General features: G+C 66.0%; 78 protein-coding genes (1 of these 78 only partly in view). 38 read left to right on the top strand and 40 right to left on the bottom strand.

Annotated elements, in window-relative coordinates; translation table 11 throughout:
• Positions 1-124: 124 nt before the first annotated feature.
• From EWH10_RS14640 to EWH10_RS14625, 4 genes are all read right to left on the bottom strand, one after another.
• On the bottom strand, positions 125-1,192 hold the full coding sequence (locus EWH10_RS14640; RefSeq protein WP_044661855.1) for a class I SAM-dependent methyltransferase: 1,068 nt from the start codon (positions 1,190-1,192) through the stop codon (positions 125-127).
• Positions 1,182-2,084 carry a prolipoprotein diacylglyceryl transferase gene (lgt, locus tag EWH10_RS14635; RefSeq protein WP_170825636.1) on the bottom strand — a complete coding sequence of 301 codons (903 nt, stop codon included), beginning with the start codon at positions 2,082-2,084 and terminating at the stop codon, positions 1,182-1,184. The genes EWH10_RS14640 and lgt overlap by 11 nt, the downstream gene beginning before the upstream one ends.
• 264 nt (positions 2,085-2,348) lie before the next feature.
• Positions 2,349-2,639, bottom strand: a complete 291-nt coding sequence (locus tag EWH10_RS14630) for an acyl carrier protein (RefSeq protein ID WP_025549642.1) — start codon at positions 2,637-2,639, stop codon at positions 2,349-2,351.
• A gap of 28 nt (positions 2,640-2,667) precedes the next feature.
• A complete protein-coding gene (locus EWH10_RS14625) occupies positions 2,668-3,675 on the bottom strand; it encodes a GNAT family N-acetyltransferase (protein ID WP_044661856.1) in 1,008 nt (335 codons plus the stop codon).
• A 49-nt stretch (positions 3,676-3,724) separates the two neighbouring features.
• On the opposite strand from EWH10_RS14625, the gene EWH10_RS14620 reads away from it, so the two are divergent.
• The 19 genes from EWH10_RS14620 to EWH10_RS14530 all read left to right on the top strand — a co-directional run bounded on the left by EWH10_RS14620 (position 3,725) and on the right by EWH10_RS14530 (position 27,699).
• Positions 3,725-5,275: an acyl-CoA ligase (AMP-forming), exosortase A system-associated gene (locus EWH10_RS14620; RefSeq protein WP_229742605.1), complete on the top strand. Its 1,551-nt coding sequence runs from the start codon at positions 3,725-3,727 to the stop codon at positions 5,273-5,275.
• Positions 5,272-6,504 (top strand): pyridoxal-dependent decarboxylase, exosortase A system-associated, encoded by a 1,233-nt coding sequence (locus EWH10_RS14615; protein ID WP_065847053.1) that lies wholly within the window; start codon positions 5,272-5,274, stop codon positions 6,502-6,504. Before EWH10_RS14620 ends, EWH10_RS14615 begins: the two co-directional genes overlap by 4 nt.
• Before the next feature lie 146 nt (positions 6,505-6,650).
• Positions 6,651-7,295 carry an XrtA/PEP-CTERM system exopolysaccharide export protein gene (locus tag EWH10_RS14610; RefSeq protein ID WP_044661858.1) on the top strand — a complete coding sequence of 215 codons (645 nt, stop codon included), beginning with the start codon at positions 6,651-6,653 and terminating at the stop codon, positions 7,293-7,295.
• A 1-nt stretch (position 7,296) separates the two neighbouring features.
• Positions 7,297-8,808: an XrtA system polysaccharide chain length determinant gene (locus EWH10_RS14605; protein WP_025549647.1), complete on the top strand. Its 1,512-nt coding sequence runs from the start codon at positions 7,297-7,299 to the stop codon at positions 8,806-8,808.
• A 13-nt stretch (positions 8,809-8,821) separates the two neighbouring features.
• On the top strand, positions 8,822-9,769 hold the full coding sequence (locus EWH10_RS14600; RefSeq protein ID WP_044661860.1) for a P-loop NTPase: 948 nt from the start codon (positions 8,822-8,824) through the stop codon (positions 9,767-9,769).
• Positions 9,769-11,355: a hypothetical protein gene (locus tag EWH10_RS14595; protein WP_044661861.1), complete on the top strand. Its 1,587-nt coding sequence runs from the start codon at positions 9,769-9,771 to the stop codon at positions 11,353-11,355. Before EWH10_RS14600 ends, EWH10_RS14595 begins: the two co-directional genes overlap by 1 nt.
• Positions 11,356-11,385: 30 nt before the next feature.
• The gene (locus EWH10_RS14590; RefSeq protein WP_044661862.1) at positions 11,386-12,621 is read left to right on the top strand and encodes an XrtA/PEP-CTERM system-associated ATPase; all 1,236 of its coding nucleotides are present in this window, start codon (positions 11,386-11,388) and stop codon (positions 12,619-12,621) included.
• Between the two features lie 7 nt (positions 12,622-12,628).
• The gene (locus EWH10_RS14585; protein WP_044661863.1) at positions 12,629-13,474 is read left to right on the top strand and encodes an XrtA system polysaccharide deacetylase; all 846 of its coding nucleotides are present in this window, start codon (positions 12,629-12,631) and stop codon (positions 13,472-13,474) included.
• Positions 13,471-14,532, top strand: coding sequence for a FemAB family XrtA/PEP-CTERM system-associated protein (locus tag EWH10_RS14580; RefSeq protein WP_044661864.1), 1,062 nt, complete (start codon positions 13,471-13,473; stop codon positions 14,530-14,532). Before EWH10_RS14585 ends, EWH10_RS14580 begins: the two co-directional genes overlap by 4 nt.
• Entirely contained in the window at positions 14,529-15,758 is a 1,230-nt protein-coding gene (locus EWH10_RS14575) for a TIGR03087 family PEP-CTERM/XrtA system glycosyltransferase (protein ID WP_044661865.1), read from the top strand. Before EWH10_RS14580 ends, EWH10_RS14575 begins: the two co-directional genes overlap by 4 nt.
• Positions 15,758-17,278 carry an exosortase A gene (gene xrtA / locus EWH10_RS14570; protein ID WP_044661866.1) on the top strand — a complete coding sequence of 507 codons (1,521 nt, stop codon included), beginning with the start codon at positions 15,758-15,760 and terminating at the stop codon, positions 17,276-17,278. Before EWH10_RS14575 ends, xrtA begins: the two co-directional genes overlap by 1 nt.
• A 10-nt stretch (positions 17,279-17,288) precedes the next feature.
• Positions 17,289-19,184 carry an XrtA/PEP-CTERM system amidotransferase gene (locus EWH10_RS14565; protein WP_044661867.1) on the top strand — a complete coding sequence of 632 codons (1,896 nt, stop codon included), beginning with the start codon at positions 17,289-17,291 and terminating at the stop codon, positions 19,182-19,184.
• Between the two features lie 219 nt (positions 19,185-19,403).
• Positions 19,404-20,693 carry a sugar transferase gene (locus EWH10_RS14560; protein ID WP_371873090.1) on the top strand — a complete coding sequence of 430 codons (1,290 nt, stop codon included), beginning with the start codon at positions 19,404-19,406 and terminating at the stop codon, positions 20,691-20,693.
• A gap of 12 nt (positions 20,694-20,705) precedes the next feature.
• The gene (locus tag EWH10_RS14555) at positions 20,706-21,842 is read left to right on the top strand and encodes a glycosyltransferase family 2 protein (protein WP_229742607.1); all 1,137 of its coding nucleotides are present in this window, start codon (positions 20,706-20,708) and stop codon (positions 21,840-21,842) included.
• Positions 21,843-21,952: 110 nt separating this feature from the next.
• Complete coding sequence (locus EWH10_RS14550) at positions 21,953-22,705, top strand: class I SAM-dependent methyltransferase (RefSeq protein ID WP_044661870.1); 753 nt, start codon at positions 21,953-21,955, stop codon at positions 22,703-22,705.
• 2 nt (positions 22,706-22,707) lie between these two features.
• The gene (locus EWH10_RS14545; protein ID WP_229742631.1) at positions 22,708-24,075 is read left to right on the top strand and encodes a pentapeptide repeat-containing protein; all 1,368 of its coding nucleotides are present in this window, start codon (positions 22,708-22,710) and stop codon (positions 24,073-24,075) included.
• Entirely contained in the window at positions 24,072-25,211 is a 1,140-nt protein-coding gene (locus EWH10_RS14540) for a glycosyltransferase family 4 protein (RefSeq protein ID WP_044661871.1), read from the top strand. Before EWH10_RS14545 ends, EWH10_RS14540 begins: the two co-directional genes overlap by 4 nt.
• Positions 25,208-25,960, top strand: coding sequence for an FkbM family methyltransferase (locus tag EWH10_RS14535; RefSeq protein WP_044661872.1), 753 nt, complete (start codon positions 25,208-25,210; stop codon positions 25,958-25,960). Before EWH10_RS14540 ends, EWH10_RS14535 begins: the two co-directional genes overlap by 4 nt.
• A complete protein-coding gene (locus tag EWH10_RS14530; RefSeq protein ID WP_044661873.1) occupies positions 25,960-27,699 on the top strand; it encodes a hypothetical protein in 1,740 nt (579 codons plus the stop codon). The genes EWH10_RS14535 and EWH10_RS14530 overlap by 1 nt, the downstream gene beginning before the upstream one ends.
• 63 nt (positions 27,700-27,762) lie before the next feature.
• Here the strand turns inward: EWH10_RS14530 and EWH10_RS14525 are convergent, their stop codons facing one another.
• Both EWH10_RS14525 and EWH10_RS14520 read right to left on the bottom strand, forming a co-directional pair.
• Entirely contained in the window at positions 27,763-29,490 is a 1,728-nt protein-coding gene (locus tag EWH10_RS14525; protein WP_044663089.1) for an amidohydrolase, read from the bottom strand.
• Between the two features lie 53 nt (positions 29,491-29,543).
• On the bottom strand, positions 29,544-30,413 hold the full coding sequence (locus EWH10_RS14520; RefSeq protein WP_044661874.1) for an NAD(P)-dependent oxidoreductase: 870 nt from the start codon (positions 30,411-30,413) through the stop codon (positions 29,544-29,546).
• A gap of 97 nt (positions 30,414-30,510) precedes the next feature.
• Between EWH10_RS14520 and EWH10_RS14515 the strand changes: the two genes are divergently transcribed.
• On the top strand, positions 30,511-31,758 hold the full coding sequence (locus tag EWH10_RS14515) for a threonine ammonia-lyase (protein ID WP_044661875.1): 1,248 nt from the start codon (positions 30,511-30,513) through the stop codon (positions 31,756-31,758).
• Positions 31,759-32,127: 369 nt separating this feature from the next.
• On the opposite strand, the gene wrbA is transcribed toward EWH10_RS14515, so the two are convergent.
• On the bottom strand, positions 32,128-32,727 hold the full coding sequence (gene wrbA, locus EWH10_RS14510; RefSeq protein ID WP_025549661.1) for an NAD(P)H:quinone oxidoreductase: 600 nt from the start codon (positions 32,725-32,727) through the stop codon (positions 32,128-32,130).
• A gap of 125 nt (positions 32,728-32,852) precedes the next feature.
• Positions 32,853-33,572, bottom strand: a complete 720-nt coding sequence (locus tag EWH10_RS14505) for a pirin family protein (protein WP_044661876.1) — start codon at positions 33,570-33,572, stop codon at positions 32,853-32,855.
• Positions 33,573-33,679: 107 nt separating this feature from the next.
• Here EWH10_RS14505 and EWH10_RS14500 point away from each other — a divergent pair, with 107 nt between their 5' ends.
• Positions 33,680-34,573 (top strand): LysR family transcriptional regulator, encoded by an 894-nt coding sequence (locus EWH10_RS14500; RefSeq protein WP_130030055.1) that lies wholly within the window; start codon positions 33,680-33,682, stop codon positions 34,571-34,573.
• A 209-nt stretch (positions 34,574-34,782) separates the two neighbouring features.
• A complete protein-coding gene (gene ctrA / locus EWH10_RS14495) occupies positions 34,783-35,490 on the top strand; it encodes a response regulator transcription factor CtrA (RefSeq protein WP_025549663.1) in 708 nt (235 codons plus the stop codon).
• 282 nt (positions 35,491-35,772) lie between these two features.
• Here ctrA and EWH10_RS14490 read toward each other — a convergent pair whose 3' ends face one another.
• From EWH10_RS14490 to EWH10_RS14480, 3 genes are all read right to left on the bottom strand, one after another.
• Complete coding sequence (locus tag EWH10_RS14490) at positions 35,773-36,189, bottom strand: hypothetical protein (protein WP_044661878.1); 417 nt, start codon at positions 36,187-36,189, stop codon at positions 35,773-35,775.
• A 281-nt stretch (positions 36,190-36,470) separates the two neighbouring features.
• Positions 36,471-37,154 (bottom strand): hypothetical protein, encoded by a 684-nt coding sequence (locus EWH10_RS14485; protein ID WP_044661879.1) that lies wholly within the window; start codon positions 37,152-37,154, stop codon positions 36,471-36,473.
• Between the two features lie 100 nt (positions 37,155-37,254).
• On the bottom strand, positions 37,255-38,577 hold the full coding sequence (locus EWH10_RS14480; RefSeq protein ID WP_044661880.1) for a S8 family serine peptidase: 1,323 nt from the start codon (positions 38,575-38,577) through the stop codon (positions 37,255-37,257).
• Positions 38,578-38,668: 91 nt separating this feature from the next.
• Here EWH10_RS14480 and EWH10_RS14475 point away from each other — a divergent pair, with 91 nt between their 5' ends.
• Positions 38,669-39,157 carry an RNA polymerase sigma factor gene (locus EWH10_RS14475; protein ID WP_044663090.1) on the top strand — a complete coding sequence of 163 codons (489 nt, stop codon included), beginning with the start codon at positions 38,669-38,671 and terminating at the stop codon, positions 39,155-39,157.
• Positions 39,154-39,849, top strand: a complete 696-nt coding sequence (locus EWH10_RS14470) for an anti-sigma factor family protein (protein WP_044661881.1) — start codon at positions 39,154-39,156, stop codon at positions 39,847-39,849. Before EWH10_RS14475 ends, EWH10_RS14470 begins: the two co-directional genes overlap by 4 nt.
• Before the next feature lie 291 nt (positions 39,850-40,140).
• On the opposite strand, the gene EWH10_RS14465 is transcribed toward EWH10_RS14470, so the two are convergent.
• The 6 genes from EWH10_RS14465 to EWH10_RS14440 form a co-directional block, all read right to left on the bottom strand.
• Positions 40,141-42,927: a TonB-dependent receptor plug domain-containing protein gene (locus tag EWH10_RS14465; RefSeq protein WP_065847116.1), complete on the bottom strand. Its 2,787-nt coding sequence runs from the start codon at positions 42,925-42,927 to the stop codon at positions 40,141-40,143.
• Positions 42,928-43,113: 186 nt separating this feature from the next.
• Positions 43,114-43,878: a metallophosphoesterase gene (locus tag EWH10_RS14460; RefSeq protein ID WP_044661883.1), complete on the bottom strand. Its 765-nt coding sequence runs from the start codon at positions 43,876-43,878 to the stop codon at positions 43,114-43,116.
• A gap of 43 nt (positions 43,879-43,921) precedes the next feature.
• Entirely contained in the window at positions 43,922-44,476 is a 555-nt protein-coding gene (gene dcd, locus EWH10_RS14455; protein ID WP_044661884.1) for a dCTP deaminase, read from the bottom strand.
• 6 nt (positions 44,477-44,482) lie between these two features.
• Positions 44,483-44,941, bottom strand: a complete 459-nt coding sequence (locus EWH10_RS14450) for a cytidine deaminase (protein ID WP_044661885.1) — start codon at positions 44,939-44,941, stop codon at positions 44,483-44,485.
• Positions 44,938-45,603, bottom strand: a complete 666-nt coding sequence (locus EWH10_RS14445) for a glycoside hydrolase family 25 protein (RefSeq protein ID WP_044661886.1) — start codon at positions 45,601-45,603, stop codon at positions 44,938-44,940. The genes EWH10_RS14450 and EWH10_RS14445 overlap by 4 nt, the downstream gene beginning before the upstream one ends.
• A gap of 32 nt (positions 45,604-45,635) precedes the next feature.
• On the bottom strand, positions 45,636-46,118 hold the full coding sequence (locus tag EWH10_RS14440) for a UPF0262 family protein (RefSeq protein WP_025549400.1): 483 nt from the start codon (positions 46,116-46,118) through the stop codon (positions 45,636-45,638).
• Positions 46,119-46,240: 122 nt separating this feature from the next.
• On the opposite strand from EWH10_RS14440, the gene EWH10_RS14435 reads away from it, so the two are divergent.
• Positions 46,241-47,722: a replicative DNA helicase gene (locus tag EWH10_RS14435; protein WP_025549399.1), complete on the top strand. Its 1,482-nt coding sequence runs from the start codon at positions 46,241-46,243 to the stop codon at positions 47,720-47,722.
• Between the two features lie 104 nt (positions 47,723-47,826).
• Here EWH10_RS14435 and EWH10_RS14430 read toward each other — a convergent pair whose 3' ends face one another.
• The 8 genes from EWH10_RS14430 to EWH10_RS14395 all read right to left on the bottom strand — a co-directional run bounded on the left by EWH10_RS14430 (position 47,827) and on the right by EWH10_RS14395 (position 55,460).
• Positions 47,827-48,222: an MAPEG family protein gene (locus EWH10_RS14430; RefSeq protein WP_025549398.1), complete on the bottom strand. Its 396-nt coding sequence runs from the start codon at positions 48,220-48,222 to the stop codon at positions 47,827-47,829.
• A gap of 203 nt (positions 48,223-48,425) precedes the next feature.
• The gene (locus EWH10_RS14425) at positions 48,426-49,217 is read right to left on the bottom strand and encodes a phosphoadenylyl-sulfate reductase (RefSeq protein WP_044661887.1); all 792 of its coding nucleotides are present in this window, start codon (positions 49,215-49,217) and stop codon (positions 48,426-48,428) included.
• Positions 49,210-49,650, bottom strand: a complete 441-nt coding sequence (locus EWH10_RS14420; protein WP_044661888.1) for a DUF934 domain-containing protein — start codon at positions 49,648-49,650, stop codon at positions 49,210-49,212. Before EWH10_RS14420 ends, EWH10_RS14425 begins: the two co-directional genes overlap by 8 nt.
• Positions 49,643-51,274, bottom strand: a complete 1,632-nt coding sequence (locus EWH10_RS14415; RefSeq protein WP_044661889.1) for a nitrite/sulfite reductase — start codon at positions 51,272-51,274, stop codon at positions 49,643-49,645. Before EWH10_RS14415 ends, EWH10_RS14420 begins: the two co-directional genes overlap by 8 nt.
• Before the next feature lie 3 nt (positions 51,275-51,277).
• On the bottom strand, positions 51,278-51,574 hold the full coding sequence (locus EWH10_RS14410) for a DUF2849 domain-containing protein (RefSeq protein ID WP_044661890.1): 297 nt from the start codon (positions 51,572-51,574) through the stop codon (positions 51,278-51,280).
• Positions 51,571-52,359, bottom strand: coding sequence for a uroporphyrinogen-III C-methyltransferase (gene cobA / locus EWH10_RS14405; RefSeq protein WP_065847114.1), 789 nt, complete (start codon positions 52,357-52,359; stop codon positions 51,571-51,573). Before cobA ends, EWH10_RS14410 begins: the two co-directional genes overlap by 4 nt.
• 127 nt (positions 52,360-52,486) lie before the next feature.
• Positions 52,487-53,920: a succinylglutamate-semialdehyde dehydrogenase gene (gene astD / locus EWH10_RS14400; RefSeq protein WP_044661892.1), complete on the bottom strand. Its 1,434-nt coding sequence runs from the start codon at positions 53,918-53,920 to the stop codon at positions 52,487-52,489.
• 145 nt (positions 53,921-54,065) lie between these two features.
• Entirely contained in the window at positions 54,066-55,460 is a 1,395-nt protein-coding gene (locus EWH10_RS14395) for a protein adenylyltransferase SelO (RefSeq protein WP_044661893.1), read from the bottom strand.
• 40 nt (positions 55,461-55,500) lie between these two features.
• On the opposite strand from EWH10_RS14395, the gene EWH10_RS14390 reads away from it, so the two are divergent.
• From EWH10_RS14390 to EWH10_RS21780, 5 genes are all read left to right on the top strand, one after another.
• Positions 55,501-56,370 carry an alpha/beta fold hydrolase gene (locus EWH10_RS14390; protein ID WP_025549390.1) on the top strand — a complete coding sequence of 290 codons (870 nt, stop codon included), beginning with the start codon at positions 55,501-55,503 and terminating at the stop codon, positions 56,368-56,370.
• 15 nt (positions 56,371-56,385) lie between these two features.
• Positions 56,386-57,537, top strand: a complete 1,152-nt coding sequence (locus EWH10_RS14385) for a glycosyltransferase family 4 protein (protein ID WP_044661894.1) — start codon at positions 56,386-56,388, stop codon at positions 57,535-57,537.
• A 94-nt stretch (positions 57,538-57,631) separates the two neighbouring features.
• Positions 57,632-59,035, top strand: coding sequence for an NAD(P)H-dependent flavin oxidoreductase (locus tag EWH10_RS14380; protein WP_025549388.1), 1,404 nt, complete (start codon positions 57,632-57,634; stop codon positions 59,033-59,035).
• Positions 59,035-59,247: a DUF2093 domain-containing protein gene (locus EWH10_RS14375; protein ID WP_044661895.1), complete on the top strand. Its 213-nt coding sequence runs from the start codon at positions 59,035-59,037 to the stop codon at positions 59,245-59,247. The genes EWH10_RS14380 and EWH10_RS14375 overlap by 1 nt, the downstream gene beginning before the upstream one ends.
• Before the next feature lie 559 nt (positions 59,248-59,806).
• Positions 59,807-59,962: a hypothetical protein gene (locus tag EWH10_RS21780; RefSeq protein WP_165363371.1), complete on the top strand. Its 156-nt coding sequence runs from the start codon at positions 59,807-59,809 to the stop codon at positions 59,960-59,962.
• An 85-nt stretch (positions 59,963-60,047) separates the two neighbouring features.
• Here the strand turns inward: EWH10_RS21780 and EWH10_RS14370 are convergent, their stop codons facing one another.
• The 5 genes from EWH10_RS14370 to EWH10_RS14350 form a co-directional block, all read right to left on the bottom strand.
• Positions 60,048-61,730 (bottom strand): acyl-CoA dehydrogenase family protein, encoded by a 1,683-nt coding sequence (locus tag EWH10_RS14370; RefSeq protein ID WP_044661896.1) that lies wholly within the window; start codon positions 61,728-61,730, stop codon positions 60,048-60,050.
• Entirely contained in the window at positions 61,727-62,593 is an 867-nt protein-coding gene (locus tag EWH10_RS14365; protein WP_044661897.1) for an enoyl-CoA hydratase, read from the bottom strand. The genes EWH10_RS14370 and EWH10_RS14365 overlap by 4 nt, the downstream gene beginning before the upstream one ends.
• A gap of 11 nt (positions 62,594-62,604) precedes the next feature.
• Positions 62,605-63,387 (bottom strand): SDR family NAD(P)-dependent oxidoreductase, encoded by a 783-nt coding sequence (locus EWH10_RS14360; RefSeq protein ID WP_044661898.1) that lies wholly within the window; start codon positions 63,385-63,387, stop codon positions 62,605-62,607.
• The gene (locus EWH10_RS14355) at positions 63,384-64,637 is read right to left on the bottom strand and encodes a CaiB/BaiF CoA transferase family protein (protein WP_065847112.1); all 1,254 of its coding nucleotides are present in this window, start codon (positions 64,635-64,637) and stop codon (positions 63,384-63,386) included. Before EWH10_RS14355 ends, EWH10_RS14360 begins: the two co-directional genes overlap by 4 nt.
• 141 nt (positions 64,638-64,778) lie before the next feature.
• Positions 64,779-65,153 (bottom strand): c-type cytochrome, encoded by a 375-nt coding sequence (locus EWH10_RS14350; RefSeq protein WP_025549382.1) that lies wholly within the window; start codon positions 65,151-65,153, stop codon positions 64,779-64,781.
• Between the two features lie 114 nt (positions 65,154-65,267).
• Here EWH10_RS14350 and EWH10_RS14345 point away from each other — a divergent pair, with 114 nt between their 5' ends.
• A complete protein-coding gene (locus EWH10_RS14345) occupies positions 65,268-66,161 on the top strand; it encodes a DMT family transporter (protein WP_044663091.1) in 894 nt (297 codons plus the stop codon).
• Positions 66,162-66,314: 153 nt separating this feature from the next.
• On the opposite strand, the gene rplI is transcribed toward EWH10_RS14345, so the two are convergent.
• The 3 genes from rplI to rpsF are packed head-to-tail and all read right to left on the bottom strand — an operon-like array spanning position 66,315 to position 67,585.
• Complete coding sequence (rplI, locus tag EWH10_RS14340; RefSeq protein WP_025549380.1) at positions 66,315-66,911, bottom strand: 50S ribosomal protein L9; 597 nt, start codon at positions 66,909-66,911, stop codon at positions 66,315-66,317.
• Between the two features lie 13 nt (positions 66,912-66,924).
• Positions 66,925-67,149, bottom strand: coding sequence for a 30S ribosomal protein S18 (gene rpsR, locus EWH10_RS14335; protein ID WP_004212076.1), 225 nt, complete (start codon positions 67,147-67,149; stop codon positions 66,925-66,927).
• Between the two features lie 13 nt (positions 67,150-67,162).
• On the bottom strand, positions 67,163-67,585 hold the full coding sequence (gene rpsF / locus EWH10_RS14330; protein WP_025549379.1) for a 30S ribosomal protein S6: 423 nt from the start codon (positions 67,583-67,585) through the stop codon (positions 67,163-67,165).
• A 289-nt stretch (positions 67,586-67,874) separates the two neighbouring features.
• Between rpsF and EWH10_RS14325 the strand changes: the two genes are divergently transcribed.
• Positions 67,875-69,278, top strand: coding sequence for a GntP family permease (locus EWH10_RS14325; RefSeq protein ID WP_065847110.1), 1,404 nt, complete (start codon positions 67,875-67,877; stop codon positions 69,276-69,278).
• 35 nt (positions 69,279-69,313) lie between these two features.
• Here EWH10_RS14325 and EWH10_RS14320 read toward each other — a convergent pair whose 3' ends face one another.
• The 6 genes from EWH10_RS14320 to EWH10_RS14300 all read right to left on the bottom strand — a co-directional run bounded on the left by EWH10_RS14320 (position 69,314) and on the right by EWH10_RS14300 (position 75,452).
• Positions 69,314-69,673, bottom strand: a complete 360-nt coding sequence (locus EWH10_RS14320; RefSeq protein WP_025549377.1) for an RcnB family protein — start codon at positions 69,671-69,673, stop codon at positions 69,314-69,316.
• Between the two features lie 396 nt (positions 69,674-70,069).
• Positions 70,070-70,240: a hypothetical protein gene (locus EWH10_RS21775; protein ID WP_165363370.1), complete on the bottom strand. Its 171-nt coding sequence runs from the start codon at positions 70,238-70,240 to the stop codon at positions 70,070-70,072.
• Positions 70,241-70,434: 194 nt separating this feature from the next.
• Positions 70,435-71,640, bottom strand: coding sequence for an ABC transporter permease (locus tag EWH10_RS14315; RefSeq protein WP_025549376.1), 1,206 nt, complete (start codon positions 71,638-71,640; stop codon positions 70,435-70,437).
• Positions 71,641-71,710: 70 nt separating this feature from the next.
• Positions 71,711-72,412, bottom strand: coding sequence for an ABC transporter ATP-binding protein (locus EWH10_RS14310; RefSeq protein WP_025549375.1), 702 nt, complete (start codon positions 72,410-72,412; stop codon positions 71,711-71,713).
• 5 nt (positions 72,413-72,417) lie between these two features.
• Positions 72,418-73,974, bottom strand: coding sequence for an efflux RND transporter periplasmic adaptor subunit (locus EWH10_RS14305; RefSeq protein WP_044663092.1), 1,557 nt, complete (start codon positions 73,972-73,974; stop codon positions 72,418-72,420).
• 8 nt (positions 73,975-73,982) lie between these two features.
• A complete protein-coding gene (locus EWH10_RS14300; protein WP_052628218.1) occupies positions 73,983-75,452 on the bottom strand; it encodes an efflux transporter outer membrane subunit in 1,470 nt (489 codons plus the stop codon).
• A 128-nt stretch (positions 75,453-75,580) separates the two neighbouring features.
• Between EWH10_RS14300 and fabD the strand changes: the two genes are divergently transcribed.
• The 6 genes from fabD (at position 75,581) to mltG (ending at position 80,964) form a co-directional block, all read left to right on the top strand.
• Entirely contained in the window at positions 75,581-76,516 is a 936-nt protein-coding gene (fabD, locus tag EWH10_RS14295) for an ACP S-malonyltransferase (RefSeq protein ID WP_044663094.1), read from the top strand.
• A gap of 8 nt (positions 76,517-76,524) precedes the next feature.
• A complete protein-coding gene (locus tag EWH10_RS14290; RefSeq protein ID WP_037482652.1) occupies positions 76,525-77,331 on the top strand; it encodes a crotonase/enoyl-CoA hydratase family protein in 807 nt (268 codons plus the stop codon).
• A 1-nt stretch (position 77,332) separates the two neighbouring features.
• Positions 77,333-78,073, top strand: coding sequence for a 3-oxoacyl-[acyl-carrier-protein] reductase (gene fabG / locus EWH10_RS14285; RefSeq protein WP_025549370.1), 741 nt, complete (start codon positions 77,333-77,335; stop codon positions 78,071-78,073).
• A 236-nt stretch (positions 78,074-78,309) separates the two neighbouring features.
• A complete protein-coding gene (locus EWH10_RS14280; RefSeq protein WP_007689016.1) occupies positions 78,310-78,543 on the top strand; it encodes an acyl carrier protein in 234 nt (77 codons plus the stop codon).
• 179 nt (positions 78,544-78,722) lie between these two features.
• Complete coding sequence (gene fabF / locus EWH10_RS14275) at positions 78,723-79,982, top strand: beta-ketoacyl-ACP synthase II (RefSeq protein ID WP_025549369.1); 1,260 nt, start codon at positions 78,723-78,725, stop codon at positions 79,980-79,982.
• A gap of 10 nt (positions 79,983-79,992) precedes the next feature.
• A complete protein-coding gene (gene mltG, locus EWH10_RS14270) occupies positions 79,993-80,964 on the top strand; it encodes an endolytic transglycosylase MltG (RefSeq protein ID WP_044661901.1) in 972 nt (323 codons plus the stop codon).
• 215 nt (positions 80,965-81,179) lie between these two features.
• Here the strand turns inward: mltG and trpE are convergent, their stop codons facing one another.
• On the bottom strand, positions 81,180-81,194 hold the final stretch of the coding sequence (gene trpE / locus EWH10_RS14265; RefSeq protein ID WP_044661902.1) for an anthranilate synthase component I. 1,488 nt of this gene lie beyond the right edge of the window; 15 of the gene's 1,503 nt are visible here — the last part of the coding sequence; the start codon falls outside the window, past its right edge — the gene reads right to left on this strand; its stop codon occupies positions 81,180-81,182.

Here is an 81,194-nt window from a genome sequence, read left to right as displayed (position 1 = left end):
CTGCCGGAAAGCCCGCCAAGATCGCCATCACCGCCGTCATGCGAAAGCTCGTCGTCACCGCGAACGCCATGCTCAAAGCCGATCGATGCTGGACGCAATCTCCAGCTTGATCATCACGGATACTCTAGCCCTCAAACCCCGCCGGTTCCGCCCAATCCGGATGCACCCAGGCCATCGCCTTGAACAGCGTCCCCATGGCATCCCCGGCGGTCAGGCGCAGGCGGGCTGCCTCCACCTCCTCGGCGCGGGCCGGCGTCGTGCGGGCGAGCTGATCGGCGCGGGCGTCGATGCCCAGCCGGCGCAGGAAAGCGCCCTGACCGACCGGCCCCATCACCCGAAGCCCCGCCTGCCGCGCCATATTGCCGATCATGGTGAAGTCGACATGGGTGGTGAGGTCGCTTTCGCCCGGCTCCAGAAAGGGGTCGGCGAAGCGGTGCGCTCGCACCGCCTGCAACGTGTCCCCCAAGGCCGGCCCCTCATAGCCATAGTCGACGATGATCGCGGCGCCGCCCTGCCGGGCGATCCTGTGCGCGAGTTCCAGCGCGACCGCGGCCCCGGCCAGCGGCGTTTCCAATATCGCGCCTTCCGGCGCTTCGGCGGCGAGGGCGGGGATGCCCGACTCGACGCGGCGATAGCCAGCCATGGGCGCGAAACGATCGGGCTGGCCCGGATCGGGGCAGATCACCACCCGTTCGCGCCATTCCTTTCCGCTGCGCACGATCTGGCGCACGGGCAGCGCGTCGAAAAATTCGTTGGCGACGACCAGCAGCGGCCCCTGTTCGGGCAGGGTGGAGACAGTGTCGTGATGGAAGATGTTGGGGATGATCGTCCTTTGCCGCTCCCGCAGGCTCGGGCTGGTCTCCACGAAATGCACCCGTGGGACGAGCGACAGGCCGGCCATGGCCCGGAGGGCATCGGAAGCGAGCGTGCCGCGGCCGGGGCCGAGTTCGACATAGCCGATCTCCGGCCGGCTGCCCGACCGCATCCAGACGTCCGCCAGGCATAGTCCGACCAGTTCCCCGAACATCTGGCTGATCTCCGGCGCGGTGGTGAAGTCGCCGGCGGCGCCCAGCGGGTCGCGAGTGCCGTAATAATGCTGGTTCGCCTCCGCCATATAATGGGCGATGGAGATCGGCCCGCCCGACGCGATCTGGCGCGCCAGGCGTTCCGACAGGCTGGGTTCAGCTGACACTCGCGCTGCCCGCGACCGGTTCCACGCGCACGCGGCGGCTCCTGGCGGTGAAGATCAGGTACAGGCCGCCCAGGATCATCGGCACGCACAGCCACTGGCCCATGTGCAGGCCGGTGCGCGCGGCGAATTCCATGAGCTGCGCGTCGGCCTCGCGGAAATATTCGACGCCGAAGCGGAAGATGCCGTAGCCAAGCAGGAAGATGCCCACCAGCATGCCGGGCTTGTAGCGGGCGCGGGTCTTCCAGAAGGCGAAGGCGAGGATCAGGAACAGCACTATGCCTTCCAGGAAAGCCTCGTAAAGCTGGCTCGGATGGCGGGGGAAGGCGCCGCCGGTCGGGAAGACGATCGCCCAGGGCACATCGGTTTCCTTGCCCCACAGCTCCCCGTTCACGAAATTGGCGAGGCGGCCGAAGAACAGGCCGAAGGGCACGCAGCAGGCCACGAAATCATGGATGCGCAGCCAGGAGAGCTTCTCCTTGCGCGCCATGTAGAGGATGCCGAGCGACACGCCGATGGCCCCGCCATGGAAGGACATGCCGCCGTTCCACAGCTTGAAGATGTCCAGCGGATGGCGGAGGATTTCGGGCTGGTAGAAGAAGACATAGGCCAGCCGCCCGCCGATGATGATGCCCAGCGTCGCATAGAAGATCATGTCGTCGGCATGCCGGCGCGCCATGGGCGAACCGGGCTGGGCGATCAGCTTCAGCAGATACCAGTAGCCGATCAATATGCCCGCCAGATAGGCGAGGCTGTACCATTTCAGCGTGAAGAAGCCGAGGTCGAGCGCGACAGGGCTGAGGCCGAGCTGGTCGAAGCGGATGGCCCCCGAAGCGGCGGCGGCAAGGTCAAGGATCAAGTTGGCGTTCCCCTTGGGAAATTCGGCCCCCGCCATAGAGCAAGGTGGGGGACGGAGGAAAGGGAGGAAGTTGACCGGGCCGGTTCATGGAGTCCGAACGACGTTCCCGGCCATGGTGGTGGCGAGTTGCGGCGGCCTTGGCGCCACTCGACCAGACAGGGGCTTGGCATGCGTCAGGACCGACCTTGCAATCCTGCCTTCCCCAACGACGGATCGGGCATCCCCGCCATCCGACCGTCCTCACCCCTTCAAAATCCGCCAGCGCGGGGAAACCTGATTCCACACGCCGCAAACCGAAATTCAGCCCCCGATCTTCGCCCGCGCAAAGGCGACGAGCGAGCCGAACGTCTCGAACGTATCGCCGTCTATATCCTCGTCCTCGATCAGGATGCCGAAGCGGTCCTCCATCTCGGTGAGCAGGCCCGCAACGGCCATGGAGTCCAGTTCCGGCAGCGCGCCGAACAGCGGCGTATCCGCATCGAAGGCGTCTACCCGGTCCTGCGACAGGGCCAGCACATCGCGCAGCAAGGCGCGCATCATCGTTTCAATATCCATTGCCCGGTCGACCGGTTGTGCATTGTCCGCCCGCATGATGGGCGCCTACCTAGTCGTTCCGCAGCTAACCTACAAGCGCCGAAATGGCCGCACGCGCGGCGGGCAGCCAGACCGAAGCGCGTCGGGGGTTGAAGAAATCCAGCCGGTAGAGCGTTTCCCGTTCCTCCATCCAGTCGGTCTTGTAGCCATTGTCGCCCGTTCCATAATCGATCGTCGCGACATGATCGCGATCGATGGCGTGCGCGAACATCGCATGGCTGAGCAGGCTGCCGGGGGAGGCGCCGTCGAACGCCTGGTCATGGGCCAGCTTGTGAATGAGGGCGGTGCCGTTCTCCACCGTCCATAGCTGGGTCGCCACCGGCTGCTCCTCCAGCCGCGCGAAGCCCAGCCGGAGCGTCCCGGCGGCGCTTTCCCGCTGGGCCAGCGCATGGAGAAAGCCGAGATCGGCCTCCGGCTTCTTCCAGCTTCGTTCCTGCACGGCGGCATAGTCGCGCCACAGCGCCTCGGTCAGCCGGTCTGCGATGCTGAGGGTGAAGCGGCTCGCGCGGTTCTTGCGCGCGATCAGCGTACGCAGGCGGCCGGGCCGTTGCGCCCAATATTGCTCGAAAGTCCGCCCATTCAGGTGCAGCATATGCCGCCCCCCCATCGGCCGCCGGACGCTGAACCAGCCTGCACGGCGAAAGGCGTCGAGCAGCATGTCCGACGCGGCAGCTACCGGATAGAGGTCGATCTGGGCGCTGTCCGTCAACAGAGACTGGGCGATGACTTCGATCAGGCGACGACGGACGGTCTCGTCCAAAGGGCCAAGGAAGACCGGCCCCCAATCGAAGCTGTACCAGTTGGCGAGCGCGCCCAGCCGTCCCGCTCCGGACGAAAGCAGGAAAAGCCATGCCTGACACTCCCCCTCCAACGCCTGGAAGATGCGGACGTCCGTCGTGGAAAAGCAATGCGCATGGAGCGATTCGAACCAGTCGATGCGGTCGAACAGCGACGGCGTGCCGGCGCGGTCGAGCGCTGAACCCAGCACCTGACGCGCTTGGGCGACGCTGCGATATTCCCTTGCGACCAGCAAACCATTATCTCCCCGTCGACAGCATCGCCTTTAGGAAAAAAGTCTGGAGATGGAGTTAAGCGATTACCCCGCGCCCATGGCGGACCCCATGATCGACGGCGCGCAGGTGCGGCCGATCGACCATCTGCTGCTGCGCGGCGACGCGGAACGGCCCGCGCTGGACGGGCGCTCGGGCACGCAAAGCTATGCGGAGCTGGAAGCGACATTGGGGCGGCTGGCGGCATGGCTTGCCCGATTCGGGCTGGACAAGGGCGCGCGAGTCGCAAGCTGGGTCGCAAAGGGCCCGGTCGCGGCCCTGATGCCGCTCGCCGCCCCCCGCGCCGGGCTGGTCCATGTGCCGGTCAATCCGCTGCTCAAACATGCCCAGGTCGCGCACATATTGGCGGACAGCGGCGCGTCGCTGCTGATCGGGACGGCCAGCCGTCTGGCGACCCTGACGCCGGGCGACGTGCCGGGGCGATGCGACCTGCACCGGGAGGATGATGCAGCCTGCGCGATGAGCGGCGGGGAGGCGCTGGCCCCGTCCCATGCCACGCCCGACGAACTGGCCGCAATCCTCTACACCAGCGGATCGACCGGGCGGCCCAAGGGCGTGATGCTGAGCCACGCCAATCTCTGGCTGGGCGCTGTATCGGTGGCGGAATATCTGAAGCTGACGGCGGAGGACCGGACGCTTTGCGTGCTTCCCTTCAGCTTCGATTATGGACAGAATCAGCTGTTTTCCACCTGGTTCGCCGGCGGATGCGCCTGTCCGCTCGATTATCTGACGCCGCGCGACGTGGTGAAGGCGGTGGATCGGTGGGACATCACCACCTTGGCGGGGGTGCCGCCGCTCTGGGTGCAGTTGACCGAACTGGACTGGCCCGCCGATGTGGCGGCGAAGCTCAGGCGGCTCACCAATAGCGGCGGCGCGCTGACGCGGCCCCTGGTGGCGAAGTTGCGGGCGCTGTTTCCGCGCGCGGACCTCTACCCCATGTATGGACTGACCGAGGCGTTCCGCTCGACCTATTTGCCGCCCGCGCTGGTGGAAAGCCGCCCCGACAGCATGGGATCGGCCATTCCCCATGCGGAGATACTGGTCGTTCGCCCGGACGGTTCGATTGCGGGCGACGATGAGCCGGGTGAACTGGTGCATTGCGGGCCGCTGGTGGCGCAGGGCTATTGGCGCGATCCGGCGCGCACGGCGGAACGGTTCAAACCGGCGCCCGTCGGCTCCCACTATGGCGGCATGGCGGTATGGTCGGGCGATACCGTGCGCCGGGATGCGCAGGGACTGCTTTATTTTGTCGGACGCGATGACGCCATGATCAAGTCCGCCGGCAACCGCATCAGCCCCACGGAGGTCGAGGAAGCGGCCGTCGCGGTGGAGGGCGTTGCCGAAGCGGTTGCGCTGGGCGTCCGGGACGATCGTCTGGGGCAGGCGGTGCTGTTGCTGTTGCGCGGCGCTTCGCCGGAGCTAAAGGCGCAGGTGGAGGCACGGCTTCGGCAGGAGCTTCCCAATTTCATGCAACCGCGCGAGATCGTCATGCTTTCCGAATTTCCCCGCAATCCCAATGGCAAGATCGACCGCGTGGCGCTGGCGAAGGAATTTGCGGCATGAAGCCGATGGGACCAATCCCGCCCTTCTTCGCGGGCGAGGAGGGCATGTTGCTGATCGGCGGCTGCGGCGCGGCCAGCCTGGTGGAGGAGGCCGGGGACACGCCGCTGTTCGTCTATGACATGGGCATTATCGAGGGGCAGGCGCGGGCCTTCCGCGACGCCATGCCCGCGACGCTGTCGCTCCATTATGCGGTGAAGGCCAATCCCCATGCGCCCCTGCTGGAGCGCATGGCGAAGCTGGTGGACGGCTTCGACGTGGCGTCGGGCGGGGAACTGGCCCGGGCGCTGGAGGCGGGGATGGACGCTGCCCATATCAGCTTCGCCGGGCCGGGAAAGCGCGACGATGAACTGATCGTCGCCATAGACAGCGGCGCGACGATCAACCTTGAGTCGGAGGGGGAGGCGCGACGGGCCATCGCCCTTGCGGAGCAGCGGGGCAGGACGCCGAAGCTGGCGGTGCGGGTGAACCCGGATTTCGACCTGAAGGGGTCCGGCATGCGCATGGGCGGCGGCGCCAAGCCCTTCGGCGTGGACGCGGAGCGCGCGGCGGCGCTGGCGCGCTGGGTGATCGATGCGGGGGCCCAATGGCGCGGCTGGCATATCTTCGCCGGCAGCCAGGCGCTGGGGGCGCTGGCGCTGATCGAGACGCAGGCGGCGACCATCGATCTCGCCACCCGCCTGTCCGACAGCATCGGCGCGGTGCCCCCGCTGGTCAATCTGGGCGGCGGCTTCGGCATTCCCTATTTTCCCGGCGACGAACGGCTGGACATCCGGCCCATCGGGGACGCGCTGGGCCGGCTGATCGACGGGCGGGCGGACATATTGCAGGACAGCGCCTTCGCCATGGAACTGGGCCGCTGGCTGGTGGGGGAGGCAGGCGTTTACCTCACCCGCATCGTCGATGTGAAGAAGAGCCAGGGCGAAACCTTCGTCGTCGTCGATGGCGGGCTGCATCACCAGCTCGCGGCGAGCGGCAATTTCGGCACGGTGGTGCGCCGCAACTATCCCATCGCCGTCGCCAATCGCTTCGGGGAAGCGCCCGCGGCGGAGGCCGTAACGGTCGTGGGTTGCCTCTGCACGCCCATCGACAGGCTTGGGGACAAGGTCGCGCTGCCGCCGGTGGAGGAGGGCGACCTGATCGCGATCTTCCTGGCGGGGGCCTATGGCGCCTCGGCCAGCCCGGCGGCTTTTCTCGGTCATCCGGCGCCTCGGGAACTGCTGATCGGCTGATTTTAATCAACTGATTTGCCAATAACTTAACTCCTAACGCTATTTTTACCCTTTCGGGGCAAGAAGGCCGTCGAAGCTGAGTGCTTGACGGTTGCCGGCGCCTCCCTTTGGCGGCTGTCGGCGCGGCCGCGAAAAGGGGTGAATCTATGCGTTTCCTGTCACTTTCCCGTGCGTTGATCGGCATGTCCCTGCCGGCTCTGGCTCTTTCGGGCTGCGCTTCGGGCGGGGGCGCGCCCAATCTGCCGCCGGCGTCCTTCGTTTCGACGCAGGAGGGGCCGGGCGAGGAATATGTGATCGGGCCGCTCGACGACCTCACCATCTTCGTCTGGCGCAATCCCGATCTCGGCGCGAAGGTGCAGGTGCGGCCCGACGGGCGCATCACCACGCCGCTCATTTCCGACATGCCGGCGGTCGGCAAGACGCCCCGGCAACTGGCCGACGACCTGAAGGTGGCGCTGGGCAAATATATCGAAAATCCGCTGGTGTCGGTGATCGTCAACAATTTCTCCGGCACCTTCAGCCAGCAGGTGCGGATCGTCGGCGCGACCGAAAAGCCCGCCTCCATCCCTTATCGCGCCAATATGACGCTGCTCGACGCGATGATCTCGGTCGGCGGCCTTTCCGAATATGCGGCGGGCAACAGGGCGAAGCTGGTCCGCTTCAACAAGGAAACCGGCAAGCAGCAGGAATATCAGGTCCGCCTCGGCGACCTGCTGAAGCGCGGCGACAGCAAGGCGAATGTCATGCTGGCGCCCGGCGACGTCATCATCATTCCCGAAAGCATGTTCTGACATGGCGGCTCTCGTCGACGAACTGCTGGTCATCCTGCATGGCCTCTGGCTCCGCCGCTGGCTGGCGCTGGGCGTGGCCTGGGGCGTGTGCCTGGCTGGCTGGCTGGGCGTGGCGCTCATCCCCAACAGCTATGAATCCAAGGCGCGGGTCTATGTGAACACCCAGTCACTGCTGGAGGACAAGGTGGGCATCACCCAGGTCCAGGCGCAACAGGACCTCGACAGGGTGCGCCAGACCCTGGCCAGCACGGCCAATCTGGAACGGGTGGTGAAGGAGACCGATCTCAACCGGACGGTCGACGGGCCGCGCGACCTGGCGGCGAAGATCACCGGATTGCGCGAGACCATCACCGTGATGGCGCAGCTTGACCCCAGCATGATCGACATCAGCGCCACATGGGCCGATTCCGGCCTGTCGGACGGTGCCAATGCGCGCATTTCGCAACAGATCGTGCAGAAGCTGGTCGACATCTTCCAGGAAACCAACCTGTCCTCCGACAAGGTGGAGACGCGGCAGAGCCTTGCCTTCCTCGACCAGCAACTGGCGGCGCGGGGCAAGCAGCTTGCCGCCGCCGAACAGCGCCGCGTCGAGTTCGAGCAGCGCTATGCGGGCATGCTGCCGGGCGCCGGATCGATCGGCCAGCGCATGGACGCCGCCCGGTCGGAGATCAACAGCATCGATTCGCAACTCGTGCAGGCGCAAAGCGCGCTGGCGGCGATGAACGGCCAGTTGGCGGGCACGCCGCAGACCTTGCCGGGCGTCGGCGCTTCGGGCGGGCCTTCGGCGCTGGCCCAGGCGCAGGCGGACCTTGCGTCGATGCGGGCGCGGGGCTTCACCAGCAGCCATCCCGACGTGATCGCGGCGCAGCGGCAGGTGGACCTGCTGCGCGGGCAGGGCGGCGGCAGCGCGGGCAGCACGCCCAATCCCGCCTATCTTTCGATCAGGTCGATGCAGGCGGAACGCGCCGCCACGGTGCAGGGGCTTTCCGCCCGCAAGGCGCAGTTGCAGGCGGACCTGAACGCCATGGCTTCGCGCCAGACGGATGAACCCGGCCTCGCCGCCGAGCAGGAACGGCTCGACCGCGACTATCAGGTGCTCAAGACCCAATATGACAAGATGCTGGCGGACCGCGAGGAAATCCGTCTGCGCGGCGATGTGAAGTCGGAAACCGGATCGGTCCAGTTCCGCGTCATCAATCCGCCCAGCCTGCCGACCGCTCCGGCCGCGCCAAACCGGCCGCTGCTGCTGCTGGGCGTGCTGATCCTGGGGCTGGGCGCGGGCATCGGCACGGCCTTTGCCGTGGCGCAGCTCAAGGGCGGCTTTCCCAATGCGGCGCGGCTGGAAAAGGCGCTGGGCGTCTCCGTGATCGGATCGATCAGCCAGACCGTCAGCGCGGCGCAGCAGGCGATGGAGAGGCAGCGGATGAAGTGGTTTGCAGGCGCCAGCGGCGGCCTCGCGGCGCTGTGCCTGCTGCTGATCGTCATCGAATTCGTCCAGCGCGGGCTGGCTTGAGGAGGGACCGGATATGAACAGGCACAAGTCCCTTTCCGGCGGATCGCTGATCGAGCGGGCGACCGAAATCTACGATTTCAGCGCGGCCCTGCGCGGGCGCGCGGCGCCCGCGGTCGAAGTTCCGGCGGGCGAACCCGTGGTGGAGGCCGCGCAACCCGCGCCCGCCGCCGTCGAAACGCCGGTCCCCGAAACGCCGGTCCCCGGCTATCGCGCGCCGGACTGGACCGGGCCGGTACAGCCGATCGACCGCATCGCGCTGGTCGAGGCGGGCTATCTGCTGCCCGACGGCCCCGTCACCGCGATGAGCGAGGAGTTCCGGCTGCTCAAGCGCGACCTGCTGGCCGAACTGGCGGGCAATGCGCGGGGCAACCGGGTGCTGGTCTGCTCCGCCCATAGCGGGGAGGGCAAGAGCTTCTGCGCGATCAACCTGGCGCTCAGCCTGGCGGCGGAGAAGGATCGCGAAATCCTGCTGGTCGACGCCGATTTCGGCAAGCCCGGCATCCCGCAGGCGCTGGGGCTGACCGAAGGGCCGGGCCTGATGGACGCGCTGGCCGATCCGGCGATTGCCATCGAGGATTGCGTGCTGCGCACCGACATTCCCTCTCTCTCCGTGCTCCCGGCCGGACAGCGGAGCAACAACGACACCGAATATCTGGCCTCCGCGCGGACAGAAATGCTGCTGGGCCGCCTGACCGAGGGACGGCCCGACCGCATCGTCCTGTTCGATTCGCCGCCCCTGCTGGCCGCTTCTCCTGCGGCTGTGCTGGCCGGCCACGCCGCCGTCGCGCTGCTGGTGGTGCGGGCGGACAGGACGACGGAAGGCGCGCTGCGCGATGCGGCCGGACTGCTCAAGGGCGCGTCCAAGGTGAAGCTGCTCCTGAACGGTGTGAACTTCGCCAGCGGCGGACGGCGTTTCGGCAGCTATTATGCGCAGGGCCATGATGGGGAGCATGCGGGCTGATGATCTCTCGCCTAGCCCTTCTTCTCGCGGGGATCGCCCTGGCCTCGCCCGCCCTTGCGCGGGACGAGCAGCGCAAGGTCGACGTCACGCCCTATCTCGGCATCGACCAGGTCGTGGTCGCGCCGATCCAGGGCGGCGGCGACGTTCTGACCTATACCAACGTCACCGCGGGCGTGACCGCCAGCGTGCAGACGCGGCGGCTGGAAGCCGCTGCGGACCTGCAATATGCACATAGCTTCGGCTGGGGCGATGACCTCAGCGATCAGGACATCATCAGCGGGATCGTCAGCGGCCAATATGGCCTCGCGCGCGGGCTGTCGCTGAATGCAGGCGGCTTGGCGACGCGGGTCCGCACGGACGGGTTCTCGGGCGCGTCGGTGCGCAATGACGGCTATAGCAGCCAGGTCTATGCAGGCTATGTCGGCCCGTCCTATGTCACGCGGCTGGGCGATCTGGACATCAGCGCCTCCTACCGGCTCGGCTATGCGCGGGTCGAGGATGACGTGAATGTCGATTTCCCCGGTGTGCCTCTGGGCAATGGCTTCGCGGAATCGACCACCCATGACCTGATGGGTTCCGTCGGCGTCGGGCCGGGGGTGTGGATGCCGCTGGGCCTCGTCGCCAGCGCAGGCTACAGCCGGGAGGATGCAAGCCAGCTCGACCAGCGGTTCGAGGACAAATGGGCGCGGCTCGACGCCACCCTGCCGGTATCCCCCACGCTCGCCCTGATCGGCGGCATCGGTTATGAGAAGATCGAGATCAGTCAGCGTTCGCCCTTGCTCGACGGCAATGGCGTGCCGGTAATCTCCTCCAGCGGCCGCTACGTCACCGACGACAGCTCGCCTCGCCAGCTCATCTATGATTTCGACGACATCATCTGGGATGTCGGCGTGCTTTGGCGGCCGAGCCACCGCACCTCGCTGACCGCGCGGGTGGGCGAACGCTATGGCGGCATGACCTATTCGGGCAGCTTCATCTGGCAGGGCCGGGACAAGTCGTTCGCCCTGGTCGTGTTCGACGGCATCGACAGCTTCGGGCGCGTCATCACTTCCGATGTGGCGGCGCTTTCGGGCAGCGACCTCAATATCGTGCGCAATCCCTTCACCGGCGACTTCACCGGCTGCGCCTTCTCCACCAGCGGGGGCGGGCAGTGCTTCAACGATGCGCTGGCCGGGGTCACGGGGGCGAATTTCCGCTATCGCGGCGTGGCGGCCCAGTTCGCGGCGGAGCGCGGGCCCTGGGGCATGGGTGTCGGCCTTGGCTATTCGCAACGCAAGTTCGTGACGCCTTCGGGTGAGACGGTGCTGGTGCGCGGCACGCGGGACCAGAACTGGTACGGCAACGCCTCGCTCACCTATCGCGTCGACAGCCAGTCGAGCATCGATACGGCCGTCTATGCCAATTATTTCGACGCCAGCGGCAACCGGCTGGACGTGCTGAACCTGGGCGCCTTCGCCAGCTATTACCGGCTCGTCACGCGCAATCTGCAGGCGTCCGCCTCGGTCGGCGTCGACAGTGCCAAGGCGGACAATCTGGACGCCGTCATCAACGCCATGGGCCAGCTTGGCCTTCGCTACACATTTTAAGCCAATGCCCCGTCGGGTGGAGAGATAGTCATGTACGACCAGTTCTACGGATTGCAGGGACGCCCGTTCCAGCTGACGCCGGACCCGCATTTCTATTTCGAGAGCGCGACCCATCGCAAGGCGCTGTCCTATCTGGGCTATGGCCTTGCGCAGGGAGAAGGCTTCATCGTCATCACCGGCGACATCGGCGCGGGCAAGACGACGCTGGTCGGGCACCTCATGAACACCATCGACCCGTCGCGCCTGACGGCCGTGAAGATCGTCTCGACCCAGGTGGAGGGCGACGACATGCTGCGCCTTGCCGCGCAGAGCTTCGGCCTGGGCGTCGACGGCATGCCCAAGGCGCAGATACTGAAGCAGATCGAGGGCTGGCTCCATGCGCAGGCGCGAGCGGGCAAGCGGTCGCTGCTGATCGTGGACGAGGCGCAGAACCTGCCTATTTCCGCGATCGAGGAATTGCGGATGCTGTCCAACTTCCAGTTGGGCGGGCAGTCGCTGTTGCAGATATTCCTGCTGGGCCAGCCGGAATTTCGCGACCTGCTGAAATCGCCGGAACTGGAGCAGCTTCGCCAGCGGGTGATCGCCACCCATCATCTGGAACCGATGATGCGGCGGGAGGTCGAACCCTATATACTGCACCGCCTGTCGCTGGCCGGATGGCAGGGCGATCCGCAATTCACGCCGGAGGCTTTCGCCGCCATCTATGCCGCGACCGGCGGCGTGCCGCGCCGGATCAACGTGCTGGTCAGCCGCGTGCTGCTGCTGGGCGCGCTCGACCAGCTTTCGGTGATCGATGCCGAAGTGGTCTATGCGGTGGTGAACGACATGGGCGCGGACGCGGACGTAACGCCGGAACCGATGGCGCGCAGCGTGCTGGACGATGCCGGGGAACTGGCGGACATGCCTGCTGCCGTGCCGTTCGCGGCCGACCCCGGGGTTTCCGACGAGGTTGCGTCCTTGCGCGCCGAGGTGGAGGCGCTGCGGGCCGCCAGCCCGGGGCCGGCCGCGGACCTGCTCGACGAGATCGCTTCCCTGCGGGCGGAGATCGACACGCTTCGGGCCGAGAACGACTTTGCCCGCAGCGCGCCGAGCGTCGATCCCGAAGCGCTGAAGGACTGCTTCGCCCTTGTCGAGGAACGGCTTTCCACGCTGGAGTTCCGCGTGACGGAGCAGGACACGGCGCTGCGCCGGGTGCTGACGCTGCTGGTCGAATGGGTCGAGCGCGAGGAAAGGCTGGGCGAAACGCAGCAAAGCGCCGCCGCCTGACGGACCCATGCTGAACGCCCTATCCGTCGATGTCGAGGACTGGTTCCAGGTCGGCGCTTTCGAGCGCACGATCCGGCGCGAGGATTGGGCGCGCCTGACCCATCGCGTCGAGCGCAACACCGATGCGGTGCTGGCGCTGTTCGAGGAGGCGGGGGTCAGCGCGACCTTCTTCACGCTTGGCTGGGTGGCGGAGCGCTATCCGGCGCTGATGCGGCGCATCGTCGCGGCGGGGCATGAGGTCGCCAGCCATGGCTATGACCATAAGCGGGTCTTCACCTTCGACGGGGCGCAGTTCCGCGCCGACCTGCGCCGGTCGCGGGCGATCCTGGAGGATGCGACCGGCCAGGCGGTGACGGGCTATCGCGCGCCCAGCTTTTCCATCGACCGGCGCAACCCCTGGGCGCATGAAGTGCTGGCGGAGGAAGGCTATGCCTATTCCAGCAGCGTCGCGCCGATCCGGCACGATCATTACGGATGGCCCGAAACGCCGCGCTTCGCCTGGCGGCCGGTCAAGGGATCGCCGCTGGTCGAACTGCCCGTGACCACCGCGAGGTTCGCAGGGCGGACGCTGGCGGCAGGCGGCGGCGGCTTCTTCCGGCTGCTGCCCTATGGTTTTTCGCGCTGGGCGATCCGGCAGGTGAACCAGCGGGATGGGCGGCCGGCGATCATCTATTTCCATCCGTGGGAGATCGACCCCGGCCAGCCGCGCGTCGAGGGCGCGCCGTTGCGCTCACGGGTTCGGCATTACAGCAATCTGTCGGTCATGGCGGCCAAGCTGCGTCGTCTGACGCGGGACTTTTCATGGACCCGCGTGGACGCGCTGGCGGCGCAGGAAGCGGAGCGGGCGGCATGATGGCGGGGGAAATGCTCGTCACCACGCTGGACCTCGACGATCCGGCGCAGCGGAGCGCGGCGGATAAATTCGTGATGGCGCATCCGGCGGGGACGCCCTTCCACCGGCCGGCCTGGTTGACGGGCGTGGAGCGAGGGACCGGCAATCGGGCGCACATGCTGGCCGCCGTGGCGCCTTCGGGGGAGATGACCGGGCTGTTGCCGCTGCATCATGTGAAAAGCGCCCTGTTCGGGCAGGCTCTGGTGTCGTCGGGCTTCGCCGTCGACGGCGGGATTCTCGCCAGCGATCCGGCGGCGGTGCCTGCTCTGGCCGCAGCCTGCGAGGGCATGGCGCGGGACGGCGGCATCGCCTCGGTCGAAATCCGTGGCGGTCCGGCGCCGGGCAGGGGCTGGGCGCTGCATGAGGGCAGCCATCTGGGCTTTGCGCGCCCTATTGCGGCGGATGATGAGGCGGAACTGCTCGCCGTGCCGCGCAAGCACCGGGCGGAGCTGCGCAAGGCGCTGGCCAATGACGCGCTGCGCGTCGAGATCGGGCGGGAGGCGCGGCATCGACAGGCGCATTACCGCGTCTATTCGGAAAGCGTACGCAATCTCGGCACGCCGGTCTTCCCGGCACGGCTGTTCCGCGAAGTGCTGGCGGCCTTTGGCGAGGATGCGGACATATTGGCGGTCTATGAGGGGAAACGGCCGGTTTCGGCGGTGCTGACCCTCTATCATCAGGGGCGGGTCATGCCCTTCTGGGGCGGCGGCATTGCGGATGCGCGGCGGCTGCGGTCGAACGAACTCATGTATTTCCGGCTGATGGGTCATGGCCGGGCGCGGGGCATGCGCGTCTTCGACTTCGGCCGTTCCAAGACGGGCAGCGGACAGGCGGCGTGGAAGAAGAGCTTCGGCTTCGACCCCGTGCCCCTTTCCTATCATAGCTGGTCGGCCACGGGCGAGCGGCGGGACATCGATCCCAACAGCCCGCACTATCAGCGGCGGATCGACCTCTGGAAGAAGCTGCCCCTGCCGGTTGCCAACCTCATCGGACCGCTCATCGCGCGGGGGCTGGGGTGAGGGGGGACATCCTCTTCCTCTGCCATCGCATCCCCTTTCCGCCGGATCGGGGCGACAAGATCCGGTCCTATCATCTGCTGGAGCGGATGGCGGAGGTCGCGCCCGTCCATGTCGGCTGCTTTGCCGACGACGCGCGGGACATGGGCTTTGCCCCCGACATGGCGAAGCTGACAGCCAGCCAGTGCGTGCTGATGCGCGACCGCTCGCGCATCATGGCGGGCCTCAAAGGGCTGGCGAAGGGGCAGCCCCTGCTGGTGTCGCTGTTCGATCATCCCGATCTGCATCGCTGGGTCGCGAAGACGCTGGCGGAACGGCCCATCGCGGCGGTCGTCACCTATTCGGCGCAGATGGCGCATTTCGTGCCCATGCTGCCGGACGGGGTGCGCTTCGTCATGGATTTCGTGGATTTCGATTCGGCCAAATATGCCGCTTATGGCGCGCAGGGCTCCGGCCCCATGGCCTGGATCAACCGGCGCGAAGGGCGCATGCTGCTGGACTTCGAGCGGAAGGTGGCTGAACGGGCCGACCTCTGCGCCTTTGTGAGCGAGGCGGAGGCCGCGCTGTTCCGGCGCGAAAGCGGGCTGGGCCCCGATAGAATCGTTGGCATCGACAATGGCGTCGCGCTGGACTTTTTCGATCCCTCGGGGGATTTCCCCGCCGTGGATCGGCCGGACGGGCGGCTGCTCGTCTTCACCGGCCAAATGGACTATCGCCCCAATGTCGAGGCGGTGGAGAGCTTTGCCCGCGAAACCCTGCCCGCGATCCGTGCCCGCTGTCCGCAGGCGCTTTTCGCCATTGTCGGCCGCAATCCCACGAAATCGGTGCAGGCGCTGGCGGCGTTGCCCGGCGTGATCGTGACCGGCGCCGTGCCCGATGTCCGCGGCTGGCTGGCGGCGGCGGACGTGGTGGTGGCGCCGCTGCGGATCGCGCGGGGTATCCAGAACAAGGTGCTGGAGGCGATGGCCATGGCGCGGCCCGTCGTCGCCTCCCCCCAGGCCGGCGAAGGGATCGACGCCCGCGATGGCGAGCACCTGTTGATCGCCGCCGACCCGGGGCAGGAGGCGGAGACGCTTCTTGCGCTGCTCGCCGATCCAACCCGCGCCGCGCGCCTTGGCCATGCGGCGCGATCCCGGATGGAGGAGCGCTACCGCTGGTCCGCGACGCTGGCGAAGCTGCCGGACATGCTGTTCGAATCGTCGGGCGCCGCCGACATGAGGGCCGCGTGATGGAAGGCGCGCTTCCCATGCGGCCGGAGGTGAAGCTGTCCGGCTGGCGCGGCCATCTGACGGCGTTCGCCATCATCGCCGGCACGATCCTGGCGCTGTTCCACCGCGACCTGCTGGGCATGATGGCGATCTGGTGGAACGCCTCGACCTATGGCCATTGTCTGTTCGTGCCGTTTCTTGTCGCCTGGCTGGTGCAGCAGCGTTTGCCCGGCCTGCGCCGGCTGGAACCATCCGCCTGGGCGCCGGGGCTTGTCTGGCTGGGGCTGGGCGCTTTCGCCTGGATGCTGGGCGGGGCGGCGGGCGTGGCCGTGCTGCGGCATGGCGCGCTGATCCTGATGTTGCAGGGTTCGGTCATCGCGCTGCTGGGACCGGCCGTGGCGCGGGCGCTGCTCTTTCCGCTGTTCTACGCCTTCTTCATGGTGCCCTTCGGGGAGGAGATCGTCGCGCCCCTGCAACTGGTGACGGCGCATATCAGCATGATCCTGCTCGGCCTGACCGGCATTCCCGCGCAGATGCAGGGCATCTTCATCACCACGCCCAATGGCTATTTCGAGGTGGCGGAGGCCTGTTCCGGCGCGAAGTTCGTGATCGCCATGACGGCCTATGGCCTGCTCGTCTGCAATGTCTGCTTCACCAGCTGGAAGCGGCGGGTGGCCTTCATGATCGGCGCGCTTTCGCTATCGATATTGGCGAACGGCGTGCGCGCCTTCGCCACCATCTTCGTCGCGGAAGTGACCACCATCGATGCGGCGGCGGGCTTCGATCATGTGGTCTATGGCTGGCTGTTCTTCGCCGTCATCATGATCGTGGTGATGGCGATGGCCTGGCCCTTTTTCGACCGGCAGCCCGGCGATCCCTGGTTCGATCCCGAACATCTGCGCCATGAAGGCCATGCTTCGCCGGGCGCCGTCGCGGGCGGCGCGCTGGCGATGATCGTGGCCGCGCCCCTGTGGCTGGCGGCGAGCGCGGCGGTGGGCCAGCCTCTGCCCGGCGCACCCGCCATGCCGGAGGTGAAGGGCTGGGTCCGAAGCGACGAACCGCCGCTCCCGCTCTGGCGGCCGCGCTTCGACGGCGCCGATTATCTGGCCATGGCGAGATACCGCAATGCGGAGGGACAGGTGGTCGACCTCGCCATTGCGACCTTCGACCGGCAGGATGAGGGGCGCGAACTGGTCGGCTTCGGTCAGGGCGCGGCGGGCACCGACAGCGGATGGACCTGGTCGCAGCTCGCCGCCGCGCCCAAAAATGCGCGCGGCGAGCAGATCACTGGCCCGGGCCGCCTCGTGCGCCATGTCGTCAGCTTCTATGCCGTCGGCAAGGGCCAGCCCACCGGCAGCGCCCATCTCGTCAAGCTGGAGACGATGAAGGCGCGCCTGCTGGGCACTGACCAGCGCGCCGCCGCCATCATGGTTTCGGCAGAGGAACGGGCAGGCCGCCCTTCGGACGCCGCCATCGCCGCCTTCCTCCATGATCTGGGCGATGTGAAGGATTTGGCTGACCGCAGCCTCCGAACCCGCTAAGACCCTTCGAATGTGCGGAATTGCGGGCATTTTCCACCTTGAAACGGCCAAGCCGGTCGATCCGGCGCGGGTCGGGCTGATGCTGGACGCCATGCCGTGGCGCGGGCCGGACGACAGCGGCATCTGGACCGCGCCCGGCGTCGGGCTGGGCCATCTGCGCCTCTCGATCATCGATCTGGGCAGCGGCGCGCAGCCCATGCTGACGGAGGATGACAGCCTGGCCGTCGTCTTCAACGGCGAAATCTATAATTTTCGGGAAGTCCGCACGGAACTGGAGGCCAAGGGCCACGTCTTCCGCACGCATAGCGATACGGAGGTCATCCTGCACGGCTATCGCCAATGGGGCGAGGCCTGCGTAGAGAAGTTCAACGGCATGTTCGCCTTTGCCCTGTTCGACGCGCGGGCGCAGGCGCTCTGGCTGGTGCGCGACCGGCTGGGGGTGAAGCCGCTCCATTATGCGCTGCTGTCCGACGGCAGCCTGATCTTCGGTTCGGAACTGAAGAGCCTGCTCGCCCATCCCCTATTGCGGCGTGCGCCGGACCTGTCGGCGGTCGAGGATTATCTCGCTTACGGCTATGTGCCCGACGACGCCTGCCTGGTCGCAGGCGTGCGCAAGCTGGGCGCGGGCGAGACGCTGCGCATCGTGCGCGGGCGGCCCCTGCCGCAGCCGCAGCGCTATTGGGACGTCAGCTTCGCCGACCGCAGCAGGGCGAAGCCGGAGGCGCTGGAGGAGGAACTCGTCGCGCTGATGCGACAGGCGGTCCGATCCCGGATGGTGGCGGACGTGCCGCTGGGCGCCTTCCTGTCGGGCGGAGTGGACAGCAGCAGCGTCGTCGCGCTGATGGCGGAGGCGTCGAAACAGGCGGTCAAGACCTGCACCATCGGTTTCGACGTCAGGGAACTGGACGAGACCGCCTATGCCGACAGGGTGGCGCGGCGCTTCGCCACCGACCATCGCACCCGCATCGTATCGCCCGATGATTATGGACTGATCGACACGCTGGCGCTCCATTTCGACGAACCCTTTGCCGATGCTTCCGCGCTGCCGACCTACCGGGTGTGCGAACTGGCGCGGGAGCAGGTGACGGTGGCGCTCTCCGGAGACGGCGCGGACGAGGCCTTTGCCGGCTATCGGCGGCATCGGTTCCAGATGCAGGGCGAAAGGCTGCGCTCGCTGATCCCGGCTTCGGTGCGGCAACCGCTGTTCGGGACTTTGGGCCGCTGGTATCCCAAGGCCGACTGGGCGCCCCGCCCCCTGCGCGCGAAATCGACCCTGCTCGAACTGGCGGGGGAGGGCGGGGAAGCCTATGCCGCATCGGTCGGCGTGACGCCCCATGCGCTGCGGCAGCGGATGTTCAGCCAGGACATGAAGACCCGGCTCGGCGCCTATCGGGCGGAAGATCGCTATATCAGGACCATGGCGGAAGCGCCCGCGCGCGATCCGCTGGACCGGGCGCAATATGCCGACATTCGCATATGGCTGCCGGGCGACATCCTGACCAAGACCGACCGGATGAGCATGGCGGTCAGCCTGGAGGCGCGGGAGCCCCTGCTCGACCACCGGCTGGTCGAGTTCGCCGCGCGGCTCCCCGTGGCGCAACGGATTCGCGGGAACAGCGGCAAATATCTGATGAAGAAGGCGATGGAGCCTTTCCTGCCGCAGGACATACTCTACCGCCCGAAAATGGGCTTCGTGACCCCGATCAGCGCCTGGTTCCGTGGACCGCTGGCGGGCGAGGCTACGGCGATCGCCGGAGGATCGGCATTGGCGAAGACCGGCTGGTTCGACGCGAAGATGCTCGGCAAGATCGCGGCGGATCATAAGGCCGGGCTGGCCGATCATGGGCGGCTGCTGTGGCAGTTGCTGATGCTCGACAAGGCTTTGGGAAGGTTGTTTGCGCTTTGATCCGGACGATGCACGCCCCTGCGAAGGCAGGAGCCCGATCGCAAGGTCAGAGCCGGGTTCCTGCCTTCGCAGGAAGCCGTTGATCTCCATTCAAACTCTTGAAAGCTGCTCCGACCAGTGCCAACGGAGCGGACACGCCAAGCTGATCAGGGTCCATAAGTGACAGTCTCCAAGGAAATATTGCGGGTGCGCCTGTACCTGCTGTGTCTGCTGGGGGACATGGCGGGGCTTTTCCTGTCCTTTCTGCTCGCCAATTATCTGGTGCTGGGCGCATGGCTGGGCGAACCGGGCAAGCCGCACGGCATCGTCATGTTCGCGATGATCGCGCCGCTTTACGTGCTGCTCGGCGTGCAGGGCGGCGCCTATGGCATCCATATGCTGGAGGATCTGCGGCGCGGCATTTTCCGGGGGTTGATGGCGCTGGCGCAGGCGGCGATGCTGATGCTGCTGATCGTCTATCTGGGGAAGATCGCGGAACAGCTTTCGCGTCTGACCTTCATCGTCGGCCTGGGCATTTCGGCAGTTGGCGTGGCGGCCGTCCGACTCGCCATCGGGCGGCTCGGCGCGCATCTGCTGGGCGAGGTGCCGCATCTGACCGTGGTCATCATGGACGGCGTGACCATCGACACCGGCCCGCACATGCATGTGATCGAGGCTGGGGCAGCCGGCCTGCAGCCCAAGGGGCATGACGCGGACATGGCGGCGCGGCTCGCCGCCGCCGTGGGCATGGCGGAACGGGTGATCGTCGCCTGCCCGATGGAGCGGATGGACGACTGGTCGGTGGCGCTCAAGTCCCTGTCGGCGCGGGGCGAGATCGTCGTGCCGGAACTGCTGCGCTTCGCCCCGGCGCGGGTGGACGAGTTCGACGGTCAGCCGACGATCATCGTCGCGGGCGGGCCGTTCCAGTTCCGCGACCGCCTGATCAAGCGGTTCTTCGACATCGTCGTCGCGACGGCGGCCACCATCGCGCTTTCCCCGGTGCTGATCGCGGCGGCGCTGGCGGTGAAGCTGACCAGTCCCGGCCCGATCATCTTCCGCCAGCCGCGCATCGGCCGCGACGCCCGGCCGTTCAACATCTATAAATTCCGCTCCATGCGGACGGAGGCGAGCGACCGGACGGCCGACAAGCTGACGGCGCGCGATGACGATCGGGTGACGGCTGTGGGCCGTTTCCTGCGCCAGACCAGCATCGATGAGCTGCCGCAACTGTTCAACGTGCTGCGCGGCGACATGAGCATCGTCGGCCCGCGCCCCCATGCGGCCGCCGCGAAGGCCGGCGACCGCCTCTATTGGGAGGTGGACGAGCGCTATTGGGAGCGGCATTGCATCAAGCCGGGCATGACCGGACTGGCGCAGGTGCGCGGCCATCGCGGATCGACCGACCATCATCAGGACCTGATCGACCGGCTCCAGTCGGACCTGGAATATGTCACCAAATGGTCGATCTGGCGCGACCTGCGCATCATCGTCGCGACCATCGGCGTGCTGGTGCACCACAAGGCCTATTGAGGGATGGGCCTGTTGACGGACAGCATCGACCTGATCGCGGCCCTGGCGCTGCTGCTCTCGCTGGTGGCGGTGGCTTGGCCGTTTCTCTTCTACCCCCTGATCCTGCGCCTGCTGCCGACAAAGGCGGAGCAGCCGGCCGCTGGGCCGCCGCCATCCGCATCGCTGCTCTTCTGCGCTTATAATGAGGCAGCGGCGATGCCGGAAAAACTGGCCAATCTGGCGATGTTGAAGGCGCGCCATCCGGCGCTGGAAATACTGGCCTTCGACGACGGCTCGTCGGACGAGACGGCGGCGCTGATCGAAGCGCGGGGCGATCTGGTGACGCTGCTGCGCGGGCCGGGGCGCAGCGGCAAGGCGCATGGCATGAAGCTGCTGGCGGCGCGGGCGCAGGGCGATGTGCTGATCTTCACCGACGCCAATGTGATGCTGGACCCCGACGCCATCGACAATCTGCTGGCGCGCTATGCCGATCCGGACATCGGGGGCGTGCTGGGGTCCCTGCATTATATGGGCGATGGGGAAAGCGCCACAGCCTCGGTCGGGTCGCTCTACTGGCGGATCGAGGAACGGTTGAAGGACGAGGAATCGCGCACCGGCAATGTGCTGGGGGCCGACGGGTCGATCTTCTCCATCCGGCGGGCGCTCTATCCCGACTTTCCCGACAGCGTGCTGGACGATCTGACGGTGTCGATGGCGGTGGTCTTCGCCGGCAAGCGGCTGGTGAAGGCGAAGGACGTGATCGCCCGGGAGCGGCTGGTGGCGGCGCGTGGCGACGAATATCGGCGCAAGGTGCGCATCGCCGCCCGCGCCTGGCATACGCACAGCCATTTGCGGCCGCAATTGCGACGGATGCGCGGGGTCGACAGGTTCAAATATGCCTCGCGCAAGATCGTACGATGGTTCGGCGGTCTCTTCATACTGACGGGGATCGTCGCGGCGGGGACGCTGGCGATGCGGATTTCCCCGATGCTCTACATGGTTGGCGGGCTGACTGGGGTATTCATCCTGTGGCGCGGGCTGCGGTCCAGGGGCGGACCCTTCGCGGCGGCGGTGGACATCGTGCTCGCCTATTTCGCGACCTTGCAGGGCGTGGCCAAGGCGATGACGGGGCGAACCGTGACTATCTGGAACCCCGCCAAGTCGCGCTGATTCCCGCCTTTGCGGGATGTCGGGCCTGATGGGCCACGCACAACGGAATCGCTCGCCAAAGCGGCGGCATATTGTATAGGCCGGTGCCAACTGCTTTTTGGAGCCAAGGCGTGATCACTTTCCAGCGGGTGGCGAAAGCCGCCGGCAAGCATCTGACCCGGACAATGCTGGCCGTGCGCAAGGCCATGGGCGCGCGGGCGAACCGGGCCTGCCCGGCCTGTGGGCAGGCGGTGGTGGGGTTTTTCCGCTATGGCGACAATGCCGAATGGGGCTGTCCGAACTGCGGCGCTTCCCCGCGCGAACGGTTGATGAACCATCTGATCGTGGGCCATGTGCTGACCGTGCCGGAACAGGGCGCGGTGCTGCACATGGCGCCCAATGAAGGCAGCCTGGTGCGCCGCTTCTCCACTGTCGCCGACTATACCCCCGCCGATCTCGATCCCGGCCGCTACCATGTGCCGAACATGCGGCGCGTCGACCTGATGGCGCTCGACGCCAGCGACCGCTACGACCTTTTCTATGCCAGCCATGTGATGGAGCATGTGCCGGACGATCATGCCGTGCTGCGCAACATCCATCGCGCGCTGAAGCCCGGCGGCGAAGCCTGGCTGATCGTCCCATTATGGGACAGGCCGACTGAGGATGGCAGCTTCGACATGCCTCCGCGCGAACGTGAACGGCGTTTCGGCCAATGGGACCATGTGCGCCAATATGGCCCGGATTTTGCCGACCGCATCCGGGCCGCCGGCTTCGATCTGGAGGAGATCGACGCCAGCGCCATCGACGCCGATACCCGGCATTATTTTGCGCTGGACGACAGGCTGTTCCGCGCGCGCAAGCCGCTCGCGACCGGCGCCCGGTGAGCATGCCGCCCGGCAGCGCGCTTGCCCGGATGGAGGGGTCGGCGCGCATCCTTGCCCTGATCAAGCTCGCCAATGTCGGGCTGACCCTGATCTGGGGCTTTGCCGTCACCTATGTGTTCGTGCGCGCCCTGCCGCTGCGCGAGTTCCAGTCCTTCCTGCTGCTGGTGGCGTTCGGCAATTTCACCATCTCCGCCGAGTTCGGCCTGACGAGTATCGTCTATGCGCGGCTGCGGCGGCATTGGTTGGGGAATTTGGGGTCGGGGAATTTGGGGTCGGGGAATTTGGGGCCGGCGAATTTGGGGCCGGGCCAGGACGGGGCGGGCGGATTCCGGCTGGAGGAAATGGGCGTCCTGTTCCTGTTCCTTGGCCTGCTGATCGTCGGCGGCCTGGCGATCCTGTCGGTTTCACTGGCGGCGGGCGGATTGCGCACGGGCATGCCGCTGCTGTTCCTGCTCTTCTTCCTCTCCGCCTGTCTCAACCTGCCCGCGCTGCTCGCCAAAAGGGCGCTTGCGGCGGTGGACGGCAATTTCCTCTGGGAAGCGCTGGATTGCCTGCGCCGGGTGATGACCATCGCGCTGCTGCTGTTCATCCTGCAAGGGCTGGACCCGCGCGTCTCCGTCGCCCTGCAACTTTGCGTGAGTGCAGCGGTGATCGGCTATGCCATCGCCCTGGTGCATCGGCGCCTCGGCATGGAGGCGCGGCACTGGCTGTCCTTCAGGGTCGGTGGCGGCCATGTCAGGCGCCATTATCTGCGGGACATCGGCGCATCGGCTGCCTTCACCATTTCCGAAATCCTCGCCTATAACGCGCCTTATTTCACCATCGCCGCCGCGACCCATGACGCGCGGCCGATGTTGATCTTCGACTTTTTCTTCAAGATGTCCCGCTCGCTTTCCATGCTCGTCAGGGCGACCGTGGAGGCGGCCTTGCCCCGGATCACCCGCGCTTTTCATGCAGGCGACGGGGTAAGGCTGCGTCAGTTGATGGTGCGGGCGCTTGGCGCAGCGCTTTTCTTCGCGGTCGCCGCTTCGGCGGCCTTGCTGCTGCTGGGCGAATGGCTGTTCGCAAAGCTGTTCGACGGCCGCGCGGCGATCGACCGGATCGACCTGCTGCTGATCGGCGGGGCGCTGCTCGCGCTCGCCCTGATCTGCGTGTCCGTCTATGTGCAGGGCGCGCTGGGACGGTTCACGCTGCTGCTCGGCCGGTCCTTGCCCTTCCTCGCCGGTTCGCTGCTCAGCGTGCCGCTGGCCCGGATATTCGCGCCGGAGCGGTTCGACCTGCTGTTCCTGATCCTCTACACGCTGACCCTGTTCGCCGCCGCATTCATCCACGGCCTTTCCCTGCGCCAGTTGATGGGGAAGCGCGCATGAAGGTCGCGATGTGCGATCCGTCGCTCTTCACCGGCCGCTATGACGACAGCCTCTGCGCGGCGATGGCGGCAGAGGGCGTGGAGGTCACCCTGCTCGGTCGACCGATGCGGGAGACGGATGCCATCGTGCCGCAGGGCTATCGCTATGAGCCGCGCTTCTTCCGCCGGAGCGAGACCCTGCGCCAGCGCATCGGCGAAGGTCGGGCCTTCCGCCTGCTCAAGGCCGCGGAATATGGGCTCAGCTGCGCGCTGGGCGACCTTACCCCACTGGCCAGGGCCGATGTGGCGCACATGCAATGGCTGCCGCTTGCGCCCGCCGACCGGATCATGTTGCGGCGGTTGAAGGGCAGGACCGCGCTGGTCCATACCGTGCACAATGCCGATGCCTATCATGCCGACGCCGGGGTGCAGGGCAGGGGCTATCGCGGCCTGCTCGACATGTTCGACGCGCTGATCGTCCATGGCGGGACGACGCGGACCGCGCTGGAGCGGCAGGGCATCGATCCGAAACGCATCCATGTGACGCCGCATCCGCCGATGCGACTTGCGACGGCCGGGACGGAGGATCTGGCGCAGGTGCCCGACGCTGTCCTGCCGCGCCTGCTCTTCTTCGGCACGATCCGCCCCTATAAGGGCGTCGACCTGCTGCTCCAGGCGTGCCTGTCGCTCTGGAGCGCCGGGCATCGTTTCGAACTGGTGCTGGCGGGCAAGCCGTTCATGGACATCGCCCCGCTGCTCGACAGCGTCCATGCCGCCGGCTTTGGCGAGCGGCTGATCGCCGATCTCGCTTTTCTCACCGAACAACGGCTCGACGCCCATATGGCGAAGGCGGACATATTGGTCTTCCCCTATCGGCATATCGACAGCAGCGGCGCTTTCCTGTCGGCCCTGCACCATGGCAAGGCGATGGTCACGTCGGACGCCGGCATGTTCGCCGGCCTGCCGGAGGAAGTCGCCGTCAGGACCCCGGCGGGAAATGCACCCGCGCTTGCGCAAGCCCTCTTGCCCCTCGTAGAAAGCGCGGCCATCAGGCAGGCTTTGGGAGCGCGTGCGCGCACCTATGGAGATTCAATGGGCAATTGGAAGGACATGGCGCTGGCCACCATCGCCATCTACCGCAGCGTGACCGGGAAATGAGCCGCCATGTCCGGGAACTGCGCAACCGGGCGCTGGCGGTGCGGCTGGCGCTGGCGGGACGGGTGCATCAATATCCGGAAATCCAGGCGCTGCGCCGTTTCCTGAGCGCCTTCGCGGTCGATTGCGTGTTCGATGTCGGCGCCAACCGGGGCCAATATGCGACGATGCTGCGCAAGGATGCGGGCTTTGACGGCACGATATTGTCCTTCGAACCCAATCCGGACATCTTCTCCGAACTGGAACGGAATGCCTCGTCCGACCGTCAATGGCATGTGTTCAACATGGCCCTGTCGGATTTCGACGGCATGGCGAGCTTCAACATCATGGCGGCCGACCAGTTCAGTTCGCTGAAGACGCCGTCCGGGGAACAGGACGCGATCTTCGCCGAACGCAACAGGGTGACGCGCTCGGTCGACATGCAATGCCGCCGGTTGGAAAGCCTGCTGCCCGAACTGAAGCGCGCCTATGGCTTCACCCGACCCTTTCTCAAGATGGATACGCAGGGGCATGACCTGTCCGTCTGCGAAGGCGCAGGCGATGCGCTCCACGACATGGCGGGCGTGCAGACCGAACTCGGTGTCCGGCCGATCTATGAAGGCGGGACCGGCTATCGCGCGATGATCGACTGGCTGGCGGAGCATGGCTTCGTCCCCTCCGCCTTCTTCGCCAACAACAAGGGGCATTTCCCCCTGCTGGTCGAGATGGACGGCATTTTCGTCAATCGGGCGCTGCTGCCGCAGGAAGGCTGATGTTCAATCGGTTGCGCCCCATCAGTGCCACCCGTCTGCTCCTTGCGGGCGCGATCGGGCTGACGCTCTGGCTGGGCGCGACCTTCCTCTGGCATGTGACCTACAGGCAGGGCATCAGCCTGGCGGTCATCCTGTTCCTCGATCAGGATTTTCCGGCGCTTCTGGGCGCATTGCTGCTGCTGACGCTGGCCGCCCCCTTTGCGGAGGGTCTGGGCTGGCGCCTGCCTGCGCCGCGCGCGCGCATAATGGTGCCGCTGGTGCTGCTGTTCGGCCTGATCGCCTGGGCGGGCCATTACTGGCTGTTCCAGGACTATTCCATCTCCCGCGACGAGGAGGTCGCCCGCTTCGCCGCCGCCTATATGCGGGAGGGTTTCCTGGCCCGCCCGATCCCGATGGAGTGGGAGGCCTATCGCCGGGCGATCATGCCCGAATTTTTCTCTCCCTTCGGCGCGGCGGATTATTGGACCGCGGCCTATCTGCCGGTGAACAGCGCGATCCAGGCGCTGTTCTGGCAATTGGGCGACCCGAATCTGGCCGGGCCGGTGCTGCTGATGGCGGGGCTGTTCGCGCTGTGGCGGGTGGCGCTGCACCTTTTCCCCGACAGGCCCGACGCGGTCTGGGTGACGATGCTGCTGGGCCTGTCTTCGGCACAGCTCTGGGTCACGGCGATGACGCCCTACGCCATGACCGGGCATTTCGCGCTCAACATGATCTGGCTGGCGCTGGTGCTGCGCGGCGGGCTGATCGGGCATCTGAGCGCCGGGGTGGTCGCGCTGGCGGCGGCGGGGCTGCACCAGTGGCATTTCCCGCCGATCTTCATCGCGCCCTTCATTCTCTGGATGCTGCTTGGGAAACGGTGGAAGGTCGCGATCTTCCACATCCTCGTGCTGGCTGCCATCGTCATAGTCTGGGCGAAGCTATGGCCGGCCTTCCTGACGCATGTGCTGGGGCAGCCGACCGACGTGCGTCCTTCCGCAGGCGTGGCGGACAAGGTGGGCAGCCTGTTCGAGCGGTTGGGCGACCGCTGGCAGCCGCTGGTGAATCTCAGCCGCTTTGCCGCCTGGAACAATATATTGATGGTGCCGCTGGCGACGCTGGGCGTCTTCGCGATGCGCTGGCGCAAGGCGATCCGGGGGCAGGAGATCGCGCTGCCGCTGGCGCTGGGCTGCTTCGCCGGATGCGCCCTCGCCCTGGCGCAGGGCTATGGCTGGGGCTATCGCTACGCCCATGGCTTCATCGGGCCTTTCTGCCTGCTGGCGGGTCTTGGCTGGGCGCGTTTCCGGACCGGCGCCATGCGCCCCATGTTCCTGGGCGCGGCCATAACATTGCTCAGCAGCGCCTTTCTCGTGTGGCGGACGCACGGCTTCGTCGCGCCCTATGCCGCAAGCCACAGGATGATCGACGCTTCCAGGGCCGATGTCGTGCTGGTCGACCCGCGCGGCGGGCTTTACGTGACGGACCTGGTGCGGGGACGCAACGGCGTGCCGGGCAAGCCGATGGTGATGAACCTCGGCATGCTGACGCTCGAGCAGGTGGACAATCTCTGCAGGAATTATGTGGTGGAACTGTTCGACCGCGCGGAGTTCCGGCCCCTTGGCGTACCGCTGGCGCGATGGAATCTGGGGCGCATGGACGCGCTGCGGGCGCATATGAAGGAAGAGGGCTGCGACAAGCCGGTCCAGCCGCCGCTGCCGGAAACGGAGGAAGAAGCGTTCAACGCGGCGGGGGCTGTGCTTTGATCCTGTCGTCGTCCCAGCATTGAACGGCCGGCAGTGAACGGGATGACGCCATGTTGGCCGCCGCTACTGCCCCTTCACATAGACCCGCTTGCCGCCGATCCACGTCTCCAGCACTTGCGTCCCGCGAATCTCGACCGGACTTGACGTGGAAATATCCCGGTCGATCAGCAGGAAATCCGCCCGCTGCCCCGGCACCAGACTGCCGAAGCGCTTTTCCGCGAAGCCCGCATAGGCTGCCGTCCTGGTGAAACCGTCCAGCGCCGCCTCGAAGCTTACCCGCTGTTCCGGCATCCATCCGCCTGCCGGCTGCCCCGATGCATCTTCCCGCGTCATGGCGGCGGCGATGCCGGGAAAGGGATTGGGGCTTTCCACCGGTACATCCGACCCGAAGGCCAGCGGCACGCGATTGTCCAGCATCGCCTTCCACGCATAGGCGCCCTTCAGCCGCGCCTCGCCCAGCCGCGCCGTGGCCATGCGCCAGTCGGAGGTCTGATGCACCGGTTGCATCGACGCGACGATGCCATATTGCCCGAAGCGCGGCAGTTCCGCCGGATCGACGATCTGCGCATGCTCGATGCGCCAGCGCCGGTCGCCCTTGTAGGTTTCGCTGAGTTCCTGCACCGCATCCAGCACTTCGCTGTTCGCCGCGTCGCCGATGGCGTGGACCGCGATCTGGAAATTGTCCATCGCCGCCCGGCTCATGATGTTGCGAAGCTGGGTGGACGGGATCATCGCCAGACCGCGCTGCCCCGGCGCATCGGCATAGTCCGCCTTCAGCCAGGCCCCCCGCGATCCAAGCGCGCCATCCAGGATCAGCTTGACCCCGCCCATGCGCAGATGATCGTCATAGAGCCAGGGCGTCGGCTCAGGCCCGGCGATCAGCACCATATTCTCAAGGCCATAGGCATAGGACATGATCCGCACCCGCAGCGCGCCGCGGTCCGCCGAACGGCGAAAGGCCTGCCAGTCGTCGATGCTGGTGCCCATGTCGGCAATGCCGGTAATGCCTTGCCGCAGCAGCGCCTGCTGCGCCTTCTCCAGCGCGATGTCGCGATCCTTGGGCGCCGGCGGGGGCACGACGCGCGTGATCAGATCCATCGCCTTGTCGACGAACACGCCCGCAGGCTTTCCCGCCGCCATTTCGATCCGGCCGCCGGGTGGCGCCTTGGTCGCCGCGGTGACGGCCGCCGCCTTGATCGCCAGCGAATTGGCCCAGCCCGCATGGCCGTCGACCCGTTCCAGCCAGACCGGAACGTCGCTGACCGCAGCATCCAGCTCGGCCGCCGTCGGAAAACGGCCCAGGCCCCAAAGCTCCTGATTCCAGCCCTTGCCGATGATCCATTTCCGGCCCGTATTGGCGGCGGCATAGGCCCTGATCTTCGCCTGCGCCTCCGCCAGCGATTTGGTTTCCGAAAGGTCCAGCGTGATCAGCGACAGGCCATAGCCCATCACATGCCCATGGGCGTCGATCAGCCCGGGGATCAGCGTCTTGCCGCCCGCGTCCAGCTTGAAGTCGGGGCGGCTGGGCTGTGCCTGCTCCGGCTCGTTCTTCTTCCGCTTCCGGGGGCGCGGCTGCTCCGGCTCCCGATAGCGGTCGGGCAGCAGCTTATCCACCTTGCCCTCATCGTCGATGGTGAGCGCCCGGAAACGCACCACGCGGCCATTGGCATCCAGCGCGATGCCGTTCACATTGTCGATGATGCCCGAAGCCAGCGCAGGGACGGGCAGCGTCAGGGCAAGGGCGACGGCAATCCTGCGTCCGTTCGCGCGGAGCTTGCCGCCGCGGCGCATTGTCCTTGGGTCAAGCCCGGGGCGGACGGCGCTGCTGGTCATGCCGGCCTTGTTCATGCCCGCGTGATCCGCCGAACGAGCGCGCTGGTGTCCTGCCGGTGGCCCCCCATGGCCTGCACATCGGCATAGAATTGATCGATCAGCGCCGTCACCGGCAGGGTGGCGCCATTGGCCCGCGCTTCCTCCAGCGCCAGCCCCAGATCCTTGCGCATCCAATCCACCGCAAAGCCGAAATCGAAACTGTCCGCCGCCATCGTCTTCCAATGCTTGTCCATCTGCCAGCTTTGCGCCGCGCCGCCGGAAATCGCCTCGAACAATGTGTCGAGGTCCAGTTCAGCCGCCTGCGCGAACCGCAGCGCTTCGGCCAGGCCCTGCACAACGCCCGCGATGCAGATCTGGTTCACCATCTTGGCGGTCTGCCCCGCGCCTGCCTTCCCGACATGGACGATGCGCGGCGCATAGGCCTGCATCACGATCCGGGCGGCTGCGATCGCGGGCTCGCTGCCCCCGCACATGACTGCAAGGCTGCCCTTTTCCGCCCCGGCCTGACCGCCGGTCACCGGCGCGTCGACGCAATGCAGCCCCCGGCTCTCGCCCTCCACGAACAATTGCCGCGCGATCCGCGCCGACACCGTCGTATGGTCGATGAACAGGCCGCCCGGCTTCATCGAGCGAAAGGCGCCGTCGCGGCCCAGGGTGATCTGGCTCAGATCGTCGTCGGTGCCGACGCAACTGATGACGATCTCCGCATCCTCCGCAGCCTTGGCCGGGTTGATCGCGACCGCGCCGCCATAGGCCTCCGCCCAGCGCTTCGCCTTGCCGATGGAACGGTTGTAGACGGTCAGCTCATGCCCCGCCTTCGCCAGATGCCCCGCAATCGGGCCGCCCATGACGCCCAGGCCGATAAACGCGATTTTAGCCATATGCCTCGATCAGTTGGATGCGCGCCCGCAAGCCATAGGCAGAGTTTTCGGTCAGTGCCAGTTCCTTCCGAAGCAATTTTAAGCTAGGTGGCGCGCCATGAACACGCTGAGCAAGATAGAGAGCGCCGTGCCGCTGCCCATTTCCGTCGACGACATCCTCGCGGCGCGGGTGCGAATTTCCGGCTCCGTCGTGCATACGCCGACGCTGGTCAGCCAGACGCTGTCGGCCATGTTCGGCTGCAAAGTGTATCTGAAGTTCGAAAATCTCCAGTTCACCGCCGCCTACAAGGAACGCGGCGCGCTCAATCGCCTGCTCCAGCTGGATGAGGAGGCGAAGCGGAAGGGCGTGATCGGGGCTTCCGCGGGCAATCACGCGCAGGGCCTGGCCTATCACGGCAAGCGGCTGGGCGTGCCGGTCACCATCGTCATGCCCAACACCACGCCCACGGTGAAGGTCACGCAGACACAGGGTCATGGCGCCACCGTCGTCCAGTTCGGCGAGAAGTTCGACGACGCCTATGCCCATGCGCGGCTGCTGGAGGTCGAGCAGGGCCTGACCTTCGTCCATCCGTTCGACGAACCCGACATCATGGCGGGGCAGGGCACGGTCGCGCTGGAAATGCTGGAGGACGCGCCGGAGATCGACACGCTGATCGTGCCCATCGGCGGCGGCGGCCTGTTTTCGGGGGTGGCGACGGCAGCCAAGGCGATGAAGCCCGACATCAAGGTCTATGGTGTGCAGGCGGAGCTTTATCCGTCGATGTACGACTATATCAAGGGCGCCAACCTGCCCTGTGACGGCGATACGCTGGCGGAGGGCATTGCCGTCAGGGAACCGGGCGAACTCACCCGCCGCTTCGTCGAGCGGCTGGCGGACGATGTGCTGCTGGTCAGCGAGCGCCATCTGGAGGAAGCGGTGAGCCTGCTGCTCCAGATTGAGAAGACGGTGGTGGAGGGTGCGGGCGCCGCCGGCCTCGCGGCGCTGCTGACGCACAAGGAACTGTTCGCCGGGCGCAGCGTCGGGCTGATCCTGACCGGCGGCAATATCGATACGCGGCTGCTGGCCAATGTGCTGCTGCGCGACCTGGCGCGCTCGGGCCGGCTGGCGCGGCTGCGCATCATCCTGCAGGACCGGCCGGGCGCGCTGTTCCATGTGGCGCGGATCTTCGACCAGGAAGCGGTCAACATCCTCGAACTGTCGCACCAGCGGATCTTCACCAATCTGCCTGCCAAGGGCCTCAGCCTCGACGTGGAATGCGAGACGCGGGACGGCGCCCATCTGGAACGCCTGATCGCCGCCCTGCGGGCAGTGGGCTATGAGGTCGCGCCGATCGAGGTCGCCTAGCCTGATTGAAGACTGGGCGAGCAGAAGGGTGGGAAGCGGACACCCACTTTATCCCTCTCCCTTGAGGGAGATGGCTGCGCAGACTTGGCAGCTTGCTGCTTAGTCGTAGCTGGGTGAGGGGTTGCGATCCAACGGATCGCACGGACCGCAGGCCCGCTCCCCCTCGTCTAGATCAGCCTGAACTCCTTCGTCGCCAGGGCTTCCCGTCCTTCTCAAGGGAGAAGGAAGGTCTTGCACTGGCCACTTCCCGCAAAACCCGAAAATAAAGGGAGCCGGCGCGCAGTCCCATGCGCCGGCCCCCCATTTGCGTTGATGCCTTGCGACCCAAGGCTCTCAACGACTGCACCGTACAGACGGCGCAGCGATGCGTTATCCGTGCAGTTTCAGTGCCGTTTCCGCAACGCGCCGGCCCTGATAGCGTGCGCCCGCCAGTTCTTCCTCGCCGGGCTGGCGGCTGCCGTCGCTATCCGCCAGCGTGGTGGCGCCATAGGGTGATCCGCCGCGGACCTTGTCGACGCCCATCTGTCCGGCAAAGCCATAGTCCAGGCCGACGATCACCAGACCGAAATGCAACAGGTTGGTGATGATCGAGAACAGGGTGGTCTCCTGCCCGCCATGCTGGCTGGCCGTCGAGGTGAAAGCGCCGCCTACCTTGCCGTTCAGCGCGCCGCGCGCCCAGAGGCCGCCTGCCTGGTCGAGGAAGGCCGCCATCTGGCTCGACATGCGGCCGAAACGGGTGCCGGTGCCGATGATGATCGCATCATAATCCGCCAGCTCCGCGACAGTGGCGACCGGCGCTTCCTGATCGAGCTTGAAATGAGCGGCTTGCGCCACTTCCAGCGGCGCCGTCTCCGGCACGCGCTTGATGTCGACCTGCGCGCCGGCAGCCGCCGCGCCTTCCGCCACGGCCTTCGCCATCGTCTCGATGTGGCCGTAGGAGGAGTAGTAGAGAACCAGAACCTTTGCCATGAGTATCTCCATTTCGTCTAATGCGTTGATCGTAAAAAGGTTTCGAAAAAATCGGCCGCCCGCGCAGAGGGAGGGGGGAGAAGCGCGGGCGGCCTTTCGGCCCGTCCGGGGGAAGGGGACGGACCTTATTCGCTGTCCACCAGGACGATTTCGGCGTCCTCGATCGCCTTGATGGTGATGGGCGCGCCGCCGATGATCGCAGCGCCGTCGCGCGCCTCGAAGATCTGGCCGTCGATCTCGACCCGCCCGGTCGCCGGAACCAGATAGAGATGACGTCCTTCGGCACTGTCGTAGGTCACGCTTTCGCCCGCCCTGACGGTGCCGCCCAGCAGACGGGCGTCGGCGCGGATGCGCAGCGCTTCCACATCCTCCGCATGGCCGCTTGCCAGGACCACCAGCTTGCCGGACCGGTCGCCCTTCGGAAAGGGCTTGGCGCCCCAGCTCGGCTGGCCGCCGCGACAGCGGGGCGTGACCCAGATCTGAAAGAGCGTCGTCGTCTCTTCTTCCAGATTATATTCGGCATGGCGGATGCCGGTGCCCGCGCTCATCACCTGAACGTCGCCGGCCTCGGTCCGGCCCCTGTTCCCCAGGCTGTCCTGATGGGTGATCGCGCCCTTGCGGACATAGGTGATGATCTCCATGTCCGCATGCGGATGCGGCGGAAAGCCGGAGCGGGGGCCGATTTCATCATCGTTCCAAACCCGGATCGCGCCCCAGTTCATGCGGGCGGGATCATGATAGTCCGCAAAGGAAAAATGGTGCCGCGCGTTCAGCCAGCCATGGTCGGCATGACCGAGGGACGCGAAGGGGCGGCGTTCGATGCGGCTCCCGACTGTCGTGCTCATATTCAGGCCTTTCGATTGCGTTGCCGGAAGGTTCCGGCTTGCTTTCCGCCAATCTAGCGATCAGGATCGTTTCTTGAATAAGCAGCATTGAAACGGATTGTTTCCTTATGCGTCTTCCCGATTTCGAGGCATGGGCGATGTTCGCCGCCGTGGTCGAGCATCGCAGCTTCACCGACGCGGCCAAGGCGCTGAGCGTTTCCAAGGCCACCGTCTCCAAGGCGGTGACGCGGCTGGAGCAGCATCTGGATACCAGCCTGTTCAGCCGCACCAGCCGCCGTCTGGCCCTTACCGAGAGCGGCAAGCGGCTGGCCGAGCATGCGGCGCGCATCCTGTCGGAAGGGCAGGCGGCGGAGGAAGCGGCGAGGGACGAAACGGCCGAACTTTCCGGCACGGTCCGGCTGGGCGCGCCGATGACCTTCGGCCTGCTTCGCGTCGCGCCGCTGGTCGCCGAATTCACGAAGCAGAACCCGCAGGTGGACATCGACCTCCACCTGTCCGATGCGCGCATCGATCTGGTGGAAATGGGCCTGGATGCGACCATCCGCATTGCCGACATGCCGGACAGCTCGCTCCGCGCCCGGCGCCTGGCCGACGTCAAGCTGCATGTCGTGGCATCGCCCGCCTATCTGGCGGAAAGGGGACGCCCCACCCATCCGTCCGACCTCGGCAGCCATGATTGCCTCTGCTATTCCAATACCCCGACGCCCGACGTCTGGCGCTTTTCCGGCCCCGGCCAGCAGAATGTCGTGGTGCAGGTGCGCGTCCGGCTGACGGTCAACAGCGGAGAGGCGATGCTGCCCGCGCTGCGCACCGGCGTCGGCATTGCCCGGCTGCCCGATTTCATTGTCGGGGACGCGCTTGCATCGGGCGAACTGGAGGAGATTCTGGTCGACTGGCGGCCGCCGCCATTCGGCATCCACCTGGTCACGCCGCCATCGCGTCTGCGGCCGGCCCGGGTGGACGCCGTGCTCGATTTCCTTACCCGCCATCATGGCTGTTGAGGACTCGTTCCACAGGTGAATCCATCTTGACTCCATCTGAATCATTTCGGCTGCAAAATGTTGAAAACAGATTCAAAATCCCACGACTCGCGGATTCCTGCCGGTTAGCGAAAAATTAACCTTTGTCCTTCAGAAGTTTTTTGGTTAATGAATTGGAGCGGCCGTCGTTCTCTGGGGGTGAACGGGACTGCTACGCAAAGGGGCTTCACATGCGCGTGCTGCTAATCGAAGACGAACCGACAACCGCGAAGGCGATCGAGCTGATGCTCACGACGGAGGGGTTCAACGTCTATACGACCGACCTTGGCGAAGAGGGTCTCGACCTCGGCAAGCTCTACGACTACGACATCATCTGCCTGGACCTGAACCTGCCGGACATGCATGGCTATGACGTGCTCAAGAAGCTCCGCGCGGCGAAGGTGCAGACGCCGGTGCTGATCCTGTCCGGCGTGGCGGAAATGGACAGCAAGGTCCGCTCCTTCGGCTTCGGCGCCGACGATTATGTGACCAAGCCGTTCCACCGCGAGGAACTGATCGCCCGCATCCATGCGGTCGTGCGCCGGTCCAAGGGCCATTCGCAGTCGGTCATCCGCACTGGAAAGCTGGCGGTCAACCTGGACGCCAAGACCGTGGAGGTGGACGGCAACCGCGTCCACCTGACCGGCAAGGAATATGCGATGCTGGAGCTGCTTTCGCTCCGCAAGGGCACGACGCTGACCAAGGAAATGTTCCTGAACCACCTTTATGGCGGCATGGACGAGCCCGAACTCAAGATCATCGATGTCTTCATCTGCAAGCTGCGCAAGAAGCTGGCGCTGGCCTGCGGCGGGGAGAATTACATCGAAACCGTCTGGGGCCGCGGCTATGTGCTGCGCGATCCGGACGAGGCGGAGGAATTCGCGACCAAAGTCGCCTGATCCGAGCCATTGCGACAGGAAGAAAAGGCTGGCGATCCTGACAGGATCGGCGGCCTTTTTCCTTTTTTCGCCTCTACGGGACGGGCTCCTGGAGCGTTTCCCAGGCAGATGGAATCATCTGCTGACTCGGAAAACGCGACAAAACAAAAACTTAGAGCAGTCGAGCCGATGCAATCGGATCGGAATCCGCTCTTGAGCGCGCTGCGTTAAATCGGACGCAGCAAATGAGCGTCGCGCCATCCAAACGGCCGAATGTGGATCGCCTGCTCAGGCAGAGCGAAATCACCGCCATTTATTATTGGTGTCCGGCCCCTGTAACCGCGTCCGGAATCCGGGCCGCTTCGTCTCCGCCGATGGCCGGAACGCCTCGGGCACCTGATACCCCTCAGCCGGGCGATCGGCGGGGATGCGACTTTTCACCACCTCCGGATTGATCTGCGCCTCCAGATGCACGCCGAAGCTCTGTCCCTTCCGCCATGCGATCTTTCCCTGCGCCGGTCGGCAGTCGGGCAGGAGGATGACGACGCTTTCCCCCACGGCAAGGTCGAGCTCGCACCGCCCGCCAAGGCCCATTTCCGACACGTCGCGAACGAGGATGTCGATCTCGCCATAATCCGGATGACGCATGCGCGCCTTCAGCAGCCGACGCTGGCGGTCATGCAGCCGCTTGGAGGCGAAATCGGAATCCGAAACGGACATTCAGTCCCGTATCTCTTCAATATCTGGTGCCGCGACGCACCTATGGCGACCCTTGGCTCCATTCGACACTGCCGGCCGGACCCATATGAAATGACGGTGTAGACATTCAGGCGCGCCATGAAAAGTGCCATCATCTTAAACCATTTATATCAAAGGCTTTTAGCGTTTCCTTCAGAAAGAGGGAAGGCCGGCGGCCCGATAAGGGTCGCCGGCCTTCGATCAGGCGGTGAGGCGGCAATGCGGCTGAAAGCCGGTCGGGGATATGTCGCCTCCGGGCGAGGTCAGTTGGCCGCCTGATCCGAAGCGGCCGAGCTGGCCGAACCCGAAGCCTGTCCGCCGCCCGAAAGCTGTCCGGAAGCATCGACGGACCCCAGGCCGCTCGCGCCGTTCGCCGCACCGTTGGCCGCGCCCGCGGCGCTGCCGGCGGCATTGCCTGCTGCCGAACGTGTCCGGCTCACGGCGTTGGCGGCGCGGTCCCGCGCTGCTCCTGCGGTGGCGCTGGCGCGGTCCTTGGTTTCGGCGACGGTTCCAGCGGCCCGGTCCCGCGCCGCGCCGGCCGTGTTGCCGGCCTGGTCGCGCAGGCCGCCCACGGCATTGCGCACATCGCCTGTCCCCAGCGTGTCGGCCGTCAGGCTGCCGCCTGCCGATCCGCTGGCGGAGCCCGAAGCGCTGCCGCTGCGGCTCTTGCCATGGCGGCTGACCGATCCGGAGGCGGAACCGCTGCCGCTGCCATGGCCCGAACCGCTGGCGCCGACGCGGCCATTCTCCAGGTCGATGCTGCGGTCGAGGCCGACGCCGCCCGATCCGCCGAGCGTGCCGCCCAACGATCCGCCCGCGCCACCCAGCGCGCCGCCCAGGCCGCCGCCCAGCATGCCGCCGCCACCGCCGCCCAGCAACTGGGCAGAGGCGGGCGCGGCCGTCAGGGCGGCAAGAGCGGCGGTTGCAATCAGGAACTTGACTTTCATCGATCGTCTCCTTGTTCGTTGTCGATCCGATGACAGGACAACGCGACGGCGATCGGATTTAATCCCAAAATGTCGGAAAAAACTTTCAAATCATTGAAAATCAATCATTATTTCTGCAAGTGCCGCAGATGATGCTAAGGCCGGAGCCCCGCTTCGCCTCCGCCCGCAGGGCCGCCACGCTGCCCTTGGCGAACAGCCGTCCCGCCACCAGCGGCGCAGCGAAGGATGTACCGCGGACCTTACCCTTGCCGCCATCGGCCCGGGCCGCATTCATGTCCGCCCCCGGCGCGGCGAAATCCACATGACGGGCCCGCCCCGCCTCGGGCAGGACGCGGCCCCGCCCGTCAATGCCGGTGACGGCGATCACTCCCGCATAGGAGGCCGGATAGGCCGGCGGCGCGGCCGGCCCGTCATTGCCGACCGCCGCAACCACGGACACGCCACGTTCCCGCGCCAGACGGATGGCGCCGGCCAGCAGGGGATTGTCCGGGCCCACCAGGCTCACCGTCACGACATCGGCCCCGCGCGCCGCCATCCAGCCAAGCGCCCGCGCCATTGCGAAGGCGCTGCCGCCCGCCGGGTCGTCGCCATAGACATCGGCCACCAGCAAGGGCGCGCCGGGCGCTGCGCCCCTTATGCTGCCCGTGCCGCTGATGAGGGAGGCGACCGCCGTCCCGTGCGCGCTGGCGCGGGGAGCCCCTCGGGCGAAACCCCGCTGTTCGATCGGGCCGGTCAGGCTGGGGTGCCGGGCCACCCCGCCGTCGATCAGCCCCGCCGCCTTGCCCCCAACCGACGCGGTTTCCGCAAGCGCGGCGGCGGCAAGACCCATGGAAGCGCCGCTGGGGAAATAGAGATTGTCGGCACTGGCCTGCGCTTCCGGGGCGAGGGACCGGACCTGCTTCAACGCACGCGACAGGCTGCGGCCCTGCGGCACGGTCAGGCGGGTCACGGCAAGGTCCAGCCCCTCTATGGCGGCATCTTCCACGCCATAGCCGGCGGAACGCAGCGCGGCGACGCTTTCCGGCCGCGCCCCGGTCAGCAATATGACGCCGCGCCGCGCCGGTTCGCGCCGGTCGTCCAGTTCCACCGAATCGGCATGCCGCCGCACCAGATCGTCGATCCGCGCCGCCCGCGCCGCCAACAGCCGGTCGGCCAGCCGGGCAGGCGACAGCCGCTCAAGCCCGGCCTGATCCAGCGTTCCTTCCACCCGATCCATCACATGCGGCACGATGCCGCCTGCCTGGCCGCTCACCTGACCCAGGGTGCTGCCCGGCGAAGGCAGCAACTGGGCCTGCGCGCCCGGTGCGGTCAGAAGCAAGCCGGCAACGATCCATCGACGCGCGAATTTCATCTCGACCTCTCCACCGCCGGCACTTCCACCATCAGACTGCCTTCCGGTCCTTTCGCTCTCAAAATGATTCATTGCGAAAAAATTTCCGATACAAGATCCATGCTCAGGGATGAAACGTGCGGCGGCAGCCGTTTCATCCTTCAGGAAGCTGAATGGAGACCGGATGTCGTTCGAAAGCGATCTGTTGGCGATCCTGCCCCGGCTGCGGCGCTTTGCCGCCAGCCTGTCGCGGGATCGCGCCGATGCGGACGATCTCTGCCAGGCGGCGTTGGAAAAGGCGCTCCGGGCACGCGATCAATGGCAGCCGGGGACGAGACTGGATAGCTGGATGTATCGGATCATGCGCAATCTGTGGATCGACGAGGGCCGCTCCCGGCAGCGCGCCGCCCGCACCTTCGCGCCGGAGGAGGCGGGCGAGCATGTCGGCCATGCGGGCGACCGCGATGTGGAGGCGCATGTCATGCTGTCCGATGTCGACCGCGCGATGCAAAGCCTGCCCGACGAGCAGCGGGAGGCTATCGCGCTCGTGCTGGTGGAGGGGCTGTCCTACCGGGAGGCGGCGGAGGTGCTGGACATTCCAATGGGCACGCTGACCTCGCGGCTGGTGCGCGGGCGCGGCGCTTTGATCGAACTGCTGGGGGAAGCGGCATGACGGACATGGACGAAGCCATGCTGATCGCCTTTGTCGACGGCGAATTGGACGAGGTGAACCGGCGGCGCGTCGAACGTGCCGTGGCGGAAGACCCGGCGCTGGCCGCGCGGCTCGACATGCATGTTCGCCTGCGGGAGCGGTTGGCCGGCCATTATGCGCCCATCGAAGCCGAGCCTGTGCCGGCCGCGATGCGGACCTTGTTGCAGGAGGATGCGAAGGTCGTCCCGTTCGCCCGTCCGGTCCAGGCGCGTCGGCGCGTCTGGGCCATGGGCGGCGCCATCGCCGCGAGCCTGCTGCTGGGGCTTGGCGTCGGGCATTTTTCCGGCGGGAGCGACGGTCCGATTTCAATAGAGCGGGGCACGATGGTCGCACAGGGCGAGTTGGCGTCGGCGCTCGAAACCCAGCTCGCTTCCGCGCAGGAGGAAGCGCCGATCCGCATCGGCCTCAGCTTCCGGCGCAAGGGCGGCGGATGGTGCCGCAGCTTCGAAGGGCAGGCCCTGTCGGGCGTCGCCTGCCGCGAGGGGCAAGGCTGGCAGGTGCAGCAGCTCGTGCCGGGCGCGGGACGGGAAGGGGCCTATCGGCAGGCATCCTCGGGCGATGCGCGTCTTATGGCGACTGTCGATGCCTTGATGGACGGCTCCCCCCTCGATGCCGCGCAGGAGAAGGCGGCGAAGGACAGGCGTTGGCAATAGGATAGCTGAAGGAAGGGTGGTATCGGACACTCGCTTTATCCCTCTCCCTTAAGGGAGAGGGCTGCGCAGACTTGGCAGCTTGCTGCCTAGTCGTAGCTGGGTGAGGGGGGCGCGATCCAGGGGATCGCGCGGGCAGCAGGCCCGCTTTCCCCTTCCCAATCAACCCAGCCCCCTTCGCCCCCAAAGCTTCCTGTCCTTCTTCCTCAAGGGAGGAGGAAGGTCTTAAAAGGGCCAAAGCCGGCCCCAATGGCACAGCAGGAACAGGCTAACGCATCCCCATGGCCGCTTCGCTCAAAACTCGAAATTCAACCGCCCATAATAAAATCCGCCGCTGGTCCCATAGGGCGAATATTGGTTGTAAAGGGAAAAGCCGTTGCCCTGTAGCAAAGTGGGCAGCTTGTCGGGATAGCTGTTGAACAGATTGTTCGCCCCGGCCGTCAGTTTGATGCCCTTGCGCAGTTCCATCCCCAGTTCCAGGTCGAAGATGACCTTGGGATCGATTTCCGCATCCAGGGAAGGCGTGGTCGGATGGACCATCGTCACCTTGCCGTAGCGCGTGGCGCGCAGGTTCAGGCTGGCAGGCCCCTTGGTCCAGAGGATGTTGGCGATGAACTTGTCGCGCGGCGTGCCCTTGGTGAAGTCGCCCTGTTTCGACCGGCCGATCAGCACCAGCTGGGAATTGGCCAGTACCGGCGGCACGGCATCGACATGGGTGAAGACGGTCTTGTTGAAATTGGCCGACAGGCTGAACAGCGCATTGCCCCAGTCGCCCAGGCCCGCCCGCCAGGTGCTGACCACGTCCAGCCCCCGCGTCCGGGTGTCGGCGGCGTTGGAGAAGTAGAAGCCGCCCGCCGAGGATGTGATGCCCGCCGCCGCCAGCACGCTGCGCACGAGCGGGCCCTGCAGGGTTTCGGACAGCAGGATGCGGTCCCTGATCTTGATCTGATAGGCGTCGACCGTGATGTTGAGGCGCGGTGTCGGCGTGAGGACGATGCCGGCCGAAAGGTTTCTGGACTTTTCCGGCTTCAGGGCCGTGGCGCCAAGCGCGACGGCCGCGGCGGAATCGACCGGCAGTGCGGATACGGGCAGCAACACGCCGCCGACATTGATCGTGCTGGCGGAGGAATAATGCTGCTGTTGCAGGGTCGGCGCGCGGAAGCCGGTGCTGGCCGTGCCGCGCAGCGCCAGGCCGCGCACCGGCTCGATCCGCACCGACGCCTTGCCGGTGTCGGTGGTGCCGAAGTCGGAATAATCCTCATGCCGCCCGGCCAGCGCGACCTCGAACCCCTCCACGACCTGCTGTTCCAGGTTCAGATAGGCGCTCCAATTGTCGCGGCTCCATTTCCCGGCGGAGGAGAGGGGGAAACCCGTCACCCCCTGCGACCCGGATGTCCGCAGCACACCGGCATTGGGGCCGGTGGTCGACCGGTATTCGCCGTCGATATAGGAAACGGGGTCGCCCGCACCGATGGCATAGCCGTTCCAGCGATATTCCGCGCCCAGCGCCACCAGCAACGGTTCGGCCAGCCCCAGATCGACCGTCTTCTGAAGGTCGAGATTGGTGGTCCACTCCTTCGACGTGACGGCGCCGATATACATGTCGGTCGGGCTGGCCGGACCGAGCGAGGCGTTGATGACCGAGCTTTCCCGATATTTCACCCAGTTGCGGGAAAAGCTGCTGGACAGATCGTAATGGAATGTGTCGGACAGGTCGCCGCGCAGCCCCGCCGCAGTCTGGAAGTCCTCGTCATAGATGTGGAGATGCGGGCTGTAGCCATTGGGGAACAGTTCGGGGATGTTGTTCGGCGCGTCGGGGAAGCGATAGGTCAGCCAGGCGTCGCTATGCCGGCGCGACGCCGTGCCGAACAGGTAAAGTTCGACCTGATCGCTCACCGGCAGCGACAGGTCATAGGCGAAGTTGATGCCCGACACCTGCGGCTGGCCGCCCCGGTTCACGTCGCGATCGACGGTCGCCTCACGCGGGTCGAGCGCACCCGTGGCCGATGAATAGAGCTGGCCCACCCGCGCGTAGAACTGGCCCGGATTGGGCGCGCTGCGATAGGTGCGGCCCTGAAGGAAGGCGTCCAGCGTGAAATGGACATGGCCACCGTCCCCGACGCCGAAGCCCTTGCTGATCTGGAACCGGCCCTGTTCGCCGCCGCCGTCCGCCGTGGCGCCGCCCAGGAAGGACGCGCTTCCGCTGGCATCGTTCTTCAGCAGGATGTTGACCACGCCTGCGATCGCGTCGGACCCATATTGCGCCGACGCCCCGTCGCGCAGCACCTCGATCCGCTCGATGGCGGAGGAAGGGATAAGGTCCAGGTCGGGCGGCGACTGGCCGTTCTGGGTCGTGCCGTTGATGAACAGGGTCGCCGTATTGTGGCGCCGCTTGCCGTTCACCAGCACCAGCAACTGGTCGCCCGCAAGGCCGCGCAGCGACAGCGTCTTGACGGCGAAGCTGGCGCCCGCGCCGCTGTTCGACACGTTGATCGACGGCACCAGCGTGCCCAGCAGGTCGCGCACCGATTGCTTGCCGCTCGCCTCCAGGTCCCTGGCGCTCAGCACGTCGATGGGCGCCAGGCTTTCCGCGACGGTGCGCGTGGTCTGGCGGGTTCCCGTGACGATGATCGGGGCCGAGGCATCGTCCCCATCGGCGGGCGCCATGGCGACCGGGGCCGCCGACGCCCCCGCCACGCCGACCTGCGCAAGCTGGACCGCCAGCGGACTGCGATGGGCGACGGTGCGGTTGGCCGGCACGGCGAGGGCGATGACGCCGACGCCCGCCTCGCTATGCTTGAGCGCGGTTCCGGCCAGCAGCCGTTCCAGCGCGTCTTCGGTCGACAGCCAGCCCTGCACGCGCCGGCTGCGGATCGATGCGACCTCGTCATAGGGGAAGAGGATGCGCACGCCCGACTGGGTCGAAAGCTGGCGCAGGGCGCTGCTCAGCGGCTGCGGGGCGATGTCGAACTTGTGCCGCTGCGACAGGGTGGCGTCCATTTTCGAGGATGCCATCAGCTCCGTGGGCAAAACAAGGCATGTGGCGAGGGCGAACCCCGCCAGTGCATGGCGAATGCGCATCGATTGTTCCCCTGTTGCAGACGGCTTTTTGCCGTTCCGACATCTTCCAACGAAGAAAAGGTCCCGACCCGCCATCCATTACGGAGCGGCGGACAGGAACGATCGGATGCGACCGATAAAGGATCGGGAAATCAGCGGGAAATGAGATTATCTTATTATAATATTACAAATGGCGCTCAGCCCGGATCAGGCGCTGGTCCGCAGAAACCAGCGCTGGTCCTTTTCCAACCCGATCGCGGTCAATCGGCCGCTGCAGAAAGCGCCGGTGTCGATGCCGATCCTGTTGGGCTGCACATCCACATCCTCGCTGATGTTGTGGCCATGCACGATCATCTTGCCGAAATGTCGCCCATGGTTCAGGAAATCGCCCCTGATCCACCGCAGATCGGCAGGAATCTGGGCATCAAGCGCAACGCGAGGCCGCACCCCCGCATGGACGAAGAGATAGTCGCCAAGCGGCAGCATATCGGCAAAGTCGTCCAGGAAATCGACATGATCGCGGGGGACATGGGCCAGCATCCACCGCGCCATCGCCTCGTCGCTCATAAGCGCGCTGTCCTCCGCCCCCAGGCCGTAGCTGGCCAGCGTCTCCACCCCGCCATATCGGCGGAAGAGGCGCGCCGCCTGCGCCTTTCCGCGGGCGGCTGCGATGAACATCTCCTCATGATTGCCCTTGAGGAAGCGGATGTCGCCGGTCGAGCGCGCCAGGCCCATCGCCCTTTCCACCACCTGCCGCGACTGCGGGCCCCGGTCGACCAGATCGCCCAGCAGGACCAGCAGCCGGGGCAGGGGATCGCGCTCCGCCTCGTCCAGAGCGATCCGGTCCAGCAATTGGGCGAAAAGGTCGTCGCGGCCGTGAATGTCGCCTATGGCATAGACGCGCCTGTCACCACCCACGCTGGGGAGGGACGCATCGTCCCGCGCCTTCCGCCTGCGGAACGGCATCAGCATGGCGGGCTTGCCTCACACATCATGCCGCCACTGTCGCACAGCGTTACAGGCGCGGCAATGTGACGCCCTGCTGCCCCATATATTTGCCCGCGCGGTCGGCATAGCTGGTCTCGCACGGCTCGTTGCCCTTAAGGAACAGGAACTGGCACGCGCCCTCATTGGCGTAGATCTTGGCGGGCAGCGGCGTGGTGTTGGAAAATTCCAGCGTCACATGCCCTTCCCAGCCCGGCTCCAGCGGCGTCACGTTCACGATGATGCCGCAACGCGCATAGGTGGACTTGCCAAGGCAGATCACGAGCACGTCGCGGGGCACGCGGAAATATTCGACCGTCCGCGCCAGCGCGAAGCTGTTGGGCGGGATGATGCAGACGTCGGTCTTGCGGTCGACGAAGCTGTTGGCGGCGAAATCCTTGGGGTCGACCACGGCGCTGTCGACATTGGTGAAGATCTTGAATTCGTCCGCCACCCGCGCGTCATAGCCGTAGGAGGAGAGGCCATAGCTGATGCAGCCGTCGCGCCGCTGGCTTTCCACGAACGGCTCGATCATGCCGCTGGTCCGGGCCTGTTCGCGAATCCACTTATCCGACAATATCGACATGGCTGTTCAGCTCTTTCTGGGGGTGATGCCCAAATCGGCGGGGCCGAAGGCATGGGGCAGGAGTTCGGCGACGCGATGTTCGGCCAGCGCGTCTCCTTCCGGCGCCGCGCAGTAAATGGCAAGCGTGCGCCCGGCCATCTGCTCGGCTTCGTTCATGATCTGGCGGCACCGGCCGCAGGGGGTGACGATGGCGTCTCCCGATACGGAGCCGTCCGGCCCCATGGCGCCGCCCACGACCGCGATCGCCTCCACATCGGCAAGGCGGCCCTGCGCGTTGGCCGCCGCCAGCGCCACCGTTTCGGCGCAGAGCGACAGGCCGTAGCTCGCATTCTCGAAATTGCAGCCGGTCACGATCTGCCCGTCGGTCAGCCGCACCGCCGCGCCCACGGCGAAGCGGCTGTAGGGCGCGTGCGCATGGCGCATCGCCGTCCGCGCCGCTCCGATCAGCTTTTCCGTCGCATTCATCGCGCCATCACATCCCATCGCACCGGTCCGTCGATGCCGTCGATATGCCGCATATCATTGGCTGTCCACATCACCCATTTGCGCTTCTCGCGATCGGGCGCGACGAAATTGCGGTCCAGCCATAAGGTCCGGTTGATCCCCGATGCAATGGCGTATTGCGCATCGAAATCGTCGCTGACGTTGAGCAGGACCGGCGTGCCCGCATGACTCTCGATCAGGTTGATCAGCGTATTCAGTTCCGACAGCACCGCGTCCTGCCCCGGCCGCGCCCGGCAGCCCGGCTCGAACGCCAGCCTGATCACCGGCGGCAGCGCGGCATTGTCCCGCGGAACCATGGTCATGAAGCCTGTCGCCTGTTCCGAAGCCCTGGCGCACAGGCTGAAATCCAGCGCCGCGCCATAGCGCAGCCCCGCCGCCCGCGCGCCTGCCCAGTTCGCCTCGAAGGCCGGATCGCGCAAGCGCCCGCCGCGCGAGGCGCGGATATAGGCGAAATCCGCCCCCTGTGCCGCCAGCGTGCCCCAGTCGATGGAGCCATTGTCCGAGGATACCGACACGCCCTGGGTCGGAAACGCCCCCCGATCCGGCGCCCATTCGCGCGCATAGAGCCATCCGCCCAGGGCCATCAGGCCCAGGACGGCAAGAAACAAGCAAAAACGGGCCATGAAATGGCCGGCACTGATGATACGGATGCCCCTTACCCCTTGATGTGCAGGACGCAGATCAGCGTGAACAGGCGACGGGCCGTATCGAAATCGACCTTGATCTTGCCGTCCAGCCGCTCGATCAGCGTCTCGGCGGCGGCATTGTGGATGCCCCGGCGTGCCATGTCCACCGTTTCGATCTGCTGTGGCGATGCGTTGCTGATCGCCTGGTAATAGCTGTCGCAGATCGCGAAATAGTCCCGGATCGGGCGGCGGAACCGGCCCAGGCTCAGGATGATCGCCTCCAGCGGATCGCCATTTTCCCGACGTATCTCTATGACCAGCCGGCCTTCCTCGACACGCAGGTGCACCTTGTAGGGGCCGGCATAGCCGTCCTCATGGCTGCGCTGCGGCTCGAAATAATTGTCCTCCAGCAGGTCGAAGATGGCGATGCGCCGTTCCTGCTCCACATCGGCATTGCGCCAGAGGATCGTCCGCTCGTCGAGCGTGATATCGATGATGCGCGGATCGGCCATGGACGCTATGGTCAGTGCGGCGACACGCGCCGAAAAGCAAGGGGGACTCTTGTCCACAGCTTTTCCGAATGCTTTCAACGTTCCGCCTTGCAAGGGCGGTTGCTCGGCGCGATGAGGGGACAATGGTCGAACTCGTGCAAATCACCCCCGCCGCAGAAGCCGGCATCACCGAACTCCCCCGCAATGTGGAGGCGGAGGCCGCCCTGCTGGGCGCGCTGATGATCGACAACCGCATTGCCGAGGATGTGCAGCTCAAGCTCAAGCCGGAGCATTTCTTCGAGCCCCTGCACGGCCGCATCTACGAATCCGTGATGAAGCTGGTCGAGCGCGACATGGTCGCCAACCCGGTGACGCTGAAACCGATGCTGGAGCAGGACCCGGCGCTCAAGGAACTGGGCGGCGTCGGCTATCTGGCGCAACTGACGGGCAATGGCGCGGCGCTGCTGGGCGCCCGCGACTTCGCCACGCAGATCTACGACCTTGCCTTGCTGCGACAGCTTGTCCATGTCGGCCGCGAACTCGTTGAAAACGCTCTGGATACCAGCGAGGACGTAAACCCCCGCGAACAGATCGAGCAGGCCGAGGTCGCGCTTTACAAGGTGTCGGAGGGGGAGGGGGAGACCGGGTCGGTCAAGAGCTTCGCCACGGCCACCACCATGGCGGTCCAGATCGCGGAGCGCGCGCTCAACAGCGGCGGGCATGTTTCGGGCATCACCACCGGCATCAACAGCCTGAACGAAAAGATCGGCGGCATGCACAATTCGGACCTCATGATCCTCGCGGGTCGTCCGGGCATGGGCAAGACGTCGCTGGCGACCAACATCGCCTATAATGCCGCCTCGCGCTGGCTGCGCGACAATGCCGACGGCATTCCGCCGGAAAAGAATATGGGCGCGAAGACCGCTTTCTTCAGCCTGGAAATGTCCGCCGACCAGCTCGCCACCCGCGTTCTGGCCGAACAGTCGGGCATCAGCGGCGAAGCGCTGCGCATGGGCAAGATCAGCCGCGCCGATTTCCAGAACCTCTCCCGTGCGGCGCGGGAATTGCAGGAACTGCCGCTGTTCATCGACGACACGCCGGGCCTGACCATCGCCGCGCTGCGCACCCGCGCCCGCCGGCTGAAGCGGCGGCATGACATAGGCTTCGTCGTGGTCGACTATCTCCAACTGCTCCAGGGCACCGGAAAGGGCGACAATCGCGTCAACGAGATTTCGGAAATTTCCCGTGGTCTGAAGACCTTGGCGAAGGAACTTAACTGCCCGGTTCTGGCCTTGTCCCAGCTCAGCCGCGCCGTCGAACAGCGCGAGGACAAGCGGCCCCAGCTATCGGACCTTCGTGAATCGGGCTCCATCGAACAGGACGCGGACATGGTCTGGTTCGTCTTCCGCGAGGATTATTATGTCGCCGCGAAGGAGCCGGGGAACAAGGAAAGCCCCGAACATCTGGAATGGGCGCAGGAAATGGAGCGCATCTACGGCCTGGCCGAGGTGATCGTGGCCAAGCAGCGCCATGGTTCGACCGGGCGCATCCGCATGAAGTTCGACGCGAAGATTACCCGCTTCTCCGACCTGGCGGAGGGCAGCTATCTGGAGGATTACGAATAGAGCCAGAGGGCTTTCACAAGCCGCGGCGTGCTAAAAATATGTGACCGCCGGAAGTTCGGAAAACCGCCATTCGCAGCCTGCCATTGGCTGCATCCCCACACATCCTAGCCCGAAACAAAAGCCTGGAACACCAGCGCCAGCCCCACCAGGCTGACGAGATAGGCAATGGTCCGCACCATGGGAATGCCCATGCCGTACAGCGGCAGGTAAACCGCCCGCGCGCCCAGCCAGAGCCACCCGCCAAGGGCTGTCGTTCCGCTGGTTTTCCCCGCGATCACCACGCCCAGAAGCACGATGATCGCGATCGGATAGGTTTCGAGGAAATTCGCCTGCGCCCGCACCAGCCGCCCGCCGACGGGATCGAGCGGCGGCAATTCCTCATCCCGCGCGCCCATGTTCCATTTGGTGCCATATTGCCGCGTCTTGATATGCGCCGCCGCGAAGATGTGGACCAGCAGCAGCACGCAACTCCACGCCAATATCTTCAGCTCGACGGCCATATCTCGTCCTCCGCTCAGTCTGTCATGACCGCCGACCATATCGCGCCCGCATGGTCCGCGCCATAAGTCTCGATTGCCGCAGGCGGCGGATTGACTGCCGGCGCCCATCATCGGGGCCATAGGCGCTCTCTTCGCAACGGGAGGATCGGAAGAGCGCAATATTCCCACGAGTCGGGATATTCTCGACGCAACCGCCTTTTCGGTCAGAACACCGGCTGGTTGGCCGGATCGTCCGGATCGGCCGCGGGGGAGGGGATCGGCGTCACCGGCGAGTGAATGCCGCACTCGACCTTGTCCCACCCGCGCCAGCGCCCGGCGCGGGGATCTTCCCCCGGCAGCACCTTGGACGTGCACGGTTCGCAACCGATGGACAGATAGCCCTGCGCCTCCAGCGGATGGCGCGGCAGCTTCTCCGCCTCGAACCAGGCCTCCAGATCGTCCTTCGTCCAGTCGCCCAGCGGGTTGATCTTCAGCCGGCCGTCCTCGACCTCGAAACGGGGCAGGTTCTGCCGCGTCACCGACTGGAACGCCTTGCGCCCGGAAATCCACGCATCCAGTCCATCCTTGGCGCGGTTCATCGGCTCGACCTTGCGGATTTCGCAGCAGCCGTCGGGATCGTAGGACCAGCGCAGGCCGGTCTCGTCCTTCGCCGCCAGCACTTCGGCATGGGGCGTGACGGCGCGGCTGTCGGTAAAGCCCAGCGTGCTGATCAGCGTTTCGCGATAATCCAGCGTTTCGCGGAACATCTTGAGCGTGTCGACGAAGATCACCGGCACGGTCCTGTCCGCCTTGGCCACCAGCGACAGCAGCACCGCGCTTTCCGTGCCGAAGGAGGAGACGACGGCGACATTGCCCGCCAGCCCCTCGGCAAAGACGGTCTTGAGCATCGACAGCGTGTCGACGCCCTCGAAGCGCGCGTTGAGCGCATCCGCATCCGCCTGGGTAAAGGCGGGGCGGGCGTCGATTACGTCGAGCTGGCGGGCAGGTTCAGCCATTTACAGTCTCCGGGTGCCGTTTCGCCCAGATGGGGCGGCGGCCGTCGATCGTCTTCTGATAGACGTCGTCATAACGATGGAGCGCGCGCTCCACGGCGGCATCGTCCAGCGCCTTGTCGGGCCGGAAGCTGTCGAAGCCGCAGCGGCGCATCGCGACGATCTGGTCCACCAGCACATCGCCCACGGCGCGCAGTTCGCCCTGATAGCCGGCCTCGCGCAATATCCGCGCCGCCGAATAGCCGCGTCCGTCGCCGAAAGCCGGGAAGTTCACCTCCACCAGCGACAGCCTGTCCAGATGGGGCAGCAACTCGCGGGCATCCTCGCCCGCTTCGATCCGGACGGCGGTCGAATTGGACTGACCGGTGAAGGATTCGACCGTGACCGCCGGTTCCTGGCCGGTTTCGCCTTCGCGGAAGGACAGGAACTCAACCATAGATCGCCTCCTTGAAGGGCTTCATGCCAAGACGGCGATAGGTGTCGAGGAAGCGTTCGCCTTCCTCCCGCTGTTCGAGATAGAGGTTGGTGACCTTCTCGATCGCGTCGACCACGCCGTCCTCCGAAAAGCCGGGGCCGGTGATCTGTCCGACGCTCGCATCCTCCGCGCCCGACCCGCCGAGCGAAAGCTGGAAATTCTCCACGCCCTTCCGGTCCACGCCCAGCACGCCGATATGGCCGGCATGGTGATGGCCGCAGGCATTGATGCAGCCGGAAATCTTGACCTTCAGCTCGCCCAGTTCCTTCTGCCGGTCCGCCGCGGCGAACCGTTCCGACAGCTTCTGCGCCAGCGGGATGGAGCGGGCATTGGCGAGGCTGCAATAATCCAGGCCCGGACAGGCGATGATGTCGGTGATCAGGTCCAGATTGGCCTCGGCAAGGCCAGCCTCGTCCAGCTTCTGCCAGATGGCGTGGAGGTCCGCCATCTTCACATGCGGCAGGACCAGGTTCTGCGCATGGGTGACGCGCAGCTCGTCGAGCGAATATTGTTCGGCCAGCTCCGCAACCAGCGCGATCTGCTCCGCCGAGGCATCGCCCGGAATGCCGCCGCGCGGCTTCAGGCTGATGTTGACGATGGCATAGCCCGGCTGCTTGTGCGCCGCGACCTGACGGTCCACCCAAAGGGCGAAGGCCGGATCGCTGCGGTCGATGCTGTCCTCCAGGCCCGTTTCATAGGCGGGGCCGGCGAAATAGGCGCGGATGCGGTCCAGTTCCTCGGTCGGCGGGTTGAGGCCCAGCGTCCGCATATGGGCGAACTCCTCCTCGACCTGCCGCTTATATTCCTCGACGCCCAGTTCATGGACCAGGATCTTGATCCGCGCCTTGTACTTGTTGTCGCGCCGGCCATAGCGATTATAGACGCGCAGGCACGCCTCCAGATAAGAGACGATCTCATCTTCGGGCACGAAGTCCCTGATAAGCGGCGCAACCATGGGCGTGCGACCCATGCCGCCGCCGGCATAGACTTCCGCGCCTGTCCGGCCGTCGCGCGACACCAGCTTCAGGCCGATGTCGTGCAGGCGCATGGCGGAACGGTCATCCTCGCTCGCGATCACCGCGATCTTGAACTTGCGCGGCAGATAGGTGAATTCGGGATGGAAGGTGGACCATTGGCGCAACAGTTCCGCCCAGGGACGCGGGTCGGCCACTTCGTCCGCCGAAACCCCGGCATATTGGTCGGACGAGATATTGCGGATGCAATTGCCGCTGGTCTGGATGGCATGCATCTCGACCGTCGCCAGTTCGGCAAGGATATCCGGCGCATCGGCCAGCTTGATCCAGTTATATTGCAGGTTCTGGCGTGTGGTGAAGTGACCATAGCCCCTGTCGTATTTCGCCGCGATCTCGCCCAGCTTGCGCATCTGCCGGCCGCTCAGCGTACCATAGGGAATGGCGACGCGCAGCATATAGGCGTGCAACTGGAGATAGAGGCCGTTCATCAGCCGCAGCGGCTTGAACTGGTCCTCCGTCAGTTGTCCGGCCAGGCGGCGCTGGGTCTGGTCGCGAAACTCCTCGACGCGGGCGTCGACGATGGACTGGTCGTAGCTGTCGTAACGATACATGGTTCAGATCACCCAGTTGCCGGCATCGGCGTCATTCGGTTTCAGCGTCAGGTCGGGGCGCACCGTCGGCCCCAGGGCGCGGATGCGGTCCTTGATATGCGCGGGGCGCACGCCTTCTGCGGTCACGGTCGCATCGATCACATAGGCGCCCACGACCCGCAGTGCGGCTTCCTCCGCCCGGGCCAGATCCTCGCCCTTGTCGCCCACGTCGACGGAATCGCCGACCTGCCGCGACCAGCCGTCGCCCGCCCACCAGATCACGTCCCCGGTGCCGAGGTCATTGCCGGTCAAAATCTTCACTTGTCAGTCTCCGCCCCAAATGTCTCCTGCGCGGCCCAGCCGGCCAGCACATCCTGCGCCAGCGCATAGGCCGCAACCTCCCCGACCACAATCAGGGCAGGGCTTTTCACCTTCTCCCGCGCGACCATCTCGCCCAGATCGGCAAGCAGGGTGCGCAGCGTCCGCATATCGGCGCGCGTGCCGTTTTCCAGCACGGCCACGGGAATGGCCGGCGACACGCCGTCGGCCATCAGCTTGTCGGCAATGTCCGTCGCCGTCGCCACGCCCATATAGATGACGAGCGTGCGTCCCGCGCCCGCCAGCCCGGACCAGTCCTGATCGGTCAGCCCCTTGCATTGCCCGGCCACGAAGCTGACCGCGCTTGCCGCATCGCGATGGGTGAGGGGCAGTTGCGCCTGCGCGGCGCAGCCGATGGCGGCGCTGATCCCCGGCACGACCTCCACCGGCACCCCGGCGGCGCCGCAGGCTTCCATTTCTTCGCCGCCACGGCCGAAGATGAAGGGATCGCCGCCCTTCAGCCGCACGACCCTGCGCCCGGCGAGCGCCAGTTCGACCAGCAGGGCATTGATCCCGTCCTGCGGCACCGAATGACGGCTGCGCTGCTTGGCGACAGAGATCAGTTCGGCCTGTGGGGAGGCGAGCGCCAGGATCTCGCCGGAAACCAGCCCGTCATGCACGATCACCTCGGCCTCGCCGATCAGCCGCGCGGCGCGCAGCGTCAGGAGTTCCGGGTCGCCCGGACCGGCGCCGACAAGGGTGACAGTGGCAATGGGAGTTTCAGCCATGTTGGGCAGATGGCGAAAACAGCCCGCGGTTTCAATTCAGAATGCGTTGGCCAGGGCGAAGGAAAATTTGGGGAGGATCGATTTGATCCTGTCGCCCCGTCGCTCTGCTGCCAGACCACCCGGCCGCTCAATCGCCCATCAGGCTGGTATCGACGTCCTTCAGGCCAATGCCGATGGATGCGCGCGGCTGCTCGATCTCCACAGACACGACCGGATAGGCGCAATAATCGGCCGCATAATAGGCGCTGGGCCGATGATTGCCGGAAATGCCCACCCCGCCGAAGGGCGCGGAGGAGGATGCCCCATTGGTCGGCCGGTTCCAGTTGACGATGCCCGCCCGGATATTGGCCCAGAACTGGTTATATTGTTCCGGCGATCCCCCGATCAGCGCGGCGGAAAGGCCATAGCGCGTATTGTTCGCCTCCCGGATCGCGGATGCGAAATCCGGCACCCGGACAACCTGCAACAGGGGGCCGAACAGCTCGACGTCGGGCCGCTCCGCCATGGCGGTCACGTCGATGATCGCCGGCGTCACGAAGGGCAGCCCCTTGGTCGTGCGGACCATGTGCTTGATGGGCTTGCCACCGTTGCTCATCAGATAGAGGAAGCTCTCCGTCAGATGATCCGCCGCCTGATTGTCGATCACCGGCCCCATGAAAGGCGCAGGGTCCGCATGGGGATGGTCGACGATCAGCCGGTCCGCCAGCCTCTTGACCTCTCCGACCAGCGTGTCGGCCAGCTCCTCCCTGACGATCAGCCGGCTCGCGGCCGTGCAGCGCTGCCCGCTCGACAGGAAGGCCGACTGGACGATCAGCGTCGCGGCGCTGGCGATGTCGGCCGTATCCCAGGCGACGATCGGGTTGTTCCCGCCCATTTCCAGCGCCAGTATCTTGCCGGGATTGGCCGCGAACTGCCGGTTGATCGCGATGCCCGTCTGCGCCGACCCGGTGAAGAGAATGCCCCCCACATCGGGATGGGCGGCCAGCGCCTTGCCCTCGTCGGGTCCGCCCAGCACCAGCCGGACGGCATCCTCCGGCACGCCCGCCTCATGGTAGAAACGCACCAGCATCTCGCCCACGGCCGGCGTCTTTTCCGACGGCTTGAAGACGACGGCGTTGCCGGCCAGCAGCGCGGGAACGATATGTCCATTGGGCAGATGCGCCGGGAAATTATACGGCCCCAGCACCGCCATGACGCCATGCGGCTTGTGCCGCACGGACTGACGCGCGCCCATCGCCGCTTCAAGCCGTCTCTGTCCGGTGCGTTCGGAAAAGGCGGCGACGGAAATGTCGACCTTGTTCATCACCGCGGTCACTTCGGTCCGCGCATCCCACAGGGGCTTGCCGGTTTCGCGGGCGATCAGGTCGGCCAGCGCTTCCTCATTGGCGCGCACGACATTGACGAAGCGGCGCAGCGTTTCGATGCGGTAGGCGACAGGCTGGGCGGCCCATTTCGGCCAGGCGGCACAGGCGCGGGCGACCTCCGCCTCCACGTCGCTGGCAGTCCCCTGCCACAAAAGAGCACCAGTGGCGGGTTCGAACGAAGTCAGCGTGGCGGACATGGCACCGATATGGAGGATAATGGGGCGTTAGGGAAGGGGCGGCAAACGGCTCCCTCCTCCCTCGGGGAGGGGGAAGCGGGCGTGGCGAGCGGAACGGCAAGCCGACGTAACGGAAAGCCCGTCCGCCCCGCCAGCGGAGGAGAATTCAGGGCACATCAGGGGCGCCGCCCAATGCGTCGCCCATGCGCCGGATCGCCGCCACCTTCGCATGCAGCGGCGTCCAATCGTCCCGCTCGGCAATCCCGCTCCAGATCGCCTCCACCTCATCGATATGCATGGAGCAGGGCGCCGGATCGGCCCAATAGGCATGATCCTGGGGCCCGCTCGCCTCGAACCCGGAAATGGCCTCGCGAAATCCCGCCCATTCCTCCCCGGCATAAGGCGCGCCGTCGCGGGGATCGCCGCCGCGCCAGTCCTGGAAGAAGCGATCGATCGGCCTTTGCGTCGCGATCATGCCGCGCACCGCCGCTTCGATCATGGTGGAGGCGTCGTCCGTCGGCGCCACCCCCAACCGCCAGCAGAAGCGCCGCGCCATCGCCTCGGCATAGAGCGCCGGAAAGCGCTCCAGCTGCTCGATCAGCGGTTCGGCCTCCACCAGGGGACGCAGCGACACGGCAAGCTGCGCCACGTCCCAGTGGATCGCTTCCGCCTGCCGTCCGAAGGCATAGAGCCCGGCATGGTCGAAATAGGCGGCGGTGAACCCCTCTTCCCAAAGCGGCGTGAACCGCCAGGGCCCATAGTCGAAGCTCTCGCCCGTCACATTGATGTTGTCGCTGTTGAGCACGCCATGGACGAAGCCCGCCACCATATAGCTCGCGGCCAGATCGGCCGTTCGCTCCACGACCCGGCCCAGCAGTTGCGCGGGAGGATTGTCGCCCGGCGCCTCGCCGTAGAGCTTCGTCAGCGCATAGTCGACGAGCCGCTCCAGCAGCGCCTTGTCGTCGAAATAGGCCGCCCGCTGGAAAGACCCGATGCGGATATGCGAGTGGCTGAGCCGCACCATCACCGCCGCGCGGGTGGGGGAGGGTTCGTCGTTGCGCTCCAGCGCCTCGCCCGTCTCGATGATGGAAAAGGTCCTGGAGGTGTTGACGCCCAGCGCCTCGAGCATCTCCGTCGCCAATATCTCCCGCACGCCGCCCTTCAGCGTCAGCCTGCCGTCCCCGAAACGGCTATGGGGCGTCCGGCCGGAACCCTTGGTGCCCAGGTCGAGCAACCGGCCGGCCCCGTCCCGAAGCTGCGCGAACAGGAAACCGCGGCCGTCCCCGATGTCGGGATTGTACACGCGGAACTGATGCCCATGGTAGCGCAGCGCCAGTGGCTGGGGCAGCGATCCCTCCAGCGGCTGGAACCGGCCGAAATGCGCCAGCCATTCCTCATCGCTCAGGTCGCCCAGGCCCACGGCTTTCGCCCAGCGGTCATTGCGGAAACGCAGGATGGTCCGGGGAAAGTCGGCCGCCGCGACGGGATCGGCAAAATCGGGCTGCAGCGCGGCGATTTCGTTCGCGGGGCTGAATTTGGCGGGTTGCAGGGCAGGGCGCATGCGGCGATATGGGGGATGCAGGGTGGAAGGATCAAGCAGCTTGAGCAGCTATAGCGACGGATACTGGTGGTCCCCCGATGGGCTGAGGCTCCATTATCGCGATTATGCTGGCGGCGAAGATGGCCGCCCTCCCTTGCTCTGCCTGCCGGGCCTGACCCGCAACGCCCGCGATTTCGAACCGCTGGCGGCGCGCCTCGCCGGGCCATGGCGCCTCATCTGTCCCGACTTGCGCGGCCGCGCCGAAAGTGCGCAGGCGAAGGACCCGATGACCTATGTCCCGCTCACCTATCTGCAGGACATCAGCCGCCTGCTGGCGGATCTGGCCATCACCCGCTTCGTCGCCATCGGCACGTCGCTGGGCGGCATCATCACCATGCTGATCGCGGCGACCCATCGCGAATGGCTGGCCGGGGCGCTGCTCAACGATGTCGGACCGACGCTGGAGGAGGCGGGCCTGGCGCGCATCCGCACCTATGTCGGCATCGGCCAGTCGCATCCAAGCTGGGTGCACGCCGCCCGCGCGCTGGAGGAATCCAACGGCGACGTCTATCCCGGCTATGGCCTCGACCAATGGCTGGCCATGGCCAAGCGCCTCTACCGCCTCAACAGCGCGGGGCGCGTCGTGCTCGACTATGACATGCGCATAGCGGAGCCGCTGCGGGTCGCGGGCAGCGAGGCGAGCGTGGACATGTGGCCGGTCATGCAGGCCTTTCGCGGAATTCCGACGCTGGTGCTGCGCGGCGAGCGCTCCGACCTGCTCTCCGCGGCCACCGCCGCCCGCATGGTGGAGGACATCGGTCCCGGCGCGGAGTGCGCGGTCATCTCCAATGTCGGTCACGCCCCCGTTCTCGACGAGCCTGAATCCGTCGCCGCCATCGACCGGCTGCTGGCGCGGGTCCTGAATGGCTGAAGCGGCTTGAGCGGCATGGAGCGTTTCGCCGCGGGCCGGCCTCGGCAGATCGACGGGCCGCCCCGGCTGCTGCATGTCCACGGCAGCTTCTCGCTTGGCGGGAAGGAGGCGCGGGCCGTGCGCCTGATGAACCTTTGGGGCGACCGCGCCCGTCACAGCATCGTCAGCGCCGCGCCCCAATTGATGAGCGCGCGGGACGCCATCGACCCCGCCACGCCGGTCGATTTCCCCCAGCCTCCTCCACTCGCCGGCAGGCCGGGCCTCAGGCGTTTCCGGGCGATTGCGGCCTTCCTGTCGGACTACGACCTCATCCTCAGCTATAATTGGGGCGCGATGGATGCGGTGATGGCGCGGCGCATCCATGGCGGTCCGCCGCTGATCCATCATGAGGACGGCTTCAACGCGGATGAGGCGGGCGGCCTCAAGCCGCAGCGCAACCTCTATCGCCGCCTGGCGCTTCAGCGCGCCCATGCGCTGGTCGTCCCGTCCGTCCGGCTCGACGGCATCGCCCGCGAGGTGTGGCGTCAGCCGCCGCGAAAGGTCCACCTGATCCGCAACGGCATAGACACGGCGCGCTATGCCCTGCCGCCTGTGCCGGATGCCATTCCAGCCCTCGACCGCTCGGCCGGCAAGCTGCTGGTGGGGACGGTGGCGGGCCTGCGCCCGGTCAAGAACATCCGCCGCCTCGTCCGGGCCGTCGCGCCGCATCGCGACCGGCTGCAACTTGTGGTGGTGGGGGAGGGGCCGGAACGCGACGCCATAGCGGCGGAAGCCAGGGATCACGGACTGGCCGACATCTGCATGGCCGGATTCCTGCCGGAACCGTGGCGCTTCATGGGCCTGTTCGACATCTTCGCTTTGTCTTCGGACAGCGAGCAGTTCCCGATCTCGCTGGTGGAGGCGATGGCGGCGGGCCTGCCCGTCGCATCGACCGATGTGGGGGACGTCGCTGCCATGGTCGCGCCCGAAAACCGGCCGTTCGTCGTCCCGGACGAAGCAGCCCTGTCCTCGGCGCTGGGCGCGCTGGCCGGCGATCCCGGTCTGCGGCAAAGGCTTGGCGAGGCGAACCGCCAACGCGCCTGCCGCGATTTCACCGAAGCCGCCATGGTGGACGCCTATGCCGGCCTTTACGGTCAGGCACTATCCAGCCCCCATATTTTGCGGTAGGGCGCGCCCAAATATTCGTCATCCGACCGTAAAGCTGCTATAGGGCGGCGTTCAGGTGGTCGGGGGCCACGGGATTTTTGCGCGGGAGATTGCGTTGTTCAAGGGGTTGAAGCCCATCGTTTACGGCGGCCGGGAAGTCTGGCCATTGGTCGAAGGCGGCAAGGGGGTAGCCGTTTCCAACCATGCCAGTTCCGGCGCCTGGGCGGCGGCCGGCGGCATCGGCACGGTGTCGGCGGTCAATGCGGACAGCTATGACAGCTTCGGCAACGTCATTCCCCAGATCTATCATGGTCGCACCCGCCGCGACCGCCATGAAGAACTGATCGCCTATGCGATAGACGGCGCGGTCGAACAGGTGAAGCGGGCCTTCGAAATCGCCGGTGGCAAGGGCGCGATCAACATCAACGTGCTCTGGGAAATGGGCGGTGCGCAGCGCGTCCTCCACGGTGTCCTAGAAAAGACGAAGGGAATGGTCGCGGGCGTGACCTGCGGCGCGGGCATGCCCTACAAGCTGTCGGAGATCGCCGCCTCCTACGGCGTCAACTATCTGCCCATCGTCAGTTCCGGCCGTGCCTTCCGCGCCCTGTGGAAGCGCGCCTATTCCAAGGCATCGGAATGGCTGGCGGCGGTGGTCTATGAGGACCCGTGGCTGGCGGGCGGCCATAACGGCCTGTCCAACGCCGAAGATCCCAAGGTGCCGCAGGACCCCTATCCCCGCGTCCGCGACCTGCGCGCCACCATGCGGGAGGGGGGCATTTCCGACGATGTCCCCATCGTCATGGCAGGCGGCGTCTGGGCGCTCAAGGACTGGAACGACTGGATCGACAATCCGGAACTGGGCGCGATCATGTTCCAGTTCGGCACCCGTCCGCTGCTGACGCAGGAAAGCCCGATCCCGCAGGCGTGGAAGGAACGGCTGATGCAGCTGGAGCCGGGTGACGTGCTGCTCCACCGCTTCTCGCCGACCGGCTTCTACAGTTCGGCCGTCCGCAATCCCTTCCTGCGCTCCCTGGAAGCCCGATCGGAACGGCAGATCCCGTTCAGCACCGAACAGGCCGGCGACCATACGCATCAACTCGACGCCGGCGTGAAGGGCAAGAATTTCTGGGTGACGCGCGGCGACCTTCTGCGCGCCCGCGAATGGGTGGGGCAGGGCTTCACCTCCGCGCTCAAGACGCCGGACAATACGCTCGTCTTCGTGACGGAGGAGGAAAAGGCCGAAATCCGCAAGGACCAGACCGATTGCATGGGCTGCCTCAGCCAGTGCGCCTTTTCAAGCTGGATGGACAGCGAGACCAATTCGACCGGCCGCCTGGCCGATCCGCGCAGCTTCTGCATCCAGAAATCGCTGCAGGAGGCCGTTCATGGCGGCGACCTCGACAAGAATCTGCTCTTCGCGGGCCATGGCGCCTACAAGTTCAAGCAGGACCCCTTCTATTCGAACGGGTTCGTGCCGACCGTGAAGCAACTTGTCGACCGCATCCTGACCGGCGACTGATGGCGGACATTCAGGGATTGGCGGTGCTGCACTACGACACGCCGCATTTTGAGGTCGTGCGTCCGGGACAGTTCGTCCTTTGCGCGGTTTCCGGCGCGCGCATCGATCTGGAAGACCTCAAATATTGGAGCGCGGAGTTTCAGGAGGCCTATAAGGGACCGGAGGAGGCGACCCGTTCCTTCCTGAACCATCGCGGCGCGGATTTTCGGTAAAGGTCTGAATTCAGGCGAATTGCTGGAATTTTATCGGGACCGGCCACGCCCGGGCCTTTTTGCACGGCGGCGGTTCAAGCCTCTGCTTTTTCCATCCGGCGCTTTTATGTCTCCGCCTGCCGCACTTATCCTATTCCTTTGTCCCCGCTGATGGTTTATCCTTCATGAACGAAGCGACGCAGATCGCTCGACCGAGGAAGGATGTAAGCGATGTCGCGGATCGACATTTTTGGTGATCGCCTCTGTGTTGTGACGAGCCTGCTGATCGTGGGCTGGTTCCTTTATAATGTGGCGTTCTGACGGGCGTCCCACCTCGTTCCGGACGGCTCGCTTCCACCCGCAGGACGGTTCCGCGTCCCCCATATCGTGAAACCTGTGGTCTCGCCGTCTTAAGCAAAGCTTTCTTCCATCTCTCTACAAATTGAGTAGATATATTGCCGAGCGCAACGCTCCGCGGCTTTTGAAGGATGTCAGCTTGCTCCGCGTCACCAACGGCTAAAGCGCACGGTACTGAAGCGACGACGCAAGGTTTCGTGTTCCTCCTCGACAGGAGAAGACGATGACCCAGAATGCCACTCGTGCCCGCCGGCAACGCCGTTTCGGCTCCAGCCCGCAAATCCACATCCCCCATTCCTCCTGGACGCGTCCCGAACGCGCGCCCGAAACCGCGACGCCGGTCAAACCCGACGAGTTCTGGAGTCGCCTGGGGCTTTAAACCCAGGCGCTTGCGAATGGGGGGCGCCGGGACCGTGGTTCTGGGGAGCCTAGGCCCCCGCCGCCTTTCGCCATGAGCCGCCTTCTCAATTCCCGCCGTCCAGCAGCCGCCGTGCGATCACCTGCGCCTGGATTTCCCCCGCGCCCTCGAAGATGTTCAGGATGCGCGCATCCGCGAGCAGGCGGCTCACCTGATATTCGGTCGCAAAGCCGTTGCCGCCATGGATCTGCAACGCATTGTCCGCCGCCGCCCAGGCGACGCGGGCGCCGATCAGCTTGGCCATGCCGGCCTCCAGGTCGCAGCGCTTCCCCTCATCCTTGCGGCGCGCGGCGAAATAGGTGAGCTGGCGCGCGCCCATGATCTCCGCCGCCATCATCGCCAGCTTGTTGGCGACACGGGGGAAGTCGAAGATCGGGCGGCCGAACTGCTTGCGGTCGAGCGCATAGGAAAGGCCGATGTCGAGCGCGGCCTGCGCCACGCCGATGGCGCGGGCGGCCGTCTGGATTCGCGCGGATTCGAATGTCGCCATGAGCTGCTTGAAGCCCTGCCCCTCAATGCCCCCCAGCAGGTTCTGGGCGGGCACGCGGAAATCGTCGAAGCCGATCTCATATTCCTTCATGCCGCGATAGCCGATCACCTCGATCTCGCCGCCGCTCATGCCCGGCGTGGGGAAGGGATCGGCCACCGTGCCGCGCTGCTTGGGCGCGATCAGCATGGAAAGGCCGCTGTAATTCTTCGTGCCGGGATCGGTGCGGACCAGCAGCGTCATCACGTCCGCGCGGGCGGCGTGGGTGATCCAGGTCTTGTTGCCGTTCACCCGATATTCGCCATCGGCCAGCGCCGCGCGAGTGCGCAGCGAACCCAGGTCGGAGCCGGTGTCGGGCTCCGTGAAGACGGCGGTCGGCAGGATCGATGCATTGGCGATCTGCGGCAGCCAATGGGCCTTCTGCCCGTCGGTGCCGCCGGTCAGGATCAGTTCCGCCGCGATTTCGGATCGGGTGGCGAGCGACCCCACGCCGATCCATCCGCGCGACAGTTCCTCCGACACGACGCACATGGCGGTCTTGCCCATGCCCAGCCCGCCGAACGCTTCCGGAATGGTCATGCCGAACACGCCCATTGCGCCCAGTTCCTCGACCAGGGGCAGGGGGATCAACTCGTCCTTCAGATGCCAGTCATGGGCGAAGGGCGCGACCTTCTCGTTCGAAAAGGCGAAGAACTGCTCGCGCACCATGTCGAACATTTCGTCCAGCCCGCAATTTTCCAGCGTGGCATGACCCCGCCGGGCAATGAGGTGGCGGGCGATGGCCGATTTCACCGCCTGCCCGCCGCCCTCACGGACAAGGGTGCGGAAAGCAGGCGCGTCGAGCGTCGACAGGTCGTCGGTCAGGTCGGTGGCGCGGATCACCTCGCCCTGGTTCATGGAAATGCCGCCCAGCATCTGCGCGCCATATTCCGCGAAGAGGAGTTGGGCGAGCAGCGCCTCGACCTCCCCGAACGCGCCCTGGGCGTCGAGATGGGCGGCCCAGTTGGCGACCTCCCGCATCATCTCCGCATAGGAGGCGAACCAGCCGAAGCCGTGGACGACATGCTGCTCCACATCGGCCAGCACGCGGTCGACCTGTCCCTTGTCGTTGGCGATGCGCGCCTTCACCTGCGGTTGGACGGCGGCGACGAAGGCCTGTGCGGCATCCGCCGCGCCCGAAAGCAGCGCGGGGAGGTCGGGAAGGACCAGCACCGTCTTTTCCAGTTCCACCGCCGCGCTCATCCTTCGCCAGCCTGTTTCTTGTTGGCCGTCGCCATCGCCTTGGCGTCCAGCCCGCCGACGAGATTGCCGGTCATCAGCTGGTTATGCGCATGGGCCAGATGGTGCATGTGGAACACGCCGTCCATCGCCTGCCGCTTGCCGCGCAGGTCTTCCACGAAGTTGAACGCCTGCTTGGTAAGCGCCATTCCGAAGCGGTCATGCTGGGCGATTTCGGCGGCGATCTTCGCGACTTCCTCACGCAGCGTCTCGCGCGGGAAAATCTCGTTCACCATGCCGAACTGATAGGCGCGCTGGGCCGGCATGCGGCGGCCGAGCAGCAGCAGTTCGCGGGCGACGCGCGGCGGCAGTTCGAAGGCATGGGCGAAATATTCGACGCCCGGCTGGGCCATGCGCTGCACCGGGTCCTGGAAGAAGGCGTCCTCCGACGCGACGATCAGGTCGCAGACCCACGCCAGCATCAGCCCGCCCGCGATGCAGGCGCCCTGCACCATGGCGATCATCGGCTTGGGAATTTCCTGCCAGCGGCGGCAGAGGCCGAGATAGCCGTCCTGCTCCAGTACATATTGCCGCTCCGCGCCGCCCTTGTTGAGGTGATCCCACCATAGGGTCGTGCGGAACCGGGGCATGTGGCTGTCCTTCTCCGGCGTGCCGATGTCGTGGCCGGCGGAAAAATGCTTGCCTTCGCCGCCCAGCACGATGACCTTCACTTCGTCATCCTCGACCGCGTGCTTGAACGCGTCGTCGAGCTGCCCAAGCAGCCGGTAATTCTGCGCATTGCTATATTGCGGGCGGTTCAGCATCACCCATGCGATGCCGTCCTCGACCCTGTAGGTCACATATTCAGGCTGCACTTCCTCGGACATGGTCGCTCTCCTCAGCGCGGCGGCATGCGCAGGCCGCCGTCCAGCCGCACATATTCGCCGTTCCAATAGTCATTCTCGATCATCGCCAGCGCCATGGCGGCGAACTCTTCCGGCTTGCCGAAGCGCTTGGGGAAGGGGACCGTGGCCGACAGCGCGTCGCGCACCTTGTCGCTCGCCCGCGCCATCAGCGGCGTGTCGAAAATGCCGGGCAGGATCGCGTTGACGCGGATGCCCTCGCCCATCAGGTCGCGGGCCATGGGGAGCGTCAGGCTGACGATGCCGCCCTTCGACGCGCTATAGGCCGCCTGGCCGATCTGGCCGTCCACCGCCGCCGCGCTGGATGTGTTGATGATCACGCCCCGCGCATTGTCCTCCAGCGGCTCCAGCGTCAGCATCCCCGCCGCCGACTTGGCGCAGCAGCGGAAGGTGCCGATCAGGTTGATCTGGACGATCCGTTCGAACTGGTCGGTGGGGAAGGCCTTGATCGCGCCGGTTTCGCGGTCGCGCGAGGCGGTCTTGACGACATTGCCGGTGCCCGCGCAATTGACGATGATCCGTTCCTGCCCATGGGCGGCGCGGGCCTGTTCGAATCCCGCATCGACCGATGCTTCGTCGGTGACGTCGACCTTGCAGAAGGTGCCGCCGATTTCGGCCGCGACCCTGTTCCCCGTCTCCTCGTTGAAGTCGAACAGGGCGACCTTCACCCCCCTGGCGGCGAGCGCGCGGGCGGTCGCTTCGCCCAGCCCGGATGCGCCGCCCGTCACGATGGCGGCAACGCTGTTGTCGAGTTTCATGCTTCTGTTTCCTCCTGGGCAGCGCGCTGGGTGATCGCGCCTTCGGCGGCCAGCGCATCGAGCGCCGCATCGTCGAGGCCGAGCCACTGGCCCAATATCTCACGGCTATGTTCGCCCACGCGGGGCGGGCAATATCGGTAGTCGGCGGGCGTGGCGGACAGCTTGCCCGGATAGGCGACGGTCGGTATCTCCACCCCATCCTCTTCCCGACGAAAGCGGTGGACGGTCTGCCGCGCCTCGATGAAAGGGTCTTCGAACACGTCCCTGATCGTATTGACCGGTCCGGCGGGCACGCCCGCCGCGACGAAGCGCGCCATCAGCGCGTCGCGGGGGAAGGGGCGGACGATCTCCTGCACCTTCGCCTCGATTTCCTCGCGGTTGATCAGCCGCTGGGCGCTGGTGGCGAAGCGCGGATCGGTGCCGAGTTCCGAATGGCCCATTTCGGTGCAGAAGGCGCGGAACTGCCGGTCGTTGCCGATGGCGATGATCATCACCCCGTCCGCCACCTCGAACGTCTTGTAGGGCACGACGGTCGGATGGCGGTTGCCCAGACGCCCCGGCACCACATTGCCGACGAGCCAGTTCATGCCCTGATTGGCGAGCATCGCGATCTGGGTGTCGAGCAGCGACACGTCGATCTGCTGCCCCTCGCCGGTCCGTTCGGCATGGCGCAACGCCATCAGGATGGAGACGGTGGCGAACATGCCGGTCGACAGGTCCGCCATGGCGACGCCGGCGCGCAGCGGGCCGCCATCCTCTTCCCCCGTGATGCTCATGAAGCCGCCCATGCCCTGCGCCACGAAATCGTAGCCGCCGCGATCGGCATAGGGGCCGGTCTGGCCGAAGCCGGTGATGGAGCAATAGACGAGGCGAGGGTTTACGCCACGAAGGCTCTCATAATCGAGGCCGTATTTCTTCAGGCCGCCGACCTTGAAATTCTCGACCACTATGTCGGCCTGCGCGGCGAGCTTGCGGATGAGTTCCGCGCCCTGCGGCGTCGCAAGGTTGATCGCGGCGGAACGCTTGTTGCGGTTGCAGGACAGATAATAAGCGCTGGTGCCGATCTCCGGCTCGCCATCCGCGCCGGTCAGATAGGGCGGCCCCCAGGCGCGCGTGTCGTCGCCATGGCCGGGCAGCTCGATCTTGATCACATCCGCGCCGAAATCGGCCAGGATCTGCGTCGACCAGGGGCCGGCGAGGACCCGCGAAAGGTCCAGCACCTTCACCCCTTCGAGAGCGCGGGCGTTCATGCCTGCGCTCCCGTCATCATCCTGTCGTCGGAAAATCGCATCCGCTCCTGTCCCTGAAGTTCTGCTGCATCGCTTGACTCAACAGATAGCGGGACAGGGCGGCTAGCGCAATGATTTTTGCACTATAGGATAGTTTTCAGATCATTTCTTGCCCGCCGTGGCGAGATAGGCGATCAGATTGGCGCGATCCGCGGGGTTGGGCAGGCCCGCGAAGATCATCTTGCTGCCCGGCACCTTCGCCGTCGGCTTGGCCAGGAAGGCGTCGAGCGACTTTGCGTCCCAACGGATCTTGGCGTTCTTCATCGCCGCCGAATAGGCGAAACCCGGAACCGTGCCGGACGTCCGGCCCACCACGCCGGCCAGCGAAGGGCCCAGCCGGTTGACCCCCGGATCGACCGTATGGCACGCCATGCAGCGGGCGAAAACCGCCTTGCCCTTGGCGGCGTCGCCCGCCTGGGCGAGTGCGGGGCTCGCAATCAGCGTGGCAGCGGCAAGCGCGACGAATTTCGAAATCATCAGTTATCCTCTTCCCTTCATCACTGGCTGGAATCTATACCAGTGTGCATAAATAACAAATAGCAGCCTGAGTCTGAACAGGAATTGAAGATCGGGCCGGAAGAAGGACATGCGATGGAGGGTGGTGGAGAGGCCATGCGGCGCTTCGGGCCGCTGGGAATGGTCCTGGCCCTGCTGGTGAACCTGATGTTCGCGCTCAACGTGATCGCGATGAAGGTGGTGGTGGACGCCACCGCGCCGCTGCTGTCGGTGGCGCTGCGCATGGGGGTGGTGTTCCTGCTGTGCGCGCCCGCGATCCGGTCGCTGCCCGGGCGGACGGGCTGGCTGGCGCTCTACGGGTTCCTGAACGGCGGCCTGTTCCTGCTGCTGCTGAACATCGCGCTGTTCATGGCCACCAATGTCGGCGCCCTGGCCATTGCGGGGCAGCTCAGCGTGCCTTTCTCCCTGCTGCTGGGCGCGCTGCTGCTGGGGGAGAAGCTCAACGCGCGCAAGGTCGCCGGGGTCATGCTGGCCTTTGCCGGAGTCGCGGCGCTGGTTTTCGATCCGCACATCCTGACCGAAGTGCCTGCCGTGCTGGTGATGGCGAGCGCGGCGATGACCTGGGGCGGCGCCACGCTGGTGCAGCGCAGGCTGGCGGGCGTCAGCGTGATGAACGGCCAGGCCTGGAATGGCCTGATGGGCGCCCTGACCCTCGCTCCCTTCGCGCTGATGTTCGAACGGTCGGCCATCGCCGGCCTGGCGCATGTCGGATGGGTGCCGGCGGCCTGGTTCGCCTTCAGCTGCCTTGGGTCGACGATCATCGGGCAGGGAACGCTGGCCTGGCTGCTCCAGCGCTATCCGATCTCGACGATCATGCCGTTGATGCTGGCGGCGCCGGTGATGTCGACGGTGTTCGCCTCGCTTTATTTCGGAACCCCCATCACCGCCGTGATGATCGGCGGCGGGACGCTGGCGCTGGCTGGCGTGACGATCATCGCCCTGTCGCCGGACCGCAAGGCGAGGGGCTGAGCTTCACGTCGCGGATCGGGTTGGAAAGCGATGTTTCCACGGACCTCCCAATCCACCCGGAAAGTCTCTCATCCATTCGAGGCATATGCCCGGCAACAACAAAAAGCCGCCCGGTGAGGGGCGGCTTTCCTGTTATCGTCCGGAAAGGAAAACTCAGGCTTCTTCGGCCGGAGCTTCTTCGGCTTCCACGGCGATTTCGCCGGGTTCCGCATTCGGATCGTAATCTTCGGTGAAGCCGCTTTCGTCCTTTTCGAACAGGTCGGCCATCACATCGACGCCCTGCGACTGAAGTTCGGCTTCTTCCGGCGAGCGGGCGACGTTCACCGTGACGGTGACGGCCACTTCCGGATGCAGCGCGACCTTGACGTCGAACACGCCGAGCGTCTTGATCGGGCGCTCCAGAACCACCATCGCCTTGGTGACGTTGGTGACGCCATCGGCGTGCAGCGCTTCGACGACGTCACGGACGGCGACCGAACCATAGAGGTGGCCGGCGTTCGACGACTGGCGGATCAGGACGATCTGCTTGCCGTTCACGCCTTCGGCAGCCTTTTCGGCGTCCGAGCGGCGAGCGGCGTTGTCGGCCTCGATCTTCGCGCGGTTCGCTTCGAAGACCTTCTTGTTGGCGGCGTTCGAACGCAGCGCCTTCTTGTTGGGCAGCAGGTAGTTACGCGCGTAACCGTCCTTCACGGTGACGACGTCGCCGATGGCGCCCAGCTTCTCGATGCGTTCAAGGAGAATGATTTCCATGGGTCTTTCTCCCTTACTTCACGATATAGGGCAGCAGGCCCAGGTGACGGGCGCGCTTGATGGCCTGGGCCAGCTCGCGCTGCTTCTTGGCGGACACCGCGGTGATGCGGCTGGGGACGATCTTGCCGCGTTCGGACACGAAGCCCTGCAGCAGACGGACGTCCTTGTAATCGATCTTCGGCGCATCCTTGGCGGCGAAGGGGCAGCTCTTGCGGCGGCGGAAAAACGGGCGTGCCATGGTTCAGATCTCCTTATTCGCCGGCGGCTTCTTCGCGCTCGCGGCGCGGGCCGCGATCGCCCCCACGATCATTGCGGTCGCCACGATCGCCGCGCGGACCGCGTTCGGCGCGTTCCTGCTTGCGCATCATGACCGACGGACCGGTCTCCAGCTCATCGACCTTGATGGTCATGTAGCGGATGATGTCTTCGTTGATCTGGGTCTGGCGCTCCAGCTCCGCGACGACGCCGGCCGGGGCGTCGATGTTCAGCATCACATAATGCGCCTTGCGGTTCTTGGCGATCTTGTAGGCCAGCGAGCGCAGGCCCCAGGTCTCGACCTTGGTCACCTTGCCCTGCATATCCTCGACGATCTTGGTGGCGGTTTCCGCCAGAGCGTCCACCTGCGCCTGTGCCAGATCCTGGCGCGCAAGGAACACATGCTCGTAAAGAGCCATGGGTATTGCCTCATCTGTTGGCCGATCGCTGACGCCCACCCCATGTGGAACGCCCCTCCGGCTGTCGTCTCAAGCATTGATTCGCGCGACCGCGAGTCACCCCGGGTCGTGCGAAGCGGCGCCTATGACGGAAATGCGCGGGAAAGGCAAGGGCGGATCGGCGCAGCAGGGGCACGCAATTTTACCGTTCGGGATGAGCTTGTCGAAGCCCTTTTCTTCTTTAATCTCGGTTGCAAGGATTGACGGGCGGGGCTTCGGCAGGTTCAGCCCGAACGGAGGGGGGCATCTTATGGCGGTCGGAATAGCGGCCCTGTCGCTGATATTGCTGATGGTCGCGGCCTATCGGGGGATGAGCGTCATCGTGATGGCGCCGCTGCTGGCGATGCTGGCCGTGTTCCTGACCGATCCCGCCGCCGTGCCAGCGGTCTTTTCCGGCGTCTTCATGGAAAGGGTGGGAAGCTTCCTGAAGCTTTATTTCCCGGTGTTCCTGCTCGGCGCGCTGTTCGGCAAGCTGATAGAGGTTTCCGGCTTCTCGCGCGCGATCGTCACCGCCGTGATCGGGCTGGTGGGGGCAGGCCAGGCGATCCCCGCGATCATGCTGGTGTCGGCGCTGCTGACCTATGGCGGCGTTTCGGTGTTCGTGGCGGTGTTCGCCGTCTATCCCTTCGCCGCGGAGATGTTCCGGCAGGGCGACATTCCCAAGCGGCTGATACCCGCGACCATCGGTCTTGGCGCCATCACCTTCACCATGGATGCGATGCCGGGAACGCCGCAGATCCAGAACATCATCCCGACCAGCTTCTTCGGCACGACCGCCTGGGCGGCCCCGGCGCTGGGGCTGGCAGGATCGGTCTGCATCATGGGGCTGGGCCTCACCTATCTGGGCTGGCGCAGGCGGGCGATGCAGGCGGCGGGGGAGGGCTATGGCGCGCCGGAGACGCTGGTGAACGAGCCGGAAGCCGCGGACCGGGGCGATCGGACCGTGCATCCGCTGATCGCCCTGCTGCCGCTGCTGGTGGTGGGATTGGGCAATCTGGCGCTGACCATGCTGATCCCGCGCCTTGTGGCGGGGGAGGAGGTGGCCGTGTCGCTGGCCGGCCTGACCGATCCCGTCGTGGTGAAGGTGGCTCAGGTCGCCGCGCTCTGGGCGGTGGAGGGCGCCCTGCTGCTGGGCATAGGGACGATCCTGCTCTTCGCCTTCCCGCAAGTGGCGCGGCGCTTTGCCGATGGGTCGAAGGCGGCCGTGGGCGGCGCGCTGCTGGCGGGGATGAATACGGCGGTCGAATATGGCTTCGGCGCGGTGATCGCCGCGCTGCCGGGTTTTCTGGCGGTGAAGGAAGCGCTGAAGGCCGTGCCCGATCCACTGGTCAACGAGGCGATTACCGTGACGTCGCTTGCCGGGATCACCGGCTCGGCTTCGGGTGGGCTGTCGATCGCGCTTGCCGCCATGGCGGAACAGTTCGCGGCGGCGGGCAATGCGGCGGGCATCCCGCGCGAGGTGCTGCACCGGGTGGCCTCCATGGCGAGCGGAGGGATGGACAGCCTGCCGCACAATGGCGCGATCATCACCTTGCTGGCGGTGACGGGCCTGACGCACCGGCAGGCCTATAAGGATATTTTCGCCCTGACGCTGATCAAGACCTTCACCGTCTTCGTGGTGATCGCGGTCTATTATCTGACGGGGCTGGTATAGGACGCCCCGGAGCGCGGCTCCGGGGCGTATCGGCCTTAGCGGATCGCGCCGGTGACGACCGATGCGATGATGCCGCTGGCGATGGCGACCAACAGCGCGTCATTGCCCGAACGAACCCAATGATAGCCGCGCGGCGGGGTGCGCAGGCGATAGCCGCGATAATTGTCGATCACGCGATAGTTGCTCGCATGGCGGCGGTCGAAACGCTGGCCCTTGGCCCAGCGGCGATGATTGTCCTTGCGGATCACCGTGGTCTTGGTGACGGTGCGGCCATGGGGGCCATGCTTCACCACCTGATGCACTTCCCGCTGCGGCGCGGCCTGGGCCTGGCTGACGACCATGGGGCTTGCGATCATGGTGGTGGCGGTCAGCGCCGCGAGAAACTTCCTGAACATGGACTTGCTCCTTCTTCTTCGATCTTGCCGCCGGCTGTCCGGCGTTGAAGCAGAAATAGGACGCATTTGTCGCAGGCTTGTGCCATCGGTCAGTAAAGAATGTCGGAAATTGTAACAGGTGCGGAATTAGTCTGAATATCGGTTCATAATTCCTGTTTTTCCAGTGATTTGCATGAATGTCCGTTCAGTTTTTCGAAGAAGGGCGTATTTCCATTTTCCGCCTGAGCCCTGGCATGGAAAAAGCCCCGAAGGGGCTTCGGGGCTTCGTTCCGGAGCGCGCTGCATCAGGTGGATCGGACGCAGGCCGGACGCTCCAGGTTTCTGTCGCCACATCTGCTTTGTCGCCAGCCGGCGCCCCCTTTGGCGCACGATGGTGGGTAGAAGGCGCGGATGAGGTCAGTCGGAAAGCGGCGTTGCCGTCACGACCATGCGCTGGAGCAGGATCGGACGGTCCTTGCCCTCCAGCACGGGTGCGGGCCGGAGACCGGGGACGCCGCCCCAGGGGCCGACGCCCAGGCCGAACAGCAGGGCGCAGGCCGACAGGCCCAGAATGGCGGTCTTGATCATGATCTCCCTTTCGCAATGCCCTGCGGGCGTCATGGGGGAGCGATAGGCGGCGCTTGTCGCAGGACTGTGCCGGCAGCCGGAAAAATTGTGAGAAAATGTAACGGGCAGGGGGAATTGAATGTTTCCCGCGAAGGCGGGAGCCCGGTCCCAGACCCGGAACCGGCGCCCTGCCTGCGCCATGAACAAGCCATGGCCTATTCGTGGCGCAGGGCGTCTATCGGGTTGAGCGCGGCGGCGCGGCGGGCCGGAAAATAGCCGAAGACGACACCGATCGCGGCCGAGAAGAGGAAGGCGATCAGATTCACCTTCACATCGAAGATGAAGGGCACCTGCATCAGCGGAGCGATCGCGACCGAGGCGATCAGCGCCAGGAACAGGCCGATCAGCCCGCCCAGGCAGGACAGCACGATGGCCTCGACCAGAAACTGCATCAGCACTTCGCGAGCGACCGCGCCGATGGCGAGGCGGATGCCGATCTCGCGGGTGCGCTCCGTCACCGACACCAGCATGATGTTCATGATGCCGATGCCCCCCACCAGCAGGGAAATCGCCGCCACCGCCGCCACGATCTGCGTCAATATGGTGGTGGTGCCGGTCAGCGTGTCGCTGATCTGCTTGGTGTCGAAGACGTTGAAATTATCTTCCGCGCCCGGCTTCACCTTGCGGCGTTCGCGCATCAGCTCCTCCAGGCTGGTCTGGACCGTGCTGGTGTCATAGGCGTCGTCTACCGCGACCATGATCTGGCTGATGTCGCGGTCGCCGGTGAAGCGGCGCTGGACGAACTTGATCGGCATGACCACCACATCGTCCTGATCCCCGAAGCCGCCTTGGCCCCGTGTCGCGAGCGCGCCGATCACCTGGCAGGATACGCCCTTGATGCGTATGCGCTTGCCGATGGGGTCATTGCTCTGGAACAGGTTGGTGCGCACCGTATTGCCGATGATGCAGACGGGTTTTCCCGCTTCCTCCTCCTCCGGCATGAAAAGGCGGCCGGTGTCGGCCTTCCAGCTTTGCACCTCGAAATAGGCGGCGGTAGTGCCATAGACAGTGGTGGACCAGTTGCTGCCTTCATAGATGGCCGTGCCGCTCGACTGCACCATCGGCGCGACCGCGCGGACGCCGGTAAGCTGGTTCTCGATGGCGGTCAGGTCGGCGGGCTTGAAGTCGGGCGGGCGCGGTCCGCCACCGCCCCGGCCGAACCCCTGGCCGGGACGAAGTTGCAGCACATTGGCGCCCAGCGAGCTGATCTGTTCGCGCACGGCGGCGGTCGCGCCATTGCCCAGCGTGACCATGGTGACGACCGCCGCCACGCCGATGATGATGCCCAGCGTGGTGAGGAAGCTGCGCAGCTTGTGCCGGTTGATCGCGCGAAAGGCGAGGATGACGGTGGTGCCCAGCATCTTCAGCGCGCGCCTTCGTTCATTTCCGTCATCCCCGCGGAGGTGGTAATGACGGGGGAAAATATCGCCATCACGCCGTCACTCCCTGCTCGACCCGCTCCACCAACCCATCCTTGAAATGCACGATGGTCCGCGCGAAGGCCGCCATGTCCGGCTCATGCGTCACCATCAGCACAGTGATGCCGCCATTGCGGTTGAGGTCGGTCAGCAGTTCCATGATCTCCACCGATCTTTCGGAATCGAGGTTGCCGGTCGGCTCGTCCGCCAGCAGCACGTCGGGCTGGGTCACGATGGCGCGGGCGATGGCGACGCGCTGCTGCTGCCCGCCGGACAGTTCGGCGGGCGTATGGTCCCACCAGTCCTTCAGGCCTACCTTGTCGAGCGCCGCCATGCCCGCCTCATATCGGGTCTTCTTGTCCTCGCCGCGATACAGCAGGGGCAGTTCGACATTTTCCAGCGCCGTGGTGCGGGACAGCAGGTTGAACCCCTGGAACACGAAGCCCAGATAGCGGCGGCGCAGCAGGGCGCGCTGGTCGCGGTCGAGCGTTTCGACATGGCGGCCCTTGAACAGGAACTCCCCGCCGGAGGGCACGTCGAGGCAGCCCAATATGTTCATCGTCGTCGACTTGCCGGAGCCCGAAGGCCCCATGACCGCCACGAAATCGCCTTGCGCAATGTCGAGGTCGATGCCCTTCAGCGCCTGAAAGGCTGTCGGGCCGGAGCCATAGACCTTGGTGACGCCGCGAAGGGAGATGATCGGATCGGCGGCCATGCGCGTCAGGTTCCGCTCTGCCGGCCGGTGCCGCGCGGCTCGCCGCCCTGGCCCTTCGGCGCCGATGGCGCGACCGGCGCGGTTTCGGCCTTCCCGTCGCCCGAATTGCCGAGCTTGCCGACAGTGGCCGGGCTGCCGTCGGTGGACCGGCCGCCTTCCGTCCGGCGGTTGCGGTCGCGCGGCCCGCCGCCCTGCGAACCGCCATCGGCCTGATCCTCCGCCGGCGCCTGCTGGCCCGCCGCAAGCTGCCCGGTGATGACGCGCATGCCCGGTTTCAGGTCGCCGCCCGTGATGACCGTGCGCGCGCCGTCGCTGGCGCCGACGGTCACCTGCACGGCCTTGGGATTGCCGTCCTCGCCCACGACATAGACGGTCTGGCTGCTGCCAATGCCGAAACTGACCTGCCGGCTCGCGCCGCCGCGCCGGAACCTGCGCGGGCCGGGGACGATCTGGCTGGTGATGCCGCCGCCCTGGTTGCCCGCGCTGGGCTTGAAGCGAAGCGCGCTGTTGGGGACCAGCAGCACGTCATGCAGTTCCTGCGTCACGATGTCGGCGGTCGCGGTCATGCCGGGGCGCAATATCTCGTCCTTGTTGTCCACCGACAGCACCGCCGTATAGGCGACGACGGTGCCCGTCGTGCTGCTGGCCGCGCTGCCCCCCGACGATGAGGAGGAACTGCTGCTGCTGGCGCTGTTGGAGCCCACATTGACCCGCGTCACCCGCGCCGGAAAGGTGCGGCCGGGGAAGGCGTCGACGGAGAAATTGGCGCTCTGGCCCTCCTTCACCTGTCCCACATCCGCCTCGTCGACGGAAACCTCCACCTCCATCTGGGTCAGGTCTTCCGCAATGGTGAAGAGCACCGGCGCGTTGAGCGAGGCGGCGACGGTCTGGCCCGGCTCTATGTCGCGGGACAGGACGACGCCGGTCACGGGCGAGACGATCTGGGCGATGGAAAGATTGGTCTGCGCCGTGGAAAGCTGCGCCTGGGAAACGCGAACCTGCGCCTGTGCGGAGCGGAGGTTGGCGAGGGCGGAACAATAGTCGGCCCGGGCGGCGTCCAGTTCCGTCCTGGCGGGAACGCGCCCGCCGGAAAGCTTGAACACGTTGAGCTGGCGGTCGAGCGTCGCCCTGGCCAGCGCCGCCTGCGCTTCCGCCTGCGCCACGCTGGCCTGCGAGGAGGAAAGCTGCGCGCGGTTCTGGTTGATCGTATCCACCAGCCGCCGGGTGTCGAGTTCGGCCAGCTTCTGCCCCCTGGTCACGCGGTCGTTCACATCGACATAGACCGCCGTGATCTTGCCCGACTGTTCGGAACCGACATCGACCTGATTGATGGGCTTCAGATTGCCGGTGGCGGATACGGAGACGGTAAGGTCGCCCTTGCGCACTTCCCGCGTCGCATAATTGGGCTTGTCGTCGCCCGAAAAGCAGCGCGCAAGCAGCAGGATGAGGATCAGCAGGGCGACGCCCACCGCGCCCCGGACCACCCATTTGCGCCACGGCTTTTCCGGCCGCGCGCCAAGAAAGTCGTTGATGTCCTGATCGCTGGTCACATCATTGCTCATCTTTTTGCTCATGAGGGGGGACGGCCTTCCATATTCTGCCAGCCGCCGCCCAGCGCATTGTAAAGCTGGGCCAGGCCAAGGACCTCGTCGGATTGCGCGCCGGCAAGGCTGTTGCGCGCGTTCAAAAGCGAATTCTCGCTCTGGGAAAGCGTCTGGAAATCGATCAGACCCGCCTGGTACTGGCTGCGCGCCAGTATCGCGGCATTGTTCGACGCTTCATAGGCGGTCGCGAACTCCGCCTTGCGGGCGCGTGCGCTCGACAGCGACGCCATGGCATTCTCCACATCCTCCAGCGCGGACAGCACCGCCTGCTTGTAGGCGGCGAAGGCGGCGTCGGTGGCCGCCCGTTGCGAACGGACCTGCGAGGCGAGGCGTCCGCCGTCGAAGATGACCTGCGCCACATTGGCGAATACGCCGCCGGTGACCAGGCTGAACAGGTCTTTGAAACTGTTGGACGTGGTGCCGATATTGCCGCTGATGCCAAGGGAAGGATAAAGCTGCGCCTGCGCCACGCCGATGCGCGCCGTCGCGGCGGCCAGCGCCCGTTCGGCCGAGCGCACGTCCGGCCGCTGGCGCAGCGTGTCGGCGGGAATGCCGGTGGCGATCTGCGCGGGCGCGGCGGGAATCGGCGCCGGCGTTTCAAGGCTCCGGGTCGCTTCGCCGGGCGCCTGCCCCGTCAGCACGGCGATACGGTTGAGGCTGCCCCGAAGGCTCGCCTCAAGCTGCGGGACGGTGGCGTTGGTCTGCGCCAGTTGCGCCCGCGCCTGCTCCGCGTCGATCGAGGAGACGAGGCCCGCCTGAAGCCGCCAGTTGGCGATGTTGTAATTGTCCTGCTGGATCGCCTGCGTCTCCCGCGCGACGCGCAACTGCTCCTGCGCCAGACGCGCCTGCACATAGTTGGTGACGAGTTCGGAGACGATCGTCGCCCGCACATTGGCCAGGTCATAGCCGGATGCGGCAAGATCGGCCCGCGCGGCCTCCGCCGAACGGGACAGTTCACCGAACAGGTCGACCTGCCAGCTTGCATTGGCGCCGACGGAATAGCTGCTCGACCAGTTGGAGCCGCCGCCGCCGATCGGATTGCCGCTGGGGTCCAGCCGCCCGCCCGCATCCCGGCTGCTGTAGTTGCGCCCGCCGCTGGCCGATCCGTTCACCTGCGGCAGGAAGGCGGCCCTTGCCTGCCGCAGCGACTCCCGCGCCTGGCGCAGACGCGCCTGCGCCTGAACGATGTCCAGATTATGGGCGATCGCCCGGTCGATCAGGCCGCTCAGCGCCGGATCGTCGAGCCGCGTCCACCAGGCGCCAAGCTCCGCTTCGTCGAGCGGAGCGCCGCCGCCCTGGCTATAGGCCGCCGGCACGCCGAGCGCTGCGGGGGCAGGGGCGCGATAATCGGGACCGGCTGCGCAGCCCGACAGGACCAGCGCGGTTCCCGTGATCCATCCAAAGCGATATCGCACCTTTTCCTTATACTCCGTCATCGTTAAAGGCGGTCCTCCAACGAGAACTGCCGAAATGGGCCGGGCGCCTCAACGGCATTTGTGTCTCAAAGTGTAACGACTTTGAAAAATTGCGCTTTTGCAGGGGCGCGCATGTCAGAAGGTGGATGATGAGGGCATTTCTTTTTCCAGGGCAGGGCAGCCAGTCGGTCGGCATGGGCAAGGCGCTGGCCGATGCGAGCCCGGCCGCGAGGGAGCTGTTTCAGGAGGTCGATGACGCCCTGTCGCAGCATTTGTTCCGCATCATGGTGGAGGGGCCGGAAAGCGACCTGACGCTGACGGAAAACGCCCAGCCCGCGATCATGGCCAATGCGCTGGCGACCCTGCGCGTGATGCAGAAGGAAGGCGGCTTTTCGCTGGCGGAGAAAGGCGATTACGTCGCCGGGCACAGCCTTGGCGAATATAGCGCGCTGTGCGCGGCGGAGGCGTTCGACATTGGCACCACGGCGAAGCTGCTGAAGCTGCGCGGGCGCGCAATGCAGGCGGCCGTGCCGGTGGGCGAGGGCGCGATGGCGGCCCTGCTGGGCGCGGACATAGAGAAGGCGCAGGCATTGGCGGAGGCGGCTGCCGAGGGTGAGATCTGCACCGTCGCCAATGACAATGATCCGACGCAGGTGGTGATTTCCGGCCATCGCGGCGCGATCGAGCGCGCCGTCGCGCTGGTGAAGGACCATGGCATCAAGCGCGGCGTCCTGCTGCCGGTTTCCGCGCCCTTCCACTGCCCGCTGATGCAGCCCGCGGCGGAGGCGATGGAGGATGCCCTGGGCAAGGCGGCGATCAACACGCCGCTGCTGCCGGTCTATGCCAATGTGCTGGCAAGCGCGATCGCCGATCCGGACGAGATCAGGCTGCGGCTGGTCGAGCAGGTGACGGGCCGCGTGCGCTGGCGCGAATCCGTCGCCGCCATGTGGGACGCGGGCGTCACCGAATTCGTCGAACTGGGCGGCAAGGTGCTGGGTCCGATGGTGAAGCGCATCGCTCCCGACGCCACCGTGCGCAGCGTCGTGACGATGGACGATATCGAGGCCGCGCTGGGCGCGCTGTGAGCGGCGGCATGAGCAGCGCTCCCGTCCTGACCAGCCGTGACGGAGCCGTCCTGACGGTCACGCTCGACATGCCGGACCGGCGCAACCCGATCTCCGATCCGGCGATGGTCGACGCCCTGTGCGCGGTGTTCGAGCAGGCGGATCGCGACCTGTCGGTGCGGGTGGCGATCCTGACCGGGGCGGGCAGCGCCTTTTCATCGGGGGGCGACCTCAATGCGATGCGCCCCGATGCGGGCGGCCTGCGCGCGGGACTGCCGGCGCAGACGCGGCGCAACTACCGGGCGGGAATCCAGCGGCTGCCGCTGCTGTTCCAGGCGCTCGAACTGCCGGTGATCGCGGCGGTCAACGGCCCGGCCATCGGCGCGGGCTGCGACCTGACGCTGATGTGCGATGTCAGGATCGCGGCGCAATCCGCAAAATTCGCGGAATCCTTCGTCAAGCTGGGCATCGTTTCCGGCGATGGCGGCGCGTGGCTGCTGCCGCGCATCGTCGGCTTCTCCAAGGCGACCGAACTGGCGCTGACCGGTGAGACCATCGACGCGGAAGAGGCGCTGCGGATCGGGCTGGTGAGCGAGGTGGTGCCGGATGCCGACCTGCTGGCGGCGGCGCGCAGGGTGGCCGACAGGATCGCCGCCAATCCGCCGCATGCCACGCGGATGACCAAGCGGCTGCTGCGCGCGGCGCAGACGGCGGAATTGAACCAGATCATGGAAATGGCGGGCGCGATGCAGGCGCTGGCCCATGCGACGGCGGATCATGATGAGGCGATCGACGCCTTTTTCGAGCGCCGGACGCCGAACTTCAAGGGAGATTAGAATGTTCGATCTGACAGGCATGACCGCGCTGGTGACGGGCGCTTCGGGGGGCATCGGCTCCGCCATTGCGAAGGCCCTCGCCGCGCAGGGCGCCACGCTCGCCCTTTCGGGCAGCAATGAGGAGAAGCTGAAGGCCTTCGCCGCGGAACTGGGCGGGGACCACAAGACGCTCGTCTGCAACCTCGGCGACCCGGCGGCGGTCGACGCGCTGGTGGGCCAAGCGGTGGAAGCGCTGGGCGGCAAGCTCGACATCCTCGTCAACAATGCCGGCATCACCCGCGACAACCTGATCCTGCGCATGAAGGACGAGGAATGGTCGGACGTGATCGCCGTCAATCTGGAGGCCGCCTTCCGCCTGGCCCGCGCCGCCGCCAAGCCGATGATGAAGGCGCGTTTCGGCCGCATCGTCTCCATCACCTCGGTCGTGGGCGTCACCGGCAATCCGGGACAGGCCAATTATGCCGCGTCCAAGGCCGGCATCATCGGCATGTCCAAGTCGCTGGGTCAGGAACTGGCGAGCCGGGGCATCACCGTGAACTGCGTCGCGCCGGGCTTCATCCGTTCGGCCATGACCGACGCGCTGAACGATGCGCAGAAAGGCGCGATCCTCGCCAGGATTCCGGCGGGCGATCTGGGCGCGGGGGAGGACATCGGCGCGGCCGTGGTCTATCTCGCCAGCAAGGAGGCGGGTTACGTCACCGGCCAGACGCTGCATGTCAATGGCGGCATGGCGATGATCTGAGGGGGAGGGATCGGTCGGTCCCAAAGTCCCACGCTGCGGCTTTATTCCATCGCGGCCGAAAATTTTGGGCATTTGCAAAAGGGCAACCTTGTGCCATCGGGGCTGAGGAGTCGAATGCAGGTGGGGCGATGCCATCCGATTGTTTCTTGCCTCTTGCCTCTCGTTGGGCTTGCCTCTAGGGCATGCCTTAACAAATATTCAGAACCATCAACGATACCCAGTAAGAAGGACCACTCATGAGTGAGACCGCGGATCGCGTAAAGAAAATCGTCGTCGAGCATCTGGGCGTCGAAGCCGAAAAGGTGACCGAGGATGCGAGCTTCATCGACGATCTGGGCGCTGACAGCCTGGACATCGTTGAGCTGGTGATGGCGTTCGAGGAAGAATTCGGCGTCGAAATCCCCGACGATGCGGCCGAGAAGATCGCCACCGTCAAGGATGCCATCGATTATATCGACAGCAAGCAGTAAGAGCGTTCGGCGGCCTGCCCGGCATCGGGTGGCCGCTGCGTTTACAAAAGGGAATGGCTCCTCCTGTCCGGCAAAACCGGGTCTTGGGGAGCCTTTTCGTATCTGGTCCCGTTCACAATCGCCTTTCCAATGGCTAGATGGGCGGCGTTGAGCCAAAGACTATTTTTCGGAGCAAGCATATGCGTCGTGTTGTCGTCACCGGCCTTGGCATGGTCAGCCCGCTCGGCGGGGATGTGGAAACGACCTGGAAGAACATCATCGCGTCGAAGTCCGGCGCGGCGACGATCACGCGCTTCGACGCCAGCGAATATAAGTGCCGCATCGCCTGCGAAGTGAAGCCGGCGGATCATGAATATGGCTATGATGCCGGGCTGGACGTGGATCACAAGATCCAGCGGCAGGTCGACCCGTTCATCGTCTATGGCATTTCCGCCGCCAGCCAGGCGCTGCGCGACGCCGGTCTCGACAATATGAGCGAGGAGGATCGTCTGCGCGCCGGCTGCTCGATCGGTTCGGGCATTGGCGGCCTGCCGGGCATCGAAAGCGAATCGCTGGTGCTGGCGAACCGGGGGCCGGGCCGGGTCAGCCCGCACTTCGTCCATGGCCGCCTCATCAACCTGATCTCCGGCCAGGTGTCGATCAAATACGGTCTCATGGGCCCCAATCACGCCGTCGTGACAGCCTGCTCGACCGGTGCGCATTCGATCGGCGACGCTGCCCGCATGATCGCGCTGGACGATGCCGACGTGATGCTGGCGGGCGGCGCGGAAAGCGCGATCTGCCCGATCGGCATCGCCGGCTTCGCCCAGGCCCGCGCGCTTTCCACCGCCTTCAACGACACGCCGGAAAAGGCCTCGCGGCCCTATGACGTCAACCGCGACGGCTTCGTCATGGGCGAAGGCGCGGGCGTGGTCGTGCTGGAGGAATATGAGCGGGCCAAGGCGCGCGGCGCGAAAATCTACGCCGAAGTCGTCGGCTATGGCCTGTCGGGCGACGCCTATCACGTCACCGCCCCCCATCCGGAGGGCAATGGTGCCTATCGTTCCATGGAAATGGCGCTCAGGAAATCCGGCCTTGGCCTTGGCGACATCGACTATGTGAACGCGCACGGCACTTCGACGCCTTTGGGCGACGAGCTGGAACTGGGCGCGGTGAAGCGGCTGTTCGGGGAACATCTGGGCACCATGTCGATGAGCTCGACCAAGTCGGCCATCGGCCATCTGCTGGGCGGCGCGGGCGCGGTGGAGAGCATCTTCTGCATCCTGGCGCTGCGCGACCAGATCGTGCCGCCGACGCTGAACCTCGACGAGCCGAGCGAAAGCTGCAAGGGCGTCGACCTCGTCCCGCATGTCGCCAAGGAACGCAAGGTGCGCGCGGTGCTGAACAATTCGTTCGGCTTCGGCGGCACCAACGCCTCGCTCATCATGAAGGCGGTCTGAGACATCGGCGATGCGACGGCTTGGCTTGGGCATAGTGCTGATCGGCCTGGCCGTCGCGGCGTTCGTCGCTTTCCGCTTCGTCTATGGCTGGACCGAGGCAGGCCCGGCGACGAAGGACATCGCCATCGTCGTGCCCGAAGGCTCGACCATCGCGGACACCGCCATTCTCCTGAAGCAGAAGGGGGCGGTGCGCTCCGCCGACGCCTTCCTGACGCGGGCCAAGGTCTTCGGCCGCGGCAAGTCGATCAAGGCGGGCGAATTCCTGATTCCCAAGGGCGCCAGCAATTCCGATATTTTCCGCATCCTCCAGGGCGGCAGGACGCTGACCCGGCTGGTCACCATACCGGAGGGCATGCCCTCCATCCTGGTCCATGAACGGCTGATGGCGAATGAGGAACTGACGGGCGAGATTCCGGTGCCGGAGGAAGGCAGCGTTCTGCCCGACAGCTATGCCTTCGACAAGGGCGAGAGCCGGGCGGCGGTGCTGAAGCGCATGCAGGGTGCGATGAGCAAGGCGCTGGCGAAGATGTGGGCGGAACGGGCGCCCAACACGGTCGCAAAAACGCCCAGGGAAGCCGTCATCCTCGCCAGCATCGTCGAAAAGGAAACGGCCGTGCCTGCCGAGCGGCCGACCGTCGCCGGGGTTTACGGCAATCGCCTGAAGGCGCGCATGATGCTCCAGGCCGATCCGACGATCATCTATCCGATCACCCGGGGCAAGCCCTTGGGCCGGCGGATCAGAAAGTCCGAAATCGCCGCGGTCAACGACTATAACACCTATGCGATGACCGGTCTGCCCAAGGGGCCGATCGCCAATCCGGGACGCCTGTCGATCCTCGCGGTGCTGCACCCGGCGGAGACGAAGGCGCTCTACTTCGTCGCGGACGGGAAGGGCGGCCATATCTTCGCGGACACGCTGCAAGAGCATAATGACAATGTGCGCAAATGGTTCGAAATCCGGCGCGCCAGGGGTGAGCTTTGAAGTGAGCTGACCGATGGCGCGCTTGGGTGGGGAGCGGATGTTCCCCCTCCCGCAAGCCGGAGGGGGTTAGGGGGTGGGCTGGCGCAACATCCGCGTTGTTTTGCAACGGCCAAGTCAGAAGCTCGCTCCGCTCGCGCCCACCGCTAACCCCTTCCGTTTACGGGAGGGGAATGTCCTGGGATGGCCATAGACCGCCGCCAATCACCGCAACAACCCTACTGCCCAAACCC

The organism is Sphingobium fuliginis (assembly GCF_004152845.1).
Taxonomy (GTDB): Bacteria; Pseudomonadota; Alphaproteobacteria; order Sphingomonadales; family Sphingomonadaceae; genus Sphingobium; species Sphingobium fuliginis.
Note: the sequence above shows the minus strand (reverse complement) of the source record. Positions and strands in the feature narration are given on the sequence as shown.

Coding starts and splice junctions, on each gene's coding strand:
- lgt (WP_170825636.1), bottom strand. CDS start 2,084: ATGGCGGGGGCCGAATTTCCCAAGGGGAACGCCAACTTGATCCTTGAC.
- EWH10_RS14630 (WP_025549642.1), bottom strand. CDS start 2,639: ATGCGGGCGGACAATGCACAACCGGTCGACCGGGCAATGGATATTGAA.
- EWH10_RS14620 (WP_229742605.1), top strand. CDS start 3,725: ATGGAGTTAAGCGATTACCCCGCGCCCATGGCGGACCCCATGATCGAC.
- EWH10_RS14615 (WP_065847053.1), top strand. CDS start 5,272: ATGAAGCCGATGGGACCAATCCCGCCCTTCTTCGCGGGCGAGGAGGGC.
- EWH10_RS14610 (WP_044661858.1), top strand. CDS start 6,651: ATGCGTTTCCTGTCACTTTCCCGTGCGTTGATCGGCATGTCCCTGCCG.
- EWH10_RS14605 (WP_025549647.1), top strand. CDS start 7,297: ATGGCGGCTCTCGTCGACGAACTGCTGGTCATCCTGCATGGCCTCTGG.
- EWH10_RS14600 (WP_044661860.1), top strand. CDS start 8,822: ATGAACAGGCACAAGTCCCTTTCCGGCGGATCGCTGATCGAGCGGGCG.
- EWH10_RS14595 (WP_044661861.1), top strand. CDS start 9,769: ATGATCTCTCGCCTAGCCCTTCTTCTCGCGGGGATCGCCCTGGCCTCG.
- EWH10_RS14590 (WP_044661862.1), top strand. CDS start 11,386: ATGTACGACCAGTTCTACGGATTGCAGGGACGCCCGTTCCAGCTGACG.
- EWH10_RS14585 (WP_044661863.1), top strand. CDS start 12,629: ATGCTGAACGCCCTATCCGTCGATGTCGAGGACTGGTTCCAGGTCGGC.
- EWH10_RS14580 (WP_044661864.1), top strand. CDS start 13,471: ATGATGGCGGGGGAAATGCTCGTCACCACGCTGGACCTCGACGATCCG.
- xrtA (WP_044661866.1), top strand. CDS start 15,758: ATGGAAGGCGCGCTTCCCATGCGGCCGGAGGTGAAGCTGTCCGGCTGG.
- EWH10_RS14565 (WP_044661867.1), top strand. CDS start 17,289: ATGTGCGGAATTGCGGGCATTTTCCACCTTGAAACGGCCAAGCCGGTC.
- EWH10_RS14560 (WP_371873090.1), top strand. CDS start 19,404: ATGGCGGGGCTTTTCCTGTCCTTTCTGCTCGCCAATTATCTGGTGCTG.
- EWH10_RS14545 (WP_229742631.1), top strand. CDS start 22,708: ATGCCGCCCGGCAGCGCGCTTGCCCGGATGGAGGGGTCGGCGCGCATC.
- EWH10_RS14540 (WP_044661871.1), top strand. CDS start 24,072: ATGAAGGTCGCGATGTGCGATCCGTCGCTCTTCACCGGCCGCTATGAC.
- EWH10_RS14535 (WP_044661872.1), top strand. CDS start 25,208: ATGAGCCGCCATGTCCGGGAACTGCGCAACCGGGCGCTGGCGGTGCGG.
- EWH10_RS14530 (WP_044661873.1), top strand. CDS start 25,960: ATGTTCAATCGGTTGCGCCCCATCAGTGCCACCCGTCTGCTCCTTGCG.
- EWH10_RS14525 (WP_044663089.1), bottom strand. CDS start 29,490: ATGCGCCGCGGCGGCAAGCTCCGCGCGAACGGACGCAGGATTGCCGTC.
- EWH10_RS14520 (WP_044661874.1), bottom strand. CDS start 30,413: ATGGCTAAAATCGCGTTTATCGGCCTGGGCGTCATGGGCGGCCCGATT.
- EWH10_RS14515 (WP_044661875.1), top strand. CDS start 30,511: ATGAACACGCTGAGCAAGATAGAGAGCGCCGTGCCGCTGCCCATTTCC.
- wrbA (WP_025549661.1), bottom strand. CDS start 32,727: ATGGCAAAGGTTCTGGTTCTCTACTACTCCTCCTACGGCCACATCGAG.
- EWH10_RS14505 (WP_044661876.1), bottom strand. CDS start 33,572: ATGAGCACGACAGTCGGGAGCCGCATCGAACGCCGCCCCTTCGCGTCC.
- EWH10_RS14500 (WP_130030055.1), top strand. CDS start 33,680: ATGCGTCTTCCCGATTTCGAGGCATGGGCGATGTTCGCCGCCGTGGTC.
- ctrA (WP_025549663.1), top strand. CDS start 34,783: ATGCGCGTGCTGCTAATCGAAGACGAACCGACAACCGCGAAGGCGATC.
- EWH10_RS14490 (WP_044661878.1), bottom strand. CDS start 36,189: ATGTCCGTTTCGGATTCCGATTTCGCCTCCAAGCGGCTGCATGACCGC.
- EWH10_RS14485 (WP_044661879.1), bottom strand. CDS start 37,154: ATGAAAGTCAAGTTCCTGATTGCAACCGCCGCTCTTGCCGCCCTGACG.
- EWH10_RS14480 (WP_044661880.1), bottom strand. CDS start 38,577: ATGAATCATTTTGAGAGCGAAAGGACCGGAAGGCAGTCTGATGGTGGA.
- EWH10_RS14475 (WP_044663090.1), top strand. CDS start 38,669: ATGTCGTTCGAAAGCGATCTGTTGGCGATCCTGCCCCGGCTGCGGCGC.
- EWH10_RS14470 (WP_044661881.1), top strand. CDS start 39,154: ATGACGGACATGGACGAAGCCATGCTGATCGCCTTTGTCGACGGCGAA.
- EWH10_RS14465 (WP_065847116.1), bottom strand. CDS start 42,927: ATGCGCATTCGCCATGCACTGGCGGGGTTCGCCCTCGCCACATGCCTT.
- EWH10_RS14460 (WP_044661883.1), bottom strand. CDS start 43,878: ATGCTGATGCCGTTCCGCAGGCGGAAGGCGCGGGACGATGCGTCCCTC.
- dcd (WP_044661884.1), bottom strand. CDS start 44,476: ATGTCGATATTGTCGGATAAGTGGATTCGCGAACAGGCCCGGACCAGC.
- EWH10_RS14450 (WP_044661885.1), bottom strand. CDS start 44,941: ATGAATGCGACGGAAAAGCTGATCGGAGCGGCGCGGACGGCGATGCGC.
- EWH10_RS14445 (WP_044661886.1), bottom strand. CDS start 45,603: ATGGCCCGTTTTTGCTTGTTTCTTGCCGTCCTGGGCCTGATGGCCCTG.
- EWH10_RS14440 (WP_025549400.1), bottom strand. CDS start 46,118: ATGGCCGATCCGCGCATCATCGATATCACGCTCGACGAGCGGACGATC.
- EWH10_RS14435 (WP_025549399.1), top strand. CDS start 46,241: ATGGTCGAACTCGTGCAAATCACCCCCGCCGCAGAAGCCGGCATCACC.
- EWH10_RS14430 (WP_025549398.1), bottom strand. CDS start 48,222: ATGGCCGTCGAGCTGAAGATATTGGCGTGGAGTTGCGTGCTGCTGCTG.
- EWH10_RS14425 (WP_044661887.1), bottom strand. CDS start 49,217: ATGGCTGAACCTGCCCGCCAGCTCGACGTAATCGACGCCCGCCCCGCC.
- EWH10_RS14420 (WP_044661888.1), bottom strand. CDS start 49,650: ATGGTTGAGTTCCTGTCCTTCCGCGAAGGCGAAACCGGCCAGGAACCG.
- EWH10_RS14415 (WP_044661889.1), bottom strand. CDS start 51,274: ATGTATCGTTACGACAGCTACGACCAGTCCATCGTCGACGCCCGCGTC.
- cobA (WP_065847114.1), bottom strand. CDS start 52,359: ATGGCTGAAACTCCCATTGCCACTGTCACCCTTGTCGGCGCCGGTCCG.
- astD (WP_044661892.1), bottom strand. CDS start 53,920: ATGTCCGCCACGCTGACTTCGTTCGAACCCGCCACTGGTGCTCTTTTG.
- EWH10_RS14395 (WP_044661893.1), bottom strand. CDS start 55,460: ATGCGCCCTGCCCTGCAACCCGCCAAATTCAGCCCCGCGAACGAAATC.
- EWH10_RS14385 (WP_044661894.1), top strand. CDS start 56,386: ATGGAGCGTTTCGCCGCGGGCCGGCCTCGGCAGATCGACGGGCCGCCC.
- EWH10_RS14375 (WP_044661895.1), top strand. CDS start 59,035: ATGGCGGACATTCAGGGATTGGCGGTGCTGCACTACGACACGCCGCAT.
- EWH10_RS21780 (WP_165363371.1), top strand. CDS start 59,807: ATGACCCAGAATGCCACTCGTGCCCGCCGGCAACGCCGTTTCGGCTCC.
- EWH10_RS14370 (WP_044661896.1), bottom strand. CDS start 61,730: ATGAGCGCGGCGGTGGAACTGGAAAAGACGGTGCTGGTCCTTCCCGAC.
- EWH10_RS14365 (WP_044661897.1), bottom strand. CDS start 62,593: ATGTCCGAGGAAGTGCAGCCTGAATATGTGACCTACAGGGTCGAGGAC.
- EWH10_RS14360 (WP_044661898.1), bottom strand. CDS start 63,387: ATGAAACTCGACAACAGCGTTGCCGCCATCGTGACGGGCGGCGCATCC.
- EWH10_RS14355 (WP_065847112.1), bottom strand. CDS start 64,637: ATGAACGCCCGCGCTCTCGAAGGGGTGAAGGTGCTGGACCTTTCGCGG.
- EWH10_RS14350 (WP_025549382.1), bottom strand. CDS start 65,153: ATGATTTCGAAATTCGTCGCGCTTGCCGCTGCCACGCTGATTGCGAGC.
- EWH10_RS14345 (WP_044663091.1), top strand. CDS start 65,268: ATGGAGGGTGGTGGAGAGGCCATGCGGCGCTTCGGGCCGCTGGGAATG.
- rplI (WP_025549380.1), bottom strand. CDS start 66,911: ATGGAAATCATTCTCCTTGAACGCATCGAGAAGCTGGGCGCCATCGGC.
- rpsR (WP_004212076.1), bottom strand. CDS start 67,149: ATGGCACGCCCGTTTTTCCGCCGCCGCAAGAGCTGCCCCTTCGCCGCC.
- rpsF (WP_025549379.1), bottom strand. CDS start 67,585: ATGGCTCTTTACGAGCATGTGTTCCTTGCGCGCCAGGATCTGGCACAG.
- EWH10_RS14325 (WP_065847110.1), top strand. CDS start 67,875: ATGGCGGTCGGAATAGCGGCCCTGTCGCTGATATTGCTGATGGTCGCG.
- EWH10_RS14320 (WP_025549377.1), bottom strand. CDS start 69,673: ATGTTCAGGAAGTTTCTCGCGGCGCTGACCGCCACCACCATGATCGCA.
- EWH10_RS21775 (WP_165363370.1), bottom strand. CDS start 70,240: ATGATCAAGACCGCCATTCTGGGCCTGTCGGCCTGCGCCCTGCTGTTC.
- EWH10_RS14315 (WP_025549376.1), bottom strand. CDS start 71,640: ATGCTGGGCACCACCGTCATCCTCGCCTTTCGCGCGATCAACCGGCAC.
- EWH10_RS14310 (WP_025549375.1), bottom strand. CDS start 72,412: ATGGCCGCCGATCCGATCATCTCCCTTCGCGGCGTCACCAAGGTCTAT.
- EWH10_RS14305 (WP_044663092.1), bottom strand. CDS start 73,974: ATGAGCAATGATGTGACCAGCGATCAGGACATCAACGACTTTCTTGGC.
- EWH10_RS14300 (WP_052628218.1), bottom strand. CDS start 75,452: ATGACGGAGTATAAGGAAAAGGTGCGATATCGCTTTGGATGGATCACG.
- fabD (WP_044663094.1), top strand. CDS start 75,581: ATGAGGGCATTTCTTTTTCCAGGGCAGGGCAGCCAGTCGGTCGGCATG.
- EWH10_RS14290 (WP_037482652.1), top strand. CDS start 76,525: ATGAGCAGCGCTCCCGTCCTGACCAGCCGTGACGGAGCCGTCCTGACG.
- fabG (WP_025549370.1), top strand. CDS start 77,333: ATGTTCGATCTGACAGGCATGACCGCGCTGGTGACGGGCGCTTCGGGG.
- EWH10_RS14280 (WP_007689016.1), top strand. CDS start 78,310: ATGAGTGAGACCGCGGATCGCGTAAAGAAAATCGTCGTCGAGCATCTG.
- fabF (WP_025549369.1), top strand. CDS start 78,723: ATGCGTCGTGTTGTCGTCACCGGCCTTGGCATGGTCAGCCCGCTCGGC.
- mltG (WP_044661901.1), top strand. CDS start 79,993: ATGCGACGGCTTGGCTTGGGCATAGTGCTGATCGGCCTGGCCGTCGCG.